At 65.6% G+C, this 110015-nt stretch carries 118 protein-coding genes and 1 tRNA gene (1 of these 119 running past the window's edge); 81 read left to right on the forward strand and 38 right to left on the reverse strand.

Annotated elements, in window-relative coordinates; genetic code table 11:
- Positions 1-743: 743 nt before the first annotated feature.
- The 7 genes from HS053_RS02525 (at position 744) to HS053_RS02555 (ending at position 7187) form a co-directional block, all read left to right on the forward strand.
- Positions 744-2027 (forward strand): ABC transporter substrate-binding protein, encoded by a 1284-nt coding sequence (locus tag HS053_RS02525; protein ID WP_174209638.1) that lies wholly within the window; start codon positions 744-746, stop codon positions 2025-2027.
- Between the two features lie 96 nt (positions 2028-2123).
- The gene (locus HS053_RS02530) at positions 2124-3086 is read left to right on the forward strand and encodes a carbohydrate ABC transporter permease (protein ID WP_174209639.1); all 963 of its coding nucleotides are present in this window, start codon (positions 2124-2126) and stop codon (positions 3084-3086) included.
- Positions 3083-3913 carry a carbohydrate ABC transporter permease gene (locus HS053_RS02535; protein ID WP_174209640.1) on the forward strand — a complete coding sequence of 277 codons (831 nt, stop codon included), beginning with the start codon at positions 3083-3085 and terminating at the stop codon, positions 3911-3913. The genes HS053_RS02530 and HS053_RS02535 overlap by 4 nt, the downstream gene beginning before the upstream one ends.
- 4 nt (positions 3914-3917) lie before the next feature.
- A complete protein-coding gene (locus tag HS053_RS02540; protein ID WP_174209641.1) occupies positions 3918-4922 on the forward strand; it encodes an ABC transporter ATP-binding protein in 1005 nt (334 codons plus the stop codon).
- A gap of 102 nt (positions 4923-5024) precedes the next feature.
- Positions 5025-5810, forward strand: coding sequence for a ThuA domain-containing protein (locus HS053_RS02545; protein WP_174209642.1), 786 nt, complete (start codon positions 5025-5027; stop codon positions 5808-5810).
- On the forward strand, positions 5810-6868 hold the full coding sequence (locus tag HS053_RS02550) for a Gfo/Idh/MocA family protein (RefSeq protein WP_174209643.1): 1059 nt from the start codon (positions 5810-5812) through the stop codon (positions 6866-6868). The genes HS053_RS02545 and HS053_RS02550 overlap by 1 nt, the downstream gene beginning before the upstream one ends.
- A 142-nt stretch (positions 6869-7010) precedes the next feature.
- Positions 7011-7187, forward strand: coding sequence for a CTP synthetase (locus tag HS053_RS02555; protein ID WP_174209644.1), 177 nt, complete (start codon positions 7011-7013; stop codon positions 7185-7187).
- A gap of 16 nt (positions 7188-7203) precedes the next feature.
- Here the strand turns inward: HS053_RS02555 and HS053_RS02560 are convergent, their stop codons facing one another.
- Positions 7204-7974, reverse strand: a complete 771-nt coding sequence (locus HS053_RS02560; protein WP_174209645.1) for an alpha/beta fold hydrolase — start codon at positions 7972-7974, stop codon at positions 7204-7206.
- A 91-nt stretch (positions 7975-8065) separates the two neighbouring features.
- On the opposite strand from HS053_RS02560, the gene HS053_RS02565 reads away from it, so the two are divergent.
- Complete coding sequence (locus HS053_RS02565; RefSeq protein ID WP_174209646.1) at positions 8066-8437, forward strand: hypothetical protein; 372 nt, start codon at positions 8066-8068, stop codon at positions 8435-8437.
- Here HS053_RS02565 and HS053_RS02570 read toward each other — a convergent pair.
- On the reverse strand, positions 8416-9264 hold the full coding sequence (locus HS053_RS02570; protein WP_174209647.1) for a DUF817 domain-containing protein: 849 nt from the start codon (positions 9262-9264) through the stop codon (positions 8416-8418). The two genes, HS053_RS02565 and HS053_RS02570, sit on opposite strands and share 22 nt — an antisense overlap.
- A 142-nt stretch (positions 9265-9406) precedes the next feature.
- Here HS053_RS02570 and HS053_RS02575 point away from each other — a divergent pair, with 142 nt between their 5' ends.
- Positions 9407-10024, forward strand: a complete 618-nt coding sequence (locus HS053_RS02575; RefSeq protein WP_174209648.1) for a hypothetical protein — start codon at positions 9407-9409, stop codon at positions 10022-10024.
- A gap of 151 nt (positions 10025-10175) precedes the next feature.
- Here HS053_RS02575 and glyA read toward each other — a convergent pair whose 3' ends face one another.
- Positions 10176-11462, reverse strand: coding sequence for a serine hydroxymethyltransferase (gene glyA, locus HS053_RS02580; protein ID WP_174209649.1), 1287 nt, complete (start codon positions 11460-11462; stop codon positions 10176-10178).
- A 194-nt stretch (positions 11463-11656) separates the two neighbouring features.
- Here glyA and HS053_RS02585 point away from each other — a divergent pair, with 194 nt between their 5' ends.
- Positions 11657-12421 carry an NAD kinase gene (locus tag HS053_RS02585; protein WP_174209650.1) on the forward strand — a complete coding sequence of 255 codons (765 nt, stop codon included), beginning with the start codon at positions 11657-11659 and terminating at the stop codon, positions 12419-12421.
- 40 nt (positions 12422-12461) lie between these two features.
- Here HS053_RS02585 and HS053_RS02590 read toward each other — a convergent pair whose 3' ends face one another.
- From HS053_RS02590 to prpE, 3 genes are read right to left on the reverse strand one after another with little or no spacing between them, the layout of a single operon-like run.
- Positions 12462-13868 carry a sigma-54-dependent transcriptional regulator gene (locus HS053_RS02590; RefSeq protein WP_174209651.1) on the reverse strand — a complete coding sequence of 469 codons (1407 nt, stop codon included), beginning with the start codon at positions 13866-13868 and terminating at the stop codon, positions 12462-12464.
- The gene (locus tag HS053_RS02595; RefSeq protein WP_174209652.1) at positions 13865-14296 is read right to left on the reverse strand and encodes a hypothetical protein; all 432 of its coding nucleotides are present in this window, start codon (positions 14294-14296) and stop codon (positions 13865-13867) included. Before HS053_RS02595 ends, HS053_RS02590 begins: the two co-directional genes overlap by 4 nt.
- A 57-nt stretch (positions 14297-14353) precedes the next feature.
- Complete coding sequence (gene prpE, locus HS053_RS02600; RefSeq protein ID WP_174209653.1) at positions 14354-16252, reverse strand: propionate-CoA ligase PrpE; 1899 nt, start codon at positions 16250-16252, stop codon at positions 14354-14356.
- A gap of 316 nt (positions 16253-16568) precedes the next feature.
- On the opposite strand from prpE, the gene aspS reads away from it, so the two are divergent.
- The 5 genes from aspS (at position 16569) to HS053_RS02625 (ending at position 22351) form a co-directional block, all read left to right on the forward strand.
- Positions 16569-18350, forward strand: a complete 1782-nt coding sequence (aspS, locus tag HS053_RS02605) for an aspartate--tRNA ligase (RefSeq protein WP_174209654.1) — start codon at positions 16569-16571, stop codon at positions 18348-18350.
- A complete protein-coding gene (locus HS053_RS02610) occupies positions 18347-18850 on the forward strand; it encodes a DUF1993 family protein (RefSeq protein WP_174209655.1) in 504 nt (167 codons plus the stop codon). The genes aspS and HS053_RS02610 overlap by 4 nt, the downstream gene beginning before the upstream one ends.
- Before the next feature lie 84 nt (positions 18851-18934).
- A complete protein-coding gene (locus HS053_RS02615; RefSeq protein WP_241699737.1) occupies positions 18935-20290 on the forward strand; it encodes a DUF1800 domain-containing protein in 1356 nt (451 codons plus the stop codon).
- A 14-nt stretch (positions 20291-20304) separates the two neighbouring features.
- Positions 20305-21507, forward strand: coding sequence for a DUF1501 domain-containing protein (locus HS053_RS02620; RefSeq protein WP_174209656.1), 1203 nt, complete (start codon positions 20305-20307; stop codon positions 21505-21507).
- A 124-nt stretch (positions 21508-21631) separates the two neighbouring features.
- On the forward strand, positions 21632-22351 hold the full coding sequence (locus HS053_RS02625; RefSeq protein WP_174209657.1) for a GNAT family N-acetyltransferase: 720 nt from the start codon (positions 21632-21634) through the stop codon (positions 22349-22351).
- Between the two features lies 1 nt (position 22352).
- Here HS053_RS02625 and HS053_RS02630 read toward each other — a convergent pair whose 3' ends face one another.
- Positions 22353-23105 (reverse strand): response regulator, encoded by a 753-nt coding sequence (locus HS053_RS02630; RefSeq protein ID WP_174209658.1) that lies wholly within the window; start codon positions 23103-23105, stop codon positions 22353-22355.
- 192 nt (positions 23106-23297) lie between these two features.
- Here HS053_RS02630 and mce point away from each other — a divergent pair, with 192 nt between their 5' ends.
- Positions 23298-23702, forward strand: a complete 405-nt coding sequence (gene mce / locus HS053_RS02635) for a methylmalonyl-CoA epimerase (protein ID WP_174209659.1) — start codon at positions 23298-23300, stop codon at positions 23700-23702.
- Positions 23699-23971: a DUF1467 family protein gene (locus tag HS053_RS02640; RefSeq protein ID WP_174209660.1), complete on the forward strand. Its 273-nt coding sequence runs from the start codon at positions 23699-23701 to the stop codon at positions 23969-23971. Before mce ends, HS053_RS02640 begins: the two co-directional genes overlap by 4 nt.
- Before the next feature lie 25 nt (positions 23972-23996).
- On the opposite strand, the gene HS053_RS02645 is transcribed toward HS053_RS02640, so the two are convergent.
- Together HS053_RS02645 and HS053_RS02650 are read right to left on the reverse strand one after the other, a co-directional pair.
- Positions 23997-24707 (reverse strand): EI24 domain-containing protein, encoded by a 711-nt coding sequence (locus HS053_RS02645; protein WP_174210070.1) that lies wholly within the window; start codon positions 24705-24707, stop codon positions 23997-23999.
- On the reverse strand, positions 24707-25285 hold the full coding sequence (locus HS053_RS02650; RefSeq protein ID WP_174209661.1) for a nitroreductase family protein: 579 nt from the start codon (positions 25283-25285) through the stop codon (positions 24707-24709). Before HS053_RS02650 ends, HS053_RS02645 begins: the two co-directional genes overlap by 1 nt.
- A 94-nt stretch (positions 25286-25379) precedes the next feature.
- On the opposite strand from HS053_RS02650, the gene HS053_RS02655 reads away from it, so the two are divergent.
- On the forward strand, positions 25380-25634 hold the full coding sequence (locus HS053_RS02655) for a DUF167 domain-containing protein (protein WP_174209662.1): 255 nt from the start codon (positions 25380-25382) through the stop codon (positions 25632-25634).
- Between the two features lie 41 nt (positions 25635-25675).
- Here the strand turns inward: HS053_RS02655 and HS053_RS02660 are convergent, their stop codons facing one another.
- Positions 25676-25933 (reverse strand): hypothetical protein, encoded by a 258-nt coding sequence (locus tag HS053_RS02660; RefSeq protein ID WP_174209663.1) that lies wholly within the window; start codon positions 25931-25933, stop codon positions 25676-25678.
- A 142-nt stretch (positions 25934-26075) separates the two neighbouring features.
- On the opposite strand from HS053_RS02660, the gene HS053_RS02665 reads away from it, so the two are divergent.
- The 4 genes from HS053_RS02665 (at position 26076) to HS053_RS02680 (ending at position 27998) form a co-directional block, all read left to right on the forward strand.
- Positions 26076-26813, forward strand: a complete 738-nt coding sequence (locus HS053_RS02665) for a M48 family metalloprotease (RefSeq protein WP_241699738.1) — start codon at positions 26076-26078, stop codon at positions 26811-26813.
- 79 nt (positions 26814-26892) lie between these two features.
- Positions 26893-27144, forward strand: coding sequence for a DUF6455 family protein (locus tag HS053_RS02670; RefSeq protein WP_174209664.1), 252 nt, complete (start codon positions 26893-26895; stop codon positions 27142-27144).
- Positions 27145-27201: 57 nt separating this feature from the next.
- Positions 27202-27579, forward strand: a complete 378-nt coding sequence (locus tag HS053_RS02675; RefSeq protein ID WP_174209665.1) for a YigZ family protein — start codon at positions 27202-27204, stop codon at positions 27577-27579.
- A gap of 56 nt (positions 27580-27635) precedes the next feature.
- Entirely contained in the window at positions 27636-27998 is a 363-nt protein-coding gene (locus tag HS053_RS02680; protein ID WP_174209666.1) for a diacylglycerol kinase, read from the forward strand.
- A gap of 50 nt (positions 27999-28048) precedes the next feature.
- On the opposite strand, the gene HS053_RS02685 is transcribed toward HS053_RS02680, so the two are convergent.
- The 3 genes from HS053_RS02685 to HS053_RS02695 all read right to left on the reverse strand — a co-directional run bounded on the left by HS053_RS02685 (position 28049) and on the right by HS053_RS02695 (position 29141).
- The gene (locus HS053_RS02685; protein ID WP_174209667.1) at positions 28049-28426 is read right to left on the reverse strand and encodes a TonB-dependent receptor; all 378 of its coding nucleotides are present in this window, start codon (positions 28424-28426) and stop codon (positions 28049-28051) included.
- 196 nt (positions 28427-28622) lie between these two features.
- Positions 28623-28698 (reverse strand) — tRNA-Ala (locus tag HS053_RS02690).
- Positions 28699-28805: 107 nt separating this feature from the next.
- Positions 28806-29141 carry a TIGR02300 family protein gene (locus HS053_RS02695; protein WP_174209668.1) on the reverse strand — a complete coding sequence of 112 codons (336 nt, stop codon included), beginning with the start codon at positions 29139-29141 and terminating at the stop codon, positions 28806-28808.
- A gap of 145 nt (positions 29142-29286) precedes the next feature.
- Here HS053_RS02695 and HS053_RS02700 point away from each other — a divergent pair, with 145 nt between their 5' ends.
- The 3 genes from HS053_RS02700 to HS053_RS02710 all read left to right on the forward strand — a co-directional run bounded on the left by HS053_RS02700 (position 29287) and on the right by HS053_RS02710 (position 31488).
- Positions 29287-29967: a M48 family metallopeptidase gene (locus tag HS053_RS02700; protein WP_174209669.1), complete on the forward strand. Its 681-nt coding sequence runs from the start codon at positions 29287-29289 to the stop codon at positions 29965-29967.
- A gap of 38 nt (positions 29968-30005) precedes the next feature.
- On the forward strand, positions 30006-30656 hold the full coding sequence (locus tag HS053_RS02705; protein WP_174209670.1) for a GntR family transcriptional regulator: 651 nt from the start codon (positions 30006-30008) through the stop codon (positions 30654-30656).
- Between the two features lie 91 nt (positions 30657-30747).
- Complete coding sequence (locus HS053_RS02710; protein WP_174209671.1) at positions 30748-31488, forward strand: intradiol ring-cleavage dioxygenase; 741 nt, start codon at positions 30748-30750, stop codon at positions 31486-31488.
- Between the two features lie 49 nt (positions 31489-31537).
- Here HS053_RS02710 and lpdA read toward each other — a convergent pair whose 3' ends face one another.
- The 10 genes from lpdA to HS053_RS02760 all read right to left on the reverse strand — a co-directional run bounded on the left by lpdA (position 31538) and on the right by HS053_RS02760 (position 42517).
- A complete protein-coding gene (gene lpdA / locus HS053_RS02715) occupies positions 31538-32926 on the reverse strand; it encodes a dihydrolipoyl dehydrogenase (RefSeq protein WP_174209672.1) in 1389 nt (462 codons plus the stop codon).
- An 81-nt stretch (positions 32927-33007) separates the two neighbouring features.
- Positions 33008-33403: an MAPEG family protein gene (locus tag HS053_RS02720; protein ID WP_174209673.1), complete on the reverse strand. Its 396-nt coding sequence runs from the start codon at positions 33401-33403 to the stop codon at positions 33008-33010.
- A 1-nt stretch (position 33404) separates the two neighbouring features.
- Positions 33405-33803 carry a hypothetical protein gene (locus HS053_RS02725; RefSeq protein ID WP_174209674.1) on the reverse strand — a complete coding sequence of 133 codons (399 nt, stop codon included), beginning with the start codon at positions 33801-33803 and terminating at the stop codon, positions 33405-33407.
- A gap of 164 nt (positions 33804-33967) precedes the next feature.
- Entirely contained in the window at positions 33968-35167 is a 1200-nt protein-coding gene (gene odhB, locus HS053_RS02730) for a 2-oxoglutarate dehydrogenase complex dihydrolipoyllysine-residue succinyltransferase (RefSeq protein WP_241699739.1), read from the reverse strand.
- A 22-nt stretch (positions 35168-35189) separates the two neighbouring features.
- Entirely contained in the window at positions 35190-38144 is a 2955-nt protein-coding gene (locus HS053_RS02735; RefSeq protein WP_174209675.1) for a 2-oxoglutarate dehydrogenase E1 component, read from the reverse strand.
- Positions 38145-38209: 65 nt separating this feature from the next.
- On the reverse strand, positions 38210-38374 hold the full coding sequence (locus tag HS053_RS02740) for a hypothetical protein (RefSeq protein WP_174209676.1): 165 nt from the start codon (positions 38372-38374) through the stop codon (positions 38210-38212).
- Positions 38375-38502: 128 nt separating this feature from the next.
- Positions 38503-39081: a DUF805 domain-containing protein gene (locus HS053_RS02745; protein ID WP_174209677.1), complete on the reverse strand. Its 579-nt coding sequence runs from the start codon at positions 39079-39081 to the stop codon at positions 38503-38505.
- Position 39082: 1 nt separating this feature from the next.
- The gene (gene sucD, locus HS053_RS02750; protein WP_174209678.1) at positions 39083-39967 is read right to left on the reverse strand and encodes a succinate--CoA ligase subunit alpha; all 885 of its coding nucleotides are present in this window, start codon (positions 39965-39967) and stop codon (positions 39083-39085) included.
- Positions 39968-39971: 4 nt separating this feature from the next.
- Positions 39972-41165 (reverse strand): ADP-forming succinate--CoA ligase subunit beta, encoded by a 1194-nt coding sequence (sucC, locus tag HS053_RS02755; RefSeq protein ID WP_174209679.1) that lies wholly within the window; start codon positions 41163-41165, stop codon positions 39972-39974.
- 158 nt (positions 41166-41323) lie between these two features.
- Positions 41324-42517: a hypothetical protein gene (locus HS053_RS02760; protein ID WP_174209680.1), complete on the reverse strand. Its 1194-nt coding sequence runs from the start codon at positions 42515-42517 to the stop codon at positions 41324-41326.
- 96 nt (positions 42518-42613) lie between these two features.
- Between HS053_RS02760 and HS053_RS02765 the strand changes: the two genes are divergently transcribed.
- A complete protein-coding gene (locus tag HS053_RS02765; RefSeq protein WP_174209681.1) occupies positions 42614-43489 on the forward strand; it encodes a glycosyltransferase family 2 protein in 876 nt (291 codons plus the stop codon).
- Here HS053_RS02765 and HS053_RS02770 read toward each other — a convergent pair.
- The 4 genes from HS053_RS02770 to mdh all read right to left on the reverse strand — a co-directional run bounded on the left by HS053_RS02770 (position 43438) and on the right by mdh (position 46675).
- Positions 43438-44136 carry a class I SAM-dependent methyltransferase gene (locus HS053_RS02770; protein WP_174209682.1) on the reverse strand — a complete coding sequence of 233 codons (699 nt, stop codon included), beginning with the start codon at positions 44134-44136 and terminating at the stop codon, positions 43438-43440. The two genes, HS053_RS02765 and HS053_RS02770, sit on opposite strands and share 52 nt — an antisense overlap.
- 41 nt (positions 44137-44177) lie before the next feature.
- Positions 44178-45410 carry a peptidase T gene (gene pepT, locus HS053_RS02775; protein WP_174209683.1) on the reverse strand — a complete coding sequence of 411 codons (1233 nt, stop codon included), beginning with the start codon at positions 45408-45410 and terminating at the stop codon, positions 44178-44180.
- A gap of 7 nt (positions 45411-45417) precedes the next feature.
- A complete protein-coding gene (locus HS053_RS02780; protein ID WP_174209684.1) occupies positions 45418-45582 on the reverse strand; it encodes a hypothetical protein in 165 nt (54 codons plus the stop codon).
- Between the two features lie 130 nt (positions 45583-45712).
- Positions 45713-46675: a malate dehydrogenase gene (gene mdh / locus HS053_RS02785; RefSeq protein WP_174209685.1), complete on the reverse strand. Its 963-nt coding sequence runs from the start codon at positions 46673-46675 to the stop codon at positions 45713-45715.
- A 163-nt stretch (positions 46676-46838) separates the two neighbouring features.
- On the opposite strand from mdh, the gene HS053_RS02790 reads away from it, so the two are divergent.
- On the forward strand, positions 46839-47591 hold the full coding sequence (locus HS053_RS02790) for a sulfite exporter TauE/SafE family protein (RefSeq protein ID WP_174209686.1): 753 nt from the start codon (positions 46839-46841) through the stop codon (positions 47589-47591).
- A gap of 48 nt (positions 47592-47639) precedes the next feature.
- On the opposite strand, the gene HS053_RS02795 is transcribed toward HS053_RS02790, so the two are convergent.
- The gene (locus HS053_RS02795; protein WP_174209687.1) at positions 47640-47852 is read right to left on the reverse strand and encodes a CsbD family protein; all 213 of its coding nucleotides are present in this window, start codon (positions 47850-47852) and stop codon (positions 47640-47642) included.
- Positions 47853-48316: 464 nt separating this feature from the next.
- Between HS053_RS02795 and HS053_RS02800 the strand changes: the two genes are divergently transcribed.
- From HS053_RS02800 to HS053_RS02855, 12 genes are all read left to right on the forward strand, one after another.
- Positions 48317-49180 (forward strand): HpcH/HpaI aldolase/citrate lyase family protein, encoded by an 864-nt coding sequence (locus HS053_RS02800; RefSeq protein ID WP_174209688.1) that lies wholly within the window; start codon positions 48317-48319, stop codon positions 49178-49180.
- A 39-nt stretch (positions 49181-49219) separates the two neighbouring features.
- Positions 49220-49774, forward strand: coding sequence for an NnrU family protein (locus HS053_RS02805; RefSeq protein ID WP_174209689.1), 555 nt, complete (start codon positions 49220-49222; stop codon positions 49772-49774).
- Entirely contained in the window at positions 49774-49977 is a 204-nt protein-coding gene (locus tag HS053_RS02810) for a DUF1737 domain-containing protein (protein ID WP_174209690.1), read from the forward strand. Before HS053_RS02805 ends, HS053_RS02810 begins: the two co-directional genes overlap by 1 nt.
- A 61-nt stretch (positions 49978-50038) precedes the next feature.
- Complete coding sequence (locus HS053_RS02815) at positions 50039-51067, forward strand: MaoC family dehydratase (RefSeq protein ID WP_174209691.1); 1029 nt, start codon at positions 50039-50041, stop codon at positions 51065-51067.
- Positions 51068-51146: 79 nt separating this feature from the next.
- Positions 51147-51776, forward strand: coding sequence for a TorF family putative porin (locus tag HS053_RS02820; protein ID WP_174209692.1), 630 nt, complete (start codon positions 51147-51149; stop codon positions 51774-51776).
- A gap of 229 nt (positions 51777-52005) precedes the next feature.
- The gene (sdhC, locus tag HS053_RS02825; protein ID WP_174209693.1) at positions 52006-52392 is read left to right on the forward strand and encodes a succinate dehydrogenase, cytochrome b556 subunit; all 387 of its coding nucleotides are present in this window, start codon (positions 52006-52008) and stop codon (positions 52390-52392) included.
- Between the two features lie 7 nt (positions 52393-52399).
- The gene (locus tag HS053_RS02830) at positions 52400-52771 is read left to right on the forward strand and encodes a succinate dehydrogenase, hydrophobic membrane anchor protein (RefSeq protein WP_174209694.1); all 372 of its coding nucleotides are present in this window, start codon (positions 52400-52402) and stop codon (positions 52769-52771) included.
- Positions 52772-52780: 9 nt separating this feature from the next.
- The gene (sdhA, locus tag HS053_RS02835; RefSeq protein ID WP_174209695.1) at positions 52781-54586 is read left to right on the forward strand and encodes a succinate dehydrogenase flavoprotein subunit; all 1806 of its coding nucleotides are present in this window, start codon (positions 52781-52783) and stop codon (positions 54584-54586) included.
- A complete protein-coding gene (locus HS053_RS02840; protein WP_174209696.1) occupies positions 54586-54954 on the forward strand; it encodes a hypothetical protein in 369 nt (122 codons plus the stop codon). Before sdhA ends, HS053_RS02840 begins: the two co-directional genes overlap by 1 nt.
- Positions 54951-55280 (forward strand): hypothetical protein, encoded by a 330-nt coding sequence (locus HS053_RS02845; protein ID WP_174209697.1) that lies wholly within the window; start codon positions 54951-54953, stop codon positions 55278-55280. Before HS053_RS02840 ends, HS053_RS02845 begins: the two co-directional genes overlap by 4 nt.
- Before the next feature lie 2 nt (positions 55281-55282).
- Positions 55283-55582, forward strand: coding sequence for a hypothetical protein (locus tag HS053_RS02850; protein WP_174209698.1), 300 nt, complete (start codon positions 55283-55285; stop codon positions 55580-55582).
- A gap of 69 nt (positions 55583-55651) precedes the next feature.
- Positions 55652-56428 (forward strand): succinate dehydrogenase iron-sulfur subunit, encoded by a 777-nt coding sequence (locus tag HS053_RS02855; protein ID WP_174209699.1) that lies wholly within the window; start codon positions 55652-55654, stop codon positions 56426-56428.
- A gap of 51 nt (positions 56429-56479) precedes the next feature.
- Here HS053_RS02855 and HS053_RS02860 read toward each other — a convergent pair whose 3' ends face one another.
- On the reverse strand, positions 56480-57391 hold the full coding sequence (locus tag HS053_RS02860; RefSeq protein WP_174209700.1) for a DMT family transporter: 912 nt from the start codon (positions 57389-57391) through the stop codon (positions 56480-56482).
- A 114-nt stretch (positions 57392-57505) separates the two neighbouring features.
- Entirely contained in the window at positions 57506-57985 is a 480-nt protein-coding gene (locus HS053_RS02865) for an autoinducer binding domain-containing protein (RefSeq protein ID WP_174209701.1), read from the reverse strand.
- 105 nt (positions 57986-58090) lie between these two features.
- Here HS053_RS02865 and HS053_RS02870 point away from each other — a divergent pair, with 105 nt between their 5' ends.
- From HS053_RS02870 to HS053_RS02880, 3 genes are all read left to right on the forward strand, one after another.
- Positions 58091-58702 (forward strand): helix-turn-helix transcriptional regulator, encoded by a 612-nt coding sequence (locus tag HS053_RS02870; RefSeq protein WP_174209702.1) that lies wholly within the window; start codon positions 58091-58093, stop codon positions 58700-58702.
- 104 nt (positions 58703-58806) lie between these two features.
- The gene (locus HS053_RS02875; RefSeq protein WP_174209703.1) at positions 58807-59469 is read left to right on the forward strand and encodes an acyl-homoserine-lactone synthase; all 663 of its coding nucleotides are present in this window, start codon (positions 58807-58809) and stop codon (positions 59467-59469) included.
- Positions 59470-59526: 57 nt separating this feature from the next.
- Complete coding sequence (locus HS053_RS02880) at positions 59527-59730, forward strand: hypothetical protein (RefSeq protein WP_174209704.1); 204 nt, start codon at positions 59527-59529, stop codon at positions 59728-59730.
- A gap of 76 nt (positions 59731-59806) precedes the next feature.
- On the opposite strand, the gene HS053_RS02885 is transcribed toward HS053_RS02880, so the two are convergent.
- Positions 59807-60781 (reverse strand): aldo/keto reductase, encoded by a 975-nt coding sequence (locus HS053_RS02885; RefSeq protein WP_174209705.1) that lies wholly within the window; start codon positions 60779-60781, stop codon positions 59807-59809.
- A gap of 51 nt (positions 60782-60832) precedes the next feature.
- Positions 60833-62152, reverse strand: coding sequence for a serine hydroxymethyltransferase (locus tag HS053_RS02890; protein ID WP_174209706.1), 1320 nt, complete (start codon positions 62150-62152; stop codon positions 60833-60835).
- 87 nt (positions 62153-62239) lie between these two features.
- Here HS053_RS02890 and HS053_RS02895 point away from each other — a divergent pair, with 87 nt between their 5' ends.
- Positions 62240-63097, forward strand: a complete 858-nt coding sequence (locus HS053_RS02895) for a LysR family transcriptional regulator (RefSeq protein WP_174209707.1) — start codon at positions 62240-62242, stop codon at positions 63095-63097.
- Between the two features lie 3 nt (positions 63098-63100).
- Here HS053_RS02895 and deoD read toward each other — a convergent pair whose 3' ends face one another.
- The gene (gene deoD / locus HS053_RS02900) at positions 63101-63805 is read right to left on the reverse strand and encodes a purine-nucleoside phosphorylase (RefSeq protein ID WP_174209708.1); all 705 of its coding nucleotides are present in this window, start codon (positions 63803-63805) and stop codon (positions 63101-63103) included.
- A 59-nt stretch (positions 63806-63864) separates the two neighbouring features.
- A complete protein-coding gene (locus HS053_RS02905) occupies positions 63865-64524 on the reverse strand; it encodes a glutathione S-transferase family protein (protein WP_174209709.1) in 660 nt (219 codons plus the stop codon).
- A gap of 253 nt (positions 64525-64777) precedes the next feature.
- Here HS053_RS02905 and ppk2 point away from each other — a divergent pair, with 253 nt between their 5' ends.
- The 32 genes from ppk2 to HS053_RS03065 all read left to right on the forward strand — a co-directional run bounded on the left by ppk2 (position 64778) and on the right by HS053_RS03065 (position 101252).
- Positions 64778-65767: a polyphosphate kinase 2 gene (gene ppk2, locus HS053_RS02910; protein ID WP_174209710.1), complete on the forward strand. Its 990-nt coding sequence runs from the start codon at positions 64778-64780 to the stop codon at positions 65765-65767.
- 151 nt (positions 65768-65918) lie between these two features.
- Entirely contained in the window at positions 65919-66572 is a 654-nt protein-coding gene (locus HS053_RS02915; RefSeq protein WP_174209711.1) for a DUF1007 family protein, read from the forward strand.
- The gene (locus HS053_RS02920) at positions 66569-67525 is read left to right on the forward strand and encodes a nickel/cobalt transporter (protein ID WP_347233284.1); all 957 of its coding nucleotides are present in this window, start codon (positions 66569-66571) and stop codon (positions 67523-67525) included. The genes HS053_RS02915 and HS053_RS02920 overlap by 4 nt, the downstream gene beginning before the upstream one ends.
- Before the next feature lie 145 nt (positions 67526-67670).
- The gene (locus HS053_RS02925) at positions 67671-70979 is read left to right on the forward strand and encodes a beta strand repeat-containing protein (protein WP_174209713.1); all 3309 of its coding nucleotides are present in this window, start codon (positions 67671-67673) and stop codon (positions 70977-70979) included.
- A gap of 87 nt (positions 70980-71066) precedes the next feature.
- Complete coding sequence (locus HS053_RS02930; RefSeq protein WP_174209714.1) at positions 71067-72494, forward strand: protein adenylyltransferase SelO; 1428 nt, start codon at positions 71067-71069, stop codon at positions 72492-72494.
- A gap of 62 nt (positions 72495-72556) precedes the next feature.
- Positions 72557-73114, forward strand: a complete 558-nt coding sequence (locus HS053_RS02935; protein ID WP_174209715.1) for a helix-turn-helix domain-containing protein — start codon at positions 72557-72559, stop codon at positions 73112-73114.
- A gap of 150 nt (positions 73115-73264) precedes the next feature.
- Positions 73265-74455 carry a glycine C-acetyltransferase gene (locus HS053_RS02940; protein ID WP_174209716.1) on the forward strand — a complete coding sequence of 397 codons (1191 nt, stop codon included), beginning with the start codon at positions 73265-73267 and terminating at the stop codon, positions 74453-74455.
- A complete protein-coding gene (tdh, locus tag HS053_RS02945) occupies positions 74452-75477 on the forward strand; it encodes an L-threonine 3-dehydrogenase (RefSeq protein WP_174209717.1) in 1026 nt (341 codons plus the stop codon). Before HS053_RS02940 ends, tdh begins: the two co-directional genes overlap by 4 nt.
- Positions 75478-76089: 612 nt before the next feature.
- The gene (locus HS053_RS02950) at positions 76090-76602 is read left to right on the forward strand and encodes a division/cell wall cluster transcriptional repressor MraZ (RefSeq protein WP_174209718.1); all 513 of its coding nucleotides are present in this window, start codon (positions 76090-76092) and stop codon (positions 76600-76602) included.
- A 4-nt stretch (positions 76603-76606) separates the two neighbouring features.
- A complete protein-coding gene (gene rsmH / locus HS053_RS02955) occupies positions 76607-77599 on the forward strand; it encodes a 16S rRNA (cytosine(1402)-N(4))-methyltransferase RsmH (RefSeq protein ID WP_174210072.1) in 993 nt (330 codons plus the stop codon).
- Positions 77600-77602: 3 nt separating this feature from the next.
- Positions 77603-77989 (forward strand): cell division protein FtsL, encoded by a 387-nt coding sequence (gene ftsL / locus HS053_RS02960; RefSeq protein ID WP_174209719.1) that lies wholly within the window; start codon positions 77603-77605, stop codon positions 77987-77989.
- A complete protein-coding gene (locus HS053_RS02965) occupies positions 77986-79785 on the forward strand; it encodes a peptidoglycan D,D-transpeptidase FtsI family protein (protein ID WP_174209720.1) in 1800 nt (599 codons plus the stop codon). Before ftsL ends, HS053_RS02965 begins: the two co-directional genes overlap by 4 nt.
- A gap of 108 nt (positions 79786-79893) precedes the next feature.
- A complete protein-coding gene (locus tag HS053_RS02970) occupies positions 79894-81369 on the forward strand; it encodes a UDP-N-acetylmuramoyl-L-alanyl-D-glutamate--2,6-diaminopimelate ligase (RefSeq protein WP_174209721.1) in 1476 nt (491 codons plus the stop codon).
- Between the two features lies 1 nt (position 81370).
- The gene (locus HS053_RS02975) at positions 81371-82810 is read left to right on the forward strand and encodes a UDP-N-acetylmuramoyl-tripeptide--D-alanyl-D-alanine ligase (RefSeq protein ID WP_174209722.1); all 1440 of its coding nucleotides are present in this window, start codon (positions 81371-81373) and stop codon (positions 82808-82810) included.
- The gene (mraY, locus tag HS053_RS02980; RefSeq protein WP_174209723.1) at positions 82810-83892 is read left to right on the forward strand and encodes a phospho-N-acetylmuramoyl-pentapeptide-transferase; all 1083 of its coding nucleotides are present in this window, start codon (positions 82810-82812) and stop codon (positions 83890-83892) included. Before HS053_RS02975 ends, mraY begins: the two co-directional genes overlap by 1 nt.
- A gap of 192 nt (positions 83893-84084) precedes the next feature.
- Positions 84085-84453, forward strand: coding sequence for a hypothetical protein (locus HS053_RS02985; protein WP_174209724.1), 369 nt, complete (start codon positions 84085-84087; stop codon positions 84451-84453).
- Between the two features lie 341 nt (positions 84454-84794).
- Positions 84795-86198, forward strand: coding sequence for a UDP-N-acetylmuramoyl-L-alanine--D-glutamate ligase (murD, locus tag HS053_RS02990; protein WP_174209725.1), 1404 nt, complete (start codon positions 84795-84797; stop codon positions 86196-86198).
- Positions 86195-86797, forward strand: coding sequence for a class I SAM-dependent methyltransferase (locus HS053_RS02995; RefSeq protein WP_174209726.1), 603 nt, complete (start codon positions 86195-86197; stop codon positions 86795-86797). The genes murD and HS053_RS02995 overlap by 4 nt, the downstream gene beginning before the upstream one ends.
- 139 nt (positions 86798-86936) lie before the next feature.
- Positions 86937-88103, forward strand: coding sequence for a peptidoglycan glycosyltransferase FtsW (locus HS053_RS03000; RefSeq protein WP_174209727.1), 1167 nt, complete (start codon positions 86937-86939; stop codon positions 88101-88103).
- Complete coding sequence (locus HS053_RS03005; protein ID WP_174209728.1) at positions 88100-89191, forward strand: glycosyltransferase; 1092 nt, start codon at positions 88100-88102, stop codon at positions 89189-89191. The genes HS053_RS03000 and HS053_RS03005 overlap by 4 nt, the downstream gene beginning before the upstream one ends.
- 4 nt (positions 89192-89195) lie before the next feature.
- Positions 89196-90605, forward strand: coding sequence for a UDP-N-acetylmuramate--L-alanine ligase (murC, locus tag HS053_RS03010; RefSeq protein ID WP_174209729.1), 1410 nt, complete (start codon positions 89196-89198; stop codon positions 90603-90605).
- 82 nt (positions 90606-90687) lie between these two features.
- A complete protein-coding gene (locus HS053_RS03015; protein ID WP_174209730.1) occupies positions 90688-90936 on the forward strand; it encodes a DUF2484 family protein in 249 nt (82 codons plus the stop codon).
- The gene (locus HS053_RS03020; protein ID WP_174209731.1) at positions 90933-91190 is read left to right on the forward strand and encodes a DUF2484 family protein; all 258 of its coding nucleotides are present in this window, start codon (positions 90933-90935) and stop codon (positions 91188-91190) included. The genes HS053_RS03015 and HS053_RS03020 overlap by 4 nt, the downstream gene beginning before the upstream one ends.
- Entirely contained in the window at positions 91187-92113 is a 927-nt protein-coding gene (murB, locus tag HS053_RS03025) for a UDP-N-acetylmuramate dehydrogenase (RefSeq protein ID WP_174209732.1), read from the forward strand. Before HS053_RS03020 ends, murB begins: the two co-directional genes overlap by 4 nt.
- 51 nt (positions 92114-92164) lie before the next feature.
- A complete protein-coding gene (locus HS053_RS03030; RefSeq protein ID WP_174209733.1) occupies positions 92165-93085 on the forward strand; it encodes a D-alanine--D-alanine ligase in 921 nt (306 codons plus the stop codon).
- Entirely contained in the window at positions 93073-93972 is a 900-nt protein-coding gene (locus HS053_RS03035) for a cell division protein FtsQ/DivIB (RefSeq protein ID WP_174209734.1), read from the forward strand. The genes HS053_RS03030 and HS053_RS03035 overlap by 13 nt, the downstream gene beginning before the upstream one ends.
- Positions 93969-95303 (forward strand): cell division protein FtsA, encoded by a 1335-nt coding sequence (ftsA, locus tag HS053_RS03040; protein WP_174209735.1) that lies wholly within the window; start codon positions 93969-93971, stop codon positions 95301-95303. The genes HS053_RS03035 and ftsA overlap by 4 nt, the downstream gene beginning before the upstream one ends.
- A gap of 214 nt (positions 95304-95517) precedes the next feature.
- Complete coding sequence (gene ftsZ / locus HS053_RS03045) at positions 95518-97155, forward strand: cell division protein FtsZ (RefSeq protein WP_174209736.1); 1638 nt, start codon at positions 95518-95520, stop codon at positions 97153-97155.
- Between the two features lie 186 nt (positions 97156-97341).
- A complete protein-coding gene (gene lpxC, locus HS053_RS03050; RefSeq protein ID WP_174209737.1) occupies positions 97342-98274 on the forward strand; it encodes a UDP-3-O-acyl-N-acetylglucosamine deacetylase in 933 nt (310 codons plus the stop codon).
- Positions 98275-98393: 119 nt separating this feature from the next.
- Positions 98394-99254 carry an outer membrane protein assembly factor BamD gene (locus HS053_RS03055; RefSeq protein ID WP_174209738.1) on the forward strand — a complete coding sequence of 287 codons (861 nt, stop codon included), beginning with the start codon at positions 98394-98396 and terminating at the stop codon, positions 99252-99254.
- 36 nt (positions 99255-99290) lie between these two features.
- Positions 99291-100931, forward strand: a complete 1641-nt coding sequence (recN, locus tag HS053_RS03060) for a DNA repair protein RecN (RefSeq protein WP_174209739.1) — start codon at positions 99291-99293, stop codon at positions 100929-100931.
- A gap of 168 nt (positions 100932-101099) precedes the next feature.
- Complete coding sequence (locus HS053_RS03065) at positions 101100-101252, forward strand: DUF3563 domain-containing protein (protein WP_174209740.1); 153 nt, start codon at positions 101100-101102, stop codon at positions 101250-101252.
- Here the strand turns inward: HS053_RS03065 and HS053_RS03070 are convergent, their stop codons facing one another.
- The 3 genes from HS053_RS03070 to HS053_RS03080 all read right to left on the reverse strand — a co-directional run bounded on the left by HS053_RS03070 (position 101253) and on the right by HS053_RS03080 (position 104347).
- A complete protein-coding gene (locus HS053_RS03070) occupies positions 101253-101633 on the reverse strand; it encodes a DUF4440 domain-containing protein (protein WP_174209741.1) in 381 nt (126 codons plus the stop codon).
- Positions 101630-103003, reverse strand: a complete 1374-nt coding sequence (locus HS053_RS03075) for an FAD-binding oxidoreductase (RefSeq protein WP_174209742.1) — start codon at positions 103001-103003, stop codon at positions 101630-101632. Before HS053_RS03075 ends, HS053_RS03070 begins: the two co-directional genes overlap by 4 nt.
- Positions 103004-103126: 123 nt before the next feature.
- Positions 103127-104347 carry an acyl-CoA dehydrogenase gene (locus HS053_RS03080; RefSeq protein WP_174209743.1) on the reverse strand — a complete coding sequence of 407 codons (1221 nt, stop codon included), beginning with the start codon at positions 104345-104347 and terminating at the stop codon, positions 103127-103129.
- A gap of 111 nt (positions 104348-104458) precedes the next feature.
- Between HS053_RS03080 and HS053_RS03085 the strand changes: the two genes are divergently transcribed.
- Positions 104459-105349 (forward strand): LysR family transcriptional regulator, encoded by an 891-nt coding sequence (locus HS053_RS03085; protein WP_174209744.1) that lies wholly within the window; start codon positions 104459-104461, stop codon positions 105347-105349.
- Between the two features lie 122 nt (positions 105350-105471).
- Complete coding sequence (locus HS053_RS03090; RefSeq protein WP_174209745.1) at positions 105472-106857, forward strand: NAD(P)/FAD-dependent oxidoreductase; 1386 nt, start codon at positions 105472-105474, stop codon at positions 106855-106857.
- A gap of 74 nt (positions 106858-106931) precedes the next feature.
- On the opposite strand, the gene yghX is transcribed toward HS053_RS03090, so the two are convergent.
- Positions 106932-107819 carry a YghX family hydrolase gene (gene yghX, locus HS053_RS03095; RefSeq protein ID WP_174209746.1) on the reverse strand — a complete coding sequence of 296 codons (888 nt, stop codon included), beginning with the start codon at positions 107817-107819 and terminating at the stop codon, positions 106932-106934.
- Positions 107820-107947: 128 nt separating this feature from the next.
- On the opposite strand from yghX, the gene HS053_RS03100 reads away from it, so the two are divergent.
- From HS053_RS03100 to ribD, 4 genes are all read left to right on the forward strand, one after another.
- Entirely contained in the window at positions 107948-108397 is a 450-nt protein-coding gene (locus HS053_RS03100) for a thiol-disulfide oxidoreductase DCC family protein (RefSeq protein ID WP_174209747.1), read from the forward strand.
- Positions 108394-108912, forward strand: coding sequence for a DUF4166 domain-containing protein (locus HS053_RS03105; protein ID WP_174209748.1), 519 nt, complete (start codon positions 108394-108396; stop codon positions 108910-108912). The genes HS053_RS03100 and HS053_RS03105 overlap by 4 nt, the downstream gene beginning before the upstream one ends.
- 149 nt (positions 108913-109061) lie before the next feature.
- Positions 109062-109529, forward strand: a complete 468-nt coding sequence (nrdR, locus tag HS053_RS03110) for a transcriptional regulator NrdR (RefSeq protein WP_174209749.1) — start codon at positions 109062-109064, stop codon at positions 109527-109529.
- Positions 109526-110015: the beginning of a bifunctional diaminohydroxyphosphoribosylaminopyrimidine deaminase/5-amino-6-(5-phosphoribosylamino)uracil reductase RibD gene (ribD, locus tag HS053_RS03115; RefSeq protein WP_347233285.1), read on the forward strand. Its footprint extends 611 nt past the window's final position; 490 of the gene's 1101 nt are visible here — the first part of the coding sequence; its start codon is at positions 109526-109528; its stop codon lies off the right edge, out of view. Before nrdR ends, ribD begins: the two co-directional genes overlap by 4 nt.

Consider the following 110015-nt stretch of genomic DNA (forward strand, 5'->3'; position numbering starts at 1 on the left):
CTATCACAGAGGTCGCGGGGTAGGTCTGTCCACGGAAAGGGGAGGTCCCACGATCAACCGATTTGTGCAACAGAGCCGTGTGACACTCGAACAACGTACATCTGTTTTGTGTTATTGTTCTAGGGCTTAGATTTTCTTGGTGGAGAACCCCCTCTGCTCCACCATCGACCCAATTTCCACCTAGGATCGCGCAGGATTGCCGCCCGTTTTCGCGGGGGCTGCGGTTTGCGTTGTCGTGGCGCGGTGCTTTGGCACCACCCGTAGGCCGTGGAGAGCGGTCGCGCGCGTCAAGGGCGGCTCTTCTTCTGATGTCAGTCATTTTGCCGGGGCAGCATCGGCAACGCTGCGATGCGGCGCAAATTTGAAGGCGCTTTGGTTCGGCGCCCCTCGGGCATTTGCGGCCGGCTTCCAAAGCGCGACGAGTCCCGTTTGAATTTGGAATGCCATACTCTGGCTGTGTTTTCTCTTGGAATGTTTGTTCCGCCGGTCACATCTGCCTTGAATATCAATCTCAACCGAAGGGCGCTTGCCGGGCTGGCTGCGCCGCAGCAAAGGTCGTGGGCCGGTGCTGCTGCATGGGGGCGGCTCAAGTTTGAAAGCGCTTTGGCCTTAGAATCGTTGACACAGCGCGAATGTTTGCGCTAAACGTCCGTCAACGCTTCGGGAGGCCGGTCCGCGCGGATCGGAAAAGGGGCGTCAAAATGGGGCGCCGAGGTGCCCCCAATCTTCAAGGGAGGAAATCCATGTCCTATGGAGTCAAGGGCCGTGCCCTGCGCTCTGCCGCCTGCGCGGCCATTCTTGCCGCGTTCGGGGCCCCCGTTCTGGCGGACGAGATTTTTTATGTGTCGGGCGCTGTCGGCAAGGCCGTCGAAAACTTCGGCGCTCTGGTGAAGCCCTGGGAAGAGGCGACCGGCCACAAGGTGACGCTGGTGCCGATGCCGGCCTCGACCAGCGACCAGTTCGGGCAATATCGCCTCTGGCTTGCTGCGGGTGCCACCGATATCGACCTTTATCAGACCGACGTGATCTGGGCGCCGCAGCTTGCCAATCACTTCGTTGACCTGACCGAGGCCGCCAAGGATCTGGCGCCGACGCATTTCCCCTCGATCATCGAATCGCAGACTGTTGACGGCAAGCTGGTTGCGCTGCCGATCTTCACCGATGCGCCGGCCCTCTACTACCGCAAGGATCTCTTGGAAAAGCACGGCAAATCCGTGCCCAAGACCTGGGCCGAACTGACCGAAACCGCCCAGGCCATCCAGGATGCCGAGCGGGCCGAGGGCAAGGCCGACCTCTGGGGCTTTGTCTGGCAGGGCAACGCCTATGAAGGTCTGACCTGCGACGCGCTGGAATGGGTCAAGAGCTTTGGCGGCGGCCAGATCGTCGAGCCGGATGGCTCGATCTCGATCAACAACGAAAACGCGATCAAGGCGCTGGAAACCGCCAAGGGCTGGGTCGGCACGATCTCTCCCGATGGGGTTCTGGCCTATCAGGAAGAAGAGGCCCGCGGCCTCTGGCAGACCGGCAATGCCGTGTTCATGCGCAACTGGCCCTATGCCTATGGTCTGGGCAATGGCGATGACTCGGCCGTGAAGGGACTGTTCGACGTGGCGCCGCTGCCCTCGGGCACCGATGGCGGACCTTCGGCGGCGACGCTGGGCGGCTGGAACGTGGCGGTGTCGAAATATTCGACCCATCAGGAGGCCGCGATTTCGCTGGCGCTCTACCTCGCCGGGCCGGAGGCGCAAAAGGCCCGCGCCCTGAGCGAAAGCAACCTGCCGACGATCGTGGCGCTTTACGACGATCCCGATATCGCCGCGCAGCAGCCGATCATCCCGCGCTGGAAGGATGTGTTCCTGCAGGCGGTTCCGCGTCCTTCGGCGCCGACCAAGGGCAAGTATAACGAAGTGTCGTCCAAGTTCTGGTCGGCGGTTCACAACACGCTGTCGGGTTCCGGTTCGGCGGCTGAAAACCTCGAGCTTCTGGCGGTCGAGCTGGAAGACATCAAGGGCGCTGGCTGGCAATAATCCCGCCCGCCGGATGACGACAGGAGGGGCGGCGGACACCGCCGCCCCTCTGCGTTTGCGCGACCTCGGGAGGAGGGCCGCGCGAAAGGGGGGATCATGACACAAACTGCCCAAGGACCGGGACGCGATCTTTCGCTGCAACAGCAGCGCCAGCGCGCCGCCTTCTGGTTCATCGCGCCCATGCTGGCGGCGCTGTTTCTGGTGGCGGCCTGGCCGCTTCTGCGCACGATCTGGTTTTCGTTCACCGATACGTCGCTGGACAACCTCTATGGCGGCCAATGGGTCGGCTTTGACAATTACCTGAAGATCCGCACGCTGGAATCCGGTCGCGTCCTCTACAAGGGCACGCTGGTCGATCCGGCATGGTGGAATGCGGTGTGGAACACCGTCAAATTCTCGGTCGTCTCGGTGATCTGCGAGACGGTGCTGGGCCTGATCGTGGCGCTGGTGCTGAATGCCGAGTTCAAGGGCCGCGGCTTTGTCCGCGCCGCCATCCTGATCCCCTGGGCGATCCCGACCATCGTGTCGGCCAAGATGTGGGCCTGGATGCTGAACGACCAGTTCGGGATCATCAACGATATCATGCTCAACCTTGGCCTGATCAGCCAGAAAATCGCCTGGACCGCCTCGACCGATACCGCGATGATGGCGGTGCTGATGGTTGATGTCTGGAAGACCACGCCCTTTATGGCGCTGCTGATCCTTGCCGGGTTGCAGATGGTGCCGCGCGACATCTACGAAGCGGCCAAAATCGACGGCATCCACCCGGTGAAAGTGTTCTTCAAGGTCACGCTGCCCCTGATCCGGCCCGCGCTGATGGTGGCGGTGATCTTCCGTATGCTGGACGCGCTGCGGATCTTCGACCTGATCTATGTGCTGACCCCCAATTCCAAGGCGACCAAGACCATGTCGGTGATCAGCCGTGAAAACATGATCGACTTCAACAACTTCGCCTATGGGGCCGCACAATCGACGCTGCTCTTCGCCATGATCGCGCTGTTCGTGTCGGCGTATATCTGGCTGGGCAAGGTCGATCTCGGCGGGGAGAGCGGCAAATGAACAGCAAACTTCTGAGCAACACCGGCTTCTACCTCTTGGTCGCGGCGGTGGTGATCTTTTCGGTCTTCCCGTTCTACTATGCGATCATCACCTCTTTTGCGACGGGAACGGCGCTGTTCGAGGTGAACTACTGGCCCAAGCATTTCGACCTGTCGAACTACAAGACGGTTCTGGGCGGCAGCACCTTTGGCCGGTCGATCGTCAACTCGGTCTTCATCGCCTCGACCACGGTGATCATGGCGCTGTTTCTGGCCGTGACCGCCTCTTACGCGCTGGCGCGGGTGCGGTTCCGCGGGCGGGGGCTGCTGCTCATGTCGATCCTTGCGGTGTCGATGTTTCCGCAAATCGCCGTGCTGGCGGGCCTGATCGAGCTGATCAAGTTCCTGGGCCTGTTCAACACGCCCTTCGCCATGATCCTCAGCTATACGATCTTCACGCTGCCGTTCACGGTCTGGGTGTTGACCACCTTCATGCGCGATCTGCCGGTGGAAATCGAAGAGGCGGCCATCGTCGATGGCGCCACCCCTTGGGTGATCATCACGCAGGTCTTCCTGCCGCTTTTGTGGCCGGCGCTGGTGACGACCGGGCTTCTGGCCTTTATCGGCGCGTGGAACGAGTTCCTCTTCGCGCTGACCTTCACCCTGTCCGAGGCGCAACGCACCACACCCGTCGCCATTGCGATGCTGTCGGGTGCCTCGCAGCAGGAAATCCCCTGGGGGCCGATCATGGCAGCTTCGGTGATCGTCACCGTTCCGCTGATCGTCCTCGTTCTCATCTTCCAACGCAAGATCGTGGCGGGCCTGACCGCCGGCGGCGTGAAGGGCTAATCACATGGCAAAGATCGAACTCAAGAACGTCAAGAAGTCCTATGGCGCGGTGGATGTCATCAAGGGCATCGACCTGACCATCGAGAAGGGCGAATTCATGGTCTTCGTCGGCCCCTCGGGTTGCGGCAAGTCCACGCTTCTGCGCCTGATCTCGGGGCTGGAGGAAATCACCAGCGGCGACATGCTGTTCGACGGGACGCGGGTGAACAACCTTGTCCCCTCGGACCGCGGCATCGCCATGGTGTTCCAGAGCTATGCGCTTTACCCGCATATGAAGGTCTACGACAACATGGCCTTCGGGATGAAGCTGGCAAAATCCTCGAAGGAGGAGATTGAAAAGCGGGTGCGCGATGCGGCGAAGATGCTGCAGATCGAACATCTGCTGGACCGTCTGCCGAAACAGCTTTCGGGCGGTCAGCGGCAGCGGGTGGCCATCGGCCGCGCCATCGTGCGCGATCCGCGGGTCTTCCTGTTCGACGAACCGCTGTCGAACCTGGATGCCGCGCTGCGGGTGCAGACCCGTCTGGAAATCGCCAAGCTGCACCATTCGATGAACCAGGTGACGATGATCTATGTCACCCATGATCAGGTGGAGGCGATGACGCTGGCCGACCGCATCTGCGTGCTGCGCGACGGGCGGCTGGAACAGGTGGGCAGCCCGGCAGAGCTTTACGAACGGCCGAACTCGATCTTTGTCGCAGGCTTCATCGGCAGCCCGAAGATGAATTTCCTGACCGGGAAATTCGCCGCGGACGAAGGCTGCACCACGCTGGGCGTGCGGTCGGAACATATTGATCTGGTTGAGGCCGGCGGCAAATGGTCGGGCGAGGTGATCCACACCGAAGACCTTGGTTCGGACAATTACCTGTTCGTCGAAATCGGTGCCGAAGAACCGCTGATCGTGCGTCAGGACGGCAAGCTGAAGGTGGCGCTCGGGGCCACGGTCAATCTGCAGCCGAAACCGGGGATGCTGTATCGGTTTGACGAAAGCGGCAGGCCGATCCGCTGAGACAGGCGGCGGACCGGGGGTTTCACACCCCCGGACCCCCGTGGGATATTTGGGAACAGATGAAAGGGCAGGGCGCCTTTTCATCACGAAAGAGGAACGCGCATGAACATCCGGGTCACAGTCTGGGGCGAAAACGTCCATGAACAGATCAACAAGGTCGTTGCCGAGGTCTATCCCAAGACCATGCATGGCACGATTGCCGAATTTCTGAACCGTGAGGCGGGGATCGCCGCGACCACGGTGACCCTGCAGGATGCCGAGCATGGGTTGACGGCCGAAAAGCTGGCCGAGACCGATGTGCTGATCTGGTGGGGCCATCAGGCCCATGGTCAGGTGGCCGATGCCGTGGTCGAGCGGGTGGCCGAGGCGGTCTGGGGCGGCATGGGGATCATCTTCCTGCATTCGGCGCATTTCTCGAAACCGTTCAAGCGGCTGATGGGCACGCCCTGCAACCTGTCCTGGCGTGAGGCGGGCGAGCGGGAGCGGCTTTGGGTCACCAGCCGTCAGCATCCGATTGCGCGCGGTCTGCCGGACCATTTCGAGCTGGAATATGAAGAGATGTATGGCGAGCCCTTCGGCGTGCCGGAGCCGCTTGAGACCGTTTTCGTGAGCTGGTTTGCGGGCGGCGAGGTGTTCCGCTCGGGTCTGACCTATCGGCGCGGGGCGGGCAATGTGTTCTACTTCCGCCCGGGGCATGAAACCTATCCGACCTATCACGACGCCAATGTGCAGAAGGTGATCGGCAATGCCGTGCGCTGGGCCTATAACCCCTTGCCGCGCATTCTGGACGCCACCGACGCCCCGAACCGCCCGGTGGACAAGGCGCTTGAGCCGATCACCGAGCGCGGGCCGCGGCTGCACCATGACGGCGAGGCGGGGTATCGCTGATGGCCGCGCCTGTCCGCATCCTGATCCTGGGCACCGGCGGCATGGCCAACAACCATGCCGAGAAATTCGCCGAGATCGAGGGCGTCTCGCTGGTTGCCGGGGTGGATACCCGCCCCGGGCCGCTGGCCGATTTTTGTGCCCGCCACCACATCCCCAACGGTTTCGCCTCGGTTGACGAGGCGCTGGCCTGGGGGGAGTTTGACGCGGTGACCAATGTCACCCCCGACGCCGCGCATTACCCGACCACGCTGCCTTTCCTGAAGGCGGGCAAGCATGTTCTGTGCGAAAAGCCCCTTGCCACGAATGAGGCCGATGCCTCCGCCATGGTGGCTGCTGCCAAGGCGGCAGGGGTGGTGAACATGGTCAACCTCAGCTACCGCAATGTCGCCGCCCTGCAGCAGGCGGCGAAGATGGTGCGTGACGGCGCCATCGGCAATGTTCGCCATTTCGAGGCGAGCTATCTGCAAAGCTGGCTGACCCAGCCTGCCTGGGGCCATTGGGACCGCGAGAGCCAGTGGCTGTGGCGTCTGTCCACGCAGCATGGCTCGAAGGGCGTGCTGGGCGATGTGGGCATCCACATTCTGGATTATGCGCTGTTCATCGCCGGCCTGGACGCGACCGAAGTGTCCTGCCGTCTGGCGACCTTCCACAAGGCGCCGGGTGACCGGATCGGGGAATATCCGCTGGACGCCAATGACAGCGCCACGATGCAGCTTGTGCTGTCGAACGGTGCTTTGGGCACGGTGGCGGCAACGCGCTTTGCCTCTGGCCATCTGAACGACCTGCGGCTGCGGCTTTATGGCGACAAGGGCGGGCTTGAGGTTAGCTTTGAAAACCAGATCAGCCGCCTGCGTGCCTGTCTGGAGCCTGATCTTCAAGCCGCCGCCTGGCACGAAATCGAGGCGCCGGTGCTGCCGAACATCTATCAGCGCTTCATCGCGGCCATTCGCGGCGAAGGCGCACCTGATCCCGACTTTGCGCGCGGTGCCATGTTGCAGCGCCTGCTGGACCGGGCCGAGCAATCGGCCGGGCAGGGCGGCCTGAGCCTTTCGGTCTGAAAGGCAAGGCCGCTTGGCCGGGGCGTCCCCAGCGCCCCGGCTTTCATATCTGGAAATTGGCATCTGTTTGATGCGGATCAAGGTGCGGTGGCGCCCGGTCGGTCATGGTCAGGGCAAGCGCGCTTGCCTTACGGAGGTTGCCATGGCCCGGCTGATGATGATTCTGTTCTCGATGATCTCGACCACGCTGATGGGGGTGGGGGTGATCATCGCGCTGGTCTCGGGAAATGACACTCTGACCCCGATCCTGATCGCGGCGGCCTGTGGCTTTGTGCTGGCGCTGCCGGTCAGTTGGCTGGTGGCGCGGCAGTTGGCCTGATCCGCGGCCCTGACCCTCAGGCGTTGAGGAAGACGCGCACCGTCTCTTCAAAGGCGCGCGGCTGGTCGGCGTGCAGCCAATGGCCCGCGCCCGGCAGCTTGGCAAACCGGGCATGGGGGAAAAGCGCCCGGATCGTCTCGCGGTGTTCGGGGCGGACATAATGGCTTTCGGCGCCGGTCAGGAACAGGGTCGGCCCGTCAAAATGGCCTTGGGTGCCGGGCCAGCCGACGATTTTCGGCATTTCCGCCTCAAGCACCGACAGGTTCAGCCGCCATTGCGGCGGATTGGCCTTGAGATCAAGAGATTGCAGGAAAAAGGCCCGCAATCCGGCATCGTCGATCAGCGCCGACAGCCGCCGGTCCGCCTCTCCGCGTGAGGTCAGGCCGGACAGGTCCAGCGCCTGCATGGCGCGGGCGTGATGGCTTTGGTCATGGGAATAGGCCACCGGGGCGATGTCGGCCACCACCAGCTTGCGGATCAGCGCGCCTTGGGTCAGGGCAAGCTGCATCGCCGTCTTGCCGCCCATCGAATGGCCCAGAAGGTCCACCTTGCCGCCCAGCGTGGCAATCACCTCGGCCAGATCGGCCGCCATTTCCGGGTAGCTCTGGCTGGTGGCGCGCGGGCTGGTGCCATGGTTGCGCATGTCCACCGCCACCACATCGCGCCGATCGGCCAGCCGCCGCGCGATCACCCCCCAATTGCGCCCCGAGCCATAAAGCCCATGCACGATGATCAGGGGAAGCGCGCCGTCCGGCGCGGTCGCGGGGTGCAGGATCGTGGTCAGCATGGCCCTTCCTAACGCGGCACGCATTCCGGGGCCAGAGGTGTTGAAGCATGGTATGGCAGCGTCTAATGTGAAGCCGAGCAGGAGTGGGTTCATGGCAGGCGCCAGCATTCAACAGATGGCCGACCGGGTGGCGCAATTGCTGGAAGAGCGGTTGCGTCTGCGCGGCAAGGGGCTGGCGGAAAAGCTGCGGCGCGGCGGGCGGCTTTTGCCCAAGAAGGTGCGCGCGGCGGGCGAGGTTCTGGTGCAAGCCTCCAACATGGCGCAGAATCCGCGGCTGCTCATGCAGATCGACCATGGGCAGGTGGCCGAAGCCTATGACCTGTGCCTGACCCATCTGGGCAAGGTCAATGCGGGAGAGCGGCGCAAGACGGCGCTGATCGGCGTTCTGGCCTCGGTGGCGTTTTCGCTTTTGGCGGTGGGGCTTCTGGTGCTGGCGGTGGTCTATCTGCGCGGGCTGATCTGAGGCGGCGACAGCGCCCCCCGCGACACCAGTGTCACCGTGACGAAGGCCACCCACAACAGCAGATACCACGAGCCGAGCTTGGCAAAGCTCACCCAATGGTCGGGCCGCTGACCGGAGTAGAGCCATGTCCCGGTGGCGGTTCCCACATTCTCGGCAATCCAGAGCGCCAGCGCCGAGAGGAGGGCGGCAAGCGGCATCGGCATCCAGAGGTGGCGGCTGGAAATGCGGAACCAGACGCGGGTCCGGGCGAACATCAGCAGGGTCGCGGCAAACAGGACCAGCCGGATATCGGGCAGAAAATGGTGGGCAAAGAAGTTGCCATAGATCGCCAGCGCAAGGGCCAGCGCGGCCCAGAACGGTGGGAAGGGGTTGAAATGCATATCGAAAATGCGGATCACCCGGGCAATGTAGCTGCCGACAGAAGCATACATGAAGCCCGAAAACAGCGGCACGCCCATCAGCTTGAAAAGCGCGGGTTCAGGATAGGCCCATGATCCGGCGCCGACCTTGAACCATTCCATCGCCGTGCCGGTGAGGTGAAAGAGCAGGATCACCCGCGCCTCCTCCCATGTCTCAAGCCCGCGCCAGAGGAAGACAGCTTGGGTGGCAATGGCGAAAAGGAAGAGGAAATCATAGCGGTGCAGCGGCCAGCCCGGCTGCCATATCAGCTTGCTGGCAATGATCGCCGCCAGCAGCAGCCCGCCGAACAGGCAGGCCCAGCCCTGCTTCAGCCCGAACATGACAAACTCGGCCAGCGCATAGGGCAGCCGCGCCCGGGCCCAGTCGCCAAGGCGCCGTTCAAGGCGGGGTGTGTGCTGGGGGATCATGCGGTCCTGCGCGGTGGTTTCGGCGGATGTGACAGGCAGGTTTGGGGCAGGTCAAGTAGGGCGGCACGGCAGAGGCACTTGCCGGTCATGGCGACTTGTCCGAGGATATGTTGAGATGATCGGGAGCGGGAACAGGTTCGCAATGACGGTTTGTCCGGATGACGCATTGACGGCATCCCAGCGCGAAGTGCAGCGACTGCTGGGACTGTGTCTGCTGCGGCTCCAAGCCTATGAACGTCTTATCAAGACGCTTGTGGTGGAACACGAATTCTCTGGATTGGCGCTTGATCTGGAAGCTGTTCGGCGCGCGCGGGTGGAAAGCATTTCGCGCAATACGCTTGGGCAGATGGCAGGTATTTTTCTTGGGTCCTATCTCGTCGCCGGGGACGACAACACGGCGCCCGACCCAGAACTCGCCAGTGCCGAAAGCCTTCCGCATGTCGGCTTCAAGTTTCGGGTAGAATTGACAGAGGCAGACTACGCGCAGGCTGAAAGCGAAATCAGGGAATTGGTCCAATTGCGCAACACGCTGGTTCACCACTTCATCGAGCAACAGGACTTCGACAGCCTCGACGGTTGCCGGCACGCAGAAGAAGCGTTGATCGCGGCATCTGACCTAATTGGTCAAAGCTATGAACGCCTTCGGGAATGGGCGGAAGACATGGGGAAAGCGCTGGAGGCCATGCAGTCGGATCAGTTCCGCACGACCATGATCAAAGAGATCGTCGTGGCGCCACGCGGGCGCAACCGCCGCCATTAAGCTCCGGTCTGTTGATGTCGCAGGTGGGCAGATTGCCCACCCTACGGGTTTGGCCTTGGCTTTTATGCAATGAAGAACCCCGCCGGGGCGGGGTTTTCGGGGCCGCGAAGGGATGGGCAGATTGCCCATCCTACGGGGTGACGGTTTGGTTTCAGAGCCCCGGATAGAGCGGGAATTTGGCGCACAGCGCCTCGACCTTGGCTTTCACCGCTGCCTCGACCTCGGCATTGCCGTCTTCGCCGTTCGCCGCAAGGCCATCGACCACTTCGACGATCCATTGGGCGATCAGGCGGAACTCGGCCTCGGCAAAGCCGCGGGTGGTGCCTGCGGGGGTGCCAAGGCGGACGCCCGACGTGATGGTGGGCTTTTCCGGGTCAAACGGGATGCCGTTCTTGTTGCAGGTGATATGGGCGCGGCCCAGCGCCTTTTCGGTGGCATTGCCCTTCACGCCCTTGGGACGCAGGTCCACCAGCATGACATGGGTATCGGTGCCGCCGGTCACGATGTCGAGCCCGCCCTTCATCAGCTCATCCGCCAGCGCCTGTGCGTTCAGCACGACTTGCTTGGCGTAATCCTTGAACTCGGGCCGCAGCGCTTCGCCAAAGGCGACGGCCTTGGCGGCGATCACATGCATCAGGGGGCCGCCCTGAATGCCCGGGAAGATGGCCGAATTGACCTTCTTGGCGATCTCTTCGTTGTTCGTCAGGATCATGCCGCCGCGGGGGCCACGCAGGGTCTTGTGCGTCGTGGTGGTCGCCACATCGGCATAGGGGAAGGGCGAGGGGTGCTGGCCACCCGCGACCAGACCGGCGAAATGCGCCATGTCCACCATAAGCAAGGCGCCGACCTTGTCGGCAATGGCGCGGAAGCGGGCAAAGTCGATCTGGCGCGGCACGGCGGAACCGCCGGCGATGATCAGCTTGGGCTGGGATTCGACGGCCAGGCGCTCGACCTCGTCATAGTCGATGCGGCTGTCTTGCTGGCGCACGCCATATTGCACCGCATGGAACCACTTGCCCGACTGGTTCGGCGCCGCACCATGGGTCAGGTGGCCGCCCGAAGCAAGGTTCATGCCCAGAATGGTGTCGCCCGGCTTCAGCAGCGCATTGAACACGCCCTGATTGGCCTGCGAGCCAGAGTTGGGCTGCACATTGGCAAAGCCGCAGCCGAACAACTCCTTGGCGCGGTCGATCGCCAGATTTTCGGCCACGTCCACCCATTGGCAGCCGCCGTAATAGCGCTTGCCCGGGTAACCTTCGGCATATTTGTTCGTCATCACCGAACCCTGCGCCTCCATCACGGCGCGGCTGACGATGTTTTCCGAGGCGATCAGCTCGATCTCGTCGCGTTGGCGACCGAGTTCGTTGGTGATCGAACCGAACAGTTCCGGGTCGCGGCTGGCAAGGCTTTCGGTGAAGAAACCGGGGGTCACGGACATGGGGCGCTCCTGTGGCTGGTCGCGGGTTGTTTACGACACGGCACCCGGGGGAGGAAGGGACGAAAACGACGCTTTGCCGGAGAGGCACGAAAAAAGTTTCCGATCGGAAACATGCGGGGCCGATGCAAAACCCCGCGTGAGGGGTTGAGTTTGCCGGCAGGGCGGCGAAGACTGCCGGGAAATGGGAGGATGCCTTGGCCCTGAACCGGATCGCTTTCTGCGCCAGCACCGCGCCTGCGGCACAAGAGGCTTTTGCGGCGCTGGTGGCGCTGCATGGCCAGACCCCGCTGGAGGCGGCGGATGTGGTGGTGGCGCTGGGCGGCGATGGCTTCATGCTGCAGACCCTGCATGACAGTCAGGCGTCGGGCCTGCCGGTTTATGGCATGAACTGCGGCACCATCGGTTTTCTGATGAACACCTATTCCGCCGAAGACCTGCCCGCACGGCTGGCGGCGGCGGAAGAGGCGGTGATCAACCCCCTGGCCATGCGGGCGGTGGCCGCGGATGGCAAGGTGACCGAGGCGCTGGCGATCAACGAAGTCTCGCTGCTGCGCGCGGGGCCGCAGGCGGCCAAGCTGCGCATCAGCATCGACGGGCGGCAAAGGATGGACGAACTGGTCTGCGACGGGGCGCTGGTGGCGACGCCGGCCGGGTCCACGGCCTACAACTATTCGGCGCATGGACCGATCCTGCCCATCGGGGCGGATGTGCTGGCGCTGACGGCGATGGCGGCGTTCCGGCCGCGGCGCTGGCGCGGGGCGCTGTTGCCCAAGGCGGCGGTGGTGCGGTTCGACGTGCTGGAACATGACAAACGCCCGGTGCGGGCCGATGCCGACAGCCGCCCGGTGCCCGATGTGGTGATGGTCGAGGTGCGGTCAGAGCCGCGCATCGCCCACCGCATCCTGTTTGACCCCGGGCACGGGCTCGAAGAGCGGCTGATCGTCGAACAATTCGTCTGAGGCAAGGCGCCTGCCCGCCGGCGCCTGTCGCGGGCGCGGCCTAGCGGGCGCTGCCCCAGCCTTCCAACTTGCGGTAGAGGGTGGAGGGCGACAGTTCCAACGTGCGCGCGGCCTTGGGGACCGAGCCGCCGTGACGGGTCAGGACCGCCTCGATCACCATACGCTCGATCTCGGCCAGCGGGCGGTTCAGCAGCGTTTCGGGCAGCGCGGTCTGGTCAGCGGGCGATTGCGGCGCCACCGGGGCCGGGCGGGGTTCGTCCTGGGCGAAGAGGTTTTCCGGCAGCATCCCCGGCGTGACCAGCCCGCCCGGATGCAGTACCACCACATTGCGGATCACATTCAGCACCTGACGCACATTGCCCGGCCAGGGCAGGCGGCGGAACAGCGCCAGCACCTCGGGCGAGAGGCCGTCAAAGCTGCGACCCTCTTCCTCGGCAAAGCGGGCAAGGGCGGTTTCGGCAATCTCGATCACGTCATCGGCGCGGTCGCGCAGCGGGGGCATGTGGATCGGCACCACGAAGAGCCGGTAGAACAGATCCTCGCGGAACTGGCCGCGGCGGACGGCATCCATCGGGTCGCGGTTGGTGGCGCAGACGATGCGGACATTGACCTTGCGCGGCTTGGTGGCGCCGACCGGCACCACGGTCGAGGTTTGCAGGAACCGCAAGAGCTTGGTTTGCAGCGCCGGCGCCATCTCGCAGATTTCGTCCAGAAACAGCGTGCCGCCATCGGCGGCCTGCGCGGCGCCTGGCTTGTCGGAAATCGCGCCGGTGAAGCTGCCCTTCATATGGCCGAAGACTTCGGATTCCAGCAGATCCTGCGGGATGGCGCCGCAGTTCAGTGCAATGAAGGGGCCATTGGCGCGGGCCGAAGCGCCATGCACCGCCAGCGCTGCCAGTTCCTTGCCGGTGCCGCTTTCGCCGGTGATGAAGACCGTGGCCATCGACCCGGCAACCGAGGTGATCTTGCCCTGAATCCGCAGCATCGCCTCGGAGGAACCGATGAACGACCCCGACGGCGCTGCGGCGGGGGCCGTGTCGGCACTGCTGACCGTTGCTGCGGGGCGTGGGGCCGCCGGTGCGGCGGCATTGGCCAGCGCCGCCAGCAGCCGCGCCTCTTCGACCGGCTTCACCAGAAATTCATGGGCGCCGGCGCGCATCGCCTCGACCGCCTTGCCGACCGAGCCATGGGCGGTCAGCACGATGACCTGCGTGCCCGGCCGGATCGCCAGAATGTCGCGCATCAGATGCAGTCCCTCGCGGTCGGGCAGCACAAGGTCCAGCAGCACGGTGCGCATGGTGCCGGCGCGGAACATGGCCAACCCTTCGGCGGCGCTGGCCGCCACTTCAACCGGGTGGCCGGCGGCGGTCAGGATGGTCCGATAAACCAGCCGCAGCGAGGCGGTATCCTCGATCACCAGAACCGGCGGTGCGCTGCGGCGGCTCATGTCGGGCCCGTTTCGTCCAGCAGCGCGGCGCAGAGCAGCGAGACCCCGCTGATCAGCGCGCGGGCCTGGGTCAGCGCCTCATCCGGGGCGGTGGTGATGCCTTCGACCATCTGATGCAGCCGTTCGGCCAGTGTGCAAAGCGCCGTGGCGCCCACGGTGCCGCAAAGCGCGATCAGCACATGGGCGGCGCGGTGCAGCCCGGCGCCGTCGCGCAGCGAAAGCGCATCGCCCAGACCGTCACAGGCCGAATGCAGATCGGCGCGCAGATGATGCAGGATTTCGGCCGCAGCCTCGGGCCCAGCCAGACCCAGAAGGCGGCGCAGTGCGCTGCGGTCCCAAACGCCATCCCAATGATCCTGCGGGGGGAATTCCCTCTCGGCAAGCTGCGGGGCGCTGTGGGGCGGCGGTTCTGCGGGCAGGTCGCTCATACCATTAAAGCTAGGCGAAACGGCGGCGATGTCCAGCCGCCGTTTCGCAGAATGCAATCAATCTTTGCCTTTTGCGTAGCCAAGGCTTTGCAGGGCCAGCGTGATCTCGTCCAGGATCGCCGGGTCGTCGATGGTGGCGGGCATCTTCCATTCGGTGCCGTCGGCAATCTTGACCATGGTGCCGCGCAGGATCTTGCCCGAGCGGGTCTTGGGCAGGCGGTCCACCACCACGGCGCGCTTGAAATCGGCGACCGGGCCGATCTTTTCGCGCATCAGCTTGACGCATTCGGCCACCACTTCCGATGCCGCACGGTTGGCCCCCTTGTTCAGGCACAGGAAGCCGACCGGCGACTGCCCCTTCAGATCATCCGCCACGCCGATCACGGCGCATTCGGCAACGTCCTTATGCCCCGCCAGGACCTCTTCCATCGCGCCGGTCGACAGGCGGTGGCCCGCGACGTTGATCACGTCATCGGTGCGCGCCATGATGTAGAGATAGCCGTCTTCGTCGATGTATCCCGCATCGCCCGTCTCATAATAGCCGGGGAAGTGGTTCAGATAGCTTTTGCGGAAGCGGTCCTCGGCATTCCACAGCGTCGGCAGGGTGCCGGGGGGCAGCGGCAGCTTCACCGCGATGGCGCCCAGCTGGCCCGGGGGCACGGCATGGCCGCCCTCGTCCAGCACCTGCACGTCAAAGCCCGGCATCGGCACCGAAGGGCTGCCGATCTTGACCGGCAGATGTTCAATCCCCATCGGGTTGGCGGCGATGGCCCAGCCGGTTTCGGTCTGCCACCAATGGTCGATCACCGGCACATTCAGATGGCGCTGGGCCCAGAGGATGGTATCGGGGTCGGCCCGCTCCCCGGCCAGATACAGCGTTTTAAGCTGCTTCATGGCATAGTCTTTCACCAGCTCGCCCTCAGGATCGTCGCGCTTGATGGCGCGCAGGGCGGTGGGGGCGGTGAAGAAGGATTTCACCTTGTTCTCGGCAATGACGCGCCAGAAGGTGCCCGCATCCGGGGTGCCGACCGGCTTGCCTTCAAAGACAATGGTGGTGCAGCCCGCAATCAGCGGCGCATAGCAGATATAGCTGTGGCCGACGACCCAACCCACGTCCGAAGCCGCCCAGAACACATCGCCCGGGCCGCAGTCGTAAATCGCCCGCATGGTCCAGTTCAGCGCCACCAGATGGCCCGCCGTCGGGCGTACCACGCCCTTGGGCGCGCCGGTGGTGCCCGAGGTATAGAGGATATAGGCCGGATGATCGCCCGAGACCGGCACGCATTCCGCCGGTTTCACGCCATACTGAAAGGTGTGCCAGGCCACGTCACGGCCCTCGACCAGCTTGGCAACCTCTTGTTCCCGCTGGAAGATCACGCAGAAATTCGGCTTGTGGGTGGCCATGTTGATGGCAGCATCCAAGAGTGGCTTGTAATGCACGATCCGGTTCGGCTCGATCCCGCAACTGGCCGCGATGATCGCCTTGGGGGTGCAATCGTCAATCCGCACCGCCAGTTCATTGGCCGCAAAGCCGCCGAAGACCACCGAATGGATCGCCCCCAGCCGGGCGCAGGCCAGCATCGCCTCCAGCGCCTCGGGCACCATCGGCATGTAGATGATCACCCGGTCACCCTTGCCCACGCCCTTGGCGCGCAGCGCACCGGCAAGGCTGGCCACGCGGGTCTGCAATTCCTTATAGGTGATGCCCTTGCGCAGATGGGTCACCGGGCTTTCGTGGATGATGGCCAGTTGATTGCCCCGGCCGGCCTCGACATGGCGGTCCACCGCGTTCCAGCAGGTGTTCACAGTGGCGTCGGTGAACCATTCATAGAGGGGAGCGCGGCTGTCATTCAGCGCGCGGGTCGGCGGCTGAACCCAGTCGATGCCCTGAGCCGCGTCCATCCAGAACCCCTCCGGGTCGGCCTTCCAACCGGCATAGACCTCACGGTATCCCATGGTATGCATCCTCCTCCCAAAGTTAGGGCCTGTTAGCCACCCTGACCTGAGTCGCGCAACAGATGCGACAGGACTGCGACAATAAGTTTGCATATCTGCCGGGGTTTGCGCCGCAAAGCTTTGCAAACTGCGCCATATTGCCAAATTTTCCGCGAATGCGGCCAAACTTTGCAAATTTTCCCCCGCCGGATTGCGAAGCCTTGGCCCGCTGTCCCCATGCAGAATTGCGCAGGCAGGGCAGGGGGCGGGCTTGACTTCGGCCATGGGGCGGGGTGTATCGGGCCAAACCCGCCAAAGCCTCGTGAAGGGGAAGATGATGCACGCCTATCGCAGCCATACCTGCGCCGATCTGAACAAAGCCCATGTCGGCCATGAGGTGCGCCTTGCCGGCTGGGTCCACCGTGTGCGCGACCATGGCGGGGTGCTGTTCATTGACCTGCGCGACCATTACGGCATCACGCAGGTTCTGGCCGACAGCGACAGCCCGGCCTTTGCCGCCATTGAAAAGGTCCGCGCCGAATGGGTGGTGCGGATTGACGGGCGGGTAAAGGGCCGCGACGCCAGCCTTGTGAACGCCAAGCTGCCGACCGGCGAGATTGAGGTTTACGCCACCGGCCTGACCGTGCTGGGCGAGGCGGCCGAGCTGCCGATGCCGGTGTTCGGTGAGGTGGACTACCCCGAGGAAACCCGGCTGACCTACCGCTTCCTCGACCTGCGGCGCGAAAAGCTGCACAAGAACATGATGTTGCGCTCGAACGTCGTGCGGCACCTGCGCGGCGCGATGTGGGATCAGGGCTTCAACGAATTCCAGACGCCGATCATCACCGCCTCCAGCCCCGAAGGCGCGCGCGACTTCCTCGTGCCGTCGCGGCTGCATCCGGGCAAGTTCTATGCCCTGCCGCAGGCGCCGCAGCAGTTCAAGCAGTTGATCATGGTGGCGGGCTTTGACCGCTATTTCCAGATTGCCCCCTGCTTCCGCGACGAAGATCCGCGCGCCGACCGTTCCCCGACCGACTTTTACCAGTTGGATGTGGAGATGTCTTTCGTCGAGCAGGAAGACGTTTTCGCCGCTGTGCAGCCCGTAATTCAGGGCCTGTTCGAGAAATTCCGCCCCGATTGCACGGTGCCCGCTGAATGGCCGCGCATCGCCTATCGGGATTCGCTTCTGTGGTATGGGTCGGACAAGCCCGACCTGCGCAACCCGATCAAGATGCAGATCGTGAGCGAGCATTTCCGCGGTTCGGGTTTCGCCGTCTTCGCCAAGCTTCTGGAGAATGAAGGCACCCAAGTCCGCGCCATTCCCGCGCCCAAAGGCGGCAGCCGCAAGTTCTGCGACCGGATGAACGCCTTCGCCCAGAAAGAGGGCCTGCCGGGCATGGGCTATATCTTCTGGCGCGAGGCCGAGGATGGGTCGGGCATGGAGGCCGCAGGGCCGCTGGCCAAGAACATCGGGCCGGAGCGGACCGAGGCGATCCGCCAGCAGCTTGGCCTTGGCCTTGGCGATGCGGCGTTCTTCCTTGGCGGCAAGCCGGAAGCCTTTGAATCGGTTGCGGGCCGGGCGCGGAACGAGATCGGGCGCGAGTTGGGGCTGGCCGAGACGGACACCTTCCGTTTCGCCTGGATCGTCGATTTCCCGATGTATGAGAAGACCGACGACGGCAAGATCGACTTCAGCCACAACCCCTTCTCGATGCCGCAGGGCGGGCTTGAGGCGCTGTCGGGTGATCCGCTGAATGTCTATGCCTATCAGTATGATCTGGCCTGCAACGGTTATGAGCTGATCTCGGGCGGCATCCGCAACCACAAGCCGGAAATCATGTATCGCGCCTTTGAACTGGCGGGTTACCCCAACAGCGAAGTGGACAAGCGCTTCGGCGGCATGGTCAAGGCGTTCAAATACGGCGCCCCGCCCCACGGCGGCTGTGCCATGGGGATCGACCGGGCGGTGATGCTCTTGGCGGATGAAATGAACATCCGTGAAGTGATCATGTTCCCGATGAACCAGCGCGCCGAAGATTTGCTGATGGGCGCGCCCAGCGAACCCTTGAACGAGCAGTTGCGCGAATTGCGGCTGCGCGTGGTGCCCAAAGACGCATGACCGCGCTTTATGCCGCCTCGGTGCCCGTGTTCGGGCATTACCTGAACCGTCTGTCGGCCATGGTCGGGCGGACGGCGGGGCAGGAGCATCTGTTGCAGGGCCGTCTTGCTCCCGACATGCTGACGGCGGCGCAGCAGGTGGCGACGGCGGCCAGCTTTGCGCTGCGGGTGACCTATCCTTTGGCCGGGCGCCCGGTGGCGCTGGCCGAGGATCACGGGCTCGACCGCATCGGCCTTGGCCGCCGCATTGCCGCGGCGCAGACCGGGCTGGCCGATCTGCGCCCCGAGGAATTTTCCGGCGCCGAAAGCCGCCGCATCCGGCACCGCGCCGGCTTTGCCGAGTTGGACCAGTCGGGGGTGGAATTCCTGCATCTCTTCGGGATGCCGAACTTCATCTTCCACACCTCGATGGCCTTTGCCGTGCTGCGGCAGGCCGGGCTTGAGATCGGCAAGGCCGATTTCGACGGATTGCACGATTATCCGCCAGGTTTCCGGTTCTGACGGAAATCCGCCGGGGCGGCGGGCCGGGGCTGGCGGTGGGGCGCGTCATGCCTATCTATGGGGCTGCACCCTTTGGAGGCGCCGATGCCGCTGACCCCGGAACTTGCCGCGATCCGCTTTGGCTATGGCCTGCCCGTGGCCGAGGGCAGCCCGCGCACGGCGGCCGCGATGATCACTTTCCTTGCGGGCCCGGATGAGATGGCGGCAGCCTGGCCCATCGCCGGAATGGAGGTGTTGGGGCCTCTGCTGCGCGACAATGCCGAGGCCCGGCGCATTGCCGGAAAAGACCCAAGTCAGCGCCACCTTTACGAGGTGATCGAGGCAAAGCTGGCCGCCATTGCCGAGGCGGGCGCCCGCGCCACCCTTGCCCGGGCGCTGGATGCCCGCGACGCCTTGCGCGAACGGCTGGTCACCTTCTGGGCCGATCACTTTACCGTGGTGGCCCCCGCGCCGCGTGACGCCGCCCGCCCCGCCGCGATGATCGAGGATGCCATTCGCCCCAATCTGACCGGCCCCTTTGCCGAGATGCTGATTGCCGTTTCTTTGCATCCGGCCATGCTGATCTATCTGGATCAGGCGCAGTCAATCGGCCCCAACTCACCGCAGGGGCAGCGGCAGGGGCGCGGGCTGAACGAGAATTTCGCGCGTGAAGTCATGGAGTTGCACACGCTGGGCGCCGGCGCCCCCTATAGTCAGGACGATGTGCGCCAACTGGCCGAGGCGCTGACCGGGTTGACCTATGATCCCAAACGCGGCGTGAAATATGACACGCGCCGGGCCGAACCCGGGGCGGAAACGGTGCTGGGCACCACCTATGAAGGCGAAAGCCCCGAGACTGTGCGCCGCGTGTTGTCCGATCTGGCCGCCCGGCCCGAGACGGCGGCCCATCTGGCGCGCAAGCTGGCGGTGCATTTCGTCTCGGACAGCCCCGACCCCGCGCTGGTTTCGGCGCTAGAGGCCGCCTGGCGGCAAGGCAAAGGCGCGCTTTTGCCGGTCTATGAGGTGTTGCTGACCCATCGCGCGGCGACGGGGCGCACCCTGGCAAAGGCACGCCAGCCTTGGGACTATCTGGTGGCCGCGCTGCGGGCGCTGGGGGTGCGCGGCGCCGATGTGATGGTCTGGCCCGAGAAGAAGCTGCGCGAGGTGGTCTGGACGCCGATGCGCAGCATGGGGCAATTCTGGCGCCGTCCGCGCGGCCCCGACGGCTGGCGCGAAGAGGCTGCCGCCTGGATCACGCCACAGGCGCTTGCGGCGCGGATCGACTGGGCAATGAACCAGCCGCAACGGCTGGCCCGGCCCTTGCCCGACCCGGCAGACCTTGCCCGCCGCGCCTTGGGCGATCTTGTGCCCGAGGTGGTGATCTGGGCCGCAACCCGCGCCGAAAAGCGCAGCGACGGGGTGGGGATCGTCTTCGCCTCGGCCGAATTCAACCGAAGATAGGGCGGGACACGGCGATGATTGCACGCAGACAGCTTTTGCGCGGTGCCGCGGCCTTTGCCTGTTCGGCGGCGGCGCATCCGTTCCTGACCACGGTGACGCTGGCCGGATCGGACGGCGGCAACCCCTTGGGCGATCACCGGCTGGTGGTGATCATCCTGCGCGGGGCGATGGACGGGTTGGATGTTGTTCTGCCCAAGGGAGATGCCGATTTCGCCCGGCTGCGCCCGACGCTGAACCGGCCGGATGCGCTTGATCTGGATGGGTTCTTTGCGATGAATGCCGGGCTTGGCGGGCTGATGCCGCTGTGGCAGGCGGGGCAGTTGGGTTTTGTGCAGGCGGTGGCCACCCCCTACCGCGACAAGCGCAGCCATTTCTCGGGGCAGGATCAGCTTGAGGCAGGAACCGGCATGGATGTGCCGCTGACGCAGGTGCGCGACGGCTGGCTGAACCGGATGTTGCAGGCGGTGCCGGGCCTGCGCGCCGAAACCGCCTATGCCGTGGGGCGTGAGGAGTTGCGGGTGCTGGCCGGTGCCGCGCCGGTGCATGAATGGGCGCCCGAGACCTTGCTGGAGCTTTCTCCGCAGGCGGCCCTGCTGCTGGAACAGGTCTACCACGACGACCCGCTGTTTCTGGCCGCCGCCTCGGAAGCGATCGAGCTGGGCGCGCCCGAGATGATGGAAGACATGGCGGGGGCGGGCGGGCTGAAAGGCGTCAAGCTGGACGATGTGGACAAGCTCGTGCGCTTTGCCGCCGGGCGGCTGCGCGAGGAAACGCGGATTGCCGCCTTTTCCCTGTCGGGGTGGGATACGCACAAGTCGCAGGCGCGGGGGATGGGGCGGGCGCTGATGCGGCTGGAGCGGGCGATCCTGCAATTGCAACAGGGGCTTGGCGCCGATGTCTGGGGCAAGACCACCGTGCTGGCCATGACGGAATTCGGCCGCACCGCCGCCGAAAACGGCTCGGGCGGGACGGACCATGGCACCGGCGGCGCGATGCTGGTGGCCGGGGGGGCGGTGCGGGGCGGCCGGGTGTTCGGCGATTGGCCGGGGCTGGCAGAGGCGGCGCTGTATCAGCGCCGCGATCTGATGCCCACCTCGGATGTGCGGGCCTGGGCGGCCCATGCGATGCAGGGCATGTATGGCTTTGACCGGGCAGTGCTGGAGGGCGCGGTGTTTCCGGGGCTGCAGATGGGCGGCAATCCGGGGCTGATCCTGTAGGCTTGCGCAGTCTTCCCGCCCCGAAGGGCTGCCCCCCGGTCGGTTCTGACGCCGTGGTATAGGCGGCTTTCCCGTTGCGCAGACGCCGGGCGCGCCGCATAACAGCCAAAACGGAGGGCAGGTCATGGCCGAGGCAAAGAAATTTGGAGCGCCGGTTCCGGGCTGGACGCCGCCGCCCCGCCCGCTGGGCGAGGTGCTGGACGGCACCTGGGCCCGGCTCGAGCCGCTTGAGGCCGATGCCCATGCCGCCGACCTGCACCGTGCCTATTCCGGCCATGACGGTTTGTGGGATTATATGCCCTATGGCCCCTTCAACTCGGCTGCCGCCTATCACCGCTGGGTGAAGGAAACCGCTGTCAGCGACGATCCGTTTTTCTACACGATCCGCGACAAGGCGAGCGGCCATTGCGGTGGTGTGGCAAGCTATCTGCGGGTGACGCCGGTTATGGGGTCGATCGAGGTGGGCCATATCTGCCTTGCCCCCGAGATTGCCCGGGGCCGGATCTGGACCGAGGCGATGTTCCTGATGATGGACTGGGCCTTTCGCGCCGGATACCGCCGCTATGAGTGGAAATGCGACGCGCTGAACCTGCCCTCGCGCCGGGCGGCGCAGCGGCTGGGCTTCAGCTATGAGGGGATTTTCCGGCAGGCGGCGGTGGTCAAGGGCCGCAACCGTGATACCGCATGGTTTGCCATCATCGACGCCGAATGGCCGGCGCTGCGCGAAGCCTTCACCGCCTGGCTTGCCCCGGCGAACTTCGATGCCAACGGCCGCCAGCGCGAGCGGCTGTCCGACCTGACCCGGCTGGTGCGGCCCGGCGCGGATCCGGCGCTGGCCAGCTAGGCTATCCCTCGGCCGATTTCCGGCGGGAGGTAAAGGCGGCGGGCAGGGAAAGCCGGTCGCCGATCATTTGCTGCAACATAGTCAGGTCGCCTGCCGCTCGGTCGGGGTTACGGTCGGGCAGGGTGGCGGCGTTGGCGGCGGCGGCAAGGGCCGCGTCATGGTCCTGCCCGGCGATCCCGGCCAGAAACCCCGCCACATAACGCCCCGCGCCGCCGGGGGTGGCCAACAGGGCCGCGGCGCGGATCAGATCATCGCGCAGCGCCAGCGGGTCGGGTTCAACCCGGTCTTCGACGCCGGGGGGCGGGCTTACGTCAAGGTCAGGCAAATGGCGGCGCAGGGTCTGGCAGAAGGCGGCAAGACTTTCAAACGGTTTGTCCAGAAAGCCGTCCGCCCCCGCCGCCAGCGCCGCACGGCACCCGCCCTCGGCCCCCGACGTGCCGAGGATCACCGAGGGCCGACGCGCCGACAGCACAAGGTCACGGATCAGCGCCTCGCCCCGGCCATCGGGCAGGCCGAGATCGACGATCACCACATCGGGCCGGTAGGTGCGCAGATGGGCGCGGGCCGCGTCGAGCGTTTCGGCACGGCGCAACCGCGCGCCTGCCCGCTGGCACATCACGCGCAGGGCATCGCTGGCAAAGCGGCTGTCCTCGACGGCAAGCACGGTCAGCCCCTGCAGGGGCAGCGCCGCGCGCAGATGCGGCGGCAGCGACAAAAGCGGCGCGGGAACCGGGCTGGCAGGCAGGTTGGGCATCGGGCACCTCGGGAGGACAGGGGCGAGTCGGCGGTTGGACCCAGTTCAGCACGGCTTTGGCTAATGCGCGGTAAACGGCAGCCGACCCGCAGGCATTTTCCCGCGGTTTTCGCGGGGCTGCGACCCTTGCACCCCTTGCGGCACCGGCCTGCGCTGCCCATAACCGCCGTAACCCGTGCGAAGGAGTTGCCCATGATCGGCCGTCTGAACCATGTCGCCATCGCCGTGCCCGACCTTGAGGCAGCCTCGGCACAGTATCGCAACACCTTGGGCGCGCAGGTCGGCGCCCCGCAGGATGAGCCGGACCATGGCGTGACCGTGGTCTTCATCGAACTGCCCAACACCAAGATCGAGCTGCTTTACCCCTTGGGCGAAAACTCTCCGATCAACGGGTTTCTGGAAAAGAACCCCTCGGGCGGCATCCATCATATCTGCTATGAGGTGGATGACATCCTTGCGGCGCGCGACCATCTGAAAGCGTCGGGGGCGCGGGTGCTTGGCTCGGGCGAGCCAAAGATCGGCGCCCATGGCAAGCCGGTGCTGTTCCTGCACCCCAAGGATTTCAACGGCTGTCTGGTGGAGCTTGAACAGGCATGACGATCACCGCCGCCCTGATCCTGTTTTCGGTCACCTGGTTCATGGTGCTGTTCTGCGTGCTGCCGGTGCGCTTTGAAAGTCAGGGCGACCGCGGACAGGTGACCCCGGGCACCCCGGCCTCGGCGCCCGAAGATGCGATGATCGGCAAGAAGGCAAAGATCACCACGGTCATCGCCACGGTCATCTTTGCCATCACCTATGGCATCATCACCTCGGGTTGGGTGACGGTGGCCGATATGGACATCTTCGGGATGCTGCCGAAGAACTGAATGGCGGGGCAGGGGGCGGAGTTTTTCATAAACTCCGCTGCGCCGCCGGGCGCGGCGCGGCCAGCCGGTGGAACATATGGGTGAAGGTCGCCACCCCCAGCACCGGAATTGCCAGATTGATCAGCGGCACCGACAGCGGCACCGCCATCAGCGTGCCCGCCAGCCAGATCTGTAACCAATGCTGTACGCGCAGTTGCTTGGCCGCCGGTCGGCCCAGCCGCCGCGCCGCGACAAGGGTGAAATATTCCCGCCCCAGCAAAAGCCCGTTCAGTGCCCAGAAGGCCAGCGGAATGAAGGGGCCGGTGAAGATATAGATGAAAAGCGCCACCACGTTCACCGCCACCAGAAGGCCGATGAAATTGGCCGTCTCGACCAGCGTATCGGCAAGCCGCGCCGGGGGCACCGGCGGCAGGGCGGGATAGTGGCGATCCTCGACCGCCTGCGCCACGTCTTCCAGAAACAGGCCCGAAAAGGCCGATGCGGCGGGCACCATCAGAAACACCGAAAGCCCCAGCATCAGGAAGAACGACCCCCAACTCAGCAGGGTGTCGATACCGCCCACCGGCCCGATCAGCGGAATCTCTATGCTGCCGGGGGCCCAGCTTTCAATCAGCCAGAGAAACAGCGCATAGACCGCGACCAGCAGCGCCAGCGCCAGCGCCACGCCAAAAAGGACCACGCGCAAAAAGCGTCCGTCGCCAAGCTGCCCCAGTGCGCGGAAGAAATCGGTGAAGATCATTCCAGCCCCCAGCGCACCACCCGGCCAAGGTCCGGGCGCGGGCGGTCGGGGGCGACAGGGCCGCGGCCGCCGATATGCACGATGCCTGCGACCGTCTCTTCGCCGCTGCACCCAAAGGCGCGGGCGGTGAAGGTGGCGTCATGGGCGGGCCAGCCGGTGAGCCAGGCCGCGCCCCAGCCTGCCGCCGTGGCCGCGTTGACAAGGTTCATGCACAACGCGCCAGCCGACAGCCGCTGTTCGGCCAGCGGCACCTTTTCGGCGGCGACGGGGGCAGAGATGACCACCACCGCAAGGTGACCATTGTCATATTGCCCGCGGCCCTTGGCGATCTTTTCGGCATCGCCACCCATCTCGCGCGCCCGCGCCTCGGCCAGATCGGCCAGCCGCGCCATATCGGGGCGGGTCAGAACGATCAGCCGCCAGGGTTCCAGCTTGCCATGGTCGGGTACCCGCAGGGCGGCGGTCAGGATCGGGTCCAGCTCGGCGCGGGCCGGTGTGGCGCCGGTCATCGCTTTCATCGGATAGGATTGGCGGGCGGCGAGAAAGGCAAAGGCTTGGGCGTCGGCAACGGGCATCGGAAGTCTCCTTTCGGGCAAGCTAGGGGAAGGGCGGGGGCTTGCCAAGGTGCGGGCGGGGCGCGAAGTCTGGTGCGGCTGACGGGAGGCGCGGATGAAGCGGGGGGCATGGGCCGAGCTGGCCGTGACGGGGCGGGAGTTCCATCTGAAAGTGACGCCCGGCGCAAGGCGGCAGGCGCTGGAACAGGCGGGTGAGGGGTTCCGCGCCCATGTCACCGCCGCGCCCGAGGATGGCAAGGCCAATGCCGCAGTGGCCGAACTGCTGGCGCAGGCGTTGGGGGTGGCCAAGTCGCGGCTGACGCTGCTGCGGGGGGCGACATCGCGCGACAAGGTGTTCCGGCTGGACTGACGGGCCTACCCCTCATCGCCCCGTTCGGGGAGGTGCGGGGGTCAGCCCGCCGGCTTGGCGCTGCGCTCGATCCGATAGCTGCCTTCGGGCAGGTCCAGCGCGGCGGCAAGGTCGTGCAGTTGGGCGATGGACAGGGTGATCGTCACCGGCTCATCCGTCATCTGATCCACCTGGCGGATCACCACGCATTCCTCGAATGCCTCGATGATCACATCCTCCTGCAAGGGGGATGTGCTGTCGTCGCCCTCATCGACGAGGGTGATCACGGTGGCGTCGAAATCGTGTTCGATGGTGAACATGGCCCCAGTTTAGGGCCGCGGCCGGGCAGGCTCAACCCCCTTCGACCGCCGAAGCGGGGCATAGGGACTGGCGGGGTGGGGGGCGGAGTTGCTATGCAGGGCAAAACCCCGGACAGCGGGCAGACAGAGGCGGAGCGACGGCATGGCAGGCAAAATCGGTATGGCGATACGGGGCGGGGCGCTGCTGGCGCTTTTGGGCGGCTGCGTGATGCCTGCGACCTATACCCTGCCGGGCGAAGACGGCGGCGCGCCGGTGGTGCAGCCCTCGCGCCCCGCGGCGCTGCCCGACACCGCCGGTTTCGCCGCAGTCGTCGCCCGGATGGAGCCGGTGGCCGAAAGCTATTGCCGCCAGATGCGCCGGGTCAGCAACTGCGATTTCCGCATCGTGATCGATGATCGCCCGGGCCAGCCGGCCAATGCGCTGCAAACGCTCGATTCGGCGGGGCGCCCGATTCTGGCCTTCACCTCGGCGCTGCTGGCCGATGCCCGCAATGCCGACGAACTGGCCTTTGTCCTCGGCCATGAGGCGGCTCATCATATTGCGGGCCACATCCCGCAAAGCCAGCAGAATGCGATGGCGGGCGCGCTGCTTGCCGGGATCATGGCTTCGGCGGCGGGGGCATCGCAGGCCGATCTGGACGCGGCAGAGCGGATGGGGGCGGCCATGGCCGCGCGGGCCTATTCCAAGGATTTCGAGCTTGAGGCCGATGGGCTTGGCGCCGAAATCGCTTGGCGGGCGGGGTTCGATCCGGTGCGCGGCACCGCGTTCTTTGACCGTCTTCCCGATCCGGGCGACCGCTTCCTTGGTTCCCATCCCGCCAATGCACAGCGCAAGGCCGTGGTGGCCCAGACCATTGCCCGGCTGAAAGCGGGCGGCTGACCCCGGCTTGATCTGCATCAAGGCGGCCCCGGGGCGATGGGCGCAGCCTTGAGGCGGAACGATGCGAAAGGGATCAGCAATGATCGGGTATGTTGAGGCGCCGATGGCATGGGGCCACACCCATGGCATGGCGCGGCTGTTGGGTGTTGATCTGGCGGGGGCGGTGGTTGATGGCTGGCTGCAGCGCGGGGAACTGGCCGCGCTGGTGGCCACCTGCCAAAGCTGCGGCGCCACGCCCTATTGCAGCGACTGGCTGGCACAGACGGGGGCTGCGGAGGTGGTGCCCGGCTTTTGCCCCAACGGTCCGGCGCTGACGGCGCTGGTGCCCTGAACCGCCGCCCCGAACCGTCGCCTTGCGGCGCACCGGGGCGGGCGATAGCCTGCGCCCATGTTGCAGATCGAAGATGTCCTGCGCGACCGTGGATCGCGCTATGCGGTGTCGGGCGGCCCGGTGCAGGGCCGGGCCGGCGCCGAAGCTTTTCTGGCCGACCTCAAGCGCACCAAGAAATTCGCCAAGGCCACCCACAATAGCTGGGCCGTGGTGTTGTCGGACGAAGGCGCCGTGCGCAACGATGACGGCGAAAGCGGCGCCGGGGCGGTGATCCTGAAGATGATCGAGCGGGCGGGCCTGCAGGACCACATCATCGTGGTCACCCGCTGGTATGGCGGGGTGCATCTGGGCGGCGACCGCTTTGCTCATGTGGTGACTTCGGTGCGCGCCTATCTTGAGGCGCTGGCAGTGGACAAGGCCCGCGCCTTGCGCTGAAATGCCCCAAGGGCAGGCCCCCGCCAAGAGGAGCCGCGCCGCGGGAGGGACAAGCGATGAAAGCGATGCTGGCCGCCGAGGCGCGGCGGTTCTGGAACACCTGCCTCTGGTCGCTAGACGGCTGGCGCGCGGCATGGGCCAGCGAAAAGACGCTGCGGCAATGGACGGTGGTGAATGTGCTGTCGGCGGCGCTGGCCTTTTCGCTGGACCTGACGACGGGCGAGCGGGCGCTGGTGCTGGCGCTGGGGCTTCTGGTGCTGGCGATGGAGCTGATGAACACCGGGCTGGAAGAGGTGGTCGATTACCTCTCGCGTGAAATCGACCCGCGCGCCAAGAAGGCCAAGGATTGCGGCTCGGCCGCGGTGGCGCTGACGGCGCTGGCGGGGGGCGTGGCCTGGGTGGTGATTCTTCTGGGCTGAGGCGGGCGGCGCGGTCGTTCAGGACCGCGCAGCCCGCCGGGCAAGAGCCGTCAGCGGCTCTTGCCGAATAGATTCACGGCCCAGAGCAGCGCCCCCAGCAGAATCGCAATTTCGGCCACCGGGAAGATCGGCCCGATCACCGCGCCATCGGCCCGCCCCGACATCAGCAGGAAAAGCCCGGCCAAAAGGACCAGTGCCCCCACCTGATGCAGCCAGAAATGCGCCTTTGGCATCCAGCCTTCGGCGAGCCCCGGCAGCAGCCGATAGGCCAGCCCGAACACCGTCATCAGCGTGAAACCCAAGAGGTTGATATGGGCATGAACCGGCGCCAGCGAATGGTCGCCCGATCCGCCCATGTAACTGCCAAGCCCGATGCCGACGAGAAGATAAAGCGAACCGATAACCAGAAAACCGCGCGAAACATCCATGGTGCTGTTCCTTGTCAGACGGGCCGCAATCTGGCCCGCGGTGCCACAGTATCACGGGTCCGTGATCGTGTGGCGGGAAAAGATGTAAAGGATACTCGTCATTCCCGTGCCGGGCGCCGCATTTTCATCGGCGCAGCCAAGTCGATGAGGCAAAACGAAAAAGGCGCCCGAAGGCGCCTTGTTCCATCTGGATGATTGGTGGAGCCAGGGAGGATCGAACTCCCGACCTCTTGAATGCCATTCAAGCGCTCTCCCATCTGAGCTATGACCCCGTTCCAATCGTCTGGCGCGTGGGGCGCGCCGGATGGCCGCTGTTTAGGGGAGGGCGCGGGGGGGTGCAAGAGGAAAAATGCACCTTTTTCGCGCGCCCTCGAAACCTTCAGACTTCTTCCTCGTCGCCGGCCACATCAGCCAGTTCGTCGAGCGAAACATTGTCGTCCGTATCGTCTTCCAGGAGCTCGTCGTCCATCTCGGTGTCATCCGCGACACCGCCGACCAGCAGCTCGTCATCCGCTTCCAGATCGTCGACCAGAACGTCGTCATCCTTCTCGGGCACCGCACGGCTGATCACGGCGGCGGCCATCTTGCGGCGTGCCGATTCGATGTCCACGACTTCGCCGGTATAGGGCGAGACGACGGGCACTTTGTTCAGGTCGTAAAAGCGCTTCCCGGTGGTGGGGCAAATGCGCTTGGTGCCCCATTCTTGCTTGGGCATGGTCTTCCCTTTTCAGGTTCATTGTCCAGAGTCGCGCTCGCTTGCCACAAGCCCGGGCCACTGTCAAAGCCTTTGTCGGCCCTTGGGCGGGTGGTTGCGGCTGAGGCGCAGATGGCTATTCTGGCCACCCGCTGCAAGAGGCCCCATGCCCGTTCTTCCCGGCCCTCCCGCGCTTGAAATCACGCTGCGCCGATCGGCCCGGGCGCGGCGCTTTTCCCTTCGGGTTTCGGCGCTGGATGGCCGTGTCACCCTGACCCTGCCGCCCCGCGCCCGCGAGGCCGAGGCGATGGCCTTTGCTCGCAGTCAGGAAGACTGGCTGCGCCGGGCGCTGACCCGGATTGCGCCGGGGGAGGCGGTGGGCATCGGCAGCGATTTGCCCTTTGAGGGCCGGCTGCTGCGCCTTGTTGCGGGCACGGGCCGCACCCTGCGGATCGAAGGGGATCAGCTTTTGGTGCCGGGCGACCCGGCGCAGGCCGGGGCGCGGGTTGCGGCCTGGGCCAAGGCGCGGGCGCGCGACCGTCTGGTTGCCGCTTCTGACCACTACGCCGCGCAGATCGGCCGCAAGGTGACGCAGATCGCGCTGCGCGACACCCGCTCGCGCTGGGGCTCCTGCACCGCCGAAGGGCGGCTGATGTATTCCTGGAGGCTGATTCTGGCGCCGCCCCGGGTGCTGGACTATGTGGCGGCGCATGAGGTGGCGCATCTGGTCGAGATGAACCACTCCCCGGCCTTCTGGGCGGTGGTCGGGCGGCTGTATCCCGGCTGGCAGGCCGAGCGCGCCTGGCTGCGCGGGCAGGGCAGCCAGTTGCACAGCTATCGGTTCTAATGCTTGACCCCGCCCGCCTGCCCTGATTGGCTTGCCCCATGGTCACCACGATCCGCCCCACCGATCCCAACGCCGCCGCGCATGAACGGGTCTACCGCAGCCTGCGCCAGCAGGTCATGCATGGCGAGTTGTCGCCGGGACAGGCGCTGACCCTGCGCGGGGTGGCGCAAAGCTTTGGCGTGTCGATGACCCCCGCGCGTGAGGCGATGCGGCGGCTGGCGGCCGAAGGGGCGCTGACCATTTCCAACTCGGGGCGGATTTCCACGCCGGAACTCACGCCAGAGCGGATCGAGGAACTGGCGCAGGTCCGCGCCCTGCTTGAGCCGGAAATGGCCGCACGGGCCTTGCCCCGGGTGCATTTCGCGCTGATCGACCGGCTTGCGGCGATCAACTCGGCCAATCAGGAGGCGGTGATGAATCAGGATGCGGTGGCCTATGTCCGCTCGAACCTGGAATTTCACCGCACACTGTATCTGCGGGCGCAGACCCCGGCGATGCTGGCGATGATCGAGACGGTTTGGCTGCAGCTTGGCCCGACGATGCGCGCACTTTACCAAAAGATCCGCCGCCGCGACCTGCCGCAGCATCACCGCCACATCCTTGCTGCGCTCAAGGCCGGGGACGAGCCGGGCCTGCGACTGGCGGTGCGCACCGATGTCACACAGGGGCTGCGGCACCTGATTTCCTGACGCCGCGACGGAACGCCTGTCTCCGGGCGTTTGCAGCCCGAACCTAGACAGGCCCGACGCAAGAAGGGTCCGACCCAAGACAGGATAGCCGATGCCCGCCCTTACCACGCTTGACCGCCGCACCCTTTTGCGCGCGCTGACCTTTGCCCCGGTCGCTGCCGCCCTGCCGCAAACCATTCTGGCCGAGGTGGCGGGGGCCGGGCTGATCACCACCGACGTCTGCCTGTTGCAGGCCGAAGTCACCGAGGGCCCCTTCTACATCGACCCGCATCTTTTGCGCGCCGACATCACCGAGGGGCGCCCCGGACTGCCGATGCAACTGCGTCTGCAGGTGGTCACCGCCGACTGCACGCCTGTCGCCGGCGCACGGGTGGATGTCTGGCATTGCGATGCGCTGGGCGTCTATTCCGGGGTCGAGAATCTGGGCGGCGGGGAGGACACGGTTGGCCAGACCTTCCTGCGCGGCACGCAACTCACGGATTCAGAAGGAATTTCGACGTTCCAGACCATCTTCCCCGGCTGGTATCGCGGCCGCACCACCCATATCCATTACAAGGTGTTTCTGGATGAGACGACCGTTCTGACCAGCCAGATCTTCTTTGACGAGACGGTCAATCAGGCGATTTATGACGACCATGACGCCTATGAACGCCCCGAAGCGCGCGACATGCTGAATGCCGCCGACAGCATCGCCGCCGAGGCCGGGCAGGGTGCCTATGCCACGGTGCGGATGACCGAACCGGATGGCGCGATGGAGGCGGCGCTGGTGGTGGGCATCAACCCCGAGGGCGGGTCGGCCGGGCTGCTCGACTGGCTGTGGAAGCGCGGATAAGCGGCCCGGCAGAGGTTGCCCCGGGGCTATGGGCCCCGGGGATGAAAGGTCAGGCGTGGATTGCGCCCAGACCGCAGGCGAGGGCGGCTTCGCGGACCGCTTCGCTATAGGTGGGGTGCGCGTGGCAGGTCAGCGCGAGGTCTTGTGCCGAGGCGCCGAATTCCATCGCCACGCAGACCTCGTGGATCAGGTCGCCAGCGCCGGGGCCGATGATGTGGCAACCCAGAATCCGGTCGGTTTCCTTGTCGGCCAGCAGTTTCACGAACCCTTCGGCCTGAAAGACCGCCTTGGCGCGGGCGTTGCCCATGAAGGGGAATTTGCCGACCTTGTAGGCGCGCCCTTCCTCTTTCAGTTGCTCTTCGGTCTTGCCCACGCTGGCCACCTCCGGGGTGGTGTATATCACGCCCGGGATTACCTCGTAGTTAACGTGACCGTGCTTGCCGGCGATCACTTCGGCCACGGCCATGCCCTCATCCTCGGCCTTGTGGGCCAGCATCGGGCCGGGGACGGCATCACCGATGGCGTAGATGCCCTTGATATTGGTGGCAAAATGGCTGTCGATCTTGATCTGGCCCCGCGGCAGCATCTCAACCCCCAGCGCCTCAAGCCCGAGACCGGCGGTAAAGGGTTTGCGCCCGGTGGCGACCAGCACGACATCGGCGTCAAGGCTGGCCTCGCTGTCGTTCTTGCGCAGTTTCCAGGTGACTTTGGCGCCGGTTTCGGACGCCTCAACCTTCTGCACCGCCGCGCCAAGGACGAACTTAAGCCCCTGTTTGGAAAGGATTCTCTGGAAGGACTTCGCCACTTCGCCGTCCATGCCGGGGGTGATCGCCTCAAGATACTCAACCACCGTCACCTGCGCGCCCAGACGGGCATAGACCGAGCCCATCTCAAGCCCGATCACGCCGGCGCCGATCACCACCATGGTTTTCGGGATGGCAGGCAGGGTCAGGGCGCCGGTGGAGGTGACGACGACCTTTTCGTCCACCGTCACGCCGGGCAGGCTGGATGCCTCGGAACCCGTTGCAATCACGATGTTTTTCGCTTCATGCACCTCGTCGCCGACCTTGACCTTGCCCGGCTCGGGGATCGAGCCCCAGCCTTTCAGCCAGGTGACCTTGTTCTTCTTGAACAGGAATTCGATGCCCTTGGTGTTGCCGTTGACCACGTCCTGCTTGTAGTCCTTCATCTTGGACCAATCGACGGTGGGCGCGCCACCCATCAGGCCCATTTTCTCAAAGTTTTCATGGACTTCGTGCAGGTGATGCGTGGCGTTCAAGAGGGCCTTGGAGGGGATGCAGCCGACGTTCAGGCAGGTGCCGCCCAGCGTCTCGCGCCCTTCGACGCAGGCGACGTTCAGGCCCAGTTGTGCTGCGTGGATGGCGCAGACATAGCCGCCGGGGCCGCCGCCGATCACGATGAGGTCAAAGCTTGCCATGGGGATTTTCCTTCGGAAGAGACGTATTTTTTGCGTATGTTCTGCGTAGTTTTTCCGTAGATACTTCGTAACTACACGGTTTCAGATCAAGGCCGCGAGGAGCAGGGTCAGCGTGGCGAAAAATCCCACGGCCCAGATCGCCGAACGGCCGGGCCGCCAGCCAAGGTAATAGGCCGGGACGTAGAGGATGCGGGCGCCAAGATAGACCCATGCGGCGGTCTGGGTGACCGGGGTGGACTGGCCGGACAGGGTGACCACCACCACGGCGAGGGTGAAGAGGATCAGCCCCTCAAAATGGTTGTTCAGCGCGCGTTGCAGGCGGGCGGTGCCGATGGACAGTTGCCGCGACGGCGGGATGTCACGGGCGGAGGAGGTATAGCCCACCCCCAGCTCGCGGTTGGCCGGGACGGCGAAGGCCGCGAATTGCAGGCATTGCAGCAGACCGGCGAGGGTGAGGGCGGTGAGTTCGGGGGTCATGTCAGCCACCGCCAAGTGACTTAAAAAGTCCACCGACAAAACCGCCAGCTAGATCGCCTACGCCGGTGTAGTAACTTGTTTCTTTTCGGGTCTGCAGCACGGCTTCGCCGATTGTGGTGGTAATTTCGCCAATCGACATTCTCTTACCCATTAGAGCGAGTCCGTGAGCTGTTAGGGTTGGCCCTACAACGAAAGCGCCTCCGGAAATGAAGGTCTGAACGTTGGTAGTTCTGATTATGCCTTCGGCTTCCAGCCACTTAACACTGGTTGCAAAAAATGGCTGATACTCGTCTTCGAGACCAAGCTGATGGAACTGAAGAGTCCTCTCAGACAAGCCCCACTCCAATAGCAGACCTAGTATCTTAGCGATGACCAGTTCGCTCATCTCGATATTGTTCATGCGTCTGCCTCACTGGCTCCCCCCTTTCCAAATAGGTGGAGGGGCAGAGAAATATGGGTTTCGCGTCATCTGGTATTCGGGCAGACCCGACCGGTGCGTGCAAGCACGCACCCTAGCCAAGGCAGGGTGCGGCAGTCCGTAGGTCGGGGTTCACCCCGACTCCCTCAAAGATCCATCAGCAGGCGGCGCGGGTCTTCCAGCGCCTCTTTCACGCGGACGAGGAAGGTAACGGCGCCTTTGCCGTCCACGATGCGGTGGTCGTAGCTGAGGGCGAGATACATCATCGGGCGGATGACGATCTGGCCGTTCACCACCACCGGGCGGTCCTGGATCTTGTGCATCCCCAGAATGCCCGATTGCGGCGGGTTCAGGATCGGCGAGGACATCAGCGAGCCATAGACGCCGCCGTTCGAGATGGTGAAGCTGCCGCCCTGCATTTCGGCCATCGACAGCTTGCCGTCGCGGGCGCGCAGGCCCAGTTCGGCGATCTTCTTTTCGATGGCGGCAAAGCCCATCTGGTCGGCGTCACGCACCACCGGAACCACGAGGCCCGAGGGGGTGCCGACGGCGACGCCCATGTGGACATAGTTCTTGTAGACCACATCCTGACCGTCGATCTCGGCGTTGACTTCCGGGACTTCCTTGAGGGCATGGATACAAGCCTTCACGAAGAAGGACATGAAGCCAAGCTTGACGCCATGCTTCTTCTCGAACTGGTCCTTGTAGGCGTTGCGCAGCTCCATGATGCCGGACATGTCCACCTCGTTATAGGTGGTCAGCATGGCGGCGGTGTTCTGCGCGTCTTTCAGGCGGCGGGCGATGGTGGCGCGCAGGCGGGTCATCTTGACGCGCTCTTCGCGGGCGGCATCGTCTGCCGGGACGGGCGCGCGCGGGATGGCGGCGGGCGCGGGGGCCGCCGTCACCGGAGCGGCTGCGGCGGCGCGCGCCACGTCTTCCTTCATCACGCGGCCATCGCGGCCGGTGCCCTGCACCTGATCGGGCGAGAGGCCCGCTTCGGCCATGGCTTTCTTGGCCGCGGGGGCGTTTTCGATGTCCTTGGCCGCCGGGGCGGGGGCCGGGGTGGCTTTCGGCTCTTCGGCCTTGGGCGCGGCCGGGGCGGTGCCCACGGCGCCTTCGGTCACGATGGCCAGCCGGGCCGAGGCGGCGACGGTCGTGCCTTCGGGCGCGAGGATTTCGGCCAGAACGCCGGACACCGGGCTGGGCACTTCAACCGAGACCTTGTCGGTCTCAAGCTCGCACAGCATTTCGTCCTGTTTCACCGTGTCGCCCACCTTCTTGAACCAGGTGGATACGGTTGCCTCGGACACGCTTTCGCCCAGGGCGGGCACCATAACGTCGGTCATGTTACTCTCCTCTCTCCGGGCCTCAGCCCAGAGCCTCCTTCACGAGGGTTTCCTGTTCATATTTGTGGCGGCTGGCCAGACCCGTGGCGGGCGAGGCCGAAGCCTTGCGACCGGCATAGGCAAAGCGGGTCTTCTTCGCGCCGATATCGGTCAGCAGCGCCTCAAGCTCGGGCTCGATGAAGCTCCAGGCGCCCTGATTTTTCGGTTCTTCCTGGCACCAGACCCATTCGGCGCCTTTGAAGCGGCTGAGTTCGGCGGTCAGCGACTTTTTCGGCACCGGATAGATCTGTTCCAGACGCATCAGATAGGTGTCGTCCTGGCCCCGCGCATCGCGTTCGGCCAGCAGGTCGTAATAGACCTTGCCCGAGCAGAGGACGACGCGCTTGATCTTGTCATCGGCCTTCAGTTTCAGCGTCGAATTGCCCTTCTCGGCATCGTCCCACAGCACGCGGTGGAAGGTGGAACCGTCAAGGAAATCCTCGGCATTCGAGACGCACATCGGATGGCGCAAGAGCGATTTCGGCGTCATCAGGATCAGCGGCTTGCGGAAGTCGCGGTGCAACTGGCGGCGCAGGATGTGGAAGTAGTTGGCGGGCGTCGAGCAATTCGCCACGATCCAGTTTTCTTCCGCGCTGAGTTGCAGGAAGCGTTCCAGACGGGCGGAAGAATGTTCCGGCCCCTGACCTTCAAAGCCATGCGGCAACAGCACCACAAGGCCCGACATCCGCAGCCATTTCGATTCGCCCGAGTTCACGAACTGGTCGAACATGATCTGTGCGCCGTTGGCGAAATCGCCGAACTGGCCTTCCCAAAGGGTCAGCGTGTTGGGTTCCGACAGCGAATAGCCGTATTCAAAGCCCAGCACCGCATATTCCGACAGCATCGAGTCGATCACCTCATACCGCGCCTGTCCGGGGCGGATGTGGTTCAGCGGGTAGTAACGTTCCTCGGTGGTCTGATCGACCCAGCCGGAATGGCGCTGCGAGAAGGTGCCGCGGGTGCAGTCCTGCCCGGCCAGACGCACCGGGAAACCTTCGGTCTGCAGCGTGCCAAAGGCCAGCGCCTCGGCCGTGGCCCAGTCGAAGCCCTTGCCGGTTTCAAACATCTTGGCCTTGGCGTCCAACTGGCGCGTCACGGTCTTGTGGATGTCGAAGCCTTCGGGAATGCGGGTCAGGGCGGCGCCCACCTCGTCAAAGGTTTCGCGTTTGACCCAGGTTTCGCCGCGCTGGTAATTCTCCAGATCCTTGGGTGTCATGTTCTTCCAGCGCCCGTCCAGCCAGTCGGCCTTGTTGGGTTTGAAGTTCTTGCCGGCCTCATGCTCTTCATTCAGGCGGGCCTGGAAGGCGGCCTTCATGTCTTCGATCTCGCCTTCGGGGATCAGGCCGTCTTTCACCAGACGCTCGGTATAAAGTTGCAGCGTCGTCTTCTGCTTGCGAATGCGATTATACATCGCCGGGTTGGTGAACATCGGCTCATCGCCTTCGTTGTGACCGAAGCGGCGATAGCAGAAGATGTCCAGCACCACGTCCTTGTGGAACTTCTGGCGGAATTCGGTGGCCAGTTTGGCGGCATGAACCACCGCCTCGGGATCGTCGCCGTTGACGTGGAAGATCGGCGCTTCGACCATCAGGGCGATGTCGGTGGGGTAGGGGGAAGAGCGGCTGTAGGACGGCGCAGTGGTGAAGCCGATCTGGTTGTTTACGACGATATGGATGGTGCCGCCGGTGCGGTGGCCTTTCAGCCCCGACAGGCCAAAGCATTCCGCCACAACGCCTTGGCCCGCAAAGGCCGCGTCGCCGTGCAGGAGGATGGGCAGAACGGCAATCCGTTCCGCAGTGTCGGCATATTGGTCTTGCTTGGCGCGGACCTTGCCCAGAACCACGGGGTTCACCGCCTCAAGGTGGGAGGGGTTGGCGGTCAGCGACAAGTGGACGGTGTTGCCGTCAAAGGTGCGGTCCGACGAGGCGCCGAGGTGATATTTCACGTCGCCCGAGCCGTCCACATCTTCGGGCTTGTAAGAGCCACCCTGGAATTCGTGGAAGATCGCTTTGTAGGGCTTCTGCATCACATTGGCGAGGATGTTCAGGCGGCCGCGGTGCGGCATCCCGATCACGATCTCTTTCACGCCCAACTGGCCGCCGACCTTGATGATCGCTTCCATCGCGGGGATCAGCGCCTCACCCCCGTCAAGGCCGAAACGTTTGGTCCCCATGTATTTGACATGCAGGAACTTTTCATAGCCTTCGGCTTCGACCAGCTTGTTCAGGATGGCGCGGCGGCCTTCGCGGGTGAACTGGATTTCCTTGCCGTAGCCTTCGATCCGTTCCTTGAGCCAGGCGGCCTGTTCCGGGTCGGAGATGTGCATGTATTGCAGCGCGAAAGTGCCGCAATAGGTGCGCTTCACGATGTCCACGATCTGGCGCATCGAGGCGTGGGTCAGGCCCAGCACATTGTCGATGAAGATCGGGCGGTCCATGTCGGCTTCGGTGAAGCCGTAAGAGGCCGGGTCCAGCTCGGGGTGGCTGCCGGTGGGGGTCAGGCCCAGCGGGTCAAGATCGGCGGCCAGATGGCCCCGGATCCGGTAAGCGCGGATCAGCATGATGGCGCGGATCGAGTCGAGGACCGCGCGCTGGATCTGCTCTTCGGTCAGGGTCAGGCCTTTTTCGGCGGCCTTCTCGACGATCTTCTTGCCCGCACCCTTCGCCTCGGGGGCGGCGGGCCATTCGCCGGTGAGGGCGGCGGTCAGATCATCGGCGGGAACCGGCGGCCAGTCGGCACGGGCCCAGGTGGGGCCAGCGGCGGCGCGCTTGGTGTCCAGTTCGCTTTCGCCCAGCGAGCGGAAGAAATCGGCCCATTGGGCATCGACCGAGGCCGGGTCATTGGCGAACCGCGCGGCAAGCTGGTCGATGTAATCGGCATTCGCCCCCTGCAGGAAGGAAGAGGCGTGGAATTGGCTGTTGGGGGACTGTTCGGTCATCTCTCGTTTCCTCCCGGGGGGCTTTGGCACAAAGGCCGGGGCGGCGGGGTTTCCCCCGCCGCCGCTCAGTTCAGGATGCTGACCAGCGTGGTCAGCACAGGGTTGGTTTCGGCAAGGCCAAGCGAGATCACGAAGCCAGCCAGAAGGGTTGCAAGAAGCAGGGTGAAGGACAGGATGGCGCGGTCTTCGACGGCATCTTCATATGCGGCAGGATGACGGTCTTCAGTCATTTTTGCATCTTTCTGCTTGCGAGGTGATAACGCGCGCCGGTCATGTTTTTTGGAACAGATAGTCGAAGTGATCGATTGCGAAGGGCATTCGTCCTCGGCGGGAAGACATGAGGTGTGGACTTGCCCGGTCATAGAAGAGCCTCCGAGGGAGGAGGGCCATAGCGGTTGGGGCGGGCTGATCCCGGAACGAACCCACTCGCGAGATTTACGGCAAAGAGGCCGAAAACGGATGGTTCGAGCATTTCAAACATACGCAGGTGGGGGTAACCGAAATCAAGGCGGTTGAGCCCCGATTTGGTGAGGTTGGCAATCCAAAACAGCAGGTCGTCGAATTCCCGGGTAAGGTTCAGGAATTGGTTCTCCCAGTTTAGGAAACTGGCAAGGACAACCGCTAAGCCGAACAGAAGGGACATTACGCCTGGAAACCCAAAATCATGCCAGCGCCGGGCAAAAATCGGCAGGAGCATTAGGGGGATCAGAAGGCTGCCTGCTTCCCACAGTGCCGCAATAGGGAACTGATCACGCGGCGATTCCCCGCAGGATTCGAACATCGGATAATAGCTTCGGGCAAAGTTACACGCACCGGAAAGGGCACTGATGGCCGCTAGGCAAGTCATCAGAACCATCCAGAACTCGAAACGGTTTGACCGTCCCGAGAACTGGAGGCTCTTGGCAAAGCCCATCTTGATGGCGCGTGCCGGTTCCATGTTACCCCTTGAGCGCCTTCATCACGGCTTCGCCCAGATGGGCGGGGCTTTCGGCCACGACGATCCCGGCGCTCAACATCGCCTCGATCTTCGATTCCGCGTCGCCCTTGCCACCCGCCACGATGGCACCGGCATGGCCCATGCGGCGGCCCTTCGGCGCGGTGCGGCCTGCGATGAAACCGGCGGTCGGCTTCCAGCGGCCGCGCTTTTTCTCATCGGCGAGGAACTGCGCGGCTTCTTCTTCGGCAGAGCCGCCGATTTCGCCGATCATGATGATCGAGGTGGTTTCCGGGTCGGCGAGGAACATCTCCAGCACATCGATATGCTCGGTACCCTTGATCGGGTCGCCGCCGATGCCCACAGCCGAGGATTGGCCAAGGCCGAGGTCGGTGGTCTGCTTGACCGCCTCATAGGTCAGGGTGCCCGAGCGGCTGACGACGCCGACCGAGCCGCGCTTGTGGATATGGCCGGGCATGATGCCGATCTTGCAGGCGCCGGGGGTGATCACGCCGGGGCAGTTCGGCCCGATCAGCCGGGTCTTGGAGTTGATGAGGGCGCGCTTGACCTTCATCATGTCCAGAACCGGAATGCCTTCGGTGATGCAGACCACCAGCGGAATCTCGGCGTCAATCGCCTCAAGGATGCTGTCGGCAGCGAAGGGCGGCGGGACATAGATCACGCTCGCATCGGCGCCGGTGCGTGCCACGGCTTCGTGGACCGAGTCAAAGACCGGCAGGCCCAGATGCTCGGTGCCACCTTTGCCGGGGGTCACGCCGCCGACCATCTTGGTGCCATAGGCGATGGCCTGTTCGGAGTGGAAGGTGCCCTGCGAGCCGGTGAAGCCCTGACAGATGACTTTGGTGTTTTCGTTGACGAGAACGGCCATGGGATTATCCTTTCACCGCTTTGACGATCTTTTGTGCCGCATCGGCGAGGTTGTCGCCTGCGATCACGTTCAGGCCCGAGTTGCGGATGATATCCTTGCCCAGTTCCACGTTGGTGCCTTCAAGCCGGACCACCAGCGGAACCTGCAGGCCGACTTCCTTGACCGCGGCGATCACGCCTTCGGCGATCACGTCGCAGCGCATGATGCCGCCGAAGATGTTGACGAGGATGCCTTTGACGTTCGGGTCAGAGGTGATGATCTTGAACGCCTCGGTCACCTTTTCCTTGGTGGCGCCGCCGCCGACGTCAAGGAAGTTGGCCGGTTCGGCCCCGTAAAGCTTGATGATGTCCATGGTGGCCATCGCAAGGCCCGCGCCATTCACCATGCAGCCGATGTCGCCATCCAGCGCCACATAGTTCAGGTCGAATTTCTGCGCGGCGAGTTCCTTGGGGTCTTCCTCGGTCTCGTCTTTCAGCGACAGGATGTCGGCGTGGCGGTAAAGCGCGTTGCCGTCAAAGCCCATCTTGGCATCGAGCAGCTTGAGGTTGCCGTCCTTCAGCACGACCAGCGGGTTGATCTCCAGCATGTCCATGTCTTTCTCGACAAAGAGCTTGTAGAGATTGCGCACGATGCCGACGCATTGCTTGACCTGACCGCCGGTCAGCCCAAGGCCGAAGGCCACGCGGCGGCCGTGGAAATCCTGAAAGCCGGTGGCAGGATCGACCGAGAAGGACAGGATCTTTTCGGGCGTGTCATGCGCCACGTCTTCGATCGACATGCCGCCTTCGGTCGAGGAAACGATCGAGATGCGGCTGGTCTGACGGTCGATCAGCAGGGCCAGATACAGCTCGCGCTCGATGTCGCTGCCGTCTTCGATGTAGATGCGGTTCACCTGCTTGCCCGCTTCGCCGGTCTGCACGGTGACAAGGGTGCGGCCCAGCATCTGGCGGGCGAATTCGGCGGCCTCGCCGACCGAGCGGGCAAGGCGGACGCCGCCCTTTTCCCCGGCTTCGGGTTCTTTGAAATGGCCCTTGCCGCGACCACCGGCATGGATCTGCGCCTTGACCACCCAGAGCGGTCCGTCAAGCTCGCCCGCGGCGGTCTTGGCGTCTTCGGCCTTCAGCACGACCCGGCCGTCGGAAACCGGGATGCCATAAGAGCGCAACAGCGCCTTGGCCTGATATTCATGGATGTTCATGGGTGGGCCCCCGTCATGATGAATTTGGGGCGTGATGGCATGAATTTCAGCCGCCGCAAAACGGGATTTGTCGTGGATGCGCAGAAATATCTGCTTTGTGATCACAGAAATTTTTCCTGTGATCACAAAGCGCGGATGTTAGCGGAAACCCGCCCGCATCAGTTGAACCAGAGCGCCAGCAGCATCGGCTCGCCGCCCGCGAGGGATTCGAAACGGCTCCAGTTTTCGGCACTCACCAGCGGGCCTGCCTCAAGATAGGGCAGCGCGGCCCAGCCCTGCACCCATCCGGCCAGTGGGGCGGGGCGTGGTTCGGAGAAGAGTTTCGCAATGTTGATGCCGCCGCCCGCCCCGGCCCGCCAGTAGGGGGCCAGCTTTTCACCCTTCAGCAGCGCCTCGCCATCGGCCAGCACGGCCTGCCAGCTTTCCGCCGTGCCTTCGGGCAGCGCCAGCCCGAGGGCCGAGGTCTGCCGGGCATTGGGCAGCCATTCGGCGGCATTGTCGGTCTCGGCCCCAACCCGCGCCCAGAAATCGCGGTTGGCGGCGATGGCGGACATAAGGTGGTCGCGCGCCACGGCCATGCGGGCGGCGTCGGGCTGTTGCTCCAGCGTGGCCAGGATCAGGGCGATCAGGTCGATGGTGCCAAGGCCATCGCTCTCCATCCCCAGATAGGCGTCAAGCGGCAGGGGGCCGTATTGCTCCAGAGCGGCCCGCGTGGTCAGAATGCGGGTCAGGGGTTCGGTCGGGTCATAGGCCAGAACCATCTGGCTGACGGCCTGCAACGCATGGGCATATGCGGTCAGCCATGCGGCATCGGCGGCGTCAAAGCGGATCACCGGGGCGGGGGTGCCCGGCGCACGCTCCTCCCAGCGCCAGCCCATGAGGGCAGGCCCGGCAATCTCCAGCAGGTCTTCGCCGGGGTCGCGGGTGGTATTGCTGTTGATGTCGAACCAGAGGTCGCCAAGGTTCACCTCAAGCCCGAATTCGGAGGTGGCAGCAATCGGGTCCAGCGCGGCGCGGGCGGCTTCAAGCCGGGCATCGGCGGCGGTGAAGATGGCGGCGACGGCGCCCGGGTCAAAGGCTTGTGGCGCGGGATTGTCGGGCACGGTCAGCCGCAGCAAGGGCAGCAGTCCGGTGCGGTCGGTCATGCCGTTCTGCCAGCGGATCTGAAAGCTTTGCTCAAGGGCCGACAGAAACCGCAACCCGCCAAGGGCAAAGCGTTCGTCGTCGGCAGGGGCGGGCAGGGCGGCCAGCCGCGCCTCGGTGGCGGCAATCCCCGCGCGGCCGATCTCGGCGGTCAGGGTTTCGCCAGCGGCAGGCGTGGCCAGCATCAGGGCAAGCAGGGCAGCGCGCATCGGGGCCTCCGGTTTTGGCCGCAGGGTGCGCGCGCCGTGGCGTTTTGGCAAGCGGGCAGGGTTTTCTCTGGCATCAGGCCGACTTATGGTCACCCCATGCGCCATATCATCAGCCTGACCACCATCCCGCCCCGTTTCGCCAGCCTTGGCCCGTTGTTGCAGGCGCTGCGCGACCAATCCTCGCGCCCCGAGGCGGTGGAGCTGTGGTTGCCGCGCCGTTATCGCCGCTTTCCCGGCTATGGCGGTGCGCTGCCCGACCTGCCCGAAGGCATCACCCTGCGCCTGACGGACGAGGATCTGGGTCCGGCGACCAAGGTGCTGCCCGCGGCCCGCGCCAGACGGGGCGAGGCGGTGGAGATTCTGTTCTGCGACGATGACCATATCTATGGCCCGCGCTGGGCGGCGGGCCTCTTGGCTGCGCGCGCGCGCCACCCCGAGGCGGCGGTGGCGGCGGCGGCCACCACGCTGGTCGCGATGGGGCGGCCTTGGACTGCGCCCGGCCCCCTGCCGCGGGCGAAAATGGCGGTGCCCCATACGGAACAGCGCCTGTTCCGGCTGCGCCGCGGCCTTCTGGCGCTGCGCCATGGCGGGCGGGCGCGCATTCCGCTGATGGCGCCCTTCCGCACGGTGGACCGGGCCGGCTATGCCGACTTCTTTGAAGGGTATGGCGGGGTCGCTCTGGCGCCCGACATGCTGGACGATGCCGCCTTCGACATTCCGCCGGTCCTGTGGTCGGTGGATGATGTCTGGCTTTCGGGCCATCTGGCGCGGCGCGGCATTCCGATCTGGACCGAGCCGGGGCTGCACCGGGCGCGGGCGCAGCATGGCGTGTCGCGCACCGATCCGCTTTATGCCGCGATCATTCAGGGCAAGGGGCGGCGCGATGCCAACCGCGCCTGCATCGACCATTTCCGCCAGACTTATGGCATCTGGGGGGGTAGCGACGCAGGCTCGGCCAGCCAAAGCACCTGACCGCGCGGCAGGCGGGTGTCCAGCGGGCGGGCGTCAAAGCCTGCGGCGCGGGCCATCGCGGCAACCTGCGCCGGGGGCACATGCCATGGTGGGCGGCTGGCATGGGTCACCACGCCGTCGCGCTGGCGCAGGCTTTCCACCCCTTCGGGCGCCTGAAACACAGTGAAGAGCAGCCGCTTCAGCCGCGGAAACCGCGCGCCGATCCGGGCCAACGCGGCTTCGGTCATGCCGGGGGGCAGATGGGTGAAGACGGCGAAACAGATGGCAAGGTCAAAGTCGTCGGGCAGGCCCGGAAAGGCGAAATCGCCATCTTCCACCAGATGGTGCAGCGGCAGGCGGCTTTTGTCGGCCAGTTCCTCTTCCCAGCCGCGCCGCATCAGCGCGCCGGACAGGTCGGTCGCCCAGTAATTCCCCGCTTCAAGCCAGGGCACCAGCAGGCAGCCCAGCCGCAGCGACCCCGCCCCGATGTCCAGCACCCGGTGACCGGGTTGCAAGCCTGCCTCGATGAGCAGGCGCATCTGCGCCTCACCCGTCTCTTCCCAGCGGCCGCCCACGATGTCGCGGTGCCGCCCCTCGGCCAGCGCGCGGTCATAAAACCCGGGCATCAGATAGGGCGAGACCGGCCCCGAGGCGCGCGGTTTTACCATTTCATCTTGGTCCAAATATCCATGCGACGCCTGCCTAGGGATCAGCGGGCGGCCTTTTGCACCAGCCCAAGGCACAACTGCGTGGCAAGGGCCATGTCCTGCACCGAAATCCATTCCAGCGGGCCGTGGATTTCCTGCATCCCGGTGAACAGGTTGGGGCAGGGCACGCCCATTTCCGTCAGGCGTGAGCCATCGGTGCCGCCGCGGATCGGCACCGAGACGGGTTCGATCCCCAGATCGCGGGCGGCAGAGCGGGCCAATTCGACCGGCGTCATGTCATTTTCCAGCCAATAGCGCATGTTGCGGTATTGCGGGGAAATGGTGCAGGTGATTTCGGCGCGCGGCTCGCTCGCCTGAACGGCGGCGCAGACCTGTTGCAGCAGGGCGCCCTTGGCGGCCAGCCCGTCGCGCTCAAAATCGCGCAGGATGAATTTCAGGGTCATTTCCGACGACCCGCCGGTCATCGAGGTGGCATGGATGAAGCCTTCGCGCCCCTCAGTCACTTCCGGCGTCAGGGTGGCTTGCGGCAGGGTGGCGATGATCTTGGCGGCAAGGTGAATGGCATTGACCATCTTGCCCTTGGCCAGCCCCGGGTGGATCGACACGCCCTTGACGGTCACCACCGCGCCATCGGCAGAGAAGCTTTCATACTCGATCTCACCCACCGCGCCGCCGTCGAAAGTATAGGCGAAATCGACGCCCAGATCGGCCGGAAGGCGCTTGTCCACGCCGCGGCCGATTTCCTCGTCCGGGGTGAAGGCAAGGCGCAGCGTGGGGCGCGAAATCGCAGGGCTGGCCAGCAGATGGCGCGCGGCGGTCATCAGCACCGCCACCCCGGCCTTGTCATCGGCACCGAGGAGCGTGGTTCCCGAAGCCGTCACGATGTCATGGCCCAGCTTTTCGGCCAGATGCGGCGAGGTTTCCGGCGAAAGGGTCAGCGTGGGGTCGTCCGGGTAGCTGATCGCCCCGCCGTTCCAGCCCCGGATCACCCGGGGTTTCACGCCGGTCGCGTTGAACTGCGGCGCGGTATCGACATGGGCGAGAAAGCCGATCACTGGGCCGGGCGCGGTGCCGGGGATCGTCGCCAGAACGGTGCCGTAATCGGTCACCCGCACCTCGGCAGCGCCCATCTCGCGCAGCTCGGTCTCCAGCAGTCGTGCCATGTCAAGCTGCCGCGCGGTCGAGGGCTGTGCCGGGCTGTCCTCATCGCTCTGGCTGTCGATGGCGCAATAGCGCAGGAGGCGGCTCTCAAGCTCGGCGTCGAAGGCGGTCATTGACGGTTCAGCCCTTTTTCTTGGCTTCGGCGGCGGCCTTCATCCGGGCCAGAAGCGCGGCTTTCTTTTCGGCCTCGGCCCCCTTGGTTTTCGGGGCGCCGTGGCGGTTGAGGTCCAGCGCGTGGTGGCTGTCCTTGGCACTTTTGGGATTGCCGGATTTCGAATAGTCCATGGCGGCCTCCGCAGGATGGGAAATGTTCTGCCCCCCGGGATGCACCAAAGCGCGCGCCGGGGCAAGGTGGCAGGGACCGCGAATGCAAAAGGGCGCCCGGAGGAGCCCTTTGTCAAAGGTCGGCGCAGGCTCAGGCCAGCGTGGGGTCGATGCCCTTGCAGGCGGTGACAAGGCCCTTCACCGCATCGACCGACTTCTGGAACATCGCCTGTTCGGCGTCGTTCATCTGGATTTCCACCAGACGCTCGACGCCACCCGCACCGATGATCACCGGCACGCCGACATACATGCCGTCGAGGCCGAACGCGTCCTTGACATAGGCCGCGACCGGCAGCAGGCGCTTCTGGTCCTTGAGATAGGCTTCGGCCATTTCGATCGCCGAAGCGGCGGGCGCATAGAAGGCCGAGCCGGTTTTCAGCAGGCCGACAATCTCGGCGCCGCCGTCACGGGTGCGCTGGATGATGCTGTCCAGCTTTTCCTGCGTGGTCCAGCCCATCTTGACCAGATCGGGCAGCGGGATACCGGCAACGGTCGAGTAGCGGGCCAAGGGCACCATCGTATCGCCATGGCCGCCCAGCACGAAGGCGGTGACGTCCTTCATCGAGACGTTGAATTCGGTGGCGAGGAAGTGGCGGAAGCGGCCGGCATCCAGCACGCCCGCCATGCCCACCACCTTGTTGTGCGGCAGGCCGGAGAATTCGCGCAGCGCCCAGACCATCGCGTCAAGCGGGTTGGTGATGCAGATGACGAAGGCGTTCGGGGCATGTTCCTTCAGGCCCTCGCCCACGGCCTTCATGACCTTGAGGTTGATGCCCAGAAGGTCGTCGCGGCTCATCCCCGGCTTGCGCGGCACGCCGGCGGTGACGATGCAGACATCGGCGCCTGCGATGTCGGCATAGGAATTGGCGCCCTTGAGCATCGCATCAAAGCCTTCGATCGGGCCGGACTGGGCAATGTCCAGCGCCTTGCCCTGGGGGGTGCCTTCGGCGATGTCGAACAGAATGACGTCGCCGAGTTCCTTGATGGCCGCGAGATGGGCGAGCGTGCCGCCGATCTGGCCTGCGCCGATGAGCGCGATCTTGGGTCGTGCCATGGTGAATCCCCCCTTCGGGTTTGCTGACTGACGCGGGGTTCGTAAGCCCAAAACGCCGCCTGACGCAAGCCTGCCGCGCTGCGGCAAAGTGGGTTTGTCTGGTGGAGGGCCCTGGATTGCGCTAACAGGGCCGCGATGCAGCGAGGGGGGCCGTGGGTCCGGCATGGGCGGTTGGGAATTCTGGGCTGTGGCTCTGGTCGCGGCGGTGATGACGGGCATGGGCAAGGGCGGGCTGCCGGTGGTGGGCGCACTAGTGGTGCCCTTGCTGTCGCTGGTGATTTCGCCGGTGCTGGCAGCGGGGCTGATGCTGCCGGTCTATGTGCTGTCGGATATGTTCGGGCTTTACGCCTATCGCCGGGAGTTTGATGCGCGGGTGCTGGCGATTGCCGCCCTTGGCATGACGGCGGGGGTGGGCTTGGGCTGGGCGACGGCAAGCATGGTGTCCGAAGCCTGGGTCACTGTGCTGGTGGGGGTCATTTCGGTCGCCTTCGCGCTGAACCAGATCCTGCGGCGGGTGGTGGTGGCCGAACCGCGCCGGGCCGAGGTGGCGCCGGGCCTGTTCTGGTGCAGCATCGCGGGTTTCACCAGTTTCGTCAGCCATACCGGCGGGCCGCCCTATCAGGTCTGGACCCTGCCCTTGGGGATGCGTAAAGCCGTGTTCGCGGGCACCTCGACCATTGCCTTTGCCTATGTCAACGCGCTGAAACTGATCCCCTATTACTTTCTTGGCCAGTTGAATCTTGCCAACCTGAAGGTGGCGGCGATGCTGATGCCCATTGCGGCGGTTTCGGTGTTCTTCGGGGTCTGGCTGGTCAAGGTGCTGCCGGAAAAGCTGTTTTTCCGCATCGTCACCTGGTCGCTTTTGCTGATCGGGGTGGAACTGGTGTGGAAGGGGCTGCGCGCCGCGCTGGCATAAGGCGCAACAGGGCGCCCGAAGGCGCCCTGCGACCGGAAGGTGGGCCGGTCAGAGTTTGTCGGTCTGTTTCTTGACCGCATCCGCCACGTTCTTGACCGCATCCTTGGCTTTGGCGACGGCCTGTTGCGCCTCGCCCTTGGCTTCCTGAACCGCGCCTTCGGCGCGCAGCCTGTCATTCCCGGTGGCCTTGCCCACGGCCTGTTTGGCATTGCCCATCGCCTCGTTGGCAAGGCCCTTGATCTTGTCGGTGGTGCTGCTCATCACGAACTCCTTCGTTACGGGTGCATGTCCGGCACAAGAGGCCGATGCGCCTTGATCGCGCATGACAGCGAAGTGGGGCCGTCTGCCGCCAGATCAACGGCAGCCGGGCGGATTGGCCGGAAGCGGGCGGAAACCGGCGGAAAGCTGCGGAGAAGGGCCTTTATGGCACGCCGGAACCCGCCGAAATGCGGCGGTCAATCCCCGGAAGGCTTGACGCTCAGGGTAGAAACCCGGCCCAGCCGGCCTGCGTGGCAAGGATCATTCCGCCAAAACCGAGCGAAAGGGCGAAGAGGGTCTTTTCCATGCGGCGTCCTGAAGATCTGGCTGTCCGGTGCAGTCTGGCCGCCGCCATGCAACCAATCCGTTAAGGCGGCGCGCGCAATTTCTGCGATGCGGCATTTCTGCCCTTGCCGAAAATGCCAAAATGGTCAGTCTGTCCGCAAGATTATTGCCCGGAGAGAATCATGTCCTCGCGCCCCTACCGTTCGGTCCTTTACATTCCCGGCTCGAAAGAGCGGGCGCTGGAAAAGGCCATGGGCCTTGCGACCGATGCCATCATCTTCGATCTGGAAGACGCCGTGGCGCCCGAGGAAAAGCCCGCGGCGCGCGAACTTCTGGCGCGGGTGCTGACCGATGGGGATTTCGGCGCCCGGGCGCGGATCGTGCGGATCAACGGCTTTGACACCGAATGGGGCCGCGCCGATGCCGATGCGATGGACCGCGCGATTGCCGGCGGCGCAAAGATCGACGCCATCCTGATCCCCAAGGTCAACCGCGCCGCCGATCTGGATGCCGTGGCCGAAGCGGTGCCGGGCGCCGACCTCTGGGCGATGATGGAAACCGGCCTCGGGATGCTGAACGCAGGCGAGATTGCCGCGCATCGGCGGCTGAAGGGCATGGTGATGGGCACCAATGACCTTGCCAAAGAGCTGGGCAGCCGCTTTCGCGCCGACCGTCTGCCGTTGCAGGCGGGGCTTGGCCTCTGCCTGCTGGCGGCGCGTGCCCATGGCAAGGTGATCGTGGACGGCGTCTATAATGCCTTCAAGGATGATGAGGGGCTGCGCGCCGAATGCGAGCAGGGCCGCGACATGGGCTTTGACGGCAAGACGCTGATCCATCCGGCGCAGCTTGAGATTGCCAATGCCGCCTTTGCCCCTTCCGAGGCGGAACTGGCGCTGGCTCATCGCCAGATCGAAGCCTATGAGGCGGCCAAGGCGGCGGGGCAGGGCGTGGCGGTGGTCGATGGCAAGATCGTGGAAAATCTCCACATCGTGACGGCCAATGCCCTGATCGCCAAGGCGCGCGCCATTGCGGCGCTGGCGGGTTGACGGCAAGGTAGCCGCCGAAACCTGCCAGGAGTGCCCAGCATGCTGCTTTTGTCCCTCGGCCTGATCCTGTGGATCGCGCCCCATCTGTTGAAACGCCTTGCCCCGGGCCTGCGTGAAAGTCTGGGCGACAGGGGCAAGGGTCTGGTCGCGCTGTTGATCGTGGCGGGCGTGGTGCTGATGGTGGTCGGCTATCGCAGCGCCGAATTCGTGCCGCTTTATGATCCGCTGCCGGGCATGGGCCATGCGAACAACACGCTGATGCTGATTTCGGTCTTCCTGTTCGGCGTCGGCGGCACCAAGGGCACGCTCTACACCAAGATGCGGCATCCGATGCTCACGGGGCAGGTGATCTGGGCGCTGGCGCATTTGCTGGTGAACGGTGATCTGGCCTCGGTCGTGCTGTTCGGCGGCATCGGGCTTTGGGCGCTGGTGCAGATGGTGCTGATCAATCTGGCCGGCGCCTGGGCGCGGCCGACGGGCGGGCGGGGCCTGAAGGGCGATGCGATGAACCTTGTCGGCACGTTGGCCCTGTTCGGGGTGATTGCCTATATCCACCAATGGCTTGGCCATCCGGTCTTTCTGGGGAACTACTGATGAAGCTCTATCGCTTTCTGTCCGAGGATGACACATCGGCCTTTTGCCACAAGGTCACGGCGGCGCTGAACAAGGGTTGGGAATTGCAGGGCAGCCCGACCTATGCCTTTGACGCCGCGCGCGGGGTGATGCGCTGCGGGCAGGCGGTGGTGAAAGAGGTGCCGGGCACCTATACGCCCGAGGTGAAACTGGGCGAGCAGTAGGTCGGGGTTCACCCCGACTCTGGTGGGATGCCGGGGTGAATCCCGGCCTACGGAGACTGACATGAAAACCAATCCGGGCCGCTTCTTTGAGGATTACCGCATCGGCGAGGTGATTGCCCATGCCGTTCCGCGCACCGTTTCGGGGGGGGAGCGGGCGGTCTATCACGCGCTCTATCCCGCGCGCGGGGCATTGTATTCCTCGGATGAATTTGCCCGCGCCTGCGGTCTGCCGGCCAGTCCGCTGGATGATCTGATCGCCTTCCACACGGTCTTTGGCAAGACGGTGCCCGATATCAGCCTGAACGCCGTGGCCAATCTTGGCTATGCCGAGGGGCGCTGGCACCGGCCGGTCTGGCCGGGCGACACCCTGCGCGCGCAGTCCGAGGTGATCGGGCTGAAGGAGAATTCCAACGGCAAATCCGGCGTGGTCTGGGTGCGGACGCGGGGGCTGAACCAGCGGGGCGAACTGGTGCTGGACTACGTGCGCTGGGTGATGGTGCGCAAGAACCGCGAAACCCCGGCGCCGGAGCCGGTTGTTCCAAAACTGCAAGCCGCTGTGCCTGCTGAGGCACTGGTGATCCCCGAAGGGTTGGATTTCTCCAACTATGACTTCACCCTTGCCGGAGAGCCGCACCGTTGGGCCGACTATGACATCGGCGAGAAGATCGACCATGTCGACGGTGTGACCATCGAAGAGGCCGAGCATATGCTGGCCACGCGCCTCTGGCAGAACACGGCCAAGGTGCATTTCGATGCCACCTTCCGCGAGGATGGCAAACGGCTGATCTATGGCGGCCATGTCATCAGTCTGGCGCGGGCGCTGTCGTTCAACGGGCTGGCCAATGCGCAGATGATCGTGGCGCTGAACGGCGGCGCCCATGCCAACCCCTGTTTTGCGGGCGATACCGTGCGCGCCTGGTCCGAGGTGCTGGAAAAGGCCGAAACCGCAGCCCCGGGCGTGGGCGCGATCCGGCTGCGGCTGGTGGCGGTGCGGCAGGGGGCCGGGGCCTTTGCGCTGAAGGATGATGCCGGAAAATACCGCCCCGAGGTGCTGCTGGATCTCGATTATTGGGCATTGATGCCACTATAGGCCCGGGCGCGCGCCGGAAGGGATTCACAAACGGGACATTTGCGTTATTCTGACGCCGTATTCAGAATGAGGCAGAGCCATGATCCGTTCCCTTCCCGTCGCCCTGATCCTGTCGGGGCTGGCCCTTCCGGTCGCTGCGCAGGAGCTGACCGTCTATGGCGGGGCCGCGCTGCAGTTCACCGCCTATCCTGACTCCGAAACCAAATCGGACCTGAACGGCTATGTGGAGCTTGAGTTCAGCGGGATTTACGGCGGGATCTGGGCCGAAACCTCAAGCCAGTCGGATGCGAACGAGGTGGACCTTTACCTCGGCTATCGCGGCGAGGCGGGGGCGCTGTCCTATGATGTCAGCTATACCCGCTACTTCTATCCCAATGACGGCGGCGACTGCTGCGGCGAGGTCGGTCTGGTGCTGGGCTATGCGGTGACCGAGCAGGTCTCGCTGGGGACCGAGTTCTATGTCGATCCGGTCAATGACACCAACAGCGCCTATCTGACCTTCGACGTTTCCGCGACCGACCAACTGAGTATTTCGGGCGAATACGGCACCTATGACGAGGGCTTCGGCCGCTTTGCCGAATGGGATCTGGGCGTCGGCTATGCCCTTGGCGAGGAAACCTCGCTGGAGCTGCGCTATTACAAGGGCGAGGAATATGACGGCTATGTCCGGCTGCAGCTGGCCTGGGACACCACGATCCTGCCGCGCTGAGGTGGCGGTCCTTCGGGCGCCCGGTTCCGGCTGGGCGGCCTTTTCTTGTGATCACAGCCGGAAAATCTGTGATCACAAAGCTGGAAAATTCGCGCTGATAGCGAAAACATGACCGATCTGCGGCACTGTCGGGCGTGACAGGCGCAATTTTCGCGCTATTGAAGAAGCGAAAGACAGCTTTGCGTGCGGGGCAGGCTCCCCTCGCGCCGCCAGCGACAAGGGACAGAAGATGGCAGACGTCAAACGGGTCGAACGGCCCCTTTCCCCGCATCTGCAGATTTATCGCAAGCAGCTGACCTCGGTCACCTCGATCCTGACGCGGATCACCGGCAACGCGCTGATCGTCGCGGCGGTGCTGGCGGTCTGGTGGCTTCTGGCAGCGGCGACGAGCCCGGAATACTTCGCTACGGCCAATGCGGTGGCGACAAGCTGGTTCGGCGATCTGGTCTTTGCCGGATCGGCTTGGGCGGTGTGGTATCACTACCTTGCCGGGCTGCGGCACCTCTACTTCGATGCGGGCAAGGGGCTCGACATCGAAACCGCCCAGAAGCTGGGCTGGGGAAACATCATCGGTTCGGTCGTGCTGACCGTGATCACAATTCTTCTGGTTCAGTGAGGCCGACATGCGTTACCTGACCGCCCGCAAACGCGCCGAGGGCAAAGGCGCCTCCCATACCGGAACCGAGCATCACTGGCAGATGACGGTCAGCGCCGTTGCGCTGGCTTTCCTTGTGCCCAGCTGGCTTTACGTCTTCGGCAAGGCGCTGGGCCAGAGCCAGGAGGTGGTCGTGGCCACTTTCGCGCGCCCCTTCCCGGCGATCCTGACCGCGCTGATCCTTGTGGTCGGGATGCGTCACTTCGCCAAGGGCGCCACCATGATGATCGAGGATTACGCCCGCGGCACCGCCCGCAAGATGGCGCTGATCGGTGTCTATTCGCTGTCCGCGGTGATCGTGGCGACCGGGCTTTTCGCCCTGATCAAGATCGCGCTCTGAGGTTTGATGATGTCCAAAGCTTATCCTTATGAAGTGCATGACTATGACGTCGTCGTCGTGGGGGCCGGTGGCGCCGGTCTGCGCGCCACGCTGGGCATGGCCGAGCAGGGTCTGCGCACCGCCTGCGTGACCAAGGTTTTCCCGACGCGCTCGCACACGGTCGCCGCACAGGGCGGCATTGCGGCCAGCCTTGGCAACATGGGGCCGGACAGCTGGCAATGGCACATGTATGACACCGTGAAGGGGTCGGACTGGCTGGGCGATACCGACGCGATGGAATACCTCGCCCGTGAGGCGCCCAAGGCAGTTTACGAGCTGGAGCATTACGGCGTGCCCTTCAGCCGCACCGAAGAGGGCAAGATCTATCAGCGCCCCTTCGGCGGCCATACGACCGAATTCGGCGAAGGCCCGCCGGTGCAGCGCACCTGTGCTGCCGCCGACCGCACCGGCCACGCCATTCTGCACACGCTGTATGGCCAGAGCCTGAAGAACAATGCCGAGTTCTTCATCGAATATTTCGCCATTGACCTGATCATCACCGATGGCCGCTGCACCGGCGTCGTCGCGTGGAAGCTGGACGATGGCACGATCCACGTCTTCAACGCCAAGATGACCGTGCTGGCGACCGGCGGCTATGGCCGGGCCTATTTCAGCGCGACCTCGGCCCATACCTGCACCGGCGACGGTGGCGGCATGGTGGCCCGTGCGGGTCTCCCGCTGCAGGATATGGAGTTTGTGCAGTTCCACCCGACCGGCATCTATGGCTCGGGCTGTCTGATCACCGAAGGGGCGCGCGGTGAGGGCGGCTATCTGACCAACTCGAACGGTGAGCGGTTCATGGAGCGTTATGCGCCCCATTACAAAGACCTTGCGCCGCGCGACTATGTTTCGCGCTGCATGACCATCGAAATCCGCGAAGGGCGCGGGGTGGGGGCCAATGGCGACCACATCCACCTGCACCTGAACCACCTGCCCAAGGAAACGCTGGACTTGCGCCTGCCGGGGATTTCGGAATCGGCGCGGATTTTTGCCGGGGTGGACCTGACCAAGGAACCGATCCCGGTTCTGCCCACGGTTCACTACAACATGGGTGGCATTCCGACGAACTATTGGGGTGAGGTTCTGAACCCCTCCGCCGAAAGCCCCGACGCGGTGTTCCCGGGCCTGATGGCCGTGGGTGAGGCGGGCTGCGCCTCGGTCCATGGCGCGAACCGTCTGGGCTCGAACTCGCTGATCGACCTTGTGGTCTTTGGCCGCGCCGCAGCGATCCGTGCCGGGGAAATCGTGAACCCCAAGGAACGCAACGCCCCGGTGAACGTGGCCGAAGTGGACAAGGCGCTGACCCGCTTTGACGCTACCCGCAATGCCAATGGCGCCATCCCGACCGCTGATCTGCGGCTGGAAATGCAGCGCACCATGCAGGCCGATGCGGCGGTGTTCCGCACCGACAAGACGCTGGCCGAGGGCGTGCAGAAGATGACGGCGATTGCCGGCAAGATGGGCGACCTCAAGGTCACCGACCGCAGCCTTGTCTGGAACAGCGACCTGATGGAAACGCTGGAACTGCAAAACCTGATGCCCAATGCGCTGGCCACGATCTATGGCGCCCATGCCCGCACCGAAAGCCGCGGCGCCCATGCGCATGAGGATTATCCGACCCGCGATGATGCCAACTGGCGCAAGCACTCGCTGGCTTGGGTCGAGGGCAACAAGGTGACGCTGGATTACCGCGCCGTCCATACCGCGCCGCTGACCACCGAAGCCGAGGGGGGCATCAGCCTCAAGAAGATCGCCCCGGCAGAGCGGAAGTTCTGATGCGCGCCGCTGCGGCCCTTGCCCTGCTTGTGCTGCTGCCGGCCTGCGTGGCCGGTGAGGCGGCGATGCAGGAAACCACGCGCGGGCTGGCCCGCAGCGCGGTGGATGCCGCGGCGGGGCGCTATCTGCCGGGGGTTCCGGTCAAGCCCTATTCCGATTGCATCGTCAACAATGCGACCACGGACGAGCTGCTGAAGCTGGCTGGGGCGGCGGGTGCAGGTGATGCACAGTCGGCGGCAACGCGGGCCTGGCCGGTGGTGCAGGGCGTGGCCGCCCGGCCTGACACGCGGATGTGTCTGGTGCAGGCCATCTCCTCCGGCGATGTTCTGCTCAGGGCGCAGGGCCTTGCAGTGGGAGAGCTGGAATGAGGACGACGCTTCAATGGGTTCTGCCGGTTCTGGCGATCGGCACGCTGGCCGCCTGCGATCCGGCCGAGATGGCTGACAAGGCGGTGCGGCGCACCGCCGAATCCGTGGTGCAGCCGGTTCTGGCGCGCGAATTGCCCGGGCCGGTGGCCGATGCTGCCACGCAATGCGTGCTGGATGCCGCCACACCCGAAGAGATGCGGGCGCTGGCGCGGGATGTGGGGGTCGAGGCGGGCAGCCAGACCATCCTGAACATCCGCAATCTGGCCTCCCGCCCCTCTGCCACCGCCTGTTTCGCGGCGCGCGGCGTGCCGCCGCTGAAAGGATGACCATGCGCAGCACCCTTGCCCTTGTCGCCCTGTTGCCGATCCTGTCCGCCTGCGGCCCGGTTTCCGTGGAAGAGGCAGAACGCTCTTGTGTCGAGCGCGCCAATCTTGCCCTGCATCCGCGCGGGCAGGTCGGCGTCGGCGTCACCTCCGAAGGCAAGGCGGCGGCCAATTTCGAGGTCAATGTGTCGTCCGACTATCTGATGGGCCGCGATCCGGCGGCTGTGTTCAATTCCTGCGTCAAGCAACGCTCGGGGCAATTCCCCAGCCGCCCGCTTTACGACCAACCCGGCTGGCGCGGCTGATGTCGCGCTGCCCCCGTTTCCTGCCAGCGCCCCCGGCGCAGCCCGCCCTGATCTGAGAAGGCAAGCCAAATGGTCCAGTTCACGCTTCCCAAGAACTCGAAAATCCGCACCGGCAAGACCTGGCCGAAGCCCGAGGGCAAGAATGTGCGCAAGTTCCAGATTTACCGCTGGAACCCCGATGACGGGAAGAACCCGCAGGTCGATACCTATTTCCTCGACATGGATAAATGCGGCCCGATGGTTCTGGACGCGCTGATCAAGATCAAGAACGAGATCGACCCGACGCTGACCTTCCGCCGGTCCTGCCGCGAGGGGATTTGCGGGTCTTGCGCCATGAACATCGACGGGATCAACACGCTGGCCTGTATCTATGGGCTGGATGAGGTGCGCGGCGATGTGAAGATCTATCCGCTGCCGCATATGCCGGTGATCAAGGATCTGATCCCCGACCTGACGCATTTCTATGCCCAGCACGCCAGCATCATGCCGTGGCTGGAGACCAAGACCAACCGCCCCGCCAAGGAATGGCGCCAGTCGATCGAAGACCGGAAAAAGCTGGACGGGCTTTATGAATGCGTGATGTGCGCTTCGTGCAGCACCTCTTGCCCCAGCTATTGGTGGAACGGCGACAAATACCTTGGGCCGGCGGCGCTGCTGCATGCCTATCGCTGGATCATCGACAGCCGCGACGAGGCGACGGGGGAGCGTCTGGATGCGCTGGAAGACCCGTTCAAGCTGTATCGTTGCCACACGATCATGAACTGCACCAAGACCTGCCCCAAGGGGCTGAACCCGGCCAAGGCGATTGCCGAGATCAAGAAGATGATGGTGGACCGGGTGGTCTAAGCCACCCTTTAGCCCCGTCTTGTCCAAGGCGCGCCCCGGGGCGCGCCTTTGTCATTTCGCGCGGCCGCCGAAGATCAGCCCATACAGCGCTGCCGTGATCACCGCCATGCTGGCGATCTGATAGGGTGCGACCGGCGTTGCCAGCAGAAGCGCGCTGACCCCCATGGTGACCGCCGGCGCCGGCACGGTGAGGGAAGAGCCGAGCGACACGTCGATATGGCGGATGGCGTTGAACCACAGGATCAGCTCCAGATAGTAGGCCAGCCCCATCGCCGCCGCCGCCATCTGAAACCCCGGATCGCCCAGCGCGCGAATTAGCGCCCCCGGTTCCCCGAACAGCGCCGCCAGCACCAGAAGCAGCGCGCCGGAAATCACCAGCCGGGTGACCGTCACTTCGGACGGGGTGACGGTGGTCGTGGTCAGCACCTGTTTCAGCATCAGATGCGCCGCACTCCACAAGACCGGCACGCCCAGCGTGAAGACCACCCAGACCGAAATATGCGCCGCCGACAGGTTGCCGCCGGTGATCAGCCAGACCAGAGCCGCCGCCATGATCAGGGCGCAGGCGATTTCCCTCCGGCTGCGCGGTTTGCGCAGGATCAGCGCCTCCATCGCCATGGCGATGAACGGATAGGCTTGCAACGCAATGGCCATATCCACCGGCCCGGCGCGGTCGGCGGCCACCACATACATCAGCGTGGAGATGCCGAACATCAGGCCGGTCAGCAGGGCGATGGCCAGCGTTCTGCGTCCCGGGGCGGCGCGGGCGGGCCGGATCTGCCGCCGCTCGGCCAGAAACAGCGGCAGCGCGAAGAGAAGCTGCCAGAGCGTCAGCGCCAGTGCGAAGGTCAGCCCGTCTGACCCGGCCGGACGATGGGCGGAAATCAGCGGCATGACGCCCAGCAGCAGCAGGCAACACAGGGCCAGCACAATGCCGGCGCTGCGGCGGGGAATCGGGGGCATGGCAGACCTGCGCAAGGGGCTTCGCCGCAGGTTTGGGCCGCGAGGACCACCGGGCAACCGCAGATTTGTTGCGGTTACAATTTGATCAAATTGAATTGCCCCGGCGCAACGGCCTTAGCCCAAGGCGCGCAAAGCCTCGAGCGTTTCGGCGTTGTAATGCTCGATGCCCTCGGTTGCCGCGTGGATTTCGACAACGATTTCGGCCAGTTCGGCGCGCTCTTCATCGCTGAACGGCCCGGTCGAGCGGGTCAGCCCGGAAATCGTGCGGCTGTTGGCCGGACCGACGCCATGGGTCAGCCCGTTGAACAGGCCATGCGCTGCGGCATCGGCAATCACCCCCGCCTCATCCTGCGCGGCCAGATCGGCCCAATCCACCGCCCCGACATGGGTCAATCCCCAATGCACCACGGGATCGGTGAGCATGAAGCCCTTTTCGCTGTAATGGTCGATCCAGCCCTGCGCATAGGTGCGGTAGAGCAGCGAAGGCCGGGTATAGCGGATATGGATGGCCAGTGCGAAGCCGGTGTCGCAATAGGCCCGAAGCCGGTCCAGAAGGCCGGCCACCCTGTTGACCCGAATGTTATCGACACCCATTGAACGCTCCGGGTTGTCAGGTGTTGCAGAAAACGCGTTGAACGGGCACAACAGACGAAGCGGAAGCTAAAGCCGCCGCGCAGTTTCGGCAACTGTTTTGAGTAGATGACCTTTCCGCAAGCCCTGACGGATCAATTCGGCCTGATCGCCCCGGCGGGATACTATGTCGCGCTCCGGGTTGGCTTTTCCTTTCCCGAAGAAGAGCTGAACCATCTGCCGGAACCCTGGGTTGAATTCTATACCGCGCATGGGCTTGTGGTGCAGGATCCGGCGCTGCGCTGGGTCTATGGCCAGACCGGCGCCATCCGCTTTTCGGAAATGGCGCTGCCCGACCCCCAGCAGGTGCGCGCCCAGGGCGCGCTGTTCGGACTGGTGTTCGGAGCGGCGGTTTCGGTCAGCGCGGCGGCGGATCGCGGGCGGCGCAGCTATGGCCAGTTCTTCCGCAGCGACCGGGATTTCGACGCGGGCGAGCTGGAGGCGCTGCTGCGGATCGTCACGATTCTGCATTCGGGCCGCGAAGAGGAACCCAGCCTGACCAATGCCGAGATCGAGGCGCTGAAATTGCAGGCCGAAGGGTTGCGGCTCAAGCAGATTGCGGCACGGCTGGGGATTTCCGAAAGCGCGGTGAAGGCCCGGCTGAACAATGTGAAGCGCAAACTGGGCGCGCGCACGCAGTCGCAGGCGGCCTCCATTGCGGCGGCGCGGCGGATTCTTTGAGGCGACAAAGCGACAATCGCGCACTCATTGGTTGAAATCGCAAGCCTTTCGGGCGCAGGCGGATTATTCTGGCCATGTCAAGATGGCCAAATGAGGACGCCCAAATGAACAACGCGCGCTTTGATTTCTCGACCCTGCACCGGCATGGAACTGCTTTCTGGGAGTTTCTGGCCCTGCGCAAACAGGTCTTCGTCGATGAACTGCACTGGGACATCCCCCACAATGCCGAGGTGGAGATGGATCAGTATGACACGCCCGTCGCCCAGTATTCGCTGGTGCTGAAGGACGGGCATGTGGTGGGCGGTGCCCGTGCGATGGCGACGACGGCGGTCTGGGGCACCCATACCTATATGCTGCGCGATGCGCTGTCGGGCAAGCTGCCGCATATCCCGCCGCATGTGATGAGTGTGGACATCGCCACGCCCAATGTCTGGGAATGCACCCGGCTGGTGATTTCCGACAAGCTGACCACACAGGCCGAACGCAGCGCCTGTCTGGAGCTGATCGTGGACGGTCTGGTCGAGACGGCACGGGCGCAGGGGGCCGAAGAGCTGATCTGCCTGTCGTCGCTGGCGCTGATGCGGGCGCTGCGGCTGCTAGGGTATGGCGTGCGGCAGTTGGGCCCGTCTTACCGCAACGGCGAGGACGGGCGGTCCTATGCGGTGCTGGCGATGCCGGCCGATTATTCGCGCAGCCGCAAGGAACGGTCGCGGCCGATTCCCTTTACCCCGCGCCGCGCGCTGGGCGATTTGCCGGCCATCGCCTGAGGGGGCTTGGGCGGGGCCGGGTCTTTCCCCGGGCGGGCGTCCGTGGGATAAGCGCGCATGATCCTGCTTCTGCCTTTGCTCCTGTTGTCGGTGCTGCTGTATCTCTGGCTTGCCCGGCGCGGCTCGACCCTGACACGGGCCTGCCGCTGGCGTCTGGACCGCCGTCTTGGCCCTTCGGTCCAGCGCTGCGCAGCCTGCGGGGCAACCTGCGACCCCGGCCCGGGGCGGGCCGCGCGGCACTGTCTGCGGCCGCGCGCCTGACCCGGCCGGGGCGGGGGCATTCTGCCCCCACGGCGCGTTCCGCGCCTCCCCCTGAGGATATTTAGGCCAAGATGAACTAGCAGTAGCGTTCGATTGCCAGAAGCTGGTGGTCGCCATAACGGTCGCCCTCGGCCCAGCCGGGGGGCAGGAGGCGGTCGATTTCGGCGCGATCTTCGGCGGTGAAGCGGATGGTTGCCGCCTGCGCCCATTGCCGCAGATGGGTGGCGTGGCGGGTGCCCGGGATCGGGATCAGGTGGTCGCCCTGTTGCAGCACCCAAGCCAGCGCAGCGGCTGCCGTGGTCCAGCCCCGGGCGGCGCAGAAGGCGCGGAAGGGTGCGATGCGGGCGAGGTTGGCCGAGAAATTCGGCTCGGTAAAGCGGGGATTGCTGCCGCGGAACCCGTCGTCGGGCCGGGGCAGCGGTGTGTCGCCCAGCATCCCGCGCGCCAGGGGGGAGAAGGGGATGAAGGCGATGCCCAGCCGCGCGCAATCCTGGATCACGCCCAGTTCGGGTTGCCGGGTCCAGAGCGAATATTCGTTCTGCACCGCCCGGCAGGGATGGAGCGCATGGGCGGCGCGGATGGTATAGGGCGCCACCTCGGACAGGCCATAGCCGCCGATTTTGCCCTCTTCGATCAGGCGCGACAGCGTGCCCACCACCTCGTCAAGCGGGCGGTCGTGTTCGCGGCGGTGGATGTAGAACAGTTCGACATGATCGCGGCCAAGGCGGCGCAGCGAGGCGTCGAGTTCGGCGCGCAGATGGGGTTCCGAATTGTCGATCCGGCGGGGCGGGCCGGCGACAAAGCTGGCCTTGGTGGCGATGGTCACCTCCGGGCGGCGGCTGCGCAGCCATGCGCCGATCACCGTTTCAGAGATGCCCATGCCGTAGATATTGGCGGTGTCGATGAAGGTGATGCCTTCCTCCAGCATGGCATCGAGGCAGGCGAAGCTTTCGCCTTCATCGGTGGGGCCGAAGATGCCACCGAAGGACATGGCGCCAAGGCCGATGGCAGAAACCATCGGCCCGCCGGTTCCGAGTTGGCGTTCAAACATGATGCGGTCTCCTGCAGGGGGATCGCATCTGACGCCCGCGAATCGGATTGTTCAAGCCCGGATGTAATGCAGCCCGGTGAATTTCTGCCGCAGCGCAGCGGTGCGGGGGGCAAGTGTCTCGGGCGCGTTCGAGCGCAGGGCTTCGGCTATCAGCGCGGCAAGGGTCGGGGCATCGGCGGGGGTGACGCCGCGGCGCACCAGTTCGGGCGTGCCAATCCGCAACCCGTTGAGGTCGCCGGCCACCTCGGGCAGCGGCAGGCCGATGCCGCAGGCGAGGAAGCCCGCCTTGCGCAGGGTTTTCGAGGCAGCCTGACCGCCGCCGAAACCTGCCGCCGCGATGGCGAACTGATGGCTTTGGGTGCCGCCCCGTTCGGAGGCAAAGACCGGCAGGCCAAGCGCCGACAGCTCCTGCGCCAGCGCCTGCGACAGCGCGACCATCGCCCGGGCATAGGCCGGGCCATGGTCGCGCCAGTCCAGGAGGCTGATGGCCAGCGCCGCCGATTTCGCCGCGTCGAAATTGGCGGTCATGCCGGGGAAGGCGATGGCGTCCAGCCGCTCGGCAATCGCGGCGTCATTGGTCACGATCAACCCGCCCGCCGGGCCGCCCAGCGATTTATAGGTGGACATCGTCATCAGATGCGCGCCTTCGGCCAGGGGGTTGGCCCAGACCCCGCCCGCGATGATGCCGCATTGATGGGCGGCGTCGAACAGCACCTTGGCGCCGACGGAATCGGCGATGGCGCGGATTTCGCGCACCGGATGTGGGAAAAGGTTCAGGCTGCCGCCAATGGTGATCAGCTTGGGCCGCACCCGCGCGGCCAGTTCGGCAAGGGCTGCAAGATCAACGGTATAGCCATCGGCATTGACCGGGGCGGGGTGGGTGACCAGCCCGTAAAGCCCGGCGCAGCCTGCGGCGTGATGGGTGACATGGCCGCCCACCGCCGGGGGCGGGGCGATGATGGCATCGCCGGGTTTCGTCAGCGCCATGAAGCCATAAAGGTTAGCCAGCGCGCCAGAGGCCACGCGAATCTCGGCATATTTCGCGCCAAAGACCTCGGCGGCAAGTTCGGCGGCGATGACCTCGATTTCCTCGATCGCCTCCAGCCCCATTTCATATTTGTCGCCCGGATAGCCAAGGCTGGGGCGGCTGCCAAGGCCGCGTGCCAGCGCTGCCTCGGCAGCGGGGTTCATCACATTGGTCGCCGGGTTGAGGTTGAAGCATTCGGCGTCATGGATGGCGGTGTTGCGGGTGATCAGCGCCTCGATCCGGGCCGCGACCGCGCCCGAGGGGGCGGCGGTTTCGGTGGCAAGGCGCTGGATATAGCTCTCGCAGGCGACGGGAACCCAGGGGCGGGCGGCAAGATGGGGCATGGCGATCTCCTTTGCCGGTATCTGACCTGCGCCGGGGCTTGCGGGCAAATCAGATTTGCGAAAATCTAGGGTCAGAAAAGGTAAGCCATGCCCGTTGCCCCACCCCGCCCGAAAGACCTGCCGCTGAACGCCCTGCGCGCATTCGAAGCGGCGGCACGGCTGGGCGGTTTCGCGGCGGCAGCGGCAGAACTGGGGGTGACGCCCGGGGCGGTGACGGCCCATGTTAAGGCGCTGGAGGACCGGCTGGGCGCGGCATTGTTCTTGCGCGATGCGCGGGGGGTTCGGCTGACGGCGCTGGGCGCGCGGGTGTTGCCGGATTTCGTCGCGGCCTTCGATGCGCTGGGGCAGGCGCAGCATCTGTTGCGCGCCGAAGCGGCACCGCGCGCCGTCCACATCGCCACCTTGCCGGCGATTGCGCAATTGTGGCTGACGCCCCGGTTGCCCGCGCTGCGGGCGGCGATGCCCGAACTGGCGATTTCGGTGACGGCGCTTGAAGCGCCGCCCAACCTGAAACGCGCGCCTTATGATCTGTCGCTTTTCCCCGGCGATCAGGGGCAACTGGTTGCCGAGGATGAGATTTTCCCCGTCTGCTCCCCGGCGTTGGCGGCGCGGATCGCCTGTGCCGATGATCTGCGCGGGCTGCCCTGCCTGATCGATTCCGCCTGGGCAGGTGATTGGGCGCTCTGGGCTGCGGCGGTGTTGCCGGGGTTCGAGGCGCGGGGACCGGTCTTTTCCCTTTACGCGCTGGCGGTGGAAGAGGCGGCGGGCGGGGCGGGGGTGCTGATGGCGCATGGCGCGCTGGTCGCCGGGCATCTGGCGCGCGGGGCGCTGGTGGCGCCCCTGCCACAGCGCGTGCGGCTGCCCCATGCGCTGCGCCTCTGGCCCGCGCGACCGCTGCGCGCGGGAAGCCCGGTGGCGCAGGTGGCGCGGGCCCTGTTGCCCTAGGGTTCAGGCGAAGGCGGCCTCCAGCGCCACCTCGACCATCGCACCAAAGCTGGTTTCGCGCTGATCGGCGGGCAGCGCCTCATGCGTGAGGATATGGTCCGAGATGGTCAGCACCGCCAGCGCCCGGCGGCCATAACGGGCGGCAAGGTGGTAAAGCTCGGCCGCCTCCATTTCCACGCAAAGCGTGCCATGGCGCTGCAACTGCTCCGACAGGTCGGGGCGTTCGTCATAGAAGGTGTCCGAGGAATAGATGCCGCCGACATGCACCGGCACGCCGATCTTCTGCGCGGCGACATTTGCCGCTGCCAGCAGGCCGAAATCGGCCACCGGCGCAAAGTTCAGCTCGCGGAAGATCGAGCGCGACGGATTGCCAAGGCTCGAGGCCGCCTGCGCCAGCACCACATCGCGCACCTTCACATGATGCTGCAACGCCCCGGCCGATCCAATGCGGATCAGGGTTTGCGCCCCATAATCCTTCATCAGTTCATTAGCATAGATCGACAGCGACGGCATCCCCATGCCCGAGCCGTGGATGGTTACCCGGTGGCCGCGCCATGTGCCGGTATAGCCCAGCATCCCGCGCACTTCGTTCACCAACACCGGGTTTTCCAGATATTTCTGCGCCGCCCAGCGGGCGCGATAGGGGTCGCCCGGCAAAAGAACGGTTTCGGCGATCTCGCCGGGTTTGGCGCCAATGTGAAAGGTCATTTGTCCCCCTGCGGGTCGTTAGCGGTGGTCTGGGATGCTGCGCGGATTGCCCTGTCGGCTCAGGCCGGTTCGGCCAGCCGGGCCGCCCACATCGCCTGAAATGCCGGGCGGGCCTGACAGCGTTCAAGCCATGCCTTCACCGCCGGAAATTCGCCCAGAAGGCTGGGATGGCCCTGAGCATAGCGCAGGCATTCGGCGGTGTTGATGTCGGCCACGGTGAAACGGTCGCCCACCAGCCAGTCATGCGCGGCCAGATGTCCCTGCAACCGGGCCAGCGGGCGGCGCAGCTTTTCGGCATTCACCGCGATCAGCGCCTGCCCCTCGGGGGTTTTGTCGCCGCCATCACCTTGGGTATAAAGGATTTCCAGCGCCGGCGCCTCGACCCCCGTTGCGGCGAACAGCGCCCATTGTTCCATCAGCGCCGCCTCGGCATCGCTGGCCGGGCCAAGGCTGCCGCCATAGCGCCGCGCCAGATGCAGGGTAATGGCCAGCGATTCGGTCAGGACCAGCCCATCTTCGACCAGCGCGGGAATCTGGGCCTGCGGGTTCACCGCCAGAAAGGCGGGCGAGGCGGTGTGCAGCGGCGCATCGGCAGCCTTGGGATCGGCAAGGCGATAGGACTGGATCACCGGAACGTGGGTGAAGGGCGTTCCCGTTTCGGCCAGAAGCCAGAGCGGGCGCGACGCGCGCGAGCGGTAGACGCCATAAAGCGTGATCATCGGGGCCTCCTTGCCTTGGTCGCGCCGATCCTAGGGCGGCGGCGGCGCGGGGGAAAGCCCCCGGCGGGGAGGAATGTTAGCGATATCCGGTGCGCGGCAGCAGGGATTTGCCGCCGGGTGCGCGGCGGGCGTGACGCTTTTGTAACAGAAAGCCGCAAAGACGCATCGCCGCCACGGGATTTTGACGCGGATCAAGGCGGCGCGCAAAGCCACCCGTGACAAGCGCCGGATGTGATCTGTCAGGAGAGTGCCCATGGAAGAAGCCGCCGAAACGCTTGCCCGCCAAACCGCGCCCGAAACAGGTGCCGAAGCCGCTGCACCCGCCGCTGCCGCGCCGTCCGACCGCGACCGTCTGACCGGCCCGCGCCAGTTTCCCGCCGTTGACCCCGATACCATCCGGCAGGCTTTTGAATCCGGGCGCTATCCCTATGCCCGGCTGATGGGCCGCGTCGCCTATGAGGCCGAGAAGGCCCGGTTGCAGGCCGAACTTCTGAAGGTGCAGATCTGGGCGCAGGAGACCGGGCAGAAATTCGTCATTCTGATGGAGGGGCGCGATGCTGCAGGCAAGGGCGGCACGATCAAACGCTTCATGGAGCATCTGAACCCGCGCTACGCCCGCACCGTGGCGCTCTCCAAGCCCAGCGACAAGGAAAAGGGCGAGTGGTTCTTTCAGCGCTATATCCAGCATCTGCCCACGACCGGCGAAATCGTGTTCTTCGACCGCAGTTGGTATAACCGCGCCGGGGTGGAGCGGGTGATGGGCTTTTGCAGCCCGTCGGAATATCTGGAATTCATGCGCCAGGCGCCGGAACTGGAGCGGATGCTGGTCCGCTCGGGCATCAGGCTTTACAAATACTGGTTTTCGGTGACGCGCGAAGAACAGCGGGCGCGGTTCATTGCCCGCGAGACCGATCCGCTGAAAATGTGGAAACTCTCCCCGATCGACAAGGCCAGCCTCGACAAATGGGAGGATTATACCGAGGCGAAAGAGGCGATGTTCTTTTACACCGACACCGCCGATGCGCCTTGGGTCATCGTCAAGTCGAATGACAAGAAACGGGCGCGGCTGAACGCGATGCGCCATTTCCTGTCCACCATCGACTATCCGGGCAAGGATGCTGCTGTGGTGGGCACGCCCGATCCGCTGATCGTGGGGCGGGCCAGTCAGGTTCTGAACGGAGCGGGCCATATTTTGGACACCGCCACGCATCCGGCGGTCCGCCGGGCCGAAGGGGACGCCTGAAAGCGGGCGCGCGGCGACTTGAAAGCCCCCGCGCGCCCGGTCTGGGCACCGCCGGGCTTTGCGGCGGAAGACCGCCGGGCCTGCTGTCGGGCGGGCTGGCCCCGTGGCGCGGGCCGCGATAGGCTGCGCGCGACAGGTGGGAGCGGCGGCGATGTGGGCAGGCGGTGCGGCGGCGGGGATTGTGCTGGCGGGGGCGGTTGCCCCGGCCCACGCCCATCCGCATATTTTCATCGACGCAGGGATCGAAGTGCTGCTGGACGAGCAGAACCGCGCGACCGGGGTGCGGATCAGTTGGACCTATGATGACCTGACCTCGCTGGCGCTGATCGCCGACCGCGGGCTGGACGAGGATTTCGACGGCGTGCTGACGCCCGAGGAAAATGCCACCATCGCCGGCTTTGACATGGCCTGGGAGCCGGGCTTTGCTGGTGACAGTTATGCCCTGCTGGGCGAGGCGCCGCTGGACTGGACCGGCCCGACCGAGGTGACGGCCTCTTATGCCGATGCGCGGCTGACCTCGACCCATCTGCGCCGCTTTGCCGAGCCGGTGGCGCTGGGCGACCAGCCGCTGGTGGTGCAGAGCTATGACCCGGGCTATTATACCGCCTATGCGGTGAAAACCGCGACGGTCAGCGGTGGACAGGGCTGCCGGGCGGAGATTTTCGTGCCTGATCCTTCGGCGGCGGATGAGGCGATGAAGGCAGCGCTGTCCGAGCTTGCCCCCAGCGCGGATGCCGAAATCCAGTTCCCCGCGGTTGGCGCCGCCTTTGCCGAAGAGGCCCGGATCACATGCGCCGCCGGTTGACGATTCTTGGTCTTGGGTTGGCGGTTCTGGCGCTGGCGCTTTGGGCCAGCGGTGCCTTGGCCGGTGTTGAGGGCTGGATCGCCGCCGCCCAGCGGGAGGCGCAGACGGTGCTGGCCGGGGCCGTGCGCGCAATCCGCAGCGGTGAGCCGGGGGCACTGGCGGGGCTTTTGGCGGTGACCTTCGGCTATGGCGTGCTGCATGCGGCGGGGCCGGGCCATGGCAAGCTGGTGATCGGCGCCTATGGCATGGGGCGCCGGGTTCCGGTGGCGCGGCTTCTGGGGCTGGCACTGGCGGCCAGTCTGGCGCAGGCGGCGGTCGCAGTGGCCATTGTCTATGCCGGGGTGGCCCTGCTGGGCTGGGGCCGCGACCAGACAGAGGACTGGGCCGCGCGGGTCGCGGCGCCCATCGGCACGGCGGCCATCGGGGCGGTGGGCCTCTGGCTGATGCTGCGCGGAATGCGCGGACTGTGGCGACAGGCGGCTGCGGGCGAGCATCAAGGGCACGATCAGACCCATGTTCACGACCATCACGGCGGGCATTCACACGACCATGACCACCATGATCACGCCCATCCCGAACCTGCGGTCTGCGAAAGTTGCGGCCATGCCCACGGCCCCAGTCTGGCGCAGGTCGCGGCGCTGCGCGGCTGGCGCGACGGGCTGGCGCTGATCGCGGGAATTGCGCTGCGGCCCTGTTCGGGGGCGCTGTTCCTTCTGATCCTGACATGGCAACTGGGCATCGGCGCGGCGGGGGTGGCGGGGGCCTTTGCCATGGGGCTTGGCACGGCCACGGTGACGGCGGCGGTGGCACTGGCCGCGGTTTGGGTGCGTGAGGGGGCGCTGGCCAGCCTGCCGGGCACCCATGCCGCCGCCCGCGCGCTGCCGTGGATCGAAGCGGTGGCCGGGGCGGTGGTGGTTCTGGCCGCGCTGGCCCTGCTGGGGCGCAGCCTGTAGCCTTGGATGCCGCCGGTTTTCGGGCGTCCGAACTGTCACTTTCCCGAATCTTGCCGTCGTATTAACCTTTTTGACATGGGGGGTGATCGGGGGGCAGGTTTCCCCCTGATCAGCTTTGAACCTGATTTTCAGTTAGGACAGAGCCATGCAAATCGTATTGACCAATTCCACCGGCGGCCTTGATTTTCTGAGCTTCGCTTTCGACGCCGGCGGCGGAGCGCTGCAATTCCAGACCTTTTCACCCACCAGCATCACCGCGCTGAACCCGGCAACCGGGGCGGTGACGGTGTTTACCGGAACCGGCTTTACCGGCTCGGTTCAGACCGGGCTGACGGGAGGCACGCTGACCGGCTGGACCACCGAAACCGCGGGCGGCGATGTGGTGACCACGGTGACCGGCATAAGCTGGAGCGCGGCCGCCTATCAACTGGCACTGGCCGAACTGGTCAACAATGACAATGGCACCCCGCTGGATGCGCTGCTGTCGCTGCAGGATATCGTGGTGGATGCGCGGCTGTCGCTGGACCCGCTGATCGGGCTGGACCCGACGGGCATCACCTCGGATCTGACGGTGTTCGGCTCACCTCAGGGCGACGGGCTTCTGGGGGGACAGGGTAATGACACCATCAACCCCGGTGGCGCCGACAATGACCCCTTCGGCACTGGCGACACCATCCTGTCGTCGCCGGGCAGCAATACCTATGTCTTCACCGATGTCGTGACCACCGATACCTGGACCGAGCTGGTCTATGCGCTGCATGGCTCTGCCATTCAGGCCACGCTGAATGGCGCCACCAATACCGGCAGCATCCAGCACGGCAGCGGCACCGATACATTGACCGATATCGCCACGGCGCTGACCTCGGGTGAGTTCGGGTTGTTCGGCAGCACCCTGTCCGACAGTTTCACCCTTACCGCGACGGCGGGGCAATGGATGTATCTGAACGGCGGCAGAGGCGCCGACAGCTATAACCTGACCCTGAACGGCGGGGCTGTGCGGCTGATTTTCGCGGGCGAGTTCGGCAATTCCAATGGCGCGACGCAGGGTCTGCAACTGAACATCGCCACGGGGGTTATCGCCAATGACGGCTATGGCAATGCCGAAACCCTGACGCTGGTATCAGGCGGCGGTGTGCTTGAAATCGCGGCCACAAATCTGGCGGACAGCATTACCGGCGGCAATGGCCGCGAGGTCTACATTCTGCAGGGCGGCAATGACACGCTGAACGGCGGCGGCGGTTTTGATCTGGTGCGGTTTGACCGCAACCAGATGACCAGCGGCGTGGTCGTGGATTTGCAGGCCCAGACCGCGACGGGCAACTGGGCGGCCGTGGCCTTTACCCAGCAGTTGACCAATGTCGAGGATATCCGGGGCACCAACACCTTCGGCGATACGCTGCGCGGGGCGGGTGCGGACGAACGGCTGGACGGGCGTGGCGGCAATGACCTGCTCGAAGGGCGCGGCGGCAACGATACGCTTTTGGGCCGGGATGGCAGCGACACGATCGACGGCGGCGCCGGCGATGACGAAATCGACGCCGGCAGCTCTGAGGCGGGCGGCGGCGATGACATCTTCGGGTCGGCGGGCAATGACGACATCATCTATTCCGGCGTCGGCACCGGCGGCGGCTGGAGCAACCTCATCTTCGCGCGTCAGCTCGAAGGCATCCGCGTGACAATTAATGGGGGAGCCAATACCGGCACTGTGACCAGCAGCTTGGGCACGACGACCCTGATCGACGTGGCCAATGTTTTGGCCGATGTGAACAATGGCTTCAACATTTACGGCTCCGAGTCCCGCGACACATTTCTGATAAACCCAGGGGCGGGCGAGACTTGGGTGCAGGTGTTCGGCTGGCGCGGTGTTGACAGCTATGTGATCAACCTGACCGGCAACGTCCGACTGAATTTTTCCGGCGGCTATGACGATTGGAACAGTGCAACCCAGGGTCTGGTTGCCAATCTTGCGACTGGCGTGATCAGCAATGACGGTTATGGCAATGCCGAAACCATCTCCCTCGTCCAGAGTGGCGGCCGGCTGGAGATCAACGGAACGGATTGGGCCGACAATGTGATCGGCTCTGCCGGGGGCGAAATCTTCCTGATGCAGGGCGGCAATGACACCGTGGACGGCGGTGGCGGGGTTGACCGGATCAACTATGGCCGCCCCGAAATGACCTCGGCCGTCGTGGTGGACCTGGTGGCGGGCACGGCCACCGGCAGTTGGAACGGCGTGGCCTTCACCCAGTTCCTGAGAAATATCGAAGAAGTGCGCGGGACCAGCAATTATGGCGACCTCTTGCGCGGCGCGGCTGGTGACGAGGTGCTGGACGGGCGCGGCGGCAATGACACGCTGGAGGGTGGTCTTGGAAATGACACGCTGCTGGGCCGTCAGGGCAACGATGTCCTGCGCGGCGGCATTGGCGAGGATATCGCCGCATATTTCGACCTGAGCGAGGCCGATGCCGGTTTCGCCCTGAACCCCGATGGCAGTCTTCAGGTCACGCTGCCCGACGGGGTTGATACGGTGAATTTCGACGTGGAAGCCCTCGCTTTCGGTGATCTGTGGCTGAGTTTCGCCGATGCGGTTGCCCGGGTGGCAGGGGTCAATGTGATCGAGGGCACCCCGGTCGGCAACAACATGCTGGCGACAGCGGGTGCCGCCCTTTACCTCGGGCGAGAGGGCGGGGACTGGATCACCCCGGGCACCGGCCCCGATACGGTCGATGGCGGCGACGGAATCGACATGGCCAGTTTTGTCGATGCCGGCAGCCGCGCTGTGATCGACCTGTCGCTGCGCACGGTCGTCATCGGCGGCACCACCACGGTTCTGTTCAACATCGAGAATCTGACCGGCACGATCTTTGGCGACCTGATCACCGGCGACAGCGGCGCCAACCGCATCCGGGCCTTGGGCGACTATGACTGGATGGTCGGCTCGGGCGGCAATGACACGTTCGAGGGCGGCACCGGGCGCGATACTGTCGCCTATTCCGCCGCGACATCGGGCGTCATCGCCAGCCTTCTGACCGATACCGGCACCGGCGGGCAGGCGGCGGGCGACAGCTATATCGACGTCGAGAACCTTACCGGCTCCAGTTTCGGCGACCGGCTGACCGGCGACAATGACCGCAACACTTTGCGCGGCCTGGCGGGGGATGATTTCATCTTCGGGCTGGGTGGCGCCGACACGATCGACGGCGGCGCCGGGCGCGACAGCATCGAAGGGGGCCTGGGCAACGACCGCATCACCGGCGGGCGCGGCAATGACACGATTGTTGGCGGCGCGGGCTGGGATACGGCGCTCTATACCGGCACAAGGGCGCAATACACCATAACCACGCTGCCCAACGGCACGGTGTCTGTCCTGAACCTCGGCGGGGGGATCGACGGCCTCGACATCGTTTCGGGCATCGAGGTGCTGGAATTCTCGGACGGTCGGATTTACCTCTGACCTTCGGAGGCGGGTGAGCGGGCGGACGGCGCCCGCTTGTTTCGCGGCACGGCCCGGGCCATATCTTGCAAAAGATATGGGGTTCGCATGGCATTCCGGTTCGACAACAGTTGGCGGCGTGATCTGCCGGGCAGCTATCTGGACGAGGTGCCCGATCCGGCCCCGGCGCCGGTGCTTCTGGCCTTCAACGCGCCGCTGGCCGCCGCGCTGGGGCTTGATCCGGCGGCGGTGCAGGACCATGCCGCCGCATGGTTTTCCGGTGCCAGCCTGCCACCCGGGGCCGAGCCGGTGGCGCTTGCCTATGCCGGGCATCAGTTCGGCGGCTTTTCACCGCAACTGGGCGACGGGCGGGCGCATCTTTTGGGCGAACATCTCGACCCGCAGGGGCGGCGCTGGGACATTCAGCTCAAAGGCTCGGGTCGCACCCCGTTTTCGCGCGGCGGCGATGGCAAGGCGGCGGTCGGCCCCATGCTTCGCGAATTCCTGATTTCCGAGGCGATGGCGGCCATGGGCGTGCCCACCACCCGGTCGCTTGCCGTGGTGGCGACGGGCGAGACGATCCGGCGTGATGGCGGGATGCTGCCCGGCGCGGTGCTGGCGCGGGTGGCGGCCAGCCATATCCGGGTGGGCAGCTTTCAGTTCTGGGCGGCGCGCGGCGATGGCGACAGGCTGCGGGCGCTCTTGGACTACACCATCGCGCGGCATTTTCCCGAACTGGCGCCGGGCGATGGCCTTGGCCTGTTCGACGCGCTGGCGGCGCGGCAGGCGCGGCTGATCGCGCAATGGATGGGGCTTGGCTTTGTCCATGGCGTGATGAACACCGACAATATGGCGCTGTCGGGGGAGACCATCGACTATGGCCCCTGCGCCTTCATGGAAGCCTATGCGCCGGGCACGGTGTTTTCCTCGATCGACCGGCAGGGGCGCTATGCTTATGCCAATCAGCCGCTGATCCTGGGCTGGAATCTGGCGCGGCTGGCGGAATGCCTGCTGCCGTTCTTCGATGCCGATGAGGACAGGGCGCTGGAACTGGCCAACGGGCGGTTGCAGGGGATTGCCGGGCTTTATGCCGCCGAATGGGCGGTGGTGATGCAGGCCAAGCTGGGGCTTTCGGCGCCGGATGCGGCGCTGGCCACGGGGTTTCTGGCGGCGATGGAGGGGCAGGGGGTGGATTGGACGCTTGCCTTTCGGCGGCTCGCGGGGGCCACGCAGGATGCCGGGGCGCTCCGCGCGCTGTTCGCCCGGCCAGAGGCGCTGGACGACTGGCTGCCGCGCTGGCGGGCGGCGCTGGCGCCTGATGCTGCGGCGCGGATGGCCATGGCCAATCCGGCGGTGATTCCGCGCAACCATCTGGTGGAAGAGGCGTTGGGTGCGGCGACCGGCGGCGACCTGGAGCCGTTCCGCACCCTTCTGGCCGAGGTGACGCGCCCCTTCGCGCCCGAGGCCGGGCGCGAGCGTTTTGCCCTGCCGGCCCCGTCCGGTTTCGGGGACTATGTGACCTTCTGCGGGACGTAGGAGGGGCAATATTGACCATCCTACAGTTGACGCCCCGCCGATTGGGGTCTTAGCTGCGGGACATGAATCCGCGCTCCGACATCCATGACCGGCTCGCCGCGTCGCTCCGCGAGGCGCGCAAGGCGCGCGGCCTCAGCCTTGACGCCGTTGCCAAGCTTTCGGGCGTGTCGCGCTCGATGGTCAGCCAGATCGAGCGGGGCGAATCCTCGCCCACCGTGGCGACGCTGTGGAACCTGACGCAGGCGTTGCAGGTGGATTTCGCCGGGTTGCTGGAAGGCCGGGCCGAACCGGGCATCGTGGTGATCCGCGCCGCCGCGGCCCCCGTCATCCATGGCCGAGGCAAGGGCGTGTCGATCCGCATTCTGTCGCCCGCCGAAGCGGTGGGCGAGCATGAGGTTTATGACCTGAGTTTCGCCCCCGGGGGCGCGCTGGAAAGCGAGCCGCATTCGCCCGGCTGCCGCGAGCATCTGACGGTGATCGAGGGCGCCTTGCGGGTGGTCTCGGGCGAGGAGGACAGCCTGCTCGGCCCCGGCGATACCGCGCGCTATCCCGCCGACCGGCCCCATGCGATCCGGGCCGAGGGCGGGGCGCGGGCGCTTTTGATCGTGCAGGATAGCTGAACCGGCGGACCGGGGGTTTCACACCCCCGGACCCCCGTGGGATATTTGGGGAGAGAGGATGGGATTTCCGTTATAAAGGACGGAAGTCCGCTATCTTGACCGCTGCACTGATCTGCGTGATATATCCGCTAAACCGGAGGAGATTCCGCCATGACAGATTCCCGCTTCCTGACGCACCTGAAAGACACCCTTGCCGGCATCGAGGCCGAGGGGTTGATGAAGCGCGAGCGGCTGATCGAGGGGGCGCAGGGGGCGCATGTCACGATCGGCGGGCGGCGGATGCTGAACCTTTGCGCCAACAACTATCTGGGGCTGGCCGATGATCCGCGGCTGGCGGCGGCGGCCAAGGCGGCGATGGACAGCCATGGCTATGGCATGGCCTCGGTCCGCTTCATCTGCGGCACGCAGGATTTGCACCGGCAGTTGGAGACGCGGCTTGCGGCCTTCCTTGGGACCGAGGATGCCATCCTGTTCGCCGCCTGTTTCGACGCCAATGGCGGTTTGTTCGAGCCTTTGCTGGGGCCGGAGGATGCCATCGTTTCCGACAGCCTCAACCATGCCTCGATCATCGACGGGGTGCGGTTGAGCAAGGCCAAGCGCTATCGCTATGCCAACAATGACATGGCCGATCTGGAAGTGCAGGTGCTGACTGCGATCAAGGAGGGCGCGCGGTTTGTGATGATTGCCACCGATGGCGTGTTTTCGATGGACGGCTATCTGGCGAACCTGAAAGAAATCCGGCGGATTGCCGATGAATATGGCTGTCTGGTGATGGTGGACGATTGCCATGCCACCGGCTTCATGGGGCCGCAGGGCAGGGGCACCCCCGCCCATGCCGGGGTCAAGGCCGATATCCTGACCGGCACCCTGGGCAAGGCTTTGGGCGGCGCGCTGGGCGGTTACATCGCCGGGCCGCAGCCGGTGGTGGACCTTCTGCGGCAGCGGGCGCGGCCCTATCTCTTTTCCAATGCGCTGCCGCCTGCGGTGGTGGGGGCGGCGCTGGCAGCGCTGGATATCGTGGAAGGGGCCGACAATCTGCGGCGGCAGCTTTTCCACAATGCGGCCTATTGGCGGGCCGGGCTGGAAAGCGCGGGCTTCCGCCTGTTGCCCGGGGAGCATCCGATCATTCCGGTGATGCTGGGCGATGCGCCTTTGGCGCAACGGTTCGCCGCCGAGCTGGATGCGCGGGGGGTGATGGTTTCCGCCTTCTTCTTCCCGGTGGTGCCGCGCGGCGGGGCGCGCATCCGCACGCAGATGAATGCGCGGCTGACCATGGACGATCTGGATCAGGCCCTGACGGCGTTCGAGGACGCGGGCCGCAAGGTGGGGGCATTGAAATGAAGGTGCTGGTCAAGGCGAAGGCTGAAGTCGGTCTCTGGCAGGAGGACCGTCCGGTGCCCGAGATCGGGCCGGAGGATGTGCTGATCAAGGTGAAGAAGACGGGCATCTGCGGCACCGATATCCATATCTGGAACTGGGACGAATGGGCGGCGCGCACGGTGCCGGTGGGTCTGGTGACGGGCCATGAGTTTGCCGGGGAAATCGTGGCCAAGGGTGCGCAGGTGCAGGGGCTGGAGATCGGCCAGCGCTGTTCGGGCGAGGGGCATCTGATCGGCAAGCTTTCCCGCCAGAGCCGGGCGGGGAAATTCCATCTGGACCCGGCGACGCGGGGGATCGGGGTGAATGAGCCGGGCGCCTTTGCCGAATACCTGCGGCTGCCTGCCTTCAACGTGGTGCCCTTGCCCGACAGCATTGATGACGAGATCGGCGCCATCCTCGACCCGCTGGGCAATGCCGTGCATACGGCGTTGAGCTTTGATCTGGTGGGCGAGGATGTGCTGATCACCGGGGCGGGGCCAATCGGTATCATGGCGGGGGCCGTGGCGCGGCATGTCGGCGCGCGGCATGTGGTGATCACCGATGTCAACCCGGCGCGGCTGGCGCTGGCGGCAGAGGTGGCGGATGTCACGCCGGTCAACGTGGCGCAGGAGGATTTGCGCGATGTGATGGCGCGGCTCAAGATTGTGCAGGGCTTCGATGTCGGCATGGAGATGAGCGGCAATCAACAGGCGCTTGACCAGATGGTCGAGGCGCTGGTGATGGGCGGGCGCATCGCCATGCTGGGCATTCCGCCGGGCAAGTCGCCGGTGGACTGGAGCCGCATCGTCTTCAAGGCCATCACCATCAAGGGCGTCTATGGCCGCGAGATTTTTGAAACCTGGTACAAGATGATCGCCATGCTGGAAAACGGGCTGGATGTGCGCAAGGTGATCACCCATCGCTTCAAGGCGGGGGATTTCACCACCGGGTTCGAAACCATGCGTTCGGGTCTTTCCGGCAAGGTTGTTCTCGACTGGTCGTAGGATGGGCAATCTGCCCATCCCGCGAAACGAATCACTCAAATGGGAAATCATGGGAAAACCGGGGCCATCTGCCCCGGTTTTTCGTGTTCTGGCGGTCTGGCAGGCAATTTCCACGCCCGGAAGGCGGTGTTGGCTGGGCTGCGCGCAAAAAACTTGGGAAATCATGGGCGGCGGATGGGCCAGTCTGGGAAAACCATATCTAGCGGTAACGGCGCCGTGTCCGCCTAGTGATTGACGAGCCTTCCGCGGATTCCCTGCCGGATGCCCGATTTCCTCCGGTTTGACGGCCAAATCCTCCCGTTGCCTCCCAAAAATTTCCATTGCTTCCCATGAAATCCCGTGCCATCCCTTGTTCACGGAAGATGAAGCGGGCAACAAGACGCTGGGGCAGCGAAGACCCCGAACAAGGCGAAAAGACAGGCTCATACAGGCACCCGCCTTCATCCGACAACAGAGATCCGGCGCGCAAGCGAGCAGACATCTCCCCCAGGTGGCAAGCGCAGCTGGACGCCCAGCGATGGGAAAGACGGCGGGTCGAGCAGTGGCAGCAGCTCGGCCCGCCATTTCTATTTCAGGCCCCTGCGGGGGCGCAGAGGATAAGGCCAAAGGCCCATGGCGGCAGAGGCGTTCAGAGGCGAGTTCTACCAGAAGGTAGACAGCAAGGCGCGGGTCTCGATCCCGGCGGCCTTCCGCCGCATTCTGGAAGCCGAAGACACCGTCACCGAAGACAGCCCCCGCCCGCGCGTCTACATGGTCTATGGCGGCAAGAACCGCCGTTTCGTCGAATGCTATTCCCGGGCGGGCGCCGATGCGCTGGCCGCCCGGATCGAGGCGATGGAACTGGGCAGCCCCGAACGCGACCGCGCCGAGCGTGACCTGATCAGCCGTTCCGTGATGATCGAGGTTGAACCCGATGGCCGCATCGTCCTGCCGCCCAAGGTGCGCGAGAAGATGGGCTTTGCCGGTGACAGCCTGACCGGCGGCGGCGAAGCTGCCTTTGCTGGTTTCACCAACCGTTTCAAGCTTTACCGCCGCGAAGTCTATGAAGCCGAACTGGCCGAAGAGGATGACGGTGATGGCGTCGATCCGCTTGCCCTTGTCGGCAGGGCCGCGCGGGTCGGGTAAGGCGATGGCCGGACCTGCCCCCCATATCCCCGTCCTTCTGACCCCGCTTCTGGCCGCCGTGGCGCCGGTGTCGGGTGTCTGGCTGGATGGCACGTTCGGCGCGGGCGGCTATGCGCGCGGGCTGCTGGCCGCCGGTGCGGCGCGGGTGATCGGGGTGGACCGCGATCCTTTGGCGTTTCAGATGGCCGCGGCCTGGGCCGGGGATTATGGCGACCGGCTGCGGCTGGTGGCGGGCACGTTTTCCGACCTTGATACGCTGGCGGGGGAGCCCCTGGACGGTGTGGTGCTGGACCTTGGCGTGTCGTCGATGCAGCTTGATCAGGCCGAGCGGGGATTTTCCTTCATGAAGGACGGTCCGCTGGACATGCGGATGAGCCAGGACGGCCCTTCGGCGGCCGATCTGGTGGCGACGGCTTCGGAAAGCGAACTGGCCGATATCATCTATCTTTACGGCGAGGATCACGCCTCGCGCCGCATCGCCCATGCGATTGTCGAGGCGCGGGGCCGCGCGCCGATCACCACCACCCTGCAACTGGCTGAAATCGTGGCCCGCGTGCTGCCGCGCCCGAAGCCCGGGCAAAGCCATCCGGCGACGCGCGCCTTTCAGGCGATCCGCATTGCGGTGAACACCGAGTTTTCCGAACTGGCCGAAGGTCTGGCCGCCGCCGAGCGGGCGCTGAAGCCGGGCGGGCTTCTGGCCGTGGTCACCTTCCACAGCCTTGAGGACCGCATCGTCAAACGCTTTTTGCAACTCGCTTCGGGGCACGAGGCGAATGCCAACCGCTATGCTCCGCAGCGCGCCGATACAACCGCGCGGTTCGAGCTGGTCACCCGCCGCGCCGTCGGCCCGGATGAGGACGAGCTTGCCGCCAATCCGCGCGCCCGTTCGGCCAAGCTGCGGGTCGCGCGGCGCACCGCCGCCCCGGCCCTGCCGCTGCCGCCCGAAGCTTTGGGCGTGCCGCAATTCCCCAAGACCCAAAAGAAAGGACGCCGCTGACCGATGCGCCCCGTGCTTTATGTCCTGTCCTTTCTGGCCGTGATGGCGCTGGGCTTCTGGGCCTACCGCGAGAATTATGCCACGCAGGCCGCACAGCGGCAGATGGCGGCCTTGCAGGACCAGATCGCCGGGTTGCGCGAAAGCCTTGAGATTCAAAAGGCGGAATGGGCCTATCTTAACCGTCCTGACCGGCTGCGCGAACTGGCGACGCTGAACTTTTCCCGGCTGGGCCTGATGCCGATGCAGCCGCTGCAATTCGGCACGGGAACCGAGGTAGCCTATCCGCCGCCGCCGGTGGCCGCCGATCTGGTGCCGGGCGCGCTGGCCATCGACGGGCCGATCGACGTGCAAGGCGTGTTGCCCGCCGACCCCGAGGAGCAGACGCCATGACGACCCGCACCCCGCTTCGCCCGTTGGCCCGTATCCTCAACGCCCGCGCCCGGGGAGAAAACCCCGATGCCATCGAGCGCGAGAACCTGCGCCTGCGGCACGAGGCGATCCGCGACCGTGCGCGGGGGCGGGCGCAATTGCGCCTGCTGTTCCTGTCGCTGTGCTTCTTTTCCGCCTTCACCGTGATCGGCGCCCGGATGGGAATGCTGGCCGCGACCGAACCGATGGAGCCGCGTTCCGCCTCTTCCTCGGCCGACATCACGGCGGGCCGGGCCGAGATTCAGGATCGCAACGGCCATGTTCTGGCCACCAATATGATGACCCATGCGCTCTATGTGCAGACCAAGGATCTGATCGACCCGGCTCATGTCGCCCATGAACTGGCGCGGATTTTCCCCGAGGATATGGACGAGGCCAGCCTTTACAAACGCTTCACCGACGGGCGCAGCTTCCTGTGGGTCCGCAAGGTGCTGTCGCCCGAACAGATGCAGCAGGTGCATGAGATCGGCGACCCGGGCCTTCTGTTCGGCCCGCGCGAGATGCGGCTTTACCCCAATGGCCAGTTGGCGGCCCATGTGCTGGGCGGGGCCAGCTTTGGCGCCGAAGGGGTGGACAGCGCCGAGGTGATCGGCGTGGCGGGCATCGAAAAGGCCATGGACGCGCGGTTGCGCGACCCAAGCCAGGCTGGGGTGCCGGTGCAACTGTCGCTGGACCTCACCATTCAATCCGCCATCGAAGACGTGCTGGGCACCGGCATGGCGATGATGAATGCCAAGGGGGCTGCCGCCGTCCTGATGGATGTGCAGACCGGCGAGATTGTCAGCCTTGCCTCGCTGCCGGCGTTCGATCCCAATGACCGCCCGAACCCGGTGCTGCCCAAGGGTGCGGAGCCGGGTGACAGCCCGCTTTTCAACCGTGCGGTGCAGGGGGTTTACGAGCTTGGCTCGGCCTTCAAGATCTTTGCCGCGGCGCAGGCGATGGAGCTGGGTCTGGTCGGCCCGGAAACCATGGTCGATGCCAATGCGCCGATGGTCTGGGGTAAGTTCAAGATCAAGGAATTTGAAAATCACAATTACGGCCCGCTTCTGTCGGTGTCGGATGTGATCGCCAAATCCTCGAACGTCGGCACAGCGCATATCGCGCTGATGATCGGCGGCGAACGGCAGCAGGCATTCCTCAAGGAAATGGGCCTGTTCGACCCCTCGCCAGTGGAACTGATCGAGGCGCCCTATGCCAAGCCGATCGTGCCGAAACGCTGGCCCGACATCACCACGATCACCGTGAGCTACGGCCATGGCATCGCGGCAAGCCCGCTGTCGCTGGCCACGGCCTATGCCACCATCGCCAATGGCGGCATCAAGGTGACGCCGACGCTGCTCAAACGGACCGAGCCGATGGAAGGCGCCCGGGTGATGCGCCCCGAAACCGCCGCCGAAGCGGTCAAGATGCTGCGCCGCGTGGTGACCGAGGGCACCGCCTCGCTGGGCGAGGTGCCGGGTTACAATGTGGCAGGCAAGACCGGAACGGCGGAAAAGCCCAATCCGCAGGGCGGCTATTACAGCGACCGGGTGGTCAACACCTTTGCCGCGGTTTTTCCGGCCGACAACCCGCGCTATGTGCTGACCGTGACGCTGGACGAGCCGGTGGAAACCACCGGGCCGAAGCCGCGCCGCACCGCGGGCTGGACGGCGGTTCCGGTGGCGGCCGAGATCATTCGCCGCGCGGCGCCGCTTCTGGGGCTCAAGCCGCAGGTTGATCCTGTGCCGCCGGATGGGCTAACAGCCGTATCGAACTAGGCGCCCCCGGCCTCTTTGGTTCCGTCGCGGAACCACCGGGCGGCGGGTGCAGCAGCGGACGGCAAGGGGACGGCGGGCCGATGTGCGGCCTGTCTGTCGGGGGCGAAGATGGGCGACAGGACACTCAACGAACTGGGGCTGCGGGCGCGGGGCGGGGCCAATCCGCGGCTGGCCGGGCTGACCGTGGACAGCCGCGCGGTGCGCGAAGGCTTCCTTTTTGCGGCGCTGCCGGGCAGCACGGTGCATGGCGCGGCCTTCATCGGCAAGGCGCTGGCGCAGGGGGCGGCGGCGGTGCTGACCGATCCGGCAGGCGCCGCACTGGCCGCCGAGGCGCTGGCCGGCGCCAATGTTGCGCTGGTCCTTGCCGAAGATGCGCGTGAGGCGCTGGCCTATGCGGCGGCGCTGTGGTTCGGGGCGCAGCCCGCCACCATGGTTGCGGTCACCGGCACCAATGGCAAGACCTCGGTCGCCACCTTTACCCGTCAAATCTGGTCGGCGCTGGGCCATGCGGCCATCAACATCGGCACCACTGGGGTTGAAGGCGCATGGGCCGCCCCCTCCAGCCACACCACGCCCGACCCCATCACCCTGCACGCGATGCTGGCAGCGGCGGCGGCAGCCGGGGTGACCCATGCCGCGATGGAGGCATCGTCGCATGGCATCGACCAGCGGCGGCTAGACGGTGTGCGGCTGGCGGCGGCGGGCTTTACCAACCTGACGCAGGACCATCTCGACTATCACGGCACGATGGAGGCGTATTTCACCGCCAAATCCGAACTCTTCACCCGGCTTCTGCCCGAGGGCGGTACGGCGGTGATCAATGCCGAAGGGGCGCGCGGCCCCGAAATGCTGGGTCTGGCACAGGCGCGGGGCCTGCGGACCCTGACCATCGGGCGGCGTGAGGGGGCGGACCTGCGGCTTCTGGGGCAGCGGTTCGATGCCACCGGGCAGGAGTTGCGCTTTGACTGGAAGGGTGCGGCCCAGCAGGTGCGGCTGAACCTGATCGGCGGCTTTCAGGCCGAGAATGTGCTTCTGGCGGCGGGGCTGGTCATCGCGGCGGGGGCGCCGCCCGGCGATGTCTTTGCCGTGCTGCCGCAACTGACGGGGGTGCGGGGCCGGATGCAACTGGCCGCGACCCGGCGCAACGGTGCGGCGGTCTATGTCGATTACGCCCATACGCCCGATGCCATCGCCACCGCGCTGCGCGCCCTGCGACCGCATGTGATGGGCCGGCTGATCATCGTTTTCGGCGCGGGCGGCGACCGCGACACCACCAAGCGGCCCCTGATGGGGGCGGCGGCGCGCGAAAATGCCGATGTGCTTTACGTTACCGACGACAACCCGCGCAGCGAAGACCCGGCCGCCATCCGCGCCGCCATCCGCGCTGCCTGTCCCGAGGCGAATGAGGTGGGCGACAGGGCCGAGGCGATCCTGCGCGGCGTTGATGCGTTGCAGCCGGGCGATGCGCTGCTCATCGCGGGCAAGGGGCATGAGACGGGGCAGGTGATCAAGGGCGAGGTTTTCCCCTTTGACGATGTGGAACAGGCCAGTATCGCGGTGGCGGCACTGGATGGGGTGATCTGACATGGCTTTGTGGACCGCAGCCGAAGCGGCCGCTGCGACGGGCGGGCAGGCAACGGGCGACTGGCAGGTGACGGGCGTGTCGATCGACACCCGCACGCTGCAACCGGGCGATCTTTTCGTGGCGCTGAAGGATGTGCGCGACGGGCATGAGTTTGTGGCGCAGGCGCTGGCCAAAGGTGCTGCCGCCGCGCTGGTCGGCCGCATTCCCGAGGGCGTCGCGCCGGGTGCGCCGCTGCTGATCGTCGCGGATGTGCTGCAGGCGCTGGAGCGGATGGGCGCCGCCGCACGGGCCCGCACCCGGGCGCGGGTGGTGGGGGTGACCGGCTCTGTCGGCAAGACCTCGACCAAGGAAATGCTGCGGATGGTGCTGGGCGGGCAGGGCCGCGTCCATGCCGCCGAGGCGAGCTATAACAACCATTGGGGCGTGCCGCTGACGCTGGCGCGGATGCCCGCCGACACCGATTTTGCGGTAATCGAAATCGGTATGAACCACCCCGGAGAGATTGCGCCGCTGGCCCGTCTGGCCCGGCCCGATGTGGCGGTGATCACAATTGTCGCCCCGGCGCATCTTGAGGCTTTCCCCTCGCTCGCGGCAATCGCCGCCGAAAAGGCCGCCATCTTTGAAGGGCTGGTGCCGGAGGGTGTGGCGGTGATCAACGCCGACCTGCCGGTGACGCCGATCCTGCTGGACAGGGCGCGGGCGGCGGGCGCGCGGATCGTCACCTTCGGTGCCGCCGAAGGCGCCGACTGGCAGCTTGGCACGGCGCAGGTCGGCAATCTGGCAACCGTGGTGCGCGCCAGCCACCACGGCCAGCCGGTGCTTTACAAGGTGATGTCGCCGGGCCGCCATTTCGCGCTGAACGGGCTTTCCGCGCTGGCCGTGGCCGAGGCACTGGGGCTGGACGGTGCCATTGCCGCCACCGATCTGGGCCGCTGGGCCCCGCCGCCCGGGCGCGGCACGCGCGAGCGGATCGTGCTGGACGTGGTGGAGGAAACCGCCTTCGACCTGATCGACGATGCCTTCAACGCCAATCCCGCCTCGATGGCGGCCAGCCTTGACGTGCTGGTCGCCGCCACGCCCGAGGATGGGCCGGGCCGCGTCGCGCGGGGGCGCCGTCTGGCCATTCTGGGCGACATGCTGGAACTTGGCCCGACCGAACTGGACCTGCACGCGGCGATTGCCGACCAGCCGGGGCTTGAGGCGATTGCCACCATCCATTGCGTCGGCCCGCGGATGCGGGTGCTGCACGCCCGCCTGCCGCGCGCCCAGCGGGGCGAATGGGTGGAAACCGCGGATGAGCTGCTGCCACGCCTGCGCAGCCTGATCGACGCGGGGGATATCGTGCTGGTCAAGGGCTCCAAAGGGGTCAAGGTTTCGCGCCTCGTTGACGGGCTGCGGAAATTGGGGCAACAGGCGGCGCCCGGCAAAGGAGAGGCGTAATGTTGTATTGGCTCACCGAGTTCTCGGATGGCGGGGACTTCTTCAACCTCTTCCGTTACATCACCTTCCGCGCCGGGATGGCCTTTGTCACCGCGCTGATCTTCGGCTTTATCTTCGGCCGCCCGCTGATCGACCTTCTGCGGCGCAAGCAGGGCAAGGGTCAGCCGATCCGTGACGACGGCCCGCAGGGCCATTTCGTCAAGGCAGGCACGCCCACCATGGGGGGCCTGCTGATCCTGTCGGCGCTGATGGTTTCCACCCTGATGTGGGCGCGGCTGGACAGCCCCTATGTCTGGATCGTGGTGCTGGTGACGCTGGCCTTTGGCCTGATCGGTTTTGCCGATGATTATGCCAAGGTGACCAAGCAGAACACCAAGGGCGTCTCGTCGCGGGTGCGCTTCCTGTCGGGGCTGGCGATTGCGGGGCTGGCCTCTTATGCCGCCGCACAGTTCCATCCGGCGGCGCTGACCTATCAACTTGCCGTGCCGCTTTTCAAGAATGTGCTGGTCAATCTGGGCATCTTCTTTGTGCCCTTCGGCATGATCGTGATTGTGGGCGCCGCCAATGCGGTGAACCTGACCGACGGGCTGGACGGGCTGGCCATCATGCCGGTGATGATCGCGGCGGCGACCCTGGGCATCATTTCCTATGTCGTAGGCCATTCCAATTTCGCCGATTACCTTGGCGTGCATCTGGTGCCCGGCACCGGGGAATTGCTGATCTTCACCGCGGCGCTCTTTGGCGGGGGGCTTGGGTTCCTCTGGTATAATGCCCCGCCCGCGGCGGTCTTCATGGGCGATACCGGATCGCTCGCGCTTGGCGGCGCATTGGGCGCCATCGCCGTCTGCATCAAGCATGAAATCGTTCTGGCCATTGTCGGCGGCCTTTTCGTGGTCGAGGCGCTGTCGGTCATCATTCAGGTCGCCTATTACAAGCGCACCAAGAAACGCATCTTCCTGATGGCCCCGATCCACCACCATTTCGAGAAAAAGGGCTGGGCCGAACCGCAAATCGTGATCCGCTTCTGGATCATCTCGCTGATCCTCGCTCTTCTGGGTCTGGCCACGCTGAAGGTGCGCTGAGGGGAGAGGGGCGCGCAGCCGCCCCCGCTGCCCGATTGCGCGGCAGTCGCGCGCGCCGGTCCCGCGCCGCGTTTCCTTTGCCCCAAAATCTCTGGACAGGCGAAGGAACCCCGGCCATCACTGCGCAATGAACGCAGGAAAAGGCGCGATGGCACGTCGCGCCAAGGGACAGGAAAGAACCGTTTCATGAGGTTGACCAAGACACTTGCCGTTGGCGTTGCCGCGGCATGTTTTCTGACGGGCGCCGCCAGCGCGACCCCCAAGCACAAGGCGGGCGACGACGCGACAACTGAACCTGCCGCCATAAAATATTGCGACGACATGGGCGAAACGGTGTCGAAGGCAGAGTATACCTCGGCATCAACGATCTCGGTCACATGCACGAGGCGGCCGACCAAGGGCCGCTACAAGTCCCTCAATGACGTGCCCGAAGGCGCAGAATTCGTTATCGTGCAAGCCACAAGCACGACCTATGAATACGAGTGGACCTTGCCCGTCGTCCTTTTCGCGGTGACGCTGACCCTTCTCGGAAGCGGCGACAGCACCAGCGGCACCAACTGAGGCGGGGCGCATGGCCCTGGCCCGCCCGGGCCGGTTGGCCACACGCATGGGCGGCGCCGAAGCGCCGCTGACGGCGGAAGAGGGCGCCGACACGCCGGTCTGGCGGGCGCTCTTGCCCGCGGACGGGCCGACAGGCGGCATTTTCCGGGGCCGTCAGCCGACTGGCTGCCAGCGGCGCGCCCCTGCCCGGCCCCGGAGGGCTTATGACCTGTCTGGACCTCTCCGCAGGATATTTTTTGTGGAGGGAGGATGGGCCCCGGGCCTTTGGGTGCGTGACCCGCCCACTTTCGCCCTGCCAGGATTTCCCCTATCCCTCGGCGCAGATCATGTGAGGGCAGGCGATGATTCCGGTGCAGGGATATTCGGGGCAGAAGGTCGCCGTTCTGGGGCTTGGCCGCTCGGGCCTCGCCACGGCGCGGGCGTTGCAGGCGGGCGGGGCTGTGCCGCTCCTCTGGGACGATAGCCCCGAGGCGCGCGCCAAGGCCGAGGCAGAGGGCTTCACCTGCACCGACCTCACGCGCAATGCCGCGTTTGAGGGGGTTGCCTGCCTTGTCACCTCGCCCGGCATTCCGCATCTTTACCCGCAGCCCAACAAGGTGATCGCCCGCGCGCTGGAGCTGGGCGTGCCGGTGGACAATGACATCGGCCTGTTCTTCCGCAGCTTTGCCACGCCCGGCTGGGATGATTTCGAAACCGCGCCGCGGGTGATCTGCGTCACCGGCTCGAACGGGAAATCCACCACGACGGCGCTGATCCACCATATCCTTCAGGTCGCGGGCCGCCCGACGCAGATGGCGGGCAACATCGGGCGCGGTGTGCTGGACATCGATCCGGCGCAGGACGGCGAGGTGATTGTGCTGGAACTCAGCAGCTATCAGACCGACCTTGCCCGGCATCTGACGCCGGATGTGGCGGTTTTCACCAACCTGTCGCCCGACCATCTGGACCGCCACAACGGCATGGGTGGCTATTTCGCCGCCAAGCGCCGGCTTTTCGCCGAGGGCGGCCCCGACCGCGCCGTGGTGGTCGTGGATGAGGTGGAGGGCCGCTTTCTGGCCAATCAACTGGGCGAGGGGCCGCAGGATGACCGGGTGATCCGCATTTCCTCGGGGCAGAAGCTGGACGAATTCGGCTGGTCGGTCTTTGCACGCAAGGGGTTTCTGGCCGAATGGCGCAAGGGGCGGCAGATTGCCTCGATCGACCTGCGGGCGATTGCGGGGCTGCCGGGCGCGCATAACCACCAGAATGCCTGCGCCGCCTATGCTGCGACCCGCAGCCTTGGCCTTGCGCCGAAGCTGATCGAACAGGCGCTGCACAGCTTTGCGGGGCTGCCCCACCGCAGCCAGTTGGTGGCCGAGCGGGGCGGCGTGCGCTTTGTCAATGACAGCAAGGCGACCAATGTGGATAGCGCCGCCAAAGCCTTGCAGGCGTTCGGCCAGATACGCTGGATCGCGGGCGGTATGGGCAAGGACGGCGGCATTGCCGCGCTGGCGCCCTTCCTTGGTTCGGTGGTGAAAGCCTATCTGATCGGCCATTCGGCGCGCGATTTCGCCCTGCAACTGGGCGATACCCCGCATGAGATTTGCGAGACGATGGAGCGCGCCGTCGCCCGCGCCGCCGCCGAAGCGCAGGCGGGAGAGGTGGTGCTGCTGGCCCCCGCCGCCGCCAGTTTCGACCAATACCCGAACTTTGAAAAGCGCGGCGAAGATTTCACCGCACGGGTGCGGGCGCTGGCGGGCGGATGACCGATCCCGGTCACCGCGCCACCTATGACCGTTCCGCAGCGGATTGGCACGCCACCCGCGCCGGAACCTACCCCGAGCGGCCCTGGATCGCCCTTGTGGCAGGGCAGCTTCACCCCGGGGCGCGGGTGCTGGACCTTGGCTGCGGCTCCGGCCATCCGGTGGCCGCCGACCTTCTGGCGCGCGGTTTTGCGGTGACGGGGCTGGATTTCTCAGAGGCCATGCTGGCCATTGCCCGTGCCACGCTGCCTGCGGGCGACTGGATCGCGGGCGACATGCGCGACCTGCCGGTGGACGGCCCGTTTGAGGCGGTCATCGCCTGGGACAGTTTCTTTCACCTGACCGGGGAAGAGCAGCGCGCGCTGATCCCCCGCATCGCCGCGTGTCTTTCGCCGGGCGGGTGGTTCCTTTTCACCGCCGGCCCGGCAGAGGGTGAGGTTTGGGGCGCGGTTTCGGGCGGGCCGGTCTGGCATGCCAGCCTGTCGCCCGCCGGTTATGCGACCGCGCTGCAAGAGGCCGGGCTGCATCTGCGCCGCTTCATCGCCGAAGACCCGGCCACGGCGGGCCGGACTGTGGTTCTGGCCCGCCGCGGCAGCGCCTGATTGCGCCACGACCGGCTGAAAGCCGCCATGCCACGCCACGGAATTGACTGGCCTTTGCGGGGGTTCTTGGCTAAGATTCCTCAACCGACCCGGGACCAACCCGGGCGGGCGAGCAGGCGACAATACAGGCGGTTTTTCCATGACTGAGATGGTCTATGGCTCCATGCCCTCACGGGTGGCCGAGCCGGTGCTTCCCCGCTGGTGGCGGACGATCGACAAATGGACGCTGACGGCCATTCTGGTGCTGTTCGGCATCGGGCTGCTTCTGGGCCTTGCAGCCTCGGTGCCGCTGGCGCAGCGCAACGAGCTGGACCCCTATTACTATGTGCAGCGGCAGGCGGCCTTTGGCGGCATGGCGATTTTCGTGATGGTCGCCATTTCGATGATGTCGCCCGAGATGGTGCGGCGGCTGGGGGTGCTGGGCTTTGGCCTCGCCTTCATGGCGCTGGCGCTGCTGCCGGTCTTCGGCACCGATTTCGGCAAGGGCGCGGTGCGCTGGTTCAGCTTTGGCTTTGCCTCGGTCCAGCCGTCGGAATTCCTCAAACCCGGGTTCATCATCGTTTCGGCATGGCTTGTGGCGGCCTCGGGCGATCTGAACGGCCCGCCGGGCAAGGCGCTGTCCTTTGCCCTTGCCGTGACCATCGTGCTGTTTCTGGCGCTGCAACCCGACTTCGGGCAGGCGATGCTGGTGCTGTTCGGCTGGGGCGTGATCTATTTCGTGGCAGGCGCCCCGATGCTGCTGATCGGCACCATCCTTGGGCTGACCGGGGCAGGTGGCTTCATCGCCTATAACTCGTCGGAGCATTTTGCGCGCCGGATCAATGGCTTCCTGACCTCGGAAGTCGATCCGCGCAGCCAGATCGGTTATGCCACCAATGCCATTCAGGAGGGCGGCTTCTTTGGCGTCGGCGTGGGGGAGGGGCAGGTGAAATGGACGCTTCCCGACGCCCATACCGACTTCATCATCGCCGTCGCGGCCGAGGAATACGGGCTGGTTCTGGTTCTGGTGATCCTTGCGCTTTATGCCACCATCACCGTGCGTTCGCTCTACCGGCTGACGCGCGAGCGTGACCCCTTCACCCGGCTGGCCGGCACCGGCCTTGCCTGCATCTTCGGCGTGCAGGCAATGATCAACATGGGCGTGGCGGTGCGTCTCTTGCCCGCCAAGGGCATGACGCTGCCTTTCGTCAGCTATGGCGGCTCGTCCGTCATCGCGGCGGGCATCACGGTGGGGATGCTGCTGGCCATGACCCGTTCGCGCCCGCAAAGTCAGATGAGCGAGATTCTCGCCCGGGGGCGGCGGTGACGGCGCCTCTGGCCCTGATCGCGGCGGGTGGCACCGGCGGCCATATGTTCCCCGCGCAGGCGCTGGCCGAGGCGCTGATCGCGCGCGGCTGGCGGGTGAAACTGTCCACCGATGCCCGCGGCGCGCGCTATGCCGGGGGCTTTCCCGCCGAAGTGCAGGTGGTGGTGACCGACAGCGCCACCTTCGCCCGGGGCGGGGTTCTGGCGAAACTGGCGGTGCCCTTCCGCATTGCGGGCGGTGTGCTGGCTGCGACGGCCCGCATGGTGGCGGACCGGCCCGCCGTGGTGGTGGGTTTCGGCGGATATCCAACCATCCCGGCCCTTTCTGCGGCCTTCCTCACCCGCAGGCCACGGCTTATCCATGAACAGAATGGCGTTCTTGGACGGGTGAACAAGATATTCGCCCGCCATGTCGCGCTTGTGGCCTGTGGCACCTGGCCCACGGCGTTGCCGCCGGGCGTGCAGGGCAACCACACCGGCAACCCGGTGCGGGCCGCCGTGCTGGAACGCGCCGGCGCCCCCTATATACCGCCCGGCGACTATCCGATGAGCCTTGTGGTCATCGGCGGCAGTCAGGGCGCGCGCATCCTTTCTGATGTGGTGCCACAGGCCGTCGCCCGCCTGCCCGAAGAGTTGCGTCGCCACCTGCGCGTGGCGCAGCAGGCCCGGCCCGAAGACCTTGACGGCGTGGTCGCCGCCTATGAGGCGGCCGGGCTGGTGGCCGAGGTGGCGCCCTTCTTTGCCGATATTCCCCGCCGCCTTTCCGAGGCGCAGCTTGTCATCAGCCGCTCGGGCGCCTCGTCGGTGGCCGATATCGCGGTGATCGGGCGGCCCGCTATCCTGATCCCCTTTGCCGCGGCGATGGACGACCATCAGACGGCGAATGCGCAGGGGCTGGTTCAGGCACAGGCGGCGGTGCTGATCCCCGAGAAGGCGCTTGACGCCGCCACCCTGTCGGACCACATGGCGGCGGTTCTGGGCCAGCCCGAGGCGGCGGCCCGCATGGCGACAGCGGCGCTGTCGCAGGGACGGCCGGATGCGACCGAACGGCTGGTCGCGCTGGTCGAAGGTCTGGTGAAGAAAGGGTAACGCGATGAACGCCACAAAACTGCCGATGGAACTGGGGCCGATCCACTTTGTGGGCATCGGCGGCATCGGCATGTCGGGCATCGCCGAAGTGTTGATGACGTTGGGCTACCGGGTGCAGGGCTCGGATTCCAAGGCATCCAAGATCACCGACCGGCTGGTGTCGTTGGGCGCGGTGTTCCACGAAGGCCAGCGCGCCGAAAACATCGGCGAGGCGGCGGTGGTCGTGGTGTCTTCGGCCATCAAGAAGGGCAATCCCGAGCTGGAAGAGGCGCGGCGGAAAAAGCTGCCCGTGGTCCGCCGGGCCGAGATGCTGGCCGAACTGATGCGGCTGCGCTCGAACATCGCCATCGCGGGCACCCATGGCAAGACCACGACGACGACCATGGTTGCCACGCTTCTGGACAAGGGCGGGTTTGACCCCACCGTGATCAACGGCGGGGTGATCCATGCCTATGGCTCGAATGCGCGGGCCGGGGCCGGAGAATGGATGGTGGTCGAGGCGGATGAAAGCGACGGTTCCTTCAACCGGCTGCCCGCGACCATTGCCATCGTCACCAACATCGACCCCGAGCATATGGAGCATTGGGGCAGCTTCGACGCGCTGCGCAAAGGCTTCTATGATTTCGTCTCGAACGTGCCGTTTTATGGGTTGGCGGTCTGCTGCACCGATCATCCCGAGGTGCAGGCACTTGTCGGCAAGGTCACCGACCGCCGCATCGTGACCTTTGGCTTCAACGCGCAAGCGGATGTGCGGGCGGTGAACCTGACGTTCGAAAATGGCATAGCGCACTTCGATATCCTGCTTCAGAATGAAGGCGAAGGTTCGAAAATTGAAGGTTGCACCTTGCCGATGCCGGGGGATCACAACGTCTCCAACGCGCTGTCGGCGGTGGCAGTGGCCCGGCATCTGGGCATGAAGCGTGATGAAATCCGCGAGGCGCTGGCCGGGTTCGCCGGGGTCAACCGCCGCTTCACCAAGGTCGGCGAAGTGGGCGGCGTGACCATCATCGACGACTATGGCCACCACCCGGTGGAGATTGCCGCCGTGCTGAAAGCCGCCCGTCAGGCGACCAAGGGTCGGGTGATCGCCGTGCATCAGCCGCACCGCTATACCCGTTTGTCCAGTCTTTTCGAGGACTTCTGCACCTGCTTCAACGAAGCCGATGTGGTCGCCATCGCCGAAGTCTATGCCGCGGGCGAAGACCCGATCCCCGGCGCCAGCCGCGACGATCTGGTGGCAGGTCTTATCGCCCATGGCCACCGTCACGCCCGCGCCCTGCTGGACGAGGGCGACCTGCTGCGGCTGGTCAAGGAACAGGCCCGCCCGGGCGATATGGTGGTCTGTCTGGGCGCCGGGACGATCTCGGCCTGGGCCAATGCGTTGCCCGCCAAGCTTGTGGGACATACCGCATGAGGATTCTGGGAAAAGGAAACCCTTTCAAAGAGCTGTGGGTGGTTTCTGAGGGAGTTGTACAAATGTGCAGTCGGGTCTGCGTATGAGTTATCCACTCCTCCTCGGCTGTCTTTGGGTGGTCGCGGCGGCGGGCGTGTCGTTCCTGCCGATGCGCGCCCAATTCGCGCCGGGGCTGGCCCTGCTGATCGCCGCCCCGGTGCTGATCGTCTGGCTGGGACTGGCGCATGGCTGGTTCCTAGCGGGCATCGGCAGCTTTGCCTTCCTGTCGATGTTCCGCAAGCCGCTCTGGTATTTCACCCGCCGCGCCCTTGGACGAAAGGTCGCCGAATGACCGCCGCCCTGATTGCCGCCTTCCTCTGGCTGATCGCCGCCAATGTGATCGCCATGTTCCCCAGCCGCGACCAGCATTGGACCAACGCCTATATCCTGATCGCCATCGGCGTGCCGATCCTTGGCTGGGTCACCTTCACCGGCGGCCCGCTCTGGGGCTTTGCCGTGCTGGTCGGCGGGGCGAGCGTGCTGCGCTGGCCGCTGGTCTATCTCTGGCGCTGGACGCGGCGACAGGTGCAGGGGCTGCGGCCATGAGCGGGCTGCCCGCCGTGCGCGGCACGCTGACCCCGAGCCGCGCCCTCGCCGATCTGACGTGGCTGCGCGTCGGCGGCCCTGCTGACTGGCTGTTCCAGCCCGCTGATGAGACGGACCTTGCCGCTTTCCTTGCCGCGCTGGACCCGGCCATTGCCGTCTTCCCGATGGGGGTCGGCAGCAATCTGATCGTGCGCGACGGCGGTATCCGCGCCGTGGTGATCCGGCTGGGGCGCGGCTTCAATGCCATTGAAACCACAGGGGAAACCGTAACCGCAGGCGCGGCCGCGCTGGACGCCCATGTGGCGCGCAAGGCAGCCGGGGCGGGGCTGGACCTGACCTTCCTGCGCACCATTCCCGGCAGCATCGGCGGTGCTGTGCGGATGAATGCGGGCTGCTATGGGTCATATGTGGCGGACAATCTGGTGTCGGTCCGCGTCGTCACCCGTCAGGGCGCGGCGCGCGACATTCCCGCTGCCGACCTGAACCTGCGCTATCGCCAGTCCGACCTGCCGGAAGGTTGGGTCATCACCGCGGCCACCTTCCGCGCTGCCAAGGGCGATCCGGCGGAACTTGAGGCGCGGATGGCCGACCAGATTGCCAAGCGCGACGCCAGCCAGCCCACCAAAGACCGCAGCGCAGGGTCCACCTTCCGCAACCCGGTGGGCCATTCCAGCACCGGCCGCGCCGATGACAACCACGAGCTGAAGGCGTGGAAGGTGATCGACGATGCCGGGATGCGGGGCGCCACCAAGGGCGGCGCGCAGATGAGCCCGAAGCATTCCAACTTCCTGATCAACGCGGGTGGGGCCTCTGCCGCCGATCTCGAGGATTTGGGCGAAGAGGTGCGAAAAAGGGTTTTCCAACAGAGCGGTATCACGCTAGAGTGGGAAATCATGCGGGTCGGCGAACGCCCCGCGAAATGACAAGACCAAAATAACAAGACCACGGGCAAAAAGCCCGGGCAGAGGCAGTAAATGGCGGGCACATCGAGCGGGATGGCCCCCCGAGTGGCGGTGTTGATGGGTGGACTTTCCGCGGAGCGGGAGGTTTCCTTGTCGTCCGGGCGTGAATGCGCCGCGGCCCTTCGGGTGGCAGGGTTTCAGGTGATCGAGGTCGATTGTGGCCCCGACCTGCCCGCACGGCTGGCCGAAATCAAACCCGATGTCGCCTTCAATGCCCTGCATGGCCGTTGGGGCGAGGATGGCTGCGTGCAGGGCCTCTTGGAATGGCTGCGCATTCCTTACACCCATTCGGGCGTGCTGGCCTCGTCGCTGGCGATGGACAAGGCGCGCGCCAAAGAGGTTTACGCCGCCGCCGGTCTGCCCACCGTGACCAGCCGTCTGGCCTGCCGCGAAGAGGTCGAGGCGCATCACGTCCTGCCGCCACCCTATGTGGTGAAACCGAACAACGAAGGCTCGTCCGTCGGCGTCTATATTGTGCGCGAGGGGGCGAATGCCCCGCGTCTGGCCGCGACGATGCCGGAAGTGGTGATGGTGGAAACCTATGCCCCGGGACGCGAATTGACGACCGCCGTGATGGGGGACCGGGCGCTTTGCGTGACGGATATCATCACCAGCGGCTGGTATGATTACGATGCGAAATACACCACCGGCGGCTCGCGCCATGTGATCCCGGCGGACCTGCCGCAAGAGATTACCGAAGCCTGCCTGGACTATGCCCTGCGCGCCCACCGCGCCTTGGGCTGCCGGGGTGTCAGCCGCACCGATTTCCGCTGGGATGAAACGCGGGGTCTGGCGGGGCTGATCCTGCTCGAGACCAACACCCAGCCCGGCATGACGCCGACCTCGCTTGCGCCCGAGCAGGCGGGCCATTGCGGCATTTCCTTTCCCGAGCTTTGCCGCTGGATGGTCGAGGACGCCTCATGCAATCGCTAGCCCGCATTCCCCTGCGCCGCGATCCGGCGCCCAGCCGCTGGTCCTACCGGATGCAGCGGCTGTGGCTGACGCCGCTGTTCCGCCTGCTGTGCCGGGTGGGGCTGCCGGGGTTGGTCGTGGTGCTGGTTGCCGCATTGGTGCTGATGGATCAGGGGCGCCGCGCGGCCATCACGGGCGTCTTTTCCCACCTGACCGAACAGTTTCAGGCCCGCCCCGAGTTTCGCGTCAACCTGATGTCGGTCGAGGGGGCTTCGCCGGAACTGGCCGATGCCGTCCGGGCGCGGCTGGGGGTTAAGCTGCCGGTGTCGTCGTTCGATCTGGATCTCTTGGCGCTGCGGGCCAAGGCCGAAGCGATGGATGCCGTGGCCGCCGCCGAATTGCGCGTCCGCTCCGGCGGGGTGTTGCAGGTCACGATTACCGAGCGCGAGCCGATGCTGGTCTGGCGCAAGGATGATGCGCGGATCGAGATGCTGGATGCCTCGGGTCACCGGGTGGCGGCGCTGGCCGAGCGGGCCGACCGCCCCGATCTGCCGCTGATCGCGGGCGAGGGCGCCGATGCCGCTGCGGTTGAGGCGCTGGCGCTGATCGACGCCGCCGGGCCGCTTTTGCCGCGGATGCGCGGGCTGGTGCGGATGGGGCAGCGGCGCTGGGACATGGTTCTGGACCGCGACCAACGCATTCTGTTGCCCGCAGAAAACCCGGTTCCGGCGCTTGAGGCGCTTCTGGCGCTGAACACCGCCGACGACCTGCTGGCTCGCGACCTGACGGCGATTGATTTGCGCGACCCGGCGCGGCTGGTGCTGCGCCTGTCCCCCCATGCCCTGACCGAAGCCCGCCGCGCGCGTGGCATCATAGACAAGACCGCGAAGACGGAGAGCAGCCTATGACCGATCTTTACCAGACCCAGCGCGCCATGCGCACCCTGCGCCGCACCGCTATTCAGCGCGGGGTGGTGGCCATTCTGGACGTGGGCACCTCGAAGATCGCCTGTCTGGTGCTGCGCTTTGACGGATACGAAAGTCAGGCTGACAGCGACGGCGTGGGGCCGATGGCCGGGCAATCCACTTTCCGCGTGATCGGTGCCGCCACCACCCGCTCGCGCGGGGTGCGCTTTGGCGAAATCGCGGTGATGAATGAAACCGAACGCGCCATCCGCACCGCGGTTCAGGCGGCGCAGAAGATGGCGAATGTCCGTGTCGATCACGTGATCGCCTGTTTCTCGGGGGCCGAGCCGCGCAGCTATGGTCTGGCGGGCGAATGGGAATTGCAGGATTCGGTGGTCAGCGAACAGGATGTGGCCCGCGTGCTGGCCGCCTGCGACGTGCCCCCCTTGGGAGAGGCGCGCGAGGTGCTGCACGCCCAGCCGGTGAACTTTGCGCTGGACCACCGCACCGGGCTTGGCGACCCGCGCGGCCAGATCGGCAACCGGCTGGCCTGCGACATGCACCTGTTGTCGGTCGATGCCAGCGTGATCCAGAACCTGCTTTACTGCATCAACCGCTGTGACCTTGAACTCGCCGGGGTGGCGTCCTCGTCCTATGTTTCGGGCGTGGCCAGTCTGGTTGAGGATGAACAGGAACTGGGTGCTGCCTGCATCGACATGGGCGGCGGGTCCACCGGCATTTCGATCTTCATGAAGAAGCACATGATCTTTGCCGATGCGGTGCGCATGGGCGGCGACCATGTGACCTCGGACATCTCCAAGGGTCTGCAAGTGCCGCTGGCCGTGGCCGAGCGGATCAAGACCAAGCATGGCGGCGTTCACGCCACCGGCATGGATGACCGCGAGATGATCGAGATGGGCGGAGATTCCGGCGATTGGGAGAAAGACCGCCGTCAGGTCAGCCGCACGGAACTTATCGGCATCATGCGGCCGCGGGTCGAGGAAATCCTTGAAGAGGTGCGCGGGCGTCTGGATGCGGCAGGGTTCGACACTTTGCCCAGCCAGCAGATCGTTCTGACGGGCGGCGCCAGCCAGATCCCGGGGCTTGACGGGCTGGCCAGCCGCATTCTGGGCAGCCGGGTGCGGATGGGCCGCCCCCTGCGGGTGCAGGGCCTGCCGCAGGCCGCCACCGGCGCGGCCTTTTCGGCCGCGGTGGGGCTTTGCCTCTTTGCGGCACATCCGCAGGATGAATGGTGGGACTTCGACATTCCGACCGAACGCTATCCGGCACGCTCGATCAAGAGGGCCCTGCGGTGGTTCAAGGACAACTGGTAACCCGCTATATCCTGCGCTTCTGGCGAAATGCCGCTGATACGGGCGGCATTCCTCCCAGATTTTGTGGGAACACAGTGTTTTTCTCGTGACCTCCGGTTTCCTTGTGGATAGATTGGGGGATAAGTCGGCATTCCGGGCCTCGGGGACGGGTTCGGACAGACCGGCAGCTTAACCGGCGCGGCAGCAAGCCAGCACAAGAACAGGCGGACAGACCATGGCATTGAACCTGATCATGACCAATCAGCGCGAAGAGCTGAAGCCGCGCATCACCGTTTTCGGCGTCGGTGGGGCGGGCGGCAATGCCGTCAACAACATGATCGACAAATCCCTTGAGGGGGTCGAGTTCGTGGTCGCCAACACCGATGCGCAGGCGCTGCAGCAATCCAAGGCCGAAGCCCGCATCCAGATGGGCCTGAAGGTGACCGAAGGTCTGGGCGCCGGCGCGCGCCCCACGGTTGGCGCCGCCGCCGCCGAAGAGACCATCGAAGAGATCGTTGACCATCTGGCCGGCGCCCATATGTGCTTCATCACCGCCGGGATGGGCGGCGGCACCGGCACCGGCGCGGCCCCGATCATCGCGCAGGCCGCGCGGGAGCTGGGCGTGCTGACCGTCGGCGTCGTGACCAAGCCCTTCCAGTTCGAGGGCAACAAGCGGATGAAGCAGGCCGAAGAGGGCATCGCTGCCCTGCAAAAGGTCGTCGATACGCTGATCATCATTCCGAACCAGAACCTCTTCCGTTTGGCGAACGAGCGCACCACCTTCACCGAAGCCTTCGCCATGGCCGATGACGTGCTGTATCAGGGCGTCAAGGGCGTGACCGATCTGATGGTGCGCCCCGGCCTGATCAACCTCGACTTTGCCGATGTCCGCGCCGTGATGGACGAGATGGGCAAGGCGATGATGGGCACCGGCGAAGCCTCGGGCGATGACCGTGCGGTTCAGGCGGCGGAAAAGGCCATTGCCAACCCGCTGTTGGACGAAATCAGCCTGCATGGCGCCAAGGGCGTGCTGATCAACATCACCGGCGGCACCGATCTGACGCTGTTCGAACTGGACGAAGCCGCCAATATTATCCGCGAAAAGGTCGATCCTGACGCCAATATCATCGTGGGCAGCACGCTTGACCCGTCGATGCAGGGCGCGATCCGGGTTTCGGTCGTCGCCACCGGCATTGATGTGAGCCAGGCCAAGGCCGATGTGCCCGTCGCCCGCCGCTCGATGGCCGAGCCGCTGAAGCCCGTGCAACCGGCGCCCGAGCCGCGCCGTGAAGCGCCGATGACGCTGACCGCGCCCGCCGCGCCGCAAAGCTATGCCCCGGCGCCGACCCTGTTTGACGAGGTTCCCGCCGCCGCCTTCCAACCGGCGCCCGAGCCGGAAGACGTGATTGCCGCCGCCGACGATCTGCCGCCGCCGGTCTATCGCGCCCCCGCTGCGCAACAGCAACCGGCGCCGCGTTCGGCGCCCGCCGCCGCGGCTGCCCATGATGCCGACGCGGCCAGCTTTGTCGCGCCGCGTCCGCGCGCCCCCGGCACCCCATCGCCCGAGGCGCTGGCCCGTCTGCAGGCCGCTGTGTCGAAAAGCCCTGCCGCTGCCGCGCAGCGCCCGGCGGCAGCCGCCGCTCCGGCCCGCGCCCCTGCGGCGCAGCCCGCGGCCAAGCCCGCCGCCGAGGCCCGCCCGCGCTTTGGCATCGGCGGTCTGATCAGCCGGATGGCCGGCGGTCACCCCGAAACCGCCGAGCGCCCGGCCGCCCGGAACCAGCCGCCCGTCACCTCTTATGACGACGAGCAGGACATGGGCGCCGATCAGGAACGGATCGAGATTCCCGCCTTCCTGCGGCGGCAGGCCAACTGACGAAAGGTTGCAATCGTTGCAAAGGCCCGGCCAAGCGCCGGGCTTTTTCATTTATATCAATGACTTGCCGCGTTGCGGCGCTGTCACATTCGGTTACAAAGAGTGAGTTGAGATCACAACCCAAGCGCCCTAGGTAGGTCTCGCCGGGACAATACCGGCGCTTGAACGGGTTCGGGATCAACAGCCGTGCAAAACACGCTTGCCACCTCTGCCACCTTCCGGGGGCTTGGCCTTCACTCCGGCGCGCCGGTCACCATGACCGTGCATCCGGCCGAGGCGGGTCATGGCATCTGGTTCCGGCGGATCGATCTGGCCGCGGGCGATACCCGTGTGGCCGCCCGCTGGGATACCGTCGTTCCCTCGAAACTCTGCACCCTGATCGCCAATGCGGCGGGCGCTTCGGTTTCGACCATCGAACATGTGATGGCCGCGCTGGCCGGTTCGGCCATCCACAATGCGCTGATCGACATTGACGGGCCGGAAGTGCCGATTCTCGACGGTTCGGCGGCGCCTTTCGTGGCGGGCTTCCTTGCTGCGGGCATCGTGGCGCAGGATGCGCCGGTGCGGGCGCTGCGGGTGCTGAAAACGGTGGAAGTGCGCGAGGGTGAGGCCGTCGCGCGTCTGGAACCGGCCGAAATGCTGGAAATCGACTTCGAGATCGACTTTACCGATGCCGCCATCGGCCGTCAGGAAAAGCACCTGAATCTGGCCAACGGCGCCTTCGTGCGCGAACTCTCTGACAGCCGCACCTTCTGCCGCAATGCCGAAGTGGTGGCGATGCGCGAACGCGGGCTGGCCTTGGGCGGCACGCTGGAAAATGCCGTGGTGTTCGAGGGCGACCGCGTGTTGTCGCCCGGCGGGCTGCGCCATGCCGACGAACCCGTGCGTCACAAGATGCTGGATGCGGTGGGCGACCTTGCCCTTGCCGGAGGGCCGATCCTGGGCCGCTATACCGGCGTGCGCGCCGGCCATGCGATGACCAACCGTCTGCTGCGCGCGCTTTTCGCCACGCCGGGCGCCTGGCGCTGGCAAGATTGCACCGAACTGACCGGCGCCAAACTGCCGGGTGTGGGCGTGCATTCCGCCGATCTGCCCCGCTCTCTGGCTGCTGTTGCCTGATAAGCGGCGGCGCGGCATAAACCCGTTTTGCGCCCCGGATTTTTCTGTGCTACGAGGGGCCAACACGGGCAGAACCCGCCTCTGGGCCGGGACGCACGAGGCAACGGGATAGGCGGAAGATGGCAGGCGGACAGTCGGGTGCGGTGCGGCAGGCTCTTGGCGCCGCCCTCCTTATGACGATGTTGCTGACGGGCTGCGGCACGCTCGGCTGGGGCAAGCCGAAAGAGCGGGCCCTTGACACCTATACCCCCGAAGAACTCTACCAGATGGGCGAGTATCAGCTTGAAACCGCCAAGAAACCCGAAGCGGCCCTGCTGTATTTTCAGGAAGTCGAGCGGATCTATCCCTATACCGAATGGGCCAAGCGCGGGCTGATCATGCAGGCCTTCACCCTGCACAAGAACAAGGAGTATGAACAGGCCCGCGACGCGGCGCAGCGCTTCCTTGATTTCTACCCGGGGGATGAGGATGCGGCCTATGCGCAATACCTCATGGCGCTGTCCTATTATGATGAAATTGACGAGGTGGGCCGGGATCAGGGCCTGACCTTCCAGGCGCTGCAATCGCTGCGCGTGGTGATCGAACAATATCCCGACAGCGAATATGCCAAATCGGCGATGATGAAATTCGATCTGGCCTTTGACCATCTGGCGGCCAAGGAAATGGAAATCGGGCGCTACTACCTCAAGCGCAAGAATTACGCCGCCGCGATCAACCGCTTCCGCACCGTGGTTCAGGACTTCCAGACCACCACCCACACCGCCGAGGCGCTGCACCGGCTGGTGGAATGCTACCTTGCCCTTGGGTTCGAGGAAGAGGCGCAGACGGCGGCGGCGATCCTTGGCCACAACTATCAGTCCTCGCCCTTCTATGACGACAGTTTCCGCCTGTTGAAGGGTAAGGGCCTGTCGCCCGAAGCCAAGGGCACAAGCTGGCTGGCGACGGTTTACCGCCAGATGATCCGGGGCGAATGGCTGTAAGGGGGATGGGCAGATTGCCCATCCTACGGGGATGCTATGCTTCGCTCGCTTGAAATCCGCGATGTGCTGATCATCGACCGGCTGTCGCTGGCCCTCGGGCCGGGGCTGAACGTGCTGACCGGTGAGACGGGGGCAGGCAAGTCGATTCTGCTTGACGCCTTGGGATTCGTACTGGGCTGGCGGGGCAGGGCGGAACTGGTCCGTCAGGGCGCCGCGCAGGGCGAGGTGGAGGCGGTTTTCGACCTTCCCGCCGGCCATGCCGCCCGCGCCGTTCTGGCCGAGGCCGGGATCGGCGGCGAGGATGAGCTGATCCTGCGCCGCGTGAACACCGCCGATGGCCGCAAGACCGCCTGGGTCAATGACCGCCGCGTGTCGGGCGAGGTGTTGCGCGACCTCTCCGAAACGCTGGTGGAGCTGCATGGCCAGCATGACGACCGCGGCCTTCTGAACCCGCGCGGCCACCGGCAACTGCTCGACGCCTTCGGCAGCATCGACACCGCCGCAGCCCGTGCCGCATGGCGCGCGCGGGCTGAGGCGCGGGCGGCGCTGGATGCTGCGCAGACCAGCCTTGCCCGGGCGCAGGCCGAAGAGGATTTCCTGCGCCATGCCGTGGCCGAACTCGATAAACTGGCCCCCAAACCGGGCGAAGAGGCCGAACTCGACAGTCGCCGCCGCATGATGCAGGGCGCCGAGCGCATTCGCGCCGATGTTGCCCGCGCCCATTCTACGCTGTCCGAGGGCGCCACTGGCGCGATGCGCGATGCGCTGCGCTGGCTGGAAGGCGCCTCTGACCGGGCCGAAGGGCGGCTGGACGGTGCGCTGGCCGCGCTGAACCGCGCGCTCTTGGAACTGTCCGATGCCGAAGCCGGGGTGGAAGACGCGCTGCGCAGCCTCGACTTCAACCCTTCCGAGCTTGAGGCGCTCGAAGAGCGGCTTTTTGCGATCCGCGCCTTGGCCCGCAAGCATTCGGTGCTGGCCGATGATCTGGCGGCGCTTGCCGCCGATCTCTCCGCCCGGCTGGCGGCGATTGACGGGGGCGCGGCGGGGCTCGCGCGGTTGGAGCAGGCCGTTCTGGCAGCCGATGCCGCCTATACTGCCGCCGCCACCGCCCTGACCCGCGCCCGCCGCGCTGCGGCCCAGCGGCTTGATACCGCGATGGCCGCCGAACTGGCCCCGCTGAAGATGGAGCGGGCGGTCTTCGCCACCGAAATCGCCACCGCCGATCCGGGGCCTGAGGGGATGGATGCCGTCACCTTCACCGTCGCCACCAACCCCGGCGCCCCGGCAGGCGCCCTGAACCGCATCGCTTCGGGCGGCGAACTCAGCCGCTTTCTGCTGGCGCTGAAGGTCTGCCTGCATGGCGACACCCCCGGCATGACACTGATTTTCGACGAGATTGACCGGGGCGTCGGCGGCGCCACCGCCGATGCCGTGGGTCGTCGGCTGAAATCCTTGGCAGATACGGCGCAGGTGCTGGTCGTGACCCATTCGCCGCAGGTGGCGGCCTTTGGCGGCCATCACTGGCGCGTGGCCAAGCGGGTGGAAGGCGGCCAGACCCTCTCCACCGTCACCGCGCTTTCCGCGCCCGAACGGGTCGAGGAAATCGCGCGGATGCTGGCGGGCGATACCGTCACCGACGCCGCCCGCGCCGCTGCGCAGGCGCTGCTGGCGCCCTGAGGCTGGTTCTGCAACTGCCCCGGGCAGGTCACGGCGCAACCGGACAGTGCCCGGAAATCGCGCAGCAAGCCAGTCACCAGGCGCATAACTGCTTTACCCAATGCAGGGCTTACATGCTGCGATGCAGCAAACTATCTTCGGGACAGGTTACAAGGAAAGGAGCCTGTCATGGTCTCTTCGCTCAAATCTCTCTTCGCCGCCCTGCGCGTTCCCAGCCGTTCACAGCTTGAACGGGCTTATCTGGAAGGCTCCGTCTCGCGGATCGACCTTGAACGCCGCGAGCGTGAAATCGAACAGGGCATGTTCGCCCGCTACTACTGATCAGTCCACCGCGCTGAAGGCGAGGCTCTCGGCCTCTTGCCCCATGTCGCTGCGCCGCAGCACCGCGGTCAGCATCGCACCAAAGCGCGGCACCTCGGCGCCGCTGGCATCGCGGGCGCCCGTCACGACAAACCGCTGCCGCAGCAGGCTTACCCCGGGGCCCAGCGGCAGGATGCTGCCGCGCCCGGTGACCAGACGCGCCCGGGCCAGCGCGCCCTGTGCCTCGGCGGCAAAGGCGGCCTCGGCGGCGGCCCGCCCCTCGGCCCAGACCCCGGTGAGCGTCAACGCCGTGCCCTCGGGCGCCAGAAGCCGCGACAGCGCCCCGCCATCGCCTTCGGCAAAGGCCAGCGCAAAGGCGCGGCTGAAATCCTCGGGCGTCATGCGCCGGCCACCAGCTTGCCGGGGTTCATCAGCCCCCTCGGGTCCAGTGCCCGCTTGATTGCCCCCATCACCGCCCACCCCTCACCATGTTCCGCCGCCATCAGTGGCAGCTTGCCAAAACCCACACCATGCTCGCCGGTGATGGTGCCGCCAAGCGCCAGCGCCCGCGCCGCCATCCGCGCCGCAAGCCCCTTGGCCGCCGCGATTTCCGCCGGATCATCCGGATTGACCAGCAGGATGGCATGGAAATTCCCGTCGCCGACATGGCCCAGGATCGGCCCCGGGATCGGGCTGGCGGCAATATCGGCCCGCGTTTCCTCCACCGCCTGCGCCAGCCGGGAAATCGGCACGCAGACATCGGTGATGATCGCCCGCGCCCCCGGCCGGCTGGCCAGAATCGCCGGATAGGCGTTGTGGCGCATCTTCCACAGCCGGTTGCGGTCTTCCTGCCGCTCGGCCCAAAGGAAATCGGCGGCGCCAAACCCCGCCGCAATCTCACCAAACCGTTCCGCCTGTTCCGCCACCGCCGCGGGCGAGCCGTGAAATTCCACCAGCAAGAGCGGCGCCAGCGGCAGATCGGTCTTTGAGTAAGCATTGCAGGCCGCCACCGTGGCCGTATCCAGCACCTCGATCCGCGCCATCGGGATGCCGGTCTGGATCGTGGCAATCACGCAATCCACCGCCTCGGCAATGCCCGGAAAGGCGCAGGTCGCCGCCGACACCGCCTCGGGCTGGCCCTGCAGCCGCAGGGTGATTTCGGTGATCAGCCCCAGCGTTCCTTCGGACCCCACCATCAGTGCCGTCAGGTCATAGCCCGCCGAAGACTTGGGCGCGCCCGATCCGGTGCGGATCACCCGCCCGTCGGCCAGCACCACCTCAAGCCCCAGCACCGCATCGCGCATCGTGCCATAGCGCACTGCCGCCGTGCCGCTGGCCCGGGTTGCCGTCATGCCGCCGATGCTGGCATTCGCCCCCGGGTCCACCGGAAAGAACAGCCCCGTCGCGCGCAGTTCCGCATTCAGCGCCTCGCGCGTGATGCCGGGCTGCACCCGTGCTAGCATGTCTTCGGCCCGCACCTCCAGCACCGCCGCCATCTCGCGGAAATCCACCGTCACCCCGCCGTGCCGCGCCAAGGCGTGTCCTTCCAGAGAGGTGCCCGCGCCCCAGCCGATCATCGGCACGCCATGGGCCGCGCAGATTTTCACCAGCGCGGCCACTTCCGCGGTCGAGCGGGGGAAGGCCACCGCATCGGGTGGCGCCGCCGAAACAAGGCTCTCGCTCTGGCCATGCTGGGCCAGAACGGCGGTGGCGGTGGACAGGCGGTCCCCCAAAAGGGCGCGCAATTCGGCAAGGACAGGGGCAAGCGACATGACAGGAGTTTAGGCAGGCGGGCCGCTAAAGCAAAGGCGCGCCCGAAGGCGCGCCGCAAGATTTTCGAAAAATCTTGCAAATTCCTTCTAAGGAATTTGCCGGTTCCTTGCAGGAACCGCTCCCTAGAAAAACGCCTGCAACCCGGTGATCGCCCGGCCGAGGATCAGCGCATGAACGTCATGCGTGCCTTCATAGGTGTTGACGGTTTCCAGGTTCACCATATGGCGCATGATCTGGAAATCTTCTTGAATGCCGTTGCCGCCATGCATGTCGCGCGCCCAGCGGGCCGCATCCAGCGCCTTGCCGCAATTGTTGCGCTTGACGATCGAGATCATCTCCGGCGCTGCATTCGCCTCATCCAGCAGCCGGCCGACGCGCAGGCTTGCCTGCATCCCCAGCGAGATTTCGGTCAGCATATTGGCCAGTTTCAGCTGGTAAAGCTGGGTCTGCGCCAGCGGCCGGTTGAACTGCTTGCGATCCAGCCCATATTGCCGCGCGGCGCCCATGCAGAACTCCGCCGCACCCAGCACGCCCCACGAGATGCCATAGCGCGCCCGGTTGAGGCAGCCGAACGGACCCTTCAGCCCCTCGACATGCGGCAGAAGGGCATCTTCGCCGACTTCCACCCCGTTCAGCACGATTTCCCCGGTGATCGAGGCCCGCAAGGACAGTTTCCCGCCCACTTTCGGCGCGGAAAGCCCCTTCATGCCCTTTTCCAGCACGAAACCCTTGATCTTGCCGCCATGCGCCTCGGACTTGGCCCAGACCACGAACACATCGGCGATCGGCGCGTTGGAAATCCACATCTTGGCGCCGTTCAGCACATAGCCATTGGCGGTCTTCTTCGCCGTGGTCTTCATCCCCGCCGGGTCCGACCCGGCATCCGGCTCGGTCAGGCCGAAACAGCCGATCCACTCACCCGAGGCCAGTTTCGGCAGGTATTTCTTGCGCTGTTCCTCGGTGCCATAGGCATAGATCGGATACATCACCAGGCTGGATTGCACCGACATCATCGAGCGATAGCCGGAATCCACCCGCTCCACTTCCCGCGCGATCAGGCCATAGGCGACGTAAGAGGCGCCCAACCCGCCGTATTCCTCGGGCACGGTCACGCCCAGCAGGCCCATCTCGCCCATCTCGCGGAAGATCGCCGGATCGGTGGTTTCTTCACGATAGGCGGCAATCACGCGCGGTTGCAGCTTTTCCTGCGCATAGGCGCGGGCCGCGTCGCGCAGCATCCGCTCTTCCTCGGTCAACTGGTCATTCAGACGGAAGGGATCTTCCCAGTCGAAACGGCCCAGATCGGGGGCATCCTTGGCCTTGAGTTTGGGTTTGTCGGTCATCCTGTCCTCCAGCGCGGAAAACTCATGCTTCCGCAGAAATCCTGTCGCCTTCTGCCACGAATCCGCGCAGAATGCCACCGAAACCGCCTCAGTCCACCATGAGGGAAACTCATGTTCGCGCGCCGTTACCTGCCCTCGCTCCCCTCGCTTCTGGCGCTTGAAGCGGTGGCGCGTCTGGGCACTGCCTCGGCTGCGGCGGAGGAGCTGAACCTGACCCAAGGCGCCATCAGCCGCCAGTTGCAGGTGCTTGAGGGGCAGTTGGGGGTGGCCCTGATCATCCGCGACAAGCACCGCCTGCGCCTGACCCCCGCCGCGCAGGATTTCGTGGCCGAGGCGCGGCGGGCGCTGACCACGCTGTCGCGCGCCTCGTTGGCCTTGCGGGCCAATCCGACCGGCGGCAGCCTGAACCTTGCTATCCTGCCCGCCTTCGGGATGCACTGGCTGGCGCCGCGACTGGCGCGCTTTGCCACCCAGCACCCCGAGGTGACGGTGAACCTCTCTACCCGGTTGAAACCCTTTGACTTTTCCGCGACCGCCTTCGATGCCGCCATCCATTACGGGCGGCAGGACTGGCCGGGGGTGGATTACCTCAAGCTGATGGACGAAGACCTGCTGGCGGTCGCCGCCCCGGGCCTGCCGCCCATGGCTCGGGCCGAAGACATTCTGACCCAGCCGTTGTTGCAACTGGAAAGCCGCCCGGGCGACTGGGGCCGCTGGCTGGCGCATCACGGCGCGGCCAATGAGAGGCCGCCGGCGATGCTGTTCGACCAGTTCGCCACCATGACTCAGGCCGCGATCCACGGCCTTGGCCTTGCCTTGCTGCCGCTGTTCCTGATCCGCCGCGATCTGGAGGAGGGGCGGCTGGTGCCCGCCTTTGGCCAAGCCGTGCCTGCCTTGGGCAGCTATTATCTTGTCTGGCCGAAAGATACGCCGCCCCGCGCGCCGCTGACTTCGTTCCGGCGCTGGCTGACCTCGGAACTGCCGCCCGTTCATCTTGGCTGAAATATCCCGGGGGAGGCGCGGCACGCGCCGGGGGCAGCGCCCCCTCTTGTCGGTAACCGCAGCGCGCCCCTTGCCTTTGATCAAATCCCGCAGCACCATCGCGCCGAATCCGCGAGGCCGCCATGCAACCCAAGACCATCGGTGACGTTTCCTTCTGGTATGCCGATATCGGCCTGCCGCAAACCCGCCGACCGGCCCTGCAAGGCGATACCACCGCCGATGTCGCCATCATCGGGGCGGGCTTTACCGGGCTCTGGACCGCCTGGTATCTGAAACAGGCCAAGCCTGACCTCAATGTGCTGGTTCTGGAAAAGGAGTTTGCCGGTTTCGGCGCCTCGGGCCGCAACGGCGGTTGGTGCATGGGCACCTTTGCCTGGAAACATGAGGCTTATGAAAAGGACAGCTCGCGTGCGGCGGTGCTGGAGATGGTCCGCCATCTGGAAGGGGCCGTGCCGGAAATCGCCAGTATCTGCGCCGAACAGGGGATCGACGCCGATATCATCCCGACCGAAGAGATGATGGTGGCCACCAACCCGGCGCAACTGACCCGGATGCGCGGCGAGATTGCCCATCGCCAGCATTGGGGCGACGGCCACCGCGTGCGCGAACTGTCACCGCAAGAGGTGGCACAGCGGGTCAACATTCCGAATGTGCTGGGGGCGATGGTGGTTTCGGGCATGGCGCGCATCCAGCCCGCAAAGCTGGTGCGCGGCCTTGCCGACGCTTGCGAGCGGGCCGGGGTGCGCATTGCCGAAGGCACCGAGGTTCTCGATTACGCGCGGGGACTGGTGACCACCGATCACGGCAAGGTCCGCGCGCCCATCATCCTGCGCTGCACCGAAGGCTTCACCGCCACCCTGCCGGGACGCAAGCGGGAATGGGTGCCGCTCAACTCGGCCCAGATCGCCACGGTTCCGCTGCCGCCCGAGGTCTGGGCCAAGATCGGCTGGGACGGGCACGAGCTTATCGGCGACATGATGAACGCCTATTGCTATTGCCAGCGCACGCGCGAGGGGCGGATTACGGTGGGGGCGCGCGGGGTGCCCTATAAATTCGGCTCGAAAATGGACAAGAACGGCGCGCCGGACCCCGAAACCACCCGCCGCCTGACCGAAGTGCTGCACCGCCACTTCCCCGAGGCCGCGGCCTATCCGATCGACCATGCCTGGTGCGGGGTGATCGGTGTGCCACGCGACTGGTGCGCGACGGTGGGGCTTGACCGGGAAACGGGTCTGGGCTGGGCGGGGGGGTATGTCGGCACCGGGGTGTCCACAGCGAACCTTGCGGGCCGCACGCTGGCCGATCTGGCCTTGGGCCGCGATAGCGAGATCACCCGGCTGCCCTGGGTCAACCGCCGCCCCCGGCAATGGGAACCGGAACCCTTCCGCTGGCTGGGTATCCATATGATGTACAAGCTTTTTGCCATCGCCGACCGGCGCGAGGAGCGCCTTGGCATCCCGCCGTCCCTGTTCGCGCGCTTCGGCAACTGGATCACCGGGCGGCATTGATCAGGATGGGGGCAGGATGGGCAGATTGCCCATCCTGCGGGCGCCTGTAGGATGGGCGATCTGCCCATCCCGCCTTACCCGATGTTGGCCTTGAAAAAGGCCAATGTCCGCTCCCATGCCAGATTGGCCGCAGCCTCGTCATAGCGCGGCGTGCTGTCATTGTGGAAACCGTGATTGACGCCCTCATAGATATGGGCCTCATACTGCGTTCCCGCCGCCTTGAGCGCCGCCTCATACTCCGGCCAGCCGGCATTCACCCGCTCATCAAGGCCCGCATAATGGATCAGAAGCGGTGCTTTGATCTTCGCCACATCCGCCGCCGCCGGTTGCCGCCCATAGAACGGCACTGCGCCGCCCAGTTCGGGATAGGCCACCGCCGCCGCATTGGCGACGCCCCCGCCATAGCAAAAGCCGGTGATGCCGACCTTGCCCGTCGTCGCCTCATGCGCCATCAGCCATTCGATGGCGGCAAAGAAGTCGTTCATCAGCTTTTCGGGGTCCACCTTCGACTGCAATTCGCGCCCGGCTTCGTCATTTCCCGGATAGCCGCCGACCGAAGTCAGCCCGTCCGGCGCCAGCGCGATGAACCCCGCCTTTGCCAGCCGCCGCGCGACATCCTCGATATAGGGGTTCAGCCCGCGGTTCTCATGCACCACCACGACAGCGGGCAGTTTGCCGGTCGCCGCCGCGGGCCGCACCAGATAGCCGCGCACCTCGCCATGGCCATTGGGCGACGGATACATCACATATTCCCCGACAATGTCGGGATCGTTGAACGAAACCTGCTCGGCCAGCGCATAATTCGGCCCCATCATCCCCAGAATGGCCATGGCCGTCACGCCTCCCACCGCGAATTTGCCGGCGCGGTCGAGAAACTCGCGCTTGGTGATCCGCCCATGGGCATAAAAATCATACAGCTCCAGCAATTCGGGGCTGAAGTCCTTTGCCGTCATCCGTGTCATCGCGCCCTCCCGTGGTTCAAGCCGGAAAGGGTAGGGCGGTTTTCCCCGCTGTCGCCTCACAACCCGGTGAAGGGGCGACACTCTGCCCACTGGCGGCGCGGGCGGGTTTCGGGCAGGCTTGACTCATCATGCGGACCGCCGACCTTCCCGAACCGTTGGCCAGTGCCCTGATGGGGCGCAATCTGATCGTGTTTGACGGGGAATGCGTGTTCTGCTCCTCATTTTTCCGCTTCATGCTGGCGCGCGACCGGGCGGCGCGGTTTCACTACGCCACGGCGCAAAGCCCGCTGGGGCAGGCGCTTTACGCCGCGCTGAACCTGCCGCTTGTGGCGTTCGAAACCAATCTGGTGATCACGAATGGCGTGATCTATCAGCGGCTTGATGCCTTTGCCGCAGCCATGGCCGAATTGCCGCTGCCGTGGCGGGCGCTGGCGGCGGTGCGGTATCTGCCCGGCTGGCTGAAGGACGGGCTTTACAAGCCCCTTGCCCGCAACCGCTATCGCATATTCGGACGCTATGAGACCTGCCTGATCCCCGATGCCGCCCTGCGGGCCCGCTTTCTGCCGGGCGGGGGATGAGCCTGTTCCGCACCACGCTCGGCGCAGATTTTGCGCGCTTGCCGCCCGGTTTGCAAAAGCTGCACGACCAGCCCGGACGCTGGACAGGCCGGGCCGAGGTGACGCGGGGCACCTCATGGCTCGCGCGTCTGCTGACCCGGCTGGCCGGGTTTCCGCCTGGGGGGCAGGTGCCGCTGACCTTCACCATAACGGCCACCGACGCGGGCGAGGTCTGGACCCGCGACTTCGGCCGCCACCGCACCCGCTCGACCCTGTGCGCCGGGCCGGGCGGGACGTTGTGCGAGGTCTTCGGCCCCTTCCGGGTAACGATGCGCCCCGCAGTCACCCTCGGCGGGCTTGCCCTGACCGTCACCGCGCTGCATTTTCTGGGCCTGCCCTGCCCGAAATTCCTTCTGCCGCGCGAGGCTTCGACCGAGGTTGCGCTGCCGGGAGGGGTGGTGGGGTTTGACATCCGTGCCAGCCTGCCGGGCCTTGGCCTGCTGATCCGCTACCGGGGCGAGATGGCGCCGACCTGAGTCCTGCCCGCCACAGTTGGCCGCTATATGCAGGGGCTATGCTGCGCGGCCTAGGCGAACCATGGGGTTTGGCGCTAGCGTCTGGGGATAACTCGGGAAGATACCCGGGGCATGAGGCAGTAACCTAATGACAAGCAAGGAGGGGGCCCATGCGCTGCCCATTCTGCGGTAATATCGACACGCAAGTGAAGGACAGCCGCCCGGCCGAAGATCACGTCTCGATCCGCCGCCGCCGCTTTTGCCCGGCCTGCGGTGGCCGCTTCACCACCTATGAGCGGGTGCAGTTGCGCGACCTTGTGGTGATCAAATCCAGCGGCAAGCGCGAGGATTTCGACCGCAGCAAGCTGGAACGCTCAATCCGCATCGCCATGCAGAAACGCCCGATCGACCCGGAACGGATCGACCAGATGATTTCCGGCATCGTGCGACGGCTGGAAAGCCTTGGCGATACCGACATCTCCTCGAAGGTGATCGGCGAGATCGTCATGGAAAGTCTGGCCCGGATCGACACCGTCGCCTATGTGCGTTTCGCAAGCGTTTACAAGAACTTCCAGGCGGCGGACGACTTTGACCGCTTCGTCAGCGAGTTGCGTCCCGGCGCGACCCCCGACGAGTGAGCGACAAGGCCACAGACGAAGCCCGCATGGCCCATGCCCTGCGCCTTGCGGCGCGGGGCCTTGGCAATGTCTGGCCCAACCCGGCGGTGGGCTGTGTGATCCTTCAGGGCGACCGGGTGGTCGGGCGTGGCTGGACGCAGCCCGGTGGCCGCCCCCATGCCGAGCGTCGCGCGCTGGATCAGGCCGGGGCGGCGGCGCGGGGTGCCACAGCCTTTGTCACGCTGGAACCCTGCGCCCATCACGGCCACACGCCACCCTGCGCCGAAGGGCTGATCGCGGCGGGCGTGGCGCGGGTGGTGACGGCGCTGACCGACCCCGATCCGCGGGTCGCGGGCCGGGGCCATGCCATGCTGCGCGCCGCCGGAATTGCGGTGACCGAAGGCGTATTGCAGGCCGAGGCGACCCGCCTGAACGCCGGGTTCCTGCGCCGCGTGACCGAGGGGCTGCCCTTTGTCACCCTCAAACTGGCGACCTCGCTGGATGGCC

It is taken from the genome of Tabrizicola fusiformis (assembly GCF_013328815.1).
Lineage (GTDB): Bacteria > Pseudomonadota > Alphaproteobacteria > Rhodobacterales > Rhodobacteraceae > Fuscibacter.

Bases quoted from the DNA above. Each gene is read 5' to 3' on its own strand.
- HS053_RS02660 (WP_174209663.1), bottom strand. From the start codon at position 25,933: ATGTTCACCATCGAACACGATTTCGACGCCACCGTGATCACCCTCGTC.
- HS053_RS02840 (WP_174209696.1), top strand. From the start codon at position 54,586: ATGCGCGCCGCTGCGGCCCTTGCCCTGCTTGTGCTGCTGCCGGCCTGC.
- recN (WP_174209739.1), top strand. From the start codon at position 99,291: ATGCTTCGCTCGCTTGAAATCCGCGATGTGCTGATCATCGACCGGCTG.
- murD (WP_174209725.1), top strand. From the start codon at position 84,795: ATGATTCCGGTGCAGGGATATTCGGGGCAGAAGGTCGCCGTTCTGGGG.
- HS053_RS02665 (WP_241699738.1), top strand. From the start codon at position 26,076: ATGGCAGGCAAAATCGGTATGGCGATACGGGGCGGGGCGCTGCTGGCG.
- HS053_RS02795 (WP_174209687.1), bottom strand. From the start codon at position 47,852: ATGAGCAGCACCACCGACAAGATCAAGGGCCTTGCCAACGAGGCGATG.
- HS053_RS02760 (WP_174209680.1), bottom strand. From the start codon at position 42,517: ATGCGCGCTGCCCTGCTTGCCCTGATGCTGGCCACGCCTGCCGCTGGC.
- HS053_RS03070 (WP_174209741.1), bottom strand. From the start codon at position 101,633: ATGACGCCCGAGGATTTCAGCCGCGCCTTTGCGCTGGCCTTTGCCGAA.
- aspS (WP_174209654.1), top strand. From the start codon at position 16,569: ATGCACGCCTATCGCAGCCATACCTGCGCCGATCTGAACAAAGCCCAT.
- ppk2 (WP_174209710.1), top strand. From the start codon at position 64,778: ATGGAAGAAGCCGCCGAAACGCTTGCCCGCCAAACCGCGCCCGAAACA.
- HS053_RS03015 (WP_174209730.1), top strand. From the start codon at position 90,688: ATGAGTTATCCACTCCTCCTCGGCTGTCTTTGGGTGGTCGCGGCGGCG.
- HS053_RS02630 (WP_174209658.1), bottom strand. From the start codon at position 23,105: ATGCCCAACCTGCCTGCCAGCCCGGTTCCCGCGCCGCTTTTGTCGCTG.
- HS053_RS03000 (WP_174209727.1), top strand. From the start codon at position 86,937: ATGACTGAGATGGTCTATGGCTCCATGCCCTCACGGGTGGCCGAGCCG.
- HS053_RS02870 (WP_174209702.1), top strand. From the start codon at position 58,091: ATGACCTTTCCGCAAGCCCTGACGGATCAATTCGGCCTGATCGCCCCG.
- HS053_RS02780 (WP_174209684.1), bottom strand. From the start codon at position 45,582: ATGGACTATTCGAAATCCGGCAATCCCAAAAGTGCCAAGGACAGCCAC.
- HS053_RS02620 (WP_174209656.1), top strand. From the start codon at position 20,305: ATGATTGCACGCAGACAGCTTTTGCGCGGTGCCGCGGCCTTTGCCTGT.
- HS053_RS03085 (WP_174209744.1), top strand. From the start codon at position 104,459: ATGTTCGCGCGCCGTTACCTGCCCTCGCTCCCCTCGCTTCTGGCGCTT.
- HS053_RS03090 (WP_174209745.1), top strand. From the start codon at position 105,472: ATGCAACCCAAGACCATCGGTGACGTTTCCTTCTGGTATGCCGATATC.
- HS053_RS02895 (WP_174209707.1), top strand. From the start codon at position 62,240: ATGCCCGTTGCCCCACCCCGCCCGAAAGACCTGCCGCTGAACGCCCTG.
- HS053_RS02975 (WP_174209722.1), top strand. From the start codon at position 81,371: ATGGCTTTGTGGACCGCAGCCGAAGCGGCCGCTGCGACGGGCGGGCAG.
- HS053_RS02820 (WP_174209692.1), top strand. From the start codon at position 51,147: ATGATCCGTTCCCTTCCCGTCGCCCTGATCCTGTCGGGGCTGGCCCTT.
- prpE (WP_174209653.1), bottom strand. From the start codon at position 16,252: ATGGGATACCGTGAGGTCTATGCCGGTTGGAAGGCCGACCCGGAGGGG.
- HS053_RS02535 (WP_174209640.1), top strand. From the start codon at position 3,083: ATGAACAGCAAACTTCTGAGCAACACCGGCTTCTACCTCTTGGTCGCG.
- HS053_RS02930 (WP_174209714.1), top strand. From the start codon at position 71,067: ATGGCATTCCGGTTCGACAACAGTTGGCGGCGTGATCTGCCGGGCAGC.
- HS053_RS03080 (WP_174209743.1), bottom strand. From the start codon at position 104,347: ATGACCGACAAACCCAAACTCAAGGCCAAGGATGCCCCCGATCTGGGC.
- ftsL (WP_174209719.1), top strand. From the start codon at position 77,603: ATGCGCCCCGTGCTTTATGTCCTGTCCTTTCTGGCCGTGATGGCGCTG.
- HS053_RS02725 (WP_174209674.1), bottom strand. From the start codon at position 33,803: ATGAACAATATCGAGATGAGCGAACTGGTCATCGCTAAGATACTAGGT.
- HS053_RS02800 (WP_174209688.1), top strand. From the start codon at position 48,317: ATGTCCTCGCGCCCCTACCGTTCGGTCCTTTACATTCCCGGCTCGAAA.
- HS053_RS02695 (WP_174209668.1), bottom strand. From the start codon at position 29,141: ATGCCCAAGCAAGAATGGGGCACCAAGCGCATTTGCCCCACCACCGGG.
- HS053_RS03105 (WP_174209748.1), top strand. From the start codon at position 108,394: ATGAGCCTGTTCCGCACCACGCTCGGCGCAGATTTTGCGCGCTTGCCG.
- odhB (WP_241699739.1), bottom strand. From the start codon at position 35,167: ATGACCGACGTTATGGTGCCCGCCCTGGGCGAAAGCGTGTCCGAGGCA.
- HS053_RS02625 (WP_174209657.1), top strand. From the start codon at position 21,632: ATGGCCGAGGCAAAGAAATTTGGAGCGCCGGTTCCGGGCTGGACGCCG.
- HS053_RS02735 (WP_174209675.1), bottom strand. From the start codon at position 38,144: ATGACCGAACAGTCCCCCAACAGCCAATTCCACGCCTCTTCCTTCCTG.
- HS053_RS02710 (WP_174209671.1), top strand. From the start codon at position 30,748: ATGCCCGCCCTTACCACGCTTGACCGCCGCACCCTTTTGCGCGCGCTG.
- HS053_RS02995 (WP_174209726.1), top strand. From the start codon at position 86,195: ATGACCGATCCCGGTCACCGCGCCACCTATGACCGTTCCGCAGCGGAT.
- HS053_RS02670 (WP_174209664.1), top strand. From the start codon at position 26,893: ATGATCGGGTATGTTGAGGCGCCGATGGCATGGGGCCACACCCATGGC.
- HS053_RS02615 (WP_241699737.1), top strand. From the start codon at position 18,935: ATGCCGCTGACCCCGGAACTTGCCGCGATCCGCTTTGGCTATGGCCTG.
- rsmH (WP_174210072.1), top strand. From the start codon at position 76,607: ATGGCCGGACCTGCCCCCCATATCCCCGTCCTTCTGACCCCGCTTCTG.
- HS053_RS02595 (WP_174209652.1), bottom strand. From the start codon at position 14,296: ATGAGCGACCTGCCCGCAGAACCGCCGCCCCACAGCGCCCCGCAGCTT.
- yghX (WP_174209746.1), bottom strand. From the start codon at position 107,819: ATGACACGGATGACGGCAAAGGACTTCAGCCCCGAATTGCTGGAGCTG.
- nrdR (WP_174209749.1), top strand. From the start codon at position 109,062: ATGCGCTGCCCATTCTGCGGTAATATCGACACGCAAGTGAAGGACAGC.
- HS053_RS02700 (WP_174209669.1), top strand. From the start codon at position 29,287: ATGCCCGTTCTTCCCGGCCCTCCCGCGCTTGAAATCACGCTGCGCCGA.
- tdh (WP_174209717.1), top strand. From the start codon at position 74,452: ATGAAGGTGCTGGTCAAGGCGAAGGCTGAAGTCGGTCTCTGGCAGGAG.
- HS053_RS02865 (WP_174209701.1), bottom strand. From the start codon at position 57,985: ATGGGTGTCGATAACATTCGGGTCAACAGGGTGGCCGGCCTTCTGGAC.
- HS053_RS02560 (WP_174209645.1), bottom strand. From the start codon at position 7,974: ATGCTGACCACGATCCTGCACCCCGCGACCGCGCCGGACGGCGCGCTT.
- HS053_RS02935 (WP_174209715.1), top strand. From the start codon at position 72,557: ATGAATCCGCGCTCCGACATCCATGACCGGCTCGCCGCGTCGCTCCGC.
- HS053_RS02745 (WP_174209677.1), bottom strand. From the start codon at position 39,081: ATGGAACCGGCACGCGCCATCAAGATGGGCTTTGCCAAGAGCCTCCAG.
- mraY (WP_174209723.1), top strand. From the start codon at position 82,810: ATGTTGTATTGGCTCACCGAGTTCTCGGATGGCGGGGACTTCTTCAAC.
- HS053_RS02720 (WP_174209673.1), bottom strand. From the start codon at position 33,403: ATGACCCCCGAACTCACCGCCCTCACCCTCGCCGGTCTGCTGCAATGC.
- ftsZ (WP_174209736.1), top strand. From the start codon at position 95,518: ATGGCATTGAACCTGATCATGACCAATCAGCGCGAAGAGCTGAAGCCG.
- HS053_RS02860 (WP_174209700.1), bottom strand. From the start codon at position 57,391: ATGCCCCCGATTCCCCGCCGCAGCGCCGGCATTGTGCTGGCCCTGTGT.
- HS053_RS02905 (WP_174209709.1), bottom strand. From the start codon at position 64,524: ATGATCACGCTTTATGGCGTCTACCGCTCGCGCGCGTCGCGCCCGCTC.
- HS053_RS02610 (WP_174209655.1), top strand. From the start codon at position 18,347: ATGACCGCGCTTTATGCCGCCTCGGTGCCCGTGTTCGGGCATTACCTG.
- HS053_RS02540 (WP_174209641.1), top strand. From the start codon at position 3,918: ATGGCAAAGATCGAACTCAAGAACGTCAAGAAGTCCTATGGCGCGGTG.
- HS053_RS02810 (WP_174209690.1), top strand. From the start codon at position 49,774: ATGAAGCTCTATCGCTTTCTGTCCGAGGATGACACATCGGCCTTTTGC.
- murB (WP_174209732.1), top strand. From the start codon at position 91,187: ATGAGCGGGCTGCCCGCCGTGCGCGGCACGCTGACCCCGAGCCGCGCC.
- HS053_RS03055 (WP_174209738.1), top strand. From the start codon at position 98,394: ATGGCAGGCGGACAGTCGGGTGCGGTGCGGCAGGCTCTTGGCGCCGCC.
- HS053_RS02550 (WP_174209643.1), top strand. From the start codon at position 5,810: ATGGCCGCGCCTGTCCGCATCCTGATCCTGGGCACCGGCGGCATGGCC.
- sdhC (WP_174209693.1), top strand. From the start codon at position 52,006: ATGGCAGACGTCAAACGGGTCGAACGGCCCCTTTCCCCGCATCTGCAG.
- HS053_RS03020 (WP_174209731.1), top strand. From the start codon at position 90,933: ATGACCGCCGCCCTGATTGCCGCCTTCCTCTGGCTGATCGCCGCCAAT.
- HS053_RS02915 (WP_174209711.1), top strand. From the start codon at position 65,919: ATGTGGGCAGGCGGTGCGGCGGCGGGGATTGTGCTGGCGGGGGCGGTT.
- HS053_RS02650 (WP_174209661.1), bottom strand. From the start codon at position 25,285: ATGCCCGTTGCCGACGCCCAAGCCTTTGCCTTTCTCGCCGCCCGCCAA.
- mdh (WP_174209685.1), bottom strand. From the start codon at position 46,675: ATGGCACGACCCAAGATCGCGCTCATCGGCGCAGGCCAGATCGGCGGC.
- HS053_RS03030 (WP_174209733.1), top strand. From the start codon at position 92,165: ATGGCGGGCACATCGAGCGGGATGGCCCCCCGAGTGGCGGTGTTGATG.
- HS053_RS03065 (WP_174209740.1), top strand. From the start codon at position 101,100: ATGGTCTCTTCGCTCAAATCTCTCTTCGCCGCCCTGCGCGTTCCCAGC.
- HS053_RS02845 (WP_174209697.1), top strand. From the start codon at position 54,951: ATGAGGACGACGCTTCAATGGGTTCTGCCGGTTCTGGCGATCGGCACG.
- HS053_RS02805 (WP_174209689.1), top strand. From the start codon at position 49,220: ATGCTGCTTTTGTCCCTCGGCCTGATCCTGTGGATCGCGCCCCATCTG.
- HS053_RS02850 (WP_174209698.1), top strand. From the start codon at position 55,283: ATGCGCAGCACCCTTGCCCTTGTCGCCCTGTTGCCGATCCTGTCCGCC.
- sucC (WP_174209679.1), bottom strand. From the start codon at position 41,165: ATGAACATCCATGAATATCAGGCCAAGGCGCTGTTGCGCTCTTATGGC.
- HS053_RS02675 (WP_174209665.1), top strand. From the start codon at position 27,202: ATGTTGCAGATCGAAGATGTCCTGCGCGACCGTGGATCGCGCTATGCG.
- HS053_RS02740 (WP_174209676.1), bottom strand. From the start codon at position 38,374: ATGACTGAAGACCGTCATCCTGCCGCATATGAAGATGCCGTCGAAGAC.
- HS053_RS02545 (WP_174209642.1), top strand. From the start codon at position 5,025: ATGAACATCCGGGTCACAGTCTGGGGCGAAAACGTCCATGAACAGATC.
- glyA (WP_174209649.1), bottom strand. From the start codon at position 11,462: ATGTCCGTGACCCCCGGTTTCTTCACCGAAAGCCTTGCCAGCCGCGAC.
- HS053_RS02970 (WP_174209721.1), top strand. From the start codon at position 79,894: ATGGGCGACAGGACACTCAACGAACTGGGGCTGCGGGCGCGGGGCGGG.
- HS053_RS02940 (WP_174209716.1), top strand. From the start codon at position 73,265: ATGACAGATTCCCGCTTCCTGACGCACCTGAAAGACACCCTTGCCGGC.
- HS053_RS02570 (WP_174209647.1), bottom strand. From the start codon at position 9,264: ATGATCCCCCAGCACACACCCCGCCTTGAACGGCGCCTTGGCGACTGG.
- sucD (WP_174209678.1), bottom strand. From the start codon at position 39,967: ATGGCCGTTCTCGTCAACGAAAACACCAAAGTCATCTGTCAGGGCTTC.
- HS053_RS02590 (WP_174209651.1), bottom strand. From the start codon at position 13,868: ATGAGCCGCCGCAGCGCACCGCCGGTTCTGGTGATCGAGGATACCGCC.
- deoD (WP_174209708.1), bottom strand. From the start codon at position 63,805: ATGACCTTTCACATTGGCGCCAAACCCGGCGAGATCGCCGAAACCGTT.
- HS053_RS02640 (WP_174209660.1), top strand. From the start codon at position 23,699: ATGACGATCACCGCCGCCCTGATCCTGTTTTCGGTCACCTGGTTCATG.
- lpdA (WP_174209672.1), bottom strand. From the start codon at position 32,926: ATGGCAAGCTTTGACCTCATCGTGATCGGCGGCGGCCCCGGCGGCTAT.
- HS053_RS02855 (WP_174209699.1), top strand. From the start codon at position 55,652: ATGGTCCAGTTCACGCTTCCCAAGAACTCGAAAATCCGCACCGGCAAG.
- HS053_RS02770 (WP_174209682.1), bottom strand. From the start codon at position 44,136: ATGGTAAAACCGCGCGCCTCGGGGCCGGTCTCGCCCTATCTGATGCCC.
- ftsA (WP_174209735.1), top strand. From the start codon at position 93,969: ATGACCGATCTTTACCAGACCCAGCGCGCCATGCGCACCCTGCGCCGC.
- HS053_RS02950 (WP_174209718.1), top strand. From the start codon at position 76,090: ATGGCGGCAGAGGCGTTCAGAGGCGAGTTCTACCAGAAGGTAGACAGC.
- HS053_RS02555 (WP_174209644.1), top strand. From the start codon at position 7,011: ATGGCCCGGCTGATGATGATTCTGTTCTCGATGATCTCGACCACGCTG.
- HS053_RS02830 (WP_174209694.1), top strand. From the start codon at position 52,400: ATGCGTTACCTGACCGCCCGCAAACGCGCCGAGGGCAAAGGCGCCTCC.
- HS053_RS02875 (WP_174209703.1), top strand. From the start codon at position 58,807: ATGAACAACGCGCGCTTTGATTTCTCGACCCTGCACCGGCATGGAACT.
- HS053_RS02565 (WP_174209646.1), top strand. From the start codon at position 8,066: ATGGCAGGCGCCAGCATTCAACAGATGGCCGACCGGGTGGCGCAATTG.
- HS053_RS02680 (WP_174209666.1), top strand. From the start codon at position 27,636: ATGAAAGCGATGCTGGCCGCCGAGGCGCGGCGGTTCTGGAACACCTGC.
- HS053_RS02765 (WP_174209681.1), top strand. From the start codon at position 42,614: ATGCGCCATATCATCAGCCTGACCACCATCCCGCCCCGTTTCGCCAGC.
- HS053_RS03035 (WP_174209734.1), top strand. From the start codon at position 93,073: ATGCAATCGCTAGCCCGCATTCCCCTGCGCCGCGATCCGGCGCCCAGC.
- HS053_RS02965 (WP_174209720.1), top strand. From the start codon at position 77,986: ATGACGACCCGCACCCCGCTTCGCCCGTTGGCCCGTATCCTCAACGCC.
- murC (WP_174209729.1), top strand. From the start codon at position 89,196: ATGAACGCCACAAAACTGCCGATGGAACTGGGGCCGATCCACTTTGTG.
- pepT (WP_174209683.1), bottom strand. From the start codon at position 45,410: ATGACCGCCTTCGACGCCGAGCTTGAGAGCCGCCTCCTGCGCTATTGC.
- HS053_RS02525 (WP_174209638.1), top strand. From the start codon at position 744: ATGTCCTATGGAGTCAAGGGCCGTGCCCTGCGCTCTGCCGCCTGCGCG.
- HS053_RS02790 (WP_174209686.1), top strand. From the start codon at position 46,839: ATGGGCGGTTGGGAATTCTGGGCTGTGGCTCTGGTCGCGGCGGTGATG.
- HS053_RS02925 (WP_174209713.1), top strand. From the start codon at position 67,671: ATGCAAATCGTATTGACCAATTCCACCGGCGGCCTTGATTTTCTGAGC.
- HS053_RS02575 (WP_174209648.1), top strand. From the start codon at position 9,407: ATGACGGTTTGTCCGGATGACGCATTGACGGCATCCCAGCGCGAAGTG.
- HS053_RS02880 (WP_174209704.1), top strand. From the start codon at position 59,527: ATGATCCTGCTTCTGCCTTTGCTCCTGTTGTCGGTGCTGCTGTATCTC.
- HS053_RS02705 (WP_174209670.1), top strand. From the start codon at position 30,006: ATGGTCACCACGATCCGCCCCACCGATCCCAACGCCGCCGCGCATGAA.
- HS053_RS02815 (WP_174209691.1), top strand. From the start codon at position 50,039: ATGAAAACCAATCCGGGCCGCTTCTTTGAGGATTACCGCATCGGCGAG.
- mce (WP_174209659.1), top strand. From the start codon at position 23,298: ATGATCGGCCGTCTGAACCATGTCGCCATCGCCGTGCCCGACCTTGAG.
- HS053_RS02685 (WP_174209667.1), bottom strand. From the start codon at position 28,426: ATGGATGTTTCGCGCGGTTTTCTGGTTATCGGTTCGCTTTATCTTCTC.
- sdhA (WP_174209695.1), top strand. From the start codon at position 52,781: ATGTCCAAAGCTTATCCTTATGAAGTGCATGACTATGACGTCGTCGTC.
- HS053_RS02530 (WP_174209639.1), top strand. From the start codon at position 2,124: ATGACACAAACTGCCCAAGGACCGGGACGCGATCTTTCGCTGCAACAG.
- HS053_RS02885 (WP_174209705.1), bottom strand. From the start codon at position 60,781: ATGTTTGAACGCCAACTCGGAACCGGCGGGCCGATGGTTTCTGCCATC.
- HS053_RS03075 (WP_174209742.1), bottom strand. From the start codon at position 103,003: ATGTCGCTTGCCCCTGTCCTTGCCGAATTGCGCGCCCTTTTGGGGGAC.
- HS053_RS02890 (WP_174209706.1), bottom strand. From the start codon at position 62,152: ATGCCCCATCTTGCCGCCCGCCCCTGGGTTCCCGTCGCCTGCGAGAGC.
- HS053_RS03100 (WP_174209747.1), top strand. From the start codon at position 107,948: ATGCGGACCGCCGACCTTCCCGAACCGTTGGCCAGTGCCCTGATGGGG.
- HS053_RS02655 (WP_174209662.1), top strand. From the start codon at position 25,380: ATGAAGCGGGGGGCATGGGCCGAGCTGGCCGTGACGGGGCGGGAGTTC.